This window comes from Acidimicrobiales bacterium, from assembly GCA_040219515.1.
GTDB lineage: Bacteria > Actinomycetota > Acidimicrobiia > Acidimicrobiales > Aldehydirespiratoraceae > JAJRXC01.
The window spans coordinates 57,672-169,329 of the sequence record JAVJSI010000014.1 but is presented as its reverse complement, the minus strand read 5'-3'; the positions used below and the strand labels follow the sequence as shown (position 1 = coordinate 169,329).

Annotated in this window: 117 protein-coding genes and 1 tRNA gene (2 of these 118 only partly in view); 52 read left to right on the top strand and 66 right to left on the bottom strand. The window is 67.5% G+C overall.

The annotated features are described in order from the left end of the window. Positions 1-1,308, bottom strand: the 5' portion of a protein-coding gene (locus RIB98_14185) for an FAD-linked oxidase C-terminal domain-containing protein (GenBank protein MEQ8842127.1). 162 nt of this gene lie to the left of the window's left edge; 1,308 of the gene's 1,470 nt are visible here — the first part of the coding sequence; the start codon lies at positions 1,306-1,308; its stop codon lies off the left edge, out of view. Between the two features lie 65 nt (positions 1,309-1,373). Here RIB98_14185 and RIB98_14180 point away from each other — a divergent pair, with 65 nt between their 5' ends. Further along, a complete protein-coding gene (locus RIB98_14180) occupies positions 1,374-2,324 on the top strand; it encodes a sterol desaturase family protein (GenBank protein MEQ8842126.1) in 951 nt (316 codons plus the stop codon). On the opposite strand, the gene RIB98_14175 is transcribed toward RIB98_14180, so the two are convergent. Then, positions 2,303-3,334, bottom strand: coding sequence for a D-cysteine desulfhydrase family protein (locus RIB98_14175; protein MEQ8842125.1), 1,032 nt, complete (start codon positions 3,332-3,334; stop codon positions 2,303-2,305). The genes RIB98_14180 and RIB98_14175 overlap by 22 nt on opposite strands. A 41-nt stretch (positions 3,335-3,375) precedes the next feature. Here RIB98_14175 and RIB98_14170 point away from each other — a divergent pair, with 41 nt between their 5' ends. The 6 genes from RIB98_14170 (at position 3,376) to RIB98_14145 (ending at position 7,892) form a co-directional block, all read left to right on the top strand. Then, positions 3,376-4,584, top strand: a complete 1,209-nt coding sequence (locus tag RIB98_14170) for a DUF1214 domain-containing protein (protein MEQ8842124.1) — start codon at positions 3,376-3,378, stop codon at positions 4,582-4,584. Between the two features lies 1 nt (position 4,585). Beyond that, the gene (locus RIB98_14165; GenBank protein MEQ8842123.1) at positions 4,586-5,710 is read left to right on the top strand and encodes a sulfotransferase; all 1,125 of its coding nucleotides are present in this window, start codon (positions 4,586-4,588) and stop codon (positions 5,708-5,710) included. Then, positions 5,707-6,411: a phosphotransferase gene (locus RIB98_14160; protein MEQ8842122.1), complete on the top strand. Its 705-nt coding sequence runs from the start codon at positions 5,707-5,709 to the stop codon at positions 6,409-6,411. The genes RIB98_14165 and RIB98_14160 overlap by 4 nt, the downstream gene beginning before the upstream one ends. A gap of 77 nt (positions 6,412-6,488) precedes the next feature. After that, complete coding sequence (locus RIB98_14155) at positions 6,489-7,010, top strand: disulfide bond formation protein B (protein MEQ8842121.1); 522 nt, start codon at positions 6,489-6,491, stop codon at positions 7,008-7,010. Between the two features lie 29 nt (positions 7,011-7,039). Then, positions 7,040-7,651, top strand: coding sequence for a TlpA disulfide reductase family protein (locus tag RIB98_14150; protein MEQ8842120.1), 612 nt, complete (start codon positions 7,040-7,042; stop codon positions 7,649-7,651). A gap of 25 nt (positions 7,652-7,676) precedes the next feature. Further along, positions 7,677-7,892, top strand: a complete 216-nt coding sequence (locus tag RIB98_14145; GenBank protein MEQ8842119.1) for an amphi-Trp domain-containing protein — start codon at positions 7,677-7,679, stop codon at positions 7,890-7,892. Positions 7,893-8,133: 241 nt separating this feature from the next. Here RIB98_14145 and RIB98_14140 read toward each other — a convergent pair whose 3' ends face one another. Continuing rightward, positions 8,134-9,561 carry an NAD-dependent succinate-semialdehyde dehydrogenase gene (locus tag RIB98_14140; protein ID MEQ8842118.1) on the bottom strand — a complete coding sequence of 476 codons (1,428 nt, stop codon included), beginning with the start codon at positions 9,559-9,561 and terminating at the stop codon, positions 8,134-8,136. A gap of 54 nt (positions 9,562-9,615) precedes the next feature. Here RIB98_14140 and RIB98_14135 point away from each other — a divergent pair, with 54 nt between their 5' ends. After that, positions 9,616-11,022, top strand: coding sequence for an FAD-binding oxidoreductase (locus RIB98_14135; GenBank protein MEQ8842117.1), 1,407 nt, complete (start codon positions 9,616-9,618; stop codon positions 11,020-11,022). Between the two features lie 17 nt (positions 11,023-11,039). Here RIB98_14135 and RIB98_14130 read toward each other — a convergent pair whose 3' ends face one another. Then, complete coding sequence (locus tag RIB98_14130) at positions 11,040-11,534, bottom strand: hypothetical protein (protein ID MEQ8842116.1); 495 nt, start codon at positions 11,532-11,534, stop codon at positions 11,040-11,042. Then, positions 11,534-12,397, bottom strand: coding sequence for a TauD/TfdA family dioxygenase (locus tag RIB98_14125; protein ID MEQ8842115.1), 864 nt, complete (start codon positions 12,395-12,397; stop codon positions 11,534-11,536). The genes RIB98_14130 and RIB98_14125 overlap by 1 nt, the downstream gene beginning before the upstream one ends. 52 nt (positions 12,398-12,449) lie before the next feature. Between RIB98_14125 and RIB98_14120 the strand changes: the two genes are divergently transcribed. Next, positions 12,450-13,646 (top strand): cytochrome P450, encoded by a 1,197-nt coding sequence (locus RIB98_14120; GenBank protein ID MEQ8842114.1) that lies wholly within the window; start codon positions 12,450-12,452, stop codon positions 13,644-13,646. On the opposite strand, the gene RIB98_14115 is transcribed toward RIB98_14120, so the two are convergent. Beyond that, positions 13,613-14,431: a lysophospholipid acyltransferase family protein gene (locus RIB98_14115; protein ID MEQ8842113.1), complete on the bottom strand. Its 819-nt coding sequence runs from the start codon at positions 14,429-14,431 to the stop codon at positions 13,613-13,615. The two genes, RIB98_14120 and RIB98_14115, sit on opposite strands and share 34 nt — an antisense overlap. A gap of 28 nt (positions 14,432-14,459) precedes the next feature. After that, positions 14,460-14,816, bottom strand: a complete 357-nt coding sequence (locus tag RIB98_14110; protein MEQ8842112.1) for a hypothetical protein — start codon at positions 14,814-14,816, stop codon at positions 14,460-14,462. A 293-nt stretch (positions 14,817-15,109) separates the two neighbouring features. On the opposite strand from RIB98_14110, the gene RIB98_14105 reads away from it, so the two are divergent. Together RIB98_14105 and RIB98_14100 are read left to right on the top strand one after the other, a co-directional pair. Next, entirely contained in the window at positions 15,110-16,777 is a 1,668-nt protein-coding gene (locus RIB98_14105; protein MEQ8842111.1) for an acetolactate synthase large subunit, read from the top strand. After that, positions 16,774-18,156 (top strand): NAD-dependent succinate-semialdehyde dehydrogenase, encoded by a 1,383-nt coding sequence (locus tag RIB98_14100; GenBank protein MEQ8842110.1) that lies wholly within the window; start codon positions 16,774-16,776, stop codon positions 18,154-18,156. The genes RIB98_14105 and RIB98_14100 overlap by 4 nt, the downstream gene beginning before the upstream one ends. Here the strand turns inward: RIB98_14100 and RIB98_14095 are convergent. Next, positions 18,146-19,666, bottom strand: a complete 1,521-nt coding sequence (locus RIB98_14095) for an SDR family oxidoreductase (protein MEQ8842109.1) — start codon at positions 19,664-19,666, stop codon at positions 18,146-18,148. The genes RIB98_14100 and RIB98_14095 overlap by 11 nt on opposite strands. A 92-nt stretch (positions 19,667-19,758) precedes the next feature. Between RIB98_14095 and RIB98_14090 the strand changes: the two genes are divergently transcribed. Then, positions 19,759-20,205 carry an SRPBCC family protein gene (locus tag RIB98_14090; protein ID MEQ8842108.1) on the top strand — a complete coding sequence of 149 codons (447 nt, stop codon included), beginning with the start codon at positions 19,759-19,761 and terminating at the stop codon, positions 20,203-20,205. Then, positions 20,202-21,152 (top strand): SDR family NAD(P)-dependent oxidoreductase, encoded by a 951-nt coding sequence (locus RIB98_14085; protein MEQ8842107.1) that lies wholly within the window; start codon positions 20,202-20,204, stop codon positions 21,150-21,152. The genes RIB98_14090 and RIB98_14085 overlap by 4 nt, the downstream gene beginning before the upstream one ends. A gap of 7 nt (positions 21,153-21,159) precedes the next feature. Here the strand turns inward: RIB98_14085 and bfr are convergent, their stop codons facing one another. The 5 genes from bfr to RIB98_14060 all read right to left on the bottom strand — a co-directional run bounded on the left by bfr (position 21,160) and on the right by RIB98_14060 (position 23,041). Then, on the bottom strand, positions 21,160-21,630 hold the full coding sequence (gene bfr, locus RIB98_14080; GenBank protein ID MEQ8842106.1) for a bacterioferritin: 471 nt from the start codon (positions 21,628-21,630) through the stop codon (positions 21,160-21,162). Between the two features lie 48 nt (positions 21,631-21,678). Continuing rightward, positions 21,679-21,879, bottom strand: coding sequence for a (2Fe-2S)-binding protein (locus RIB98_14075; GenBank protein ID MEQ8842105.1), 201 nt, complete (start codon positions 21,877-21,879; stop codon positions 21,679-21,681). After that, on the bottom strand, positions 21,876-22,217 hold the full coding sequence (locus RIB98_14070) for a hypothetical protein (protein ID MEQ8842104.1): 342 nt from the start codon (positions 22,215-22,217) through the stop codon (positions 21,876-21,878). Before RIB98_14070 ends, RIB98_14075 begins: the two co-directional genes overlap by 4 nt. Before the next feature lie 90 nt (positions 22,218-22,307). Next, positions 22,308-22,841: a hypothetical protein gene (locus RIB98_14065; protein MEQ8842103.1), complete on the bottom strand. Its 534-nt coding sequence runs from the start codon at positions 22,839-22,841 to the stop codon at positions 22,308-22,310. A gap of 8 nt (positions 22,842-22,849) precedes the next feature. After that, positions 22,850-23,041 carry a hypothetical protein gene (locus RIB98_14060; GenBank protein MEQ8842102.1) on the bottom strand — a complete coding sequence of 64 codons (192 nt, stop codon included), beginning with the start codon at positions 23,039-23,041 and terminating at the stop codon, positions 22,850-22,852. A 57-nt stretch (positions 23,042-23,098) separates the two neighbouring features. Here RIB98_14060 and RIB98_14055 point away from each other — a divergent pair, with 57 nt between their 5' ends. Further along, complete coding sequence (locus RIB98_14055) at positions 23,099-23,332, top strand: hypothetical protein (GenBank protein ID MEQ8842101.1); 234 nt, start codon at positions 23,099-23,101, stop codon at positions 23,330-23,332. A 31-nt stretch (positions 23,333-23,363) separates the two neighbouring features. Here RIB98_14055 and gdhA read toward each other — a convergent pair whose 3' ends face one another. From gdhA to RIB98_14040, 3 genes are all read right to left on the bottom strand, one after another. After that, positions 23,364-24,698: an NADP-specific glutamate dehydrogenase gene (gene gdhA, locus RIB98_14050; protein ID MEQ8842100.1), complete on the bottom strand. Its 1,335-nt coding sequence runs from the start codon at positions 24,696-24,698 to the stop codon at positions 23,364-23,366. A gap of 91 nt (positions 24,699-24,789) precedes the next feature. Next, positions 24,790-26,691 carry an ABC transporter ATP-binding protein gene (locus RIB98_14045; GenBank protein MEQ8842099.1) on the bottom strand — a complete coding sequence of 634 codons (1,902 nt, stop codon included), beginning with the start codon at positions 26,689-26,691 and terminating at the stop codon, positions 24,790-24,792. Continuing rightward, entirely contained in the window at positions 26,688-28,427 is a 1,740-nt protein-coding gene (locus tag RIB98_14040; protein MEQ8842098.1) for an ABC transporter ATP-binding protein, read from the bottom strand. The genes RIB98_14045 and RIB98_14040 overlap by 4 nt, the downstream gene beginning before the upstream one ends. Positions 28,428-28,574: 147 nt before the next feature. Here RIB98_14040 and RIB98_14035 point away from each other — a divergent pair, with 147 nt between their 5' ends. Further along, entirely contained in the window at positions 28,575-29,552 is a 978-nt protein-coding gene (locus RIB98_14035) for a magnesium and cobalt transport protein CorA (protein ID MEQ8842097.1), read from the top strand. 97 nt (positions 29,553-29,649) lie between these two features. Continuing rightward, complete coding sequence (locus RIB98_14030) at positions 29,650-30,492, top strand: 5'/3'-nucleotidase SurE (protein ID MEQ8842096.1); 843 nt, start codon at positions 29,650-29,652, stop codon at positions 30,490-30,492. A gap of 9 nt (positions 30,493-30,501) precedes the next feature. Here the strand turns inward: RIB98_14030 and hrpA are convergent, their stop codons facing one another. Genes hrpA through RIB98_14015 form a run of 3 tightly spaced genes read right to left on the bottom strand, consistent with a single transcriptional unit; the run spans position 30,502 to position 36,372 of the window. After that, on the bottom strand, positions 30,502-34,209 hold the full coding sequence (gene hrpA, locus RIB98_14025; GenBank protein ID MEQ8842095.1) for an ATP-dependent RNA helicase HrpA: 3,708 nt from the start codon (positions 34,207-34,209) through the stop codon (positions 30,502-30,504). A 42-nt stretch (positions 34,210-34,251) separates the two neighbouring features. Continuing rightward, entirely contained in the window at positions 34,252-35,385 is a 1,134-nt protein-coding gene (locus tag RIB98_14020) for a hypothetical protein (protein MEQ8842094.1), read from the bottom strand. 54 nt (positions 35,386-35,439) lie between these two features. Further along, the gene (locus RIB98_14015) at positions 35,440-36,372 is read right to left on the bottom strand and encodes a DUF808 domain-containing protein (GenBank protein ID MEQ8842093.1); all 933 of its coding nucleotides are present in this window, start codon (positions 36,370-36,372) and stop codon (positions 35,440-35,442) included. Positions 36,373-36,443: 71 nt separating this feature from the next. On the opposite strand from RIB98_14015, the gene RIB98_14010 reads away from it, so the two are divergent. Both RIB98_14010 and RIB98_14005 read left to right on the top strand, forming a co-directional pair. Beyond that, entirely contained in the window at positions 36,444-36,911 is a 468-nt protein-coding gene (locus RIB98_14010) for a peroxiredoxin (GenBank protein MEQ8842092.1), read from the top strand. Then, positions 36,908-37,672, top strand: a complete 765-nt coding sequence (locus tag RIB98_14005; GenBank protein ID MEQ8842091.1) for a VIT1/CCC1 transporter family protein — start codon at positions 36,908-36,910, stop codon at positions 37,670-37,672. Before RIB98_14010 ends, RIB98_14005 begins: the two co-directional genes overlap by 4 nt. On the opposite strand, the gene RIB98_14000 is transcribed toward RIB98_14005, so the two are convergent. Continuing rightward, positions 37,646-38,452, bottom strand: coding sequence for a hypothetical protein (locus RIB98_14000; GenBank protein MEQ8842090.1), 807 nt, complete (start codon positions 38,450-38,452; stop codon positions 37,646-37,648). The genes RIB98_14005 and RIB98_14000 overlap by 27 nt on opposite strands. A 165-nt stretch (positions 38,453-38,617) precedes the next feature. Between RIB98_14000 and RIB98_13995 the strand changes: the two genes are divergently transcribed. After that, positions 38,618-39,787 carry an LLM class flavin-dependent oxidoreductase gene (locus RIB98_13995; protein ID MEQ8842089.1) on the top strand — a complete coding sequence of 390 codons (1,170 nt, stop codon included), beginning with the start codon at positions 38,618-38,620 and terminating at the stop codon, positions 39,785-39,787. A gap of 15 nt (positions 39,788-39,802) precedes the next feature. On the opposite strand, the gene RIB98_13990 is transcribed toward RIB98_13995, so the two are convergent. Then, positions 39,803-41,323, bottom strand: a complete 1,521-nt coding sequence (locus tag RIB98_13990; GenBank protein ID MEQ8842088.1) for a bifunctional NAD(P)/FAD-dependent oxidoreductase/class I SAM-dependent methyltransferase — start codon at positions 41,321-41,323, stop codon at positions 39,803-39,805. 76 nt (positions 41,324-41,399) lie between these two features. On the opposite strand from RIB98_13990, the gene RIB98_13985 reads away from it, so the two are divergent. Then, positions 41,400-41,981, top strand: a complete 582-nt coding sequence (locus RIB98_13985) for an XRE family transcriptional regulator (GenBank protein MEQ8842087.1) — start codon at positions 41,400-41,402, stop codon at positions 41,979-41,981. A 15-nt stretch (positions 41,982-41,996) separates the two neighbouring features. Here the strand turns inward: RIB98_13985 and RIB98_13980 are convergent, their stop codons facing one another. Both RIB98_13980 and RIB98_13975 read right to left on the bottom strand, forming a co-directional pair. Then, complete coding sequence (locus RIB98_13980) at positions 41,997-42,647, bottom strand: GntR family transcriptional regulator (GenBank protein ID MEQ8842086.1); 651 nt, start codon at positions 42,645-42,647, stop codon at positions 41,997-41,999. Further along, positions 42,644-43,918: a hypothetical protein gene (locus RIB98_13975; protein MEQ8842085.1), complete on the bottom strand. Its 1,275-nt coding sequence runs from the start codon at positions 43,916-43,918 to the stop codon at positions 42,644-42,646. Before RIB98_13975 ends, RIB98_13980 begins: the two co-directional genes overlap by 4 nt. A 45-nt stretch (positions 43,919-43,963) precedes the next feature. Here RIB98_13975 and RIB98_13970 point away from each other — a divergent pair, with 45 nt between their 5' ends. The 7 genes from RIB98_13970 to RIB98_13940 all read left to right on the top strand — a co-directional run bounded on the left by RIB98_13970 (position 43,964) and on the right by RIB98_13940 (position 51,810). After that, a complete protein-coding gene (locus RIB98_13970) occupies positions 43,964-45,232 on the top strand; it encodes an acyl-CoA dehydrogenase family protein (GenBank protein MEQ8842084.1) in 1,269 nt (422 codons plus the stop codon). Then, entirely contained in the window at positions 45,229-46,032 is an 804-nt protein-coding gene (locus RIB98_13965; protein MEQ8842083.1) for an enoyl-CoA hydratase/isomerase family protein, read from the top strand. The genes RIB98_13970 and RIB98_13965 overlap by 4 nt, the downstream gene beginning before the upstream one ends. Then, positions 46,029-47,447: a fatty acid--CoA ligase family protein gene (locus RIB98_13960; GenBank protein ID MEQ8842082.1), complete on the top strand. Its 1,419-nt coding sequence runs from the start codon at positions 46,029-46,031 to the stop codon at positions 47,445-47,447. Before RIB98_13965 ends, RIB98_13960 begins: the two co-directional genes overlap by 4 nt. Further along, complete coding sequence (locus tag RIB98_13955) at positions 47,444-48,193, top strand: hypothetical protein (GenBank protein ID MEQ8842081.1); 750 nt, start codon at positions 47,444-47,446, stop codon at positions 48,191-48,193. Before RIB98_13960 ends, RIB98_13955 begins: the two co-directional genes overlap by 4 nt. Positions 48,194-48,196: 3 nt before the next feature. Continuing rightward, positions 48,197-49,738 carry an AMP-binding protein gene (locus tag RIB98_13950; GenBank protein ID MEQ8842080.1) on the top strand — a complete coding sequence of 514 codons (1,542 nt, stop codon included), beginning with the start codon at positions 48,197-48,199 and terminating at the stop codon, positions 49,736-49,738. Between the two features lie 38 nt (positions 49,739-49,776). Next, complete coding sequence (locus RIB98_13945) at positions 49,777-50,343, top strand: TMEM165/GDT1 family protein (GenBank protein MEQ8842079.1); 567 nt, start codon at positions 49,777-49,779, stop codon at positions 50,341-50,343. Between the two features lie 87 nt (positions 50,344-50,430). After that, a complete protein-coding gene (locus RIB98_13940; GenBank protein ID MEQ8842078.1) occupies positions 50,431-51,810 on the top strand; it encodes a trehalose-6-phosphate synthase in 1,380 nt (459 codons plus the stop codon). Here the strand turns inward: RIB98_13940 and RIB98_13935 are convergent. Then, entirely contained in the window at positions 51,803-52,561 is a 759-nt protein-coding gene (locus RIB98_13935; GenBank protein MEQ8842077.1) for a glutaredoxin domain-containing protein, read from the bottom strand. The two genes, RIB98_13940 and RIB98_13935, sit on opposite strands and share 8 nt — an antisense overlap. Next, positions 52,558-53,100, bottom strand: coding sequence for a DUF305 domain-containing protein (locus RIB98_13930; protein ID MEQ8842076.1), 543 nt, complete (start codon positions 53,098-53,100; stop codon positions 52,558-52,560). Before RIB98_13930 ends, RIB98_13935 begins: the two co-directional genes overlap by 4 nt. Positions 53,101-53,206: 106 nt before the next feature. On the opposite strand from RIB98_13930, the gene RIB98_13925 reads away from it, so the two are divergent. After that, positions 53,207-53,431 (top strand): hypothetical protein, encoded by a 225-nt coding sequence (locus RIB98_13925; GenBank protein MEQ8842075.1) that lies wholly within the window; start codon positions 53,207-53,209, stop codon positions 53,429-53,431. A 211-nt stretch (positions 53,432-53,642) separates the two neighbouring features. On the opposite strand, the gene RIB98_13920 is transcribed toward RIB98_13925, so the two are convergent. Both RIB98_13920 and RIB98_13915 read right to left on the bottom strand, forming a co-directional pair. Then, positions 53,643-55,640 carry a heavy metal translocating P-type ATPase gene (locus RIB98_13920; protein MEQ8842074.1) on the bottom strand — a complete coding sequence of 666 codons (1,998 nt, stop codon included), beginning with the start codon at positions 55,638-55,640 and terminating at the stop codon, positions 53,643-53,645. Beyond that, positions 55,633-56,022, bottom strand: a complete 390-nt coding sequence (locus RIB98_13915; GenBank protein MEQ8842073.1) for a metalloregulator ArsR/SmtB family transcription factor — start codon at positions 56,020-56,022, stop codon at positions 55,633-55,635. Before RIB98_13915 ends, RIB98_13920 begins: the two co-directional genes overlap by 8 nt. A 73-nt stretch (positions 56,023-56,095) precedes the next feature. Between RIB98_13915 and RIB98_13910 the strand changes: the two genes are divergently transcribed. Next, positions 56,096-57,157 (top strand): hypothetical protein, encoded by a 1,062-nt coding sequence (locus RIB98_13910; GenBank protein ID MEQ8842072.1) that lies wholly within the window; start codon positions 56,096-56,098, stop codon positions 57,155-57,157. A gap of 33 nt (positions 57,158-57,190) precedes the next feature. Here RIB98_13910 and RIB98_13905 read toward each other — a convergent pair whose 3' ends face one another. From RIB98_13905 to RIB98_13890, 4 genes are all read right to left on the bottom strand, one after another. Next, a complete protein-coding gene (locus RIB98_13905) occupies positions 57,191-57,511 on the bottom strand; it encodes a hypothetical protein (protein MEQ8842071.1) in 321 nt (106 codons plus the stop codon). Between the two features lie 25 nt (positions 57,512-57,536). Continuing rightward, on the bottom strand, positions 57,537-58,085 hold the full coding sequence (locus RIB98_13900; protein ID MEQ8842070.1) for a dienelactone hydrolase: 549 nt from the start codon (positions 58,083-58,085) through the stop codon (positions 57,537-57,539). Between the two features lie 32 nt (positions 58,086-58,117). Next, complete coding sequence (locus RIB98_13895) at positions 58,118-59,056, bottom strand: calcium/sodium antiporter (GenBank protein MEQ8842069.1); 939 nt, start codon at positions 59,054-59,056, stop codon at positions 58,118-58,120. Positions 59,057-59,155: 99 nt separating this feature from the next. Continuing rightward, complete coding sequence (locus RIB98_13890; GenBank protein ID MEQ8842068.1) at positions 59,156-59,635, bottom strand: Dps family protein; 480 nt, start codon at positions 59,633-59,635, stop codon at positions 59,156-59,158. Positions 59,636-59,840: 205 nt separating this feature from the next. On the opposite strand from RIB98_13890, the gene RIB98_13885 reads away from it, so the two are divergent. After that, a complete protein-coding gene (locus tag RIB98_13885) occupies positions 59,841-60,296 on the top strand; it encodes an Rrf2 family transcriptional regulator (GenBank protein MEQ8842067.1) in 456 nt (151 codons plus the stop codon). On the opposite strand, the gene RIB98_13880 is transcribed toward RIB98_13885, so the two are convergent. After that, positions 60,236-61,159 (bottom strand): sulfite exporter TauE/SafE family protein, encoded by a 924-nt coding sequence (locus RIB98_13880; GenBank protein ID MEQ8842066.1) that lies wholly within the window; start codon positions 61,157-61,159, stop codon positions 60,236-60,238. The two genes, RIB98_13885 and RIB98_13880, sit on opposite strands and share 61 nt — an antisense overlap. 133 nt (positions 61,160-61,292) lie before the next feature. On the opposite strand from RIB98_13880, the gene RIB98_13875 reads away from it, so the two are divergent. After that, positions 61,293-61,436: a GPGG-motif small membrane protein gene (locus RIB98_13875; protein MEQ8842065.1), complete on the top strand. Its 144-nt coding sequence runs from the start codon at positions 61,293-61,295 to the stop codon at positions 61,434-61,436. Between the two features lie 39 nt (positions 61,437-61,475). Here the strand turns inward: RIB98_13875 and RIB98_13870 are convergent, their stop codons facing one another. The 5 genes from RIB98_13870 to RIB98_13850 form a co-directional block, all read right to left on the bottom strand. Then, complete coding sequence (locus RIB98_13870; GenBank protein ID MEQ8842064.1) at positions 61,476-62,123, bottom strand: SDR family oxidoreductase; 648 nt, start codon at positions 62,121-62,123, stop codon at positions 61,476-61,478. Further along, the gene (locus tag RIB98_13865) at positions 62,120-63,496 is read right to left on the bottom strand and encodes an NAD-dependent succinate-semialdehyde dehydrogenase (GenBank protein ID MEQ8842063.1); all 1,377 of its coding nucleotides are present in this window, start codon (positions 63,494-63,496) and stop codon (positions 62,120-62,122) included. Before RIB98_13865 ends, RIB98_13870 begins: the two co-directional genes overlap by 4 nt. A 104-nt stretch (positions 63,497-63,600) precedes the next feature. Beyond that, complete coding sequence (locus RIB98_13860) at positions 63,601-65,241, bottom strand: alpha-amylase family glycosyl hydrolase (protein MEQ8842062.1); 1,641 nt, start codon at positions 65,239-65,241, stop codon at positions 63,601-63,603. 103 nt (positions 65,242-65,344) lie between these two features. Then, the gene (locus RIB98_13855; protein ID MEQ8842061.1) at positions 65,345-65,794 is read right to left on the bottom strand and encodes a VOC family protein; all 450 of its coding nucleotides are present in this window, start codon (positions 65,792-65,794) and stop codon (positions 65,345-65,347) included. Between the two features lie 54 nt (positions 65,795-65,848). Then, on the bottom strand, positions 65,849-66,832 hold the full coding sequence (locus tag RIB98_13850) for a YafY family protein (GenBank protein ID MEQ8842060.1): 984 nt from the start codon (positions 66,830-66,832) through the stop codon (positions 65,849-65,851). Between the two features lie 83 nt (positions 66,833-66,915). Between RIB98_13850 and RIB98_13845 the strand changes: the two genes are divergently transcribed. The 6 genes from RIB98_13845 (at position 66,916) to RIB98_13820 (ending at position 74,006) form a co-directional block, all read left to right on the top strand. Beyond that, positions 66,916-67,947 carry an ATP-binding cassette domain-containing protein gene (locus tag RIB98_13845; protein ID MEQ8842059.1) on the top strand — a complete coding sequence of 344 codons (1,032 nt, stop codon included), beginning with the start codon at positions 66,916-66,918 and terminating at the stop codon, positions 67,945-67,947. Continuing rightward, a complete protein-coding gene (locus RIB98_13840; GenBank protein MEQ8842058.1) occupies positions 67,944-68,756 on the top strand; it encodes an ABC transporter permease in 813 nt (270 codons plus the stop codon). The genes RIB98_13845 and RIB98_13840 overlap by 4 nt, the downstream gene beginning before the upstream one ends. A gap of 886 nt (positions 68,757-69,642) precedes the next feature. Beyond that, complete coding sequence (locus tag RIB98_13835) at positions 69,643-70,428, top strand: PQQ-binding-like beta-propeller repeat protein (GenBank protein MEQ8842057.1); 786 nt, start codon at positions 69,643-69,645, stop codon at positions 70,426-70,428. 149 nt (positions 70,429-70,577) lie between these two features. Then, entirely contained in the window at positions 70,578-71,906 is a 1,329-nt protein-coding gene (locus RIB98_13830) for an MFS transporter (protein MEQ8842056.1), read from the top strand. 151 nt (positions 71,907-72,057) lie between these two features. Continuing rightward, positions 72,058-73,269 (top strand): amidohydrolase family protein, encoded by a 1,212-nt coding sequence (locus RIB98_13825; protein ID MEQ8842055.1) that lies wholly within the window; start codon positions 72,058-72,060, stop codon positions 73,267-73,269. A gap of 206 nt (positions 73,270-73,475) precedes the next feature. After that, positions 73,476-74,006 (top strand): DUF1772 domain-containing protein, encoded by a 531-nt coding sequence (locus tag RIB98_13820; protein MEQ8842054.1) that lies wholly within the window; start codon positions 73,476-73,478, stop codon positions 74,004-74,006. A gap of 302 nt (positions 74,007-74,308) precedes the next feature. Here the strand turns inward: RIB98_13820 and RIB98_13815 are convergent, their stop codons facing one another. The 3 genes from RIB98_13815 to RIB98_13805 all read right to left on the bottom strand — a co-directional run bounded on the left by RIB98_13815 (position 74,309) and on the right by RIB98_13805 (position 76,243). Then, on the bottom strand, positions 74,309-74,485 hold the full coding sequence (locus RIB98_13815; GenBank protein MEQ8842053.1) for a hypothetical protein: 177 nt from the start codon (positions 74,483-74,485) through the stop codon (positions 74,309-74,311). Positions 74,486-74,615: 130 nt separating this feature from the next. Then, a complete protein-coding gene (locus RIB98_13810) occupies positions 74,616-75,248 on the bottom strand; it encodes a response regulator transcription factor (GenBank protein MEQ8842052.1) in 633 nt (210 codons plus the stop codon). After that, positions 75,245-76,243 carry a histidine kinase gene (locus RIB98_13805; GenBank protein MEQ8842051.1) on the bottom strand — a complete coding sequence of 333 codons (999 nt, stop codon included), beginning with the start codon at positions 76,241-76,243 and terminating at the stop codon, positions 75,245-75,247. Before RIB98_13805 ends, RIB98_13810 begins: the two co-directional genes overlap by 4 nt. A 176-nt stretch (positions 76,244-76,419) precedes the next feature. On the opposite strand from RIB98_13805, the gene RIB98_13800 reads away from it, so the two are divergent. Next, positions 76,420-76,596: a hypothetical protein gene (locus tag RIB98_13800; protein MEQ8842050.1), complete on the top strand. Its 177-nt coding sequence runs from the start codon at positions 76,420-76,422 to the stop codon at positions 76,594-76,596. After that, positions 76,593-77,774 (top strand): DUF418 domain-containing protein, encoded by a 1,182-nt coding sequence (locus RIB98_13795; protein MEQ8842049.1) that lies wholly within the window; start codon positions 76,593-76,595, stop codon positions 77,772-77,774. The genes RIB98_13800 and RIB98_13795 overlap by 4 nt, the downstream gene beginning before the upstream one ends. An 86-nt stretch (positions 77,775-77,860) precedes the next feature. On the opposite strand, the gene RIB98_13790 is transcribed toward RIB98_13795, so the two are convergent. Continuing rightward, entirely contained in the window at positions 77,861-78,580 is a 720-nt protein-coding gene (locus tag RIB98_13790) for a DUF4386 family protein (protein ID MEQ8842048.1), read from the bottom strand. Continuing rightward, on the bottom strand, positions 78,577-78,840 hold the full coding sequence (locus tag RIB98_13785; protein ID MEQ8842047.1) for a hypothetical protein: 264 nt from the start codon (positions 78,838-78,840) through the stop codon (positions 78,577-78,579). The genes RIB98_13790 and RIB98_13785 overlap by 4 nt, the downstream gene beginning before the upstream one ends. 118 nt (positions 78,841-78,958) lie before the next feature. Between RIB98_13785 and RIB98_13780 the strand changes: the two genes are divergently transcribed. Then, complete coding sequence (locus tag RIB98_13780; protein ID MEQ8842046.1) at positions 78,959-81,145, top strand: LuxR C-terminal-related transcriptional regulator; 2,187 nt, start codon at positions 78,959-78,961, stop codon at positions 81,143-81,145. Between the two features lie 68 nt (positions 81,146-81,213). Here RIB98_13780 and RIB98_13775 read toward each other — a convergent pair whose 3' ends face one another. The 3 genes from RIB98_13775 to RIB98_13765 form a co-directional block, all read right to left on the bottom strand. After that, on the bottom strand, positions 81,214-82,521 hold the full coding sequence (locus RIB98_13775) for a hemolysin family protein (protein MEQ8842045.1): 1,308 nt from the start codon (positions 82,519-82,521) through the stop codon (positions 81,214-81,216). A 220-nt stretch (positions 82,522-82,741) separates the two neighbouring features. Beyond that, positions 82,742-83,692, bottom strand: a complete 951-nt coding sequence (locus RIB98_13770) for an alpha/beta hydrolase (GenBank protein ID MEQ8842044.1) — start codon at positions 83,690-83,692, stop codon at positions 82,742-82,744. 182 nt (positions 83,693-83,874) lie between these two features. Continuing rightward, a complete protein-coding gene (locus RIB98_13765; protein MEQ8842043.1) occupies positions 83,875-84,543 on the bottom strand; it encodes a TetR/AcrR family transcriptional regulator in 669 nt (222 codons plus the stop codon). Positions 84,544-84,658: 115 nt separating this feature from the next. Here RIB98_13765 and RIB98_13760 point away from each other — a divergent pair, with 115 nt between their 5' ends. After that, positions 84,659-85,678, top strand: coding sequence for an NAD(P)-dependent alcohol dehydrogenase (locus RIB98_13760; protein MEQ8842042.1), 1,020 nt, complete (start codon positions 84,659-84,661; stop codon positions 85,676-85,678). Continuing rightward, the gene (locus RIB98_13755) at positions 85,675-85,911 is read left to right on the top strand and encodes a hypothetical protein (GenBank protein MEQ8842041.1); all 237 of its coding nucleotides are present in this window, start codon (positions 85,675-85,677) and stop codon (positions 85,909-85,911) included. The genes RIB98_13760 and RIB98_13755 overlap by 4 nt, the downstream gene beginning before the upstream one ends. Here RIB98_13755 and RIB98_13750 read toward each other — a convergent pair. The 8 genes from RIB98_13750 to RIB98_13715 all read right to left on the bottom strand — a co-directional run bounded on the left by RIB98_13750 (position 85,897) and on the right by RIB98_13715 (position 93,743). Further along, positions 85,897-86,310, bottom strand: coding sequence for a helix-turn-helix domain-containing protein (locus tag RIB98_13750; protein ID MEQ8842040.1), 414 nt, complete (start codon positions 86,308-86,310; stop codon positions 85,897-85,899). The genes RIB98_13755 and RIB98_13750 overlap by 15 nt on opposite strands. A gap of 338 nt (positions 86,311-86,648) precedes the next feature. After that, positions 86,649-88,250: a cation:proton antiporter gene (locus RIB98_13745; protein MEQ8842039.1), complete on the bottom strand. Its 1,602-nt coding sequence runs from the start codon at positions 88,248-88,250 to the stop codon at positions 86,649-86,651. A gap of 83 nt (positions 88,251-88,333) precedes the next feature. Then, positions 88,334-88,963, bottom strand: coding sequence for a response regulator transcription factor (locus RIB98_13740; protein ID MEQ8842038.1), 630 nt, complete (start codon positions 88,961-88,963; stop codon positions 88,334-88,336). After that, positions 88,960-90,132 carry a sensor histidine kinase gene (locus RIB98_13735; GenBank protein MEQ8842037.1) on the bottom strand — a complete coding sequence of 391 codons (1,173 nt, stop codon included), beginning with the start codon at positions 90,130-90,132 and terminating at the stop codon, positions 88,960-88,962. Before RIB98_13735 ends, RIB98_13740 begins: the two co-directional genes overlap by 4 nt. Positions 90,133-90,137: 5 nt before the next feature. After that, positions 90,138-90,923, bottom strand: coding sequence for an ABC transporter permease (locus RIB98_13730; GenBank protein ID MEQ8842036.1), 786 nt, complete (start codon positions 90,921-90,923; stop codon positions 90,138-90,140). After that, positions 90,920-91,885, bottom strand: a complete 966-nt coding sequence (locus RIB98_13725) for an ABC transporter ATP-binding protein (GenBank protein ID MEQ8842035.1) — start codon at positions 91,883-91,885, stop codon at positions 90,920-90,922. The genes RIB98_13730 and RIB98_13725 overlap by 4 nt, the downstream gene beginning before the upstream one ends. Positions 91,886-92,638: 753 nt before the next feature. After that, positions 92,639-92,974 (bottom strand): hypothetical protein, encoded by a 336-nt coding sequence (locus RIB98_13720; protein MEQ8842034.1) that lies wholly within the window; start codon positions 92,972-92,974, stop codon positions 92,639-92,641. Continuing rightward, on the bottom strand, positions 92,961-93,743 hold the full coding sequence (locus tag RIB98_13715) for an alpha/beta fold hydrolase (GenBank protein MEQ8842033.1): 783 nt from the start codon (positions 93,741-93,743) through the stop codon (positions 92,961-92,963). The genes RIB98_13720 and RIB98_13715 overlap by 14 nt, the downstream gene beginning before the upstream one ends. Before the next feature lie 242 nt (positions 93,744-93,985). On the opposite strand from RIB98_13715, the gene RIB98_13710 reads away from it, so the two are divergent. Then, entirely contained in the window at positions 93,986-94,531 is a 546-nt protein-coding gene (locus RIB98_13710) for a helix-turn-helix domain-containing protein (GenBank protein ID MEQ8842032.1), read from the top strand. A gap of 332 nt (positions 94,532-94,863) precedes the next feature. Here the strand turns inward: RIB98_13710 and RIB98_13705 are convergent, their stop codons facing one another. Continuing rightward, entirely contained in the window at positions 94,864-95,457 is a 594-nt protein-coding gene (locus RIB98_13705; protein MEQ8842031.1) for a TetR/AcrR family transcriptional regulator, read from the bottom strand. 47 nt (positions 95,458-95,504) lie between these two features. On the opposite strand from RIB98_13705, the gene RIB98_13700 reads away from it, so the two are divergent. Both RIB98_13700 and RIB98_13695 read left to right on the top strand, forming a co-directional pair. After that, on the top strand, positions 95,505-96,008 hold the full coding sequence (locus RIB98_13700) for an SRPBCC family protein (protein MEQ8842030.1): 504 nt from the start codon (positions 95,505-95,507) through the stop codon (positions 96,006-96,008). A 17-nt stretch (positions 96,009-96,025) separates the two neighbouring features. Beyond that, positions 96,026-96,376, top strand: a complete 351-nt coding sequence (locus tag RIB98_13695) for a hypothetical protein (GenBank protein ID MEQ8842029.1) — start codon at positions 96,026-96,028, stop codon at positions 96,374-96,376. Between the two features lie 155 nt (positions 96,377-96,531). On the opposite strand, the gene RIB98_13690 is transcribed toward RIB98_13695, so the two are convergent. The 7 genes from RIB98_13690 to RIB98_13660 all read right to left on the bottom strand — a co-directional run bounded on the left by RIB98_13690 (position 96,532) and on the right by RIB98_13660 (position 101,099). Beyond that, complete coding sequence (locus tag RIB98_13690; protein MEQ8842028.1) at positions 96,532-96,864, bottom strand: helix-turn-helix domain-containing protein; 333 nt, start codon at positions 96,862-96,864, stop codon at positions 96,532-96,534. After that, positions 96,861-97,241, bottom strand: a complete 381-nt coding sequence (locus tag RIB98_13685) for an XRE family transcriptional regulator (protein MEQ8842027.1) — start codon at positions 97,239-97,241, stop codon at positions 96,861-96,863. Before RIB98_13685 ends, RIB98_13690 begins: the two co-directional genes overlap by 4 nt. Positions 97,242-97,258: 17 nt before the next feature. Next, positions 97,259-97,699 (bottom strand): hypothetical protein, encoded by a 441-nt coding sequence (locus RIB98_13680; protein ID MEQ8842026.1) that lies wholly within the window; start codon positions 97,697-97,699, stop codon positions 97,259-97,261. 274 nt (positions 97,700-97,973) lie between these two features. Next, a complete protein-coding gene (locus RIB98_13675; protein MEQ8842025.1) occupies positions 97,974-98,804 on the bottom strand; it encodes an MBL fold metallo-hydrolase in 831 nt (276 codons plus the stop codon). A gap of 53 nt (positions 98,805-98,857) precedes the next feature. Then, positions 98,858-99,397 (bottom strand): hypothetical protein, encoded by a 540-nt coding sequence (locus RIB98_13670; GenBank protein MEQ8842024.1) that lies wholly within the window; start codon positions 99,395-99,397, stop codon positions 98,858-98,860. A gap of 63 nt (positions 99,398-99,460) precedes the next feature. Next, complete coding sequence (locus RIB98_13665) at positions 99,461-100,324, bottom strand: SDR family oxidoreductase (GenBank protein MEQ8842023.1); 864 nt, start codon at positions 100,322-100,324, stop codon at positions 99,461-99,463. Between the two features lie 7 nt (positions 100,325-100,331). Further along, positions 100,332-101,099 carry a nuclear transport factor 2 family protein gene (locus RIB98_13660; GenBank protein MEQ8842022.1) on the bottom strand — a complete coding sequence of 256 codons (768 nt, stop codon included), beginning with the start codon at positions 101,097-101,099 and terminating at the stop codon, positions 100,332-100,334. Positions 101,100-101,509: 410 nt separating this feature from the next. On the opposite strand from RIB98_13660, the gene RIB98_13655 reads away from it, so the two are divergent. Next, on the top strand, positions 101,510-102,100 hold the full coding sequence (locus tag RIB98_13655; GenBank protein ID MEQ8842021.1) for a TetR/AcrR family transcriptional regulator: 591 nt from the start codon (positions 101,510-101,512) through the stop codon (positions 102,098-102,100). Between the two features lie 121 nt (positions 102,101-102,221). Here RIB98_13655 and RIB98_13650 read toward each other — a convergent pair. Next, positions 102,222-102,298 (bottom strand) — tRNA-Met (locus RIB98_13650). A gap of 96 nt (positions 102,299-102,394) precedes the next feature. On the opposite strand from RIB98_13650, the gene RIB98_13645 reads away from it, so the two are divergent. Then, on the top strand, positions 102,395-103,693 hold the full coding sequence (locus tag RIB98_13645; protein MEQ8842020.1) for an acetyl-CoA hydrolase/transferase C-terminal domain-containing protein: 1,299 nt from the start codon (positions 102,395-102,397) through the stop codon (positions 103,691-103,693). A 16-nt stretch (positions 103,694-103,709) separates the two neighbouring features. Here RIB98_13645 and RIB98_13640 read toward each other — a convergent pair whose 3' ends face one another. Continuing rightward, the gene (locus RIB98_13640; protein ID MEQ8842019.1) at positions 103,710-104,033 is read right to left on the bottom strand and encodes a DUF1905 domain-containing protein; all 324 of its coding nucleotides are present in this window, start codon (positions 104,031-104,033) and stop codon (positions 103,710-103,712) included. Here RIB98_13640 and RIB98_13635 point away from each other — a divergent pair. Then, positions 104,032-104,787: an N-acyl homoserine lactonase family protein gene (locus RIB98_13635; GenBank protein MEQ8842018.1), complete on the top strand. Its 756-nt coding sequence runs from the start codon at positions 104,032-104,034 to the stop codon at positions 104,785-104,787. The two genes, RIB98_13640 and RIB98_13635, sit on opposite strands and share 2 nt — an antisense overlap. Positions 104,788-104,830: 43 nt before the next feature. Then, on the top strand, positions 104,831-106,489 hold the full coding sequence (locus RIB98_13630) for a class I adenylate-forming enzyme family protein (GenBank protein MEQ8842017.1): 1,659 nt from the start codon (positions 104,831-104,833) through the stop codon (positions 106,487-106,489). A gap of 91 nt (positions 106,490-106,580) precedes the next feature. On the opposite strand, the gene RIB98_13625 is transcribed toward RIB98_13630, so the two are convergent. Beyond that, complete coding sequence (locus RIB98_13625; protein ID MEQ8842016.1) at positions 106,581-107,606, bottom strand: glutathione S-transferase C-terminal domain-containing protein; 1,026 nt, start codon at positions 107,604-107,606, stop codon at positions 106,581-106,583. Between the two features lie 112 nt (positions 107,607-107,718). On the opposite strand from RIB98_13625, the gene RIB98_13620 reads away from it, so the two are divergent. Then, positions 107,719-107,976, top strand: coding sequence for a DUF4235 domain-containing protein (locus RIB98_13620; GenBank protein MEQ8842015.1), 258 nt, complete (start codon positions 107,719-107,721; stop codon positions 107,974-107,976). A 22-nt stretch (positions 107,977-107,998) separates the two neighbouring features. On the opposite strand, the gene RIB98_13615 is transcribed toward RIB98_13620, so the two are convergent. Beyond that, positions 107,999-108,811, bottom strand: a complete 813-nt coding sequence (locus RIB98_13615) for a phytanoyl-CoA dioxygenase family protein (GenBank protein MEQ8842014.1) — start codon at positions 108,809-108,811, stop codon at positions 107,999-108,001. Further along, positions 108,808-109,650, bottom strand: coding sequence for a GntR family transcriptional regulator (locus RIB98_13610; GenBank protein ID MEQ8842013.1), 843 nt, complete (start codon positions 109,648-109,650; stop codon positions 108,808-108,810). Before RIB98_13610 ends, RIB98_13615 begins: the two co-directional genes overlap by 4 nt. A 129-nt stretch (positions 109,651-109,779) precedes the next feature. On the opposite strand from RIB98_13610, the gene RIB98_13605 reads away from it, so the two are divergent. After that, positions 109,780-111,039 (top strand): amidohydrolase family protein, encoded by a 1,260-nt coding sequence (locus RIB98_13605; GenBank protein ID MEQ8842012.1) that lies wholly within the window; start codon positions 109,780-109,782, stop codon positions 111,037-111,039. 23 nt (positions 111,040-111,062) lie between these two features. Continuing rightward, a protein-coding gene (locus RIB98_13600; protein MEQ8842011.1) for a nuclear transport factor 2 family protein crosses the window boundary here: on the top strand, positions 111,063-111,658 show its 5' portion. It continues 28 nt past the right edge of the window; only the first 596 of its 624 coding nucleotides appear in the window; its start codon is at positions 111,063-111,065; its stop codon lies off the right edge, out of view.

Here is a 111,658-nt window from a genome sequence, read left to right as displayed (position 1 = left end):
GAAGCGCTGCTTCTCGACCCCGATCCCGTGCTCGCCGCTCAACACACCGCCGGCGGCGAGCGACGCACGCAGGATCTCGGCACCGGCCGCGTGTACCCGGTCGAGCGTGCCCGGAATGCGGGCATCGAACAGCAACAACGGATGGAGGTTGCCGTCGCCTGCGTGGAACACGTTCATCACCACCACGTCGTGGCGCTCCGCGATCTCGTAGACCTGTTCGAGCACGTCGGCCAGCGCGGCCCGGGGCACGACGGTGTCGTGGAGGTAGTAGTCGGGCGCCAGCTGGGCGATGGCCCCGAAGGCGGTCTTGCGCCCCTTCCACAGCAGGGCGCTTTCCTCCTCGGACTCGGCCCGGCGAACTCTGGTGGCCCCGTTGGCCCGACCGATGGTCTCGAGTCGCTCGGCGTCGATGTCGGCACCGGCCGGCGACCCCTCGACCTCGGCCAGCAACACCGCCGCCGCGTCGGTGGGATAGCCGGCGCCCACGAAGTTCTCGACCGCGACCGTGATGCGCTGGTCCATCACCTCGAGGGCGGCGGGCACGATGCCGGCCGCGATCACCGCGCTCACCGTCTCGGCCGCGGCTCGCACCGTGTCGAACGACAGCAGCAGCGTGCGCACGGCGGGCGGGTTCGGCGTGAGCCGCACCGCGATACGGGTGGCGATGCCGAGCGTTCCCTCGCCGCCCACGAACGCCCCGCGCAGGTCGTAGCCGACCGGCTCGGCCTCGAGCCCGCCGAGCATGATGACACTCCCGTCGATGAGGACGACCTCGATCGCCGCGATGTGGGCGTCGGTCACCCCGTAGGCGAGGCAGTGCGGGCCCCCGGAGTTGTTGGCGACGTTGCCACCGAGGGTGCACACCGCCTGGCTCGACGGGTCGGGAGCGAAGTGGAAGCCCATCGGCTGCAGGTGGCGCGACAGGTCGAGATTGATCACGCCGGGCTCGACCCAGGCGACCCGATTGACCAGATCGACGTCGAGGATGCGGTTCATGCGGCCGGTCGAAACCACGATCGGCGCCCCGAGTGGGATGGCGCCACCGGCCAGTCCGGTACCTGCACCACGCGGCACCACAGCGGCTCCGTGGAGTTCGGCCACCCGCATGATCGCCTGCACCTCGGCGGTCGAGGTCGGGAAACAGGTCGGTCCCGCGACACCGCCTCGAAAGACCGACGCGTCCCTCGCCATGAGCGCCCGTTCGGCACCGTCGACCCGTACACGATCGTCGCTCAACACACCACAGAGATCGGCGACGAGCGGATCGATCTTCGGCTGCGGACGGCGGTGCCGTCGGAGGAGTCCCATCGACCGTCAGCGTACGACGAACACCCCGCGTCGACAGAAGACACCGACCGCGGCAAGCTGTACGGGTGAAGCGGACACTCCCCCTCGACAAGGTCGACCTCGCGTCGGGCCCGATCTTCGTGCTGACGATGCTCGCCGAGGCCCGCGCCCTGAAGAACCGACCGACGCGTGAGGCGGGCGACCTCGACGGGTGGACCAAGGCCGAGCTGTCCGACCCGTCCCTGCCCGGCGACGAGCTGATCCCCGTCGGCTACGAGAAGCGCGACACCGCGGCAAGCCTCACCATGCTCGTGGGCAACGTGGTCGTGAATCTGGCGTACTACGGCGCGCTCTCCAAGGTCAACCGGTTCCTCTTCCGCCATCGGGTGGCCGACCTGGGCCGCCGCAAGGGGTCGTTCCTCATCTCGATGATCACGTGGGACTTCCTCTACTACTGGAGCCACCGCTGGCAGCATGAGAAGCGCATCCTGTGGGCGAACCACGTCACCCATCACTCGAGCGAGCACTACAACCTGTCGACCGCCCTGCGTCAGCCGTGGTCGGGCTACCTCACCTCGTGGGTCTACTTCCCGATGCCGCTGCTCGGCATCACGCTGCCGCAGACCGCCCGAGCCGGCCAGTTGAACCTGCTCTACCAGTACTGGATCCACACCGAGGCGATCGACCGACTCGATCCCACGAGCGAGAAGATCCTCAACACCCCGTCACACCATCGCGTCCACCACGGCGCCAACCCGCAGTATCTCGACAAGAACTACGCGGGCATCCTCATCGTCTGGGACCGCCTCTTCGGCACGTTCGAGCCCGAGGTGCGCCGGGTGAAGTACGGGCTCACGAAGAACATCAAGTCGTTCAACCCGCTCACGATCGGCTACCACGAGATGGCCGACATCGCCCGCGACGTCCGCCACGCCAAGGGCTGGCGCAACAAGCTGGGTCACGTGTTCAAGCACCCCGGCTGGAGGCCAGATCCAGGAGACGGCTGGAGGCCAGATCAGGAAAACGCGTCGGCGTAGGCGAACACGCCCGCCTGGCCACCGGTGTGGAGGAACACGACGTCGCCATCGGGGTCCATGGTGGGAAGGGACCCGAGGAGCGCGGCAAATGCCTTCGCGGTGTAGACGGGATCGAGAACGACACCCTCCGCTCGCGCCAACGTGAGCAGCGCCTCGTGCGACGCCTCGGTCTCGATGCCGTAGCCGTCGCCCAGCGCGGACCCGTCGACCGACCATCGTTCGGGCGAGGGCGGCTCGATGCCCACGAGCGCCGCGGTCGTGGTGACGAGCTGGTCGATCACGGTGGCCGTGTGCGTCGCGTCGGAATGCACGGCGATCGCGTTCACGGGAGTGTCGATGCCGACCCGAGCCAAGCCCACGATCAGACCCGCCGCCGTGCCCCCGGTCGACGACGCAACCACCACCGATCCCGGTCCCGCCGGCGACGAAAACCGCAACGGGGGTCTGACCCCCGTTGCAACGGGGGTCGCGTCGGCGACGTCGGCGAGTTGGGTTGCGAGCTCTTCGGCGGCGGCGACATAGCCGAGGGCGCCGACGGGGCTGGAGCCACCGGGATCGATGAAGTACCGGTCCGGCTGCTCCTCGGCGAGCGTGGCGGCGGTCGCCAGCGCCGTCTCGTCGTCGGGCACGACGTGCACGGTCGCCCCGAGCAGGTCGTCGAGCACACGATTGCCCGACGCCCGATAGTTCTCGGTCGGCCGGGCGACCATGTCGACCAGGATCAGATCACAGGGCAGGCCCACCCGAGCGCAGGCCGCGGCCGTCTGGCGAGCATGGTTCGACTGGATCGCGCCGAACGTGACCACGCCGTCGGCGCCGTTCGCCGTGGCCTCGCCGAGCAGGAACTCGAGCTTGCGGGTCTTGTTCCCGCCGAGAGCGAGGCCCGAACAGTCGTCTCGCTTGAGCCAGATCAAGGGCCCGCCGACCTGCTCGTGCAGTCGGTGGCACGGTTCGAACGGCGTTGGCCAGTGACCCAACACCACCCTCGGGAATTCTTCGAGGTCGGTCATCGCCGAACGGTAGCCCGCCGCCCCTGGTCTACGATCCGCTCGTGTCCGAATCCACCGACGAACTGTCCGGCGAACCAGTGTCCGCGGAACCAGTGTCCGTCGCCGACCTGTTCCGTGACTTCGCCGAACGACTGACGGCGCTTGCGTACCGCATGGTCGGCGACGGGTTTCCCGATGCGCCCGCCGAGCAGATCGACCACCTCATCGAGCAGACGGCTGGTTTCGCCGAGTGGGAGGTGTTCCACGCCGACCCCGCGCGACCGGCCTTTCATCGTCACAACGACCTCATCCATCAGTGGGGCGGACCGAACGCCGACAACGTCTACCGCCACGCCCGGATCAGCCCCGACCGTCGCTATCGCATCACCGGCCGCATGCATTCCTGCGACCAGTGGCTGCTCGCGATTCGCAAGGGCTTCATGCACAACGAGGTGTGGGGCACGGTCGGCCAGGTGACGGCGTCGTCGCTCGGCATCGGACCCGGCGACGAGTTCGAGCTGACCCTCGGCGGCTATGGCACCGGCCCTCGCCACATCGAGCTGCCCGAGGGGACGATCATGGCGTCGTTTCGTGAGTACTACTACGACTGGGTGGCCGACGAACCGGCCACGATGGTCATCGAGTGTCTCGACGATCCCGGGCCCACCCCGCCGGTCACGGCCGAGGAGCTGCGGGGTCGTCTCGATCGGGCCTACCAACAGGTCGAGGACTCGGTCGACTACTGGAACCGCTACATGATCGAGAATCGCGACGAACGCGAGCCCAACGAGTTCGCCGGCGGCCTCGCCGTCGCCAAGGGTCTCTCGGCCGCCCGCTACTCGTTCAACTTCTGGGACCTCGGACCGGACGAGGCGATCTTCGTCGAGGCCGACGTGCCGGCCGCCGACTACTGGGCGCTCCAGCTCTACCGCATGGGCACGTTCGAGCTGACCGACCCCGTCGGCCGGATCTGCAGCCGGAACCATCGCCAGGTCACCCTGTCACCCGACGGCCGGATCCGGGCCGTGATCTCGCCGGTCGACGTGGGGGCGGCCAACTGGCTCGACACCGGCGGGCGCCGCACCGGACTCTGCACGTTCCGCTGGTTCTGGCCTCACGACGACACCGCGCCGGCCATCGAGTCCCGGGTCGTCAGGACCGCCGACCTTCCCGAGGCGATGGGCGGAGCCACGCCGCTCGTGTCCGCCGAAACCCGGCAGGAGGAGATCGCGGCTCGCCGCGCCCATCTGGCCTGGCGATTCCGAACCTGACATGGACCGCTCGTCACTGATCGCGACCGCCGCCGCGACGACCGGGCTCGACACCGATGCGATCGATGCCTCGTTGGCCGAGGTGACCGAGCCGCTCGAACTTCTCCTCGACTCGCTCGACGCCGATGCGGCGCTGACCGACGCCGGACAAGAGTTCACCGGCCGCTGGCTCGCCCGCCTGATCGGCGGTCGCGCCCAACTCCAGGAGTGGACCGCACAGGACCCGGGCGTCGCCGACGAGACGATCGCGGCGCCGGTGATCGTCGCCGGCGCCCCTCGCACGGGCACGACGTATCTGCACGGACTCCTCGCCCAGCATCCGCAGCTGCGCGCGCCCGAGGGATGGGAGCTGCTGTTCCCGGTACCGCCGCCGGAGGCCACCACCGCCGACGACGAACCCCGAATCCTCGCCGCCGATGAGGAGCTCACGTGGCCGCAACGGCAGCGGGAATCGATGATGTCGATTCATCGCTACGCGGGGCGCATGCACAAGGAGTGCCTGTCGGCCATGTCGTTCTCCTTCCGCAGCGAAGAGTTCGTCAGCCGCTATCGCGTGCCCCGCTATGTCGAATGGCTCGGCGCCTGCGACATGGCACCGGCCTACGACATGCACCGCCTCGTCCTCCAGACGCTGCAGCGCCGCCGCACCACCCGCTGGGTGTTGAAGTCCCCCGTGCACCTGAACAACCTCACGACGGTGCTCGCCACCTACCCGGATGCGCGGGTGGTGATCACCCATCGCGACCCCGCGGAGATTCTCGGTTCGGTGACGAGCCTCGTCGCCAACCTCCGCCGGGCCTTCAGCGACGAGGTCGACGAGGTCGAGATCGCCCGCTACCACATGGACCTCTACGGCCGGACACTCGACTCGCTGGCCCGCGATGCCCCCGACGAGGGTGGCGCCGGCGCACAGCTGATCCACATCGATCAGCGCGCCCTCATCGCCGAACCGCAGGCGGTGATGGACGACCTCCTGGTGAGGCTCGACCTGGGCCCGTCGACGGTCGACACCGCGCCTCCCGCCGAGGCGGGTCGACACGACTACGCCCTCGTCGGCGTCGACCCGGCCGAGATCGACGCCGTCTTCGCCGGCTATCGCCATCGCTTCCTCGGCGACGAACGATGACGGAGCCCGCCGGGGCAGCACCCGGTCGCTTGATCGGTCAGGGGCGGGCCGCAGATGTCTACGACATCGGCGGTGGCCGGGTCCTGCGCCGCAACCGCAACGGCGCGTCGACCGAGCTCGAAGCCCGGGTGATGCGCCACGTCCACGCGCTGGGCTTTCCGGTGCCCGAGGTCCACGACGCGGCCGACGGGGACCTCGTGATGGAGCGGCTCGACGGCCCGACGATGCTCGGCGCCTTCGAGGCACAACCCTGGCGGATCCGCCGTTTCGTCGACGACCTGGCCGACCTCCACCTCCGGCTGGAGGGCCTTGCCCTGCCGGACTTCCCGCTCCCCGAGCGGCCGGGCCCGTGCGACGCGATCCTCCACGGGGATCTGCACCCCGACAACGTCATCCTCACCGAGCGAGGCCCGGTGGTGATCGACTGGCCGAACGCCGCGATCGGTCCTCGCGGCATGGATGCGGCGACCACGTGGGTGTTGGTGGCGAGCTCCGAACTCGAGGGCGGCCGCATCACCCGAGCGGTCCAGTCCGCGGGCCGCGCCTACTTCGTCCGTCGCTTTCTCGCTCGCTGCGACCGGCCGCGACTCGAGCCCCTGCTCCCTGCCGCCGCCGCCCATCGCCTCCGCGATCCCAACGTCCGGCCGCAGGAAGCCGAGGCGATCCACCGGCTCGTGGAACGCGAGGCATCGGCGCGCTGAGCGTGTGACGGATACCCGGCGCGATTCGGGACCTTCGACCTCTTTCGAGATGCACCACCCGCGTAGTCTCAGCACAGATGTCCGACATCGACCCCAACACCGCCGCCGACTTCTTCGCGCTCGTGCTGCTGGTCGGCGCCGTCCTCTTGGCCGCGGCACTGACCCGCCCCGCAGCCCGCGCCGCTCTCGCCGCCGATGCCGTCCGCCTCAGCGCCCTCGTCGCCGCGGGGGCCACCGGCGGGAGCCTCTACTTCTCCGAGGTCGCCAACTTCCAACCGTGTCAACTCTGTTGGTTCCAACGCATCGCCATGTACCCGATCGCGGTCATCGGGGTGCTCGCGACCGTCCGCCGTGACCGCGCCGTCCTGCCCTACCTCGGCGCGCTCGCCGGGATCGGCGGGGCGGTCTCGCTTTATCACATCTACATCCAGGCCTATCCCGAACGCTCCTCGGTGTGCGACGCGAGTGTCCCGTGCTCGAGTCGCCTCGTCGAGGGGCTCGGGTGGATGACGATCCCTCAGATGGCTGCGGTGTCCTTCGCCGTGATCATCACCCTGACCGTGCTCGGTACCCGAGTCGACAGAAAGGCCTCTCGATGAACTCCCTGCGAAGTGCCCTGCGATCGCCCATGACCTGGGTACTCGTCCTCATTGTCGTTGCGGCGGTGGTCGTGTTCACCGGCTCGGGCGACAACGGGAGTCCCGACGCTGCCAGCCCGGAAATTGCCGAGGAGACCGCTCCGGTCGAGGTCGCCGGCACTCCACTCCCGCCCCTGGCCGAGACCGACACGGCGATCGGCACGCCGATCCCCTCGGTCACGGCCTCGCTCATGGACGGCGGTACGACGACGATCGGCCCCGACGGCACGGTTCGACTGATCGCCTTCTTCGCGCACTGGTGCCCCCACTGCCGGGCCGAGGTGCCGGTGGCGAGAGACTGGCTCGCCGACACCGAGATTCCAGGGGGCGTGGAGGTCCTCGCCGTCTCGACTGCGGTGGAACCGTCGGCCGACAACTACCCCCCGTCGCGATGGCTCGACGACGAGGACTGGCCGACACCGGTTCTGCTCGATGACCCCGACGGCGCGATCGCCCGGGCGTTCGGCCTCTCGAGCTTCCCGTTCTGGGTGGCGGTCGACGCCGACGGCAACGTGGCCGCCCGCACGTCGGGTGGGCTCACCGCCGACCAACTCGACGCCTTCCTGGCAACTGCAGTCGCCGGGGCCACGCCCGCGACCTGAGATCGAACCGAAGAAGGGAACCACCATGGAACTGCTGGAATTCGAAGAGAAGCAGACGCTCTCCCGAGAGGAGGCTGCCGCGGTCCTTCGGGACCTCGCCGACCAACTGTCGCGCCACAACGAGCTTGCGTTCTCCCGCGAGGGTCGGCGATACACCGTCGACGTCCCCGACCAGGTCGCCCTCGAAGTCGAGATCGAGGTCGGTACCGAGTCGGAACTCGAGGTGACGATCAGCTGGTAAGCACGCCGACATATCAGCGAGAGCAGCAAACCACTACGCGTGACCGTCATTGACAACGTTACGTCATGTTCGTAACGTGACCGTCATCAAAGGAACGGGCCCGCCGCCGTTGTTCCGTCGAAGGAGACGACAATGATTCTCGCCGCCCTGACACTGATTGCGTTCCTGACCCTGGCGCTCGTCGGCGCCGTCGCCCTTCTCGCCCATGACCTGGCCGCGGAGCAGACCACCGCCTGAGCGCCTACCAGCTCGCGGCGATGTACTGCGTCTCGCAGAACTCGTAGATCCCCTCGCTGGCGCCTTCCCGGCCCAGGCCCGATTGCTTCATACCGCCGAACGGCGCCGCCGGGTCCGACATCGCCCCGCGATTGACACCGACCATTCCGGCCTCGATGCGTTCGGCCACCGCCAGGCCCTTGGCCAGATCGCGGGTGTACACGTATGCGGCCAGACCCATCTCGGTGTCGTTGGCATGGGTCACCATCTCGTCGTGGTCGTCGAACGGGATCACCGGTGCCACCGGTCCGAAGATCTCCTCGCGGGTGATGGCCGATGACGCGTCGACGTCGCCCAGCACGGTCGGCGTGAAGAAGTACCCGGGGCCGTCGACCGCCTCGCCGCCGGTCGCCACCCGGGCACCCTCCCCGACGGCAGCTCGCACGAGCGATCCGATCGACTCGACGGCTGCCGGGTTGATCATGGGTCCACACGTCACGCCGGCGTCGAGTCCGCTGCCGACCTCCACGGCCGACATCGCGGCGGCCAGTCGCTCGGTGAACTCGGCAGCCACTGCGGTCTCGACGAAGAACCGATTCGCCGCCGTGCAGGTCTCGGCCGAGTGACGCATCTTCGCCACCATGGCGCCCTCCACGGCAGCGTCGAGATCGGCATCGTCGAACACGATGAACGGTGCGTTGCCGCCGAGCTCCATGGCCACCTTCAGGACCCGGTCGGCGCATCGCCGCAGGAGGACTCGGCCGACCTCGGTCGAACCGGTGAACGACACCATGCGGGTCGCCCGATGTGCGGTCGCCGCGTCGAACCAGGCGCCGGAATCCTGCGTGGGCACGACGTTGATCACCCCATCGGGCACGCCGGCCTTCTGGCAGAGCTCGGCCACCCGAAGGGCCGTGAGCGGAGTCTCCTTCGGCGGCTTGATGACCACTGCGTTGCCCGCGGCCAACGCCGGCGCCACCTTGCGGGTGATCATCGCGGCCGGGAAGTTCCACGGGGTCACCATCACGACGACGCCGACCGGCGGATGTCGCACGATGATCCTGTTCGCCCCGCCGGGCGCCGTCCCCATCGATCCGTGGATCCGGACCGCCTCCTCACTGTTCCAACGGAAGAACTCGGCACCGTAGGCAACCTCGCCGCGGGCATCGGCCAGCGGCTTTCCGTGCTCGCGGGTGATCAGTTCCGCGAGCTCCTCGGTGTGATCCACCAGCGTCGACCAACAGCCCCGGAGCACTTCGGCTCGCTCTCGAGGCGGCGTCGCCGCCCACGATCGCTGGGCCCGGTCGGCCGCATCGACGGCGGCCGTCGCATCAGCCGCCGTCCCCGCCGCGACGGACGCGATCTCCTCGCCGGTCGCCGGGTCGAGCACCGCGATTCGCTGCCCGTCCGTGCCGTCGCGCCATTCACCGTCGATCAGAATCTGGTCCCGCATGCGTGGGCCTCCCATGCTCGTAAACCACTTCGTAGCACCGTACTGTCGACCGGGATGGAGATTCCCGCAGTGGAGGACGAGAACGCCGGCATCGAGTTCCTCGAACGGCTGGCGCAGTCGCTGGGCCCCCGCTCCGTCGTTTCCCCGGCCGATCCTGCCGAAGAACCCGTCGTGGTCCGACCGGCGACCACCGCCGAGGTGGCGGCGGTCGTGCGGGTTTGTGCCGAGGCCGGAGTGGCCATCGTGGCGCGAGGTGGCGACACCGGCCTCTCCGGGGGCACCGTCGCACCCACGGGCCGGGCATCGGTGGTGCTGTCGCTCGACCGGCTCACCGAGATCATCTCGGTCGACGCCGACCGCTGGAGCATCACCGCCCAGGCCGGGGTGACCATCGAGGCACTCCACGAGGCGGCCGCCGCCGTCGACCGCACCTTCGCCCCCGACTGGGGTGCGCGCGGCACGGCCACCATCGGCGGCGCCATCGCCACCGATGCCGGCGGCAACAACGTGGTGCGCTACGGCAACTTCCGCGACCATGTGCTCGGTCTCGAGGTCGTGCTCGCCGATGGCCGCATCTGGGACGGGCGCCGGTCGCTGCGGAAGGACTCCTCGGGCTACGACCTGAAACAGCTCTTCATCGGCGCCGAAGGCACGCTGGGCATCGTGACGTCCGCAGTGCTGAAGCTGGTACCGGCCACGCCCCACAGCCAGTCCGCCCTGGCGGCGATCAGCGGACTCGGCGCCCTCATGCCCCTGCTCTCCCTGGCCCACGACCACGCGCCCGGCACGCTCACCGCGTTCGAGCTGATGCCGGAGGTCGCCATCGAAAGGGTGTGCTCGCGCTACGGCGTGGCGCACCCGATCGACACCCGGGCCGCGTACTACGTCCTGGTGAAGGTGGCGTCGTCGGCTCCGGTGACAGAGCAGCTGACCTCGTTCCTCGCAGCGGCCAGCACACAGGGGTTCGTCACCGACGCGGTCGTCGCCGCCACGGCCGAGCAGGAGTCGACCCTCTGGATGATCCGCGACGAGCTCCCGCCGACGAGGATCTACCCCGATCACCACCAGCTCGGACTCAAGCTCGACACCGCGGTGCCGATCGACCACATCGCCGAGTTCGTCGAGCGGGTCACCGACCTGGCCGCCGACATCGCGCCGATGGCGCATTGCTACGGTTTCGGCCACGTCGGCGACGGCAACATCCACATGATGATCCTGCCGACGAACGACGACGCGATCGCCGCATTCGCCGATGCCAAGCCCGAGCTGCAGCGCGAGATCGACGCACTGGTGTTCCGACTGCACGGCACCCTCAGTGCCGAACACGGCCTCGGTCTGCTGCTACGTGACCGCGTCGAACCACAGAAGCCGCCGATCGAGTGGGAGCTCATGCGGCTGCTGAAGCGGACCCTCGACCCCGATGACCTGTTCAACCCCGGAAAGACCCTGCCGCCCGGTTGAACACCGCCGACCGAGCGTCAGGCGTCGGGGCGACGCGCGCCGGGAGCGACGGTGCGGGCGAGGATGCCCAAGGTGGCCCGAAGCCCGATCTCCTTGATGACCGGAAACACGTTCTCGGCCATCGACGCGTAGTTCTCGTGGAGCTCTGACCAGTCGTAGTACGACGTGACGCGGGTGCCGCCCTCGATCTCCTCGAGCCGGTAGCCGTAGTAGTGACCGATGGGCGGATCGAACGATCCGTCGACCGTCCACGCGATCTCGCGATCCTGCTCGAACCTGGTGATCACCACGGTGACGTCGTATTCACCGAGCTCGAAGTCTCGCAGCGAGTCCCGGTCCATGTGGATCGTGAACGTGTCGCCCACCGCGCCGGCGGGTTCGCCGGTCGACGACATCAGCATGCCGGAGGCGTCGATCCGGACATGGCCCTCGGGGCTGCGGAGCAGCTCGAAGATCGTGTGCGGGTCGGCCGCGATCGTCCGGTCGACCTCGAGTCGCTGCGTGTTGGCCATCAGGGTCCCTCTCGTCGTACGGCGGAGTTGTAGCCGATGGTGGTGCGGTGGAGCAACCGTTCGTGGCCGTCGTAGCCGCCGGTCGCGCGATGCAGCACACACCGGTTGTCCCACATCACGAACGTGTCGGCCTCCCACCGCAGCACCATCCGGAACTCTTCCCGGGTCTGCCAGGCATAGAGCTCTGCGAGCAGCGCGTTGCCGGCGTCCTCGTCCAGGCCATCGATGCCGATGATGTAGCCGAGGGTGCCGTAGAGCGTGGCGGCGCCCGTCTCCGGGTGGCGCCGGATCAGCGGGTGCAGTTGCGTCGCGTAGGCCTCGTCGCTCACCCGGATCTTCATGGCCCGGGTATGGGTGTCGTCGTCGCCGTAGAGCCCGTCGGGGGAATAGCCGCGCCGGGCCGAGTGCACGGCCATTCGGCCATCGAGCCGGGCACGGAGATCCGGGGGCATCGCCTCGAGCGCCTTCTGCTGATCGATGAACCACGTGTCGCCACCCTCGGGCGGGATGATCTTGCCGTAGAGACACGTGCCGTCGGGCGGGTACTCCTGGAAGGTCCAATCGGCATGCCATGAGTCGGCGAAGACCGGTGCGGTCTCGTCGGCGGCCCGATGGATCGCGACGACGTGTGGATGGCCGCCGATCGACTCGAAGTAGGGGTCGTCGCCGAACGGACCGAAGTAGCAGGTGATGCGCTCCAGGTCGTGGTCGCGCAGGTGCTGGTCGGGGAAGGCCAGCACCTTGTGATCGAGCCAGGCCCGGCGGATCGCCGCGATGCTCGATGCATCGAGCGGGACTCGGAGATCCACGCCGCGAACCTCGGCGCCGCACACCTGGCCGCTGGCCACCACCTCGAACGTCATCGCCCGACCCTAGACCTCCACTAGCGTTCGCCTTCACGCGAACGGGGGAGGAATGACGGAGGCGCACATCGGAGATCCGTACGTTCTCCGTTCGGGCGAGTCCTGGCGCGAGCCGTGGGACGACTATCGGCGCCTGCGCGACGAGGCGCCCGTGCACCGGGTCGCCCACGAGGTGCATGGCGACTTCTTCGTGCTGTCCCGTTTCGCCGACGTGTTCGCCGCCGCTCGCGACACGGGGAGGTTCTCGTCGGCCGAGGGGCTCACCCCGGATCGCGACGGCGCCGCGATGTTCAGCGACGACGCCCGACCGATCGTGATGATGGACCCGCCCGATCACACGGACATGCGGCGGCTCGTGAGCAGGCCGATGACGCCCCGACGGGTGCAGGCGATCGAGGACCAGGTCCGCGGCTTCGTGAACGACCGCCTCGACGAGATCGAGGCGAGCGGGTCGTGCGACATCGTCGAGCGGCTGTTCAAGCCCCTTCCCAGTTCGGTGGTGGCCCACTATCTCGGCGTGCCCGAAGCCGACCGGGCGCGTTTCGATGGGTGGACCGACGCGATCGTCGCTGCCACCGCGTCCGACTCCTTCGGGTCCGCAGCCGACGCGTTCGCGGGACTGTTCGCCTTCGGCGACGAACTGATCGAGCGCCGCCGGCTCGAGCCGGCCGACGACCTCGTGTCCGGCCTCGTCGAGGTGGGCCCGGAAGTGGCGACGCCGGGTTGGATCATCGGATTCGTCTTCACCATGGTCACCGGCGGCAACGACACCACGACCGGGCTGCTCGGTGGCGCCGCAGAACTGTTGACGGCTCACCGCGATCAACGCGCTCACCTTCTCGCCGAACCGACGCTGATCGGGGCTTCGGTCGACGAGTTCCTCCGCCTCACCTCGCCGGTGCAGAATCTGGCCCGCACCACCACCGAGGAGGTGACCCTCCACGGCACGACCATCCCCGCGGGGACCAAGGTGATGCTGCTGTACGGGTCTGCCGGCCGCGACGAGCGCGAGTACGGCCCACGCGCCCACGAACTCGACGTGCGCCGGCACCCCGCCCGCATCCTCAGCCTCGGCTACGGCGCCCACCACTGCCTCGGAGCCGCGGCGGCGCGTCTCCAAGCCGCCGTCGCCCTCGAGGAGTTGTTGCGGCGCTTCCCCGACTTCGCCGTCGACGCCGACGCGGGCCGGTTCGCACCGGGCGCGTTCGTTCGCCGCTATGAATCACTCCCGTTCAGCACACTGTCGTAGTCGCCAAGGTCTTGGTCGGTGTCGCCCTCGTCGGTGTCGGGCATCACACCGGAGGGGTCGGGCGCAGCCTCCTCGCGCAGCGCCTCGACCAGCGCGACGATCCGGGCCCACACCCGATCGGTCAGCTCGCGCACTCCTTCGTTGTCGAGCGGCGCATCGCCGGCCATCGCCTGCACGTCGATCGGCTCGCCCACATCGGTGAGCACAGCGGGACGCAACACCACATTGACCATGATCGACCCGACCGACGCGCCACGACCGAGCACCCGGTGGGTTCCGACCATTGCGACGGGCACGATCGGTGCGCCGCTCTGCAACGCCAGCCGCACCGCCCCTGTCTTCGCTCTCTCCGGCCAGTGGTTCGGGTCGCGCGTGGTGCGACCCTCCGGGAAGATCGCCACGGCTTCGCCTGCAGCCAGTGCCTCAGCGGCAGGCGCGAGCGCACCGGCCGCGTCCTTCGTGCCCCGGGCAACCGGGATGAACCCGAGCCGCCGGGCCAGCGAGCCGATCAGGGGCGCGCGAAAGACGCCCGCGGTGGCGAGGAGTCGCACGGAACGGCCCATGCGCCGACAGACCAGGGCGAGCAGCACGCCGTCGGCGTAGCCGGCGTGGTTCGACACGATGATGATCGGGCCGTCCGGCAGGGCGCGGGCGGCTCGCCGCCGGCCGCGTTGCTTGGCCACTCGCAATCGCGCGAAGACCGTGACGAGACCACCGAAGAAGAGTGCGGCCACGGCGTAGAGCACGCGGCCCGATCGCCCCGGCGACTTCCATGTCTCGGCCATCGCCGCGACGGTAGCGCGCCGCGGCAGGTCAGCCGGTCAGATCACTGACGGCGTCGGCCGCACGATCGGCTTCGCGACGAAGCTTGCGGCGGCCTCGGCGAGAAAGCGAGGCCGCCGTGTCGACCGCATCTCGCTTCGCCTTGGTCCGCTTGGCCCGACGCTTCGCCGACTTGGCCGTGGCGATGGCGTCCAATTCTGCCTTCTCGGCCCGCTTGCGGGCCCGCTCGGCCCGTTCTGCGAGCTTCGCCTTCTGCCGTTCCGCCTTCTCGAGGTCGGCCTGCGCGGTGTCCCGCTCTCCTCGAGCCCGCTCGAGGAGTTCGCCCTTGCTGCGGAAGTTGATCGTTCCCAGGGTGACGATGGATGCGGTCTTGCGGATGATTCCCATGAATGACTCCTTGTACGGGTGACCTGGGTTCTTCCCCGACGGGCCGGCGACGAAACCCACCCCGGCGGGTCGGGCAGGGCTGTGGTTTGGCGGGGCCGTGCAGGGGGTAGCTCAGGCCGATCAGCGAAGAACTCTCTTCGCCCACGAAAGGACTCTCATGGTCTACGGAAGCATTCTCCTCACGATTCTCGTCATCCTCGCGATCATCTACTTCGCGAAGCGGGTCTGACCTCCTCGGGTCGGGCGCCCATGCTCACTCTCATCACGTTCAGCAGCACGATCGGACCCCGTTCGTGACCACCACCGCAGACGTGATGGTCCGCCGACTCATCGGTCATGGGGTCACCACGGTCTTCGGGCTTCCCGGCGAGGAGAACCTCGCGTTCGTGGACGCACTGGAGCGAGCCGATGTCGAACTCGTGGTCACCCGCCACGAGCAACACGCGGCCTTCATGGCGGCAACGCACGGTCGATTGACGGGATCGCCCGGAGTGTGTCTCGCCACGCTCGGACCCGGCGCGACGAACCTCTTCACGGGTCTCGCCCACGCCGAGCTGGGGGGCATGCCCCTCATCGCCATCACCGGGCAGAAGCCCCGCGTCGACAACGACGAGGGATCGTTCCAGGTGCTCGACATACCCGCCTCGGCGCGCCCACTCATCCGATGGGCCTCCAGCGTCGACGATCCTCGAAACGCATCGGCGGTGGTCGACGAGGCGTGGCAACGGGCGCTCGAGAGCCGGCCGGGCGCCGTTCTCGTGGAGCTCCCCGAAGACGTGGCCGGCGCGACGGTCGACGCGCACCGTCGACCGCTGCCGCGACGATCATCAGCCCGGGTCGATGCGGCCTCGCTGGCGCAGGCGTCCGCGTCGATCAACGCCGCCCAGCACGTCGTCATTCTCGCCAGCGAAGGTGCACAGCTCCACGACGTTCCTGTGCAACTGACGGCATTCTCCGAACGCACCGGCATCGGGGTGCTGGCGACGCAGGTCGGCAAGGGAGCCTTTCCCGAGAACCATCGACACTCCCTTCGAGCTCTGGGCATCCATCGGCCCGACTATGCCCACCTCGGCATCGCCCCGGCGGACCTCGTGATCACGGTCGGCTACCAGCCCGTCGAACACCCTCCTCTGGCCTGGAACCCCGACGAGACGAAGTCGATCATCCACATTGCCGCCTCTCCGGCCGCCATCGAACGGGGCTATCAGCCGATCGAGCAGCTCGTCGGCGACGTGGCCTCGACACTGTCGGCGCTCGCGGACTCGATCACCGCTCGATCCACCACCCAGCTGACGCGAACCACGCAGGTCATCGACCGACTGCTCGAGGCCGAGAGTCAGGGTCCTGACTTCCCCCCTTCGCCGCTGGCCATCGTGCGGTCCATACGGCGCGAACTCGCCCCGTCCGACATCGTCGCCCTCGACAACGGGGCCTTCAAGATCTGGTTCGCCCGCCACTATCCGGCGGCCGCCCCACACACGATCCTGCTCGACAACACTCTCGCCACCATGGGCGCCGGGCTCGCCACCGCGATGGAGGCCGCCCGTCTTGCCGAGGACAATCGCGTCGTCGCCGTCTGTGGCGACGGCGGCTTCCTGATGAACGTCCAGGATCTCGACACTGCCACGCGCCTGGGTCTCGATCTCACGGTGGTCGTACTACGGGACGACGCCTACGGGTTCATTGCCTGGCACCAGGACGAACAGGATCGACCCCGTACCGGCGTGGCGTTGACCAACCCCGATCTCGGTGCTCTCGCGGCGGCGTTCGGTATCGCTGCCCACGTGGTGACACCTGAGGCGCCCTTCGAAGCGCAGTTCCGGGCTGCCCTCGCCGAACCCGGCGTCAGCCTCGTCGACTGCCCGATCGACTACGGCATCAACGAACGCCTCTCCACCGACCTCCACGGCATCGCCGAACGCGAACTGGCGAACCATCCAGAGAAGGGTTCTGCACAATGACCAGCACGACGACGACCGTCACGACGAACAACCCGGCCACGGGCGCAGACCTCGCCACGTATCAGGTGACGTCGAGCGACGCCGTGGCCACGGCCATCGAGCAGGCGCATGCGCTTCACCGGACCTGGTCGGAGGCGACCTTCGACGACCGGGCGGAAACCGTACGCGCCATCGCGCAACTCCTCGAGGACCGCCGCGACGAACTCGCTGCGCTCATGGCCGACGAGATGGGAAAGCCCATCTCGGCCGGAAGGGCCGAGGTCGAGAAATGCGCGTGGGCCTGTCGTCACTACGCCGACAACGCCGCTAGCTACCTGCGAGACCTGGCCATCGAGACCGACCACACGAAGAGCTACGTCCACCACGATCCACTCGGCGTGATCCTCGCAGTCATGCCGTGGAACTTTCCGCTGTGGCAGGTGGTCCGGTTCGCGGCGCCGGCGCTGATGGCGGGCAACGGCGCGGTGTTGAAGCACGCGTCGAACGTCACCGGCACGGCGCTCGCCCTCGATGGGCTGTTCGTCGACGCCGGCCTTCCCGACGGGCTCTTTCGCACGCTCGTCCTCCCGTCCGACCGTGTCGACGAGGCCCTCGAACACCGGCTGGTCCGCGCCGTGACCCTCACCGGCAGTGGTCCCGCCGGAGCAGCAGTCGCTGCGAAAGCGGGATCGCTGCTCAAGAAGAGCGTGCTCGAACTCGGCGGAAGCGACCCCTACATCGTGCTCGAGGACGCGGATCTGGAAACCGCGGCCGCGACCTGCGCCGATGCCCGGATGACCAACGGCGGCCAGAGCTGTATCGCCGCCAAGCGGTTCGTCGTCCATCGAGATGTCCACGACGAGTTCGTCGAACGGCTGACCGCGCAGCTGGAAACCAAGGTGATGGGCGACCCCCACGACGACGCCGTCGACTACGGCCCCCAGGCGCGGGTGGACCTCCGCGACGATCTCCACACCCAGGTGCGCGCCGCGATCGACGACGGCGCCGATCTCGTCCTCGGTGGCACGATCCCTGATCGCCCCGGCGCCTGGTATCCGGCGACGGTTCTCTGCGGGGTCACTCCCGGGTCTGCGGTCTACGAAGAGGAGACATTCGGACCGGTCGCAGCCGTGATCCGCGCCGACGACGAGCGCGACTGCATCCGCATCGCCAACGACACCGACTACGGACTCGGCGCGGCCGTGTTCACCGCCGACGTCGAACGGGGCGAGCGCATCGCGGCCCACGAACTCGAGGCGGGCAGCTGTTTCGTCAACGCATCGGTCGCCTCCGATCCGCGTCTCCCCTTCGGCGGGATCAAGGATTCGGGCTACGGGCGAGAGCTCTCCGACCTCGGGATCAAGGAGTTCGTCAACGCGAAGACCGTCGTCATCGGGTGACGGGTTCGGCTTCGCTCGCCTTCTCCGCGGCCGCCATGATCTGCTCGAGCATCTTCGGAAAGATCAGTTGGTGGAAGGGAACCACCGAGTACCAGTAGAGGCGGCCGAGCACCCCCCGGGGCACATAGCGGGCCCGCTGGACCAGCTCCGTCTGCCGGTTTCCCTGATCGGTTTCGGTGGTCGAGATCGACCACTCCAGCCACGCGAACCCGGGCAGTCGCATCTCGGCACGGAGGCGCAGGAACCGCCCCGGCTCCAGGTCGACGACCCGCCAGAAATCGACGGCATCCCCGACGACGAGGTCGTGCGGGTGGCGCCGACCGCGCCGCAGCCCGATACCACCCACGAGCTGATCCATGACGCCACGTAGCCGCCAGAGCCACGCACCCCACATCCATCCCATCTGGCCGCCGAGACTGGCGATCACCGAGAAGACGGCGTCGGGGTCGGCGGTGTCCGACGTGGCCGTGCGCACGTCCTGGAACACCTTGCCGCCGGCCCATTCGGGATCGTCGGCGTCGGGGATCGCGTCGAGATCGGCACGGGAGTTGGCGCTCCAGCTCGTGGGGATGGCGAGATCGTCGACCATGCGGATCGCTTCGCGCACCGAGGCCTCGAAGGTCTGGACGTCGAGCGAGAGTTCCTCGGCGGCCGAGGTGCCGGTCACCACGACGTCGTTGACGAGACTTCCCACGAGTTGGCGAGCGAGTGTTCCCGGTAGCGGGGTGACGAGAGCAACCCAGTGGGCGGACAGTCCCGGCGACAGCGTCGGCAGACCGATGATCCTCCGCCGCGGAAGGCCCGCGGCGTCGGCGTAGGTGTCCATCATGTCGTGGTAGGTGACCACATCGGGCCCGCCCAGTTCGAGGATGTCGTGACCGGGGAGATCCCGGTTGCGGGCCCGGGCCAGCGCCTCGAGCACGTCACCGATCCCCGTGGGTTGACAGCGGGTCGAGTTGACCCAGGACGGGGTTGTCATGACGGGAAGCAATTCGGTGAGCCATCGAAGCATCTCGAACGACGCGCTCCCCGAGCCGATGATGATCGCGGCGCGGATCTCGGTGACGGCGACCGACCCCGCCGCGAGGATCTCGCCGACCTCCTGGCGACTTCGGAGGTGCGCGGACAGATGCTCGTCGCCCTCCCCCAATCCTCCGAGGTACACGATCCTCTCCACGCCGGCCCGTTCGCAGCCGGCCCGAAAGCTCGTGGCGAGTCGGCGATCCTGCGCCTCGAAGTCGTCCTCGTCGAGCGAGTGGATGAGGTAGTAGGCAGTCGTGCACCCGGCGGCGGCGCGGGCGACGGCATCCTCGTCGTCGGCCGATCCCTCGACCACGTCGACGTTGGGGGTGAACGGGCGATCGAGGGCGAGTGCGTTGCGGGCCAGGCACACCACTTCGTCGCCGTCGGCGAGCAGGCGCGGCACGAGTCGACCCCCGACATATCCCGTGGCGCCGGTGACGAGCACTCGGCGGGGCAGGATCTGGTCGGGGGTACCGGAGGAGGACATCGCCCGAGTATTGCCCACCGAAGGACGCGAGAAACCCCACCGACCGATGAGATGGGGGTTTACGCAACCTCGATTCCGGGCACAATGGCCCAATGGCTCACTACACGACCTCCCTTCGCAGCCGCTGGACGCCGGCGGAGGCGTTCGCCTACATGGCGGATCTGCGGAACTTCGAGGAGTGGGATCCCGGCGTCAGTTCGTCGGAGCTCGTCGTCGGCCCGCAGCCCGGCCCCGCCGCGGAATACGACGTGCGCGTCACCGGCACCACACTGCGCTACCGAACCATCGAGTTCGATCAGCCGCGTCGTGTGGTCGTCGAGGCGGAATCGAAGCTGCTCCACAGCGTCGATGTCATCGAGGTCACCCCTTCCGGCACGGGCTCGGAGATCCGCTACGAGGCAACGCTCGAGCTCAACGGCATCCTGCGGTTCGCCGATCCGCTGCTGCGGCTCGCCTTCGACCGCATCGGCGACCGCGCCGCCAACGGTCTCCGAGACGTGGTCCCGGGCCCGGTCGACACCGCCCAGCCGACACGATGACTTCGTCGCTCCGCTGGCCGTCGTTGGCCGACGCCGCGCTCGAAGCAACCATTGTCGGCAGTTTCACCAAGGTCGGCATCCGCGCCCGAAACCAGCTCTTCGACTGGGACGACGATCTGCCCTCGATGGCCGGGCAGGAGGTCGTCATCACCGGAGCGACGAGCGGCATCGGCCGAGCGACCGCACAGGCCATCCTCGACCTCGGCGCCAATGTCCACCTCACCTCCCGCAGCGACGACCGGGCCCAGCAGGCGGCCGAGGAACTCAATCGAGCGAGCGACGGTGGCCGGGCCACGGGCTACGGGCTCGACACGTCGGACCTCGAGTCGATCGCTGCGTTCGCCGCTGAACTCGATGCGGTCGACCGCGGTCTCGACGTACTGATCCACAACGCCGGCGCACTGACTTCGAAGTACCTCACCGATGCCCGGGGAAACGAACTCACGCTCTCCAGCCACCTGATCGGGCCCTACGAGCTCACCAAGCGGCTGCGGCCCGCGCTCAATGTCGGTGCCCGGGTGCTCTTCATGTCGTCGGGCGGGATGTACACCCAGAAGCTCGATGTCGATTCGATCGAGATGACCGAGGAGAATTATCGGGGTGCCGTCGCCTACGCGCGGGCGAAGCGCGGACAGGTCGAACTCGTCACCCACCTGGGGCCTCTGTGGGCCCCCGAGGTCCGCCTGCACGCCATGCACCCCGGTTGGGTCGACACCCCCGGTGTGGATGCGGCGCTCCCCGGATTCGGTCGGGTGATGGGTCCGTTGTTGCGCAACGCCGAGCAGGGTGCCGACACCATGGTCTGGCTGGCGGCCACCGGCGGCGACGACGCGCCGGCCGGTTCCTTCTGGCTCGATCGTCGAGTGCGACGCACCCACTACCTGCCCGGCACCGGTGCGTCCGCGGCCGAACGAGTCCGCCTGATCGAGTGGCTCGACGCTCGCTGAGAAACCGCTACTCGCCGAGTTGATGGAGCAGGTAACGCTCGAGCCCGATGTCGTCGATCACCCGCTGCTGGGTTTCGATCCAGTCCGCGTGCTCCTCCTCGCCCACCAAGAGATCTTCGAGCATCTCCCGGGTGCCGGCGTCGCCCTTCTCGAGGCAGAGCTGGATGCCACGCCGATAACGCTCGACGGCATCCTGTTCGAGCTGGAGATCGACCTCGAACTGCTCGGGCACCGTTTCGCCCACCCGGACCGAACCGAGGCGCTGCAGATTGGGCATGCCCTCGAGCAGGAGGATGCGGTCCATCAACCGCTCGGCGTCTCGCATCTCGTCGATGGATTCCTCGCGCTGCTTCTCCGCAAGGCGCTTGTAGCCCCAGTTCTCACAGAGCTTGGCGTGGGCGAAGTACTGGTTGATCGCCGTGAGTTCGGAGGTCAGTGCCTCGTTGAGAAATTCGATGACGGCTTCATCCCCGCGCACGGTGGATCCTCCTCAGGACGTCGGGCCGGCTTTCGACGCCCGCCGGTTTCATACTGCCAGAACGGGGCGGCGGGAAGCGGACCGCACGGCGACTTCCCGTACGGAATCGATACATGCTCCGCAGCCCTGGGTGGCGCGGCACACTGCGGCGAGAGCGACGAGATCGACGCTGCCGTCGGCCATGTGGGTGTCGCGACTGGCCTCGGCGATCTGCTCGCTCGTGACCCGCTTGCAATGACAGATGATCACGCGTCGACTTCCTGTGTGTACGAAACGAGGGCGGGGACACCGAGCAGCGCGAGACCGAGTGCCGTCGAGGCGGCCAATCGACGATGGAACGGCAGTCGGTGGCCGACACCATCGGCGACGGCCGAGCACGTGCCGTCGCCATCGACGGTGAGGGTGACGAGACCCACTCGCTTCACGGTCCGCCGGAGCCGTGTGGCCGCAGCGAGGTCGACCGAGGTCGAAAGGGCGAGGCTGCGGGTGGGCACTGGACCGTCGAGTTCGACGACCACACCCTCCGTCTGCTCGCGCAATGCCACGATTCGTCCCCGTACTCGGCTGTCAGCCTCGGTCGCGGTCACTTGCTTCTGCCTTCCCCGTGGCGTTAAGCACACCTTAACGTTAGGGATACCTTACTGATCGAGTGAGCCACGTCAAGTTCGAAGTCAACGTCACGACGATTCCTCGGCCCGACGCACGGGTTGGAGATCCGCCTCGAGTTCGATTGCCAGAAGTTCGGCAACGATCGCCGAGCGCACGCCATCGCGATCCGCGGGCGCCATCGGGGTGCCGTCGGGTCCGTCGAGCCCGAGCCGGAGGACGGTCACCCCCAGCGCGATGTCGGGGCGAATGCTGACGGTGACGCCGTCCTCGGTTCCATCCGGCAGGACGGCCCGCCGGATGGCGGCCACCGAGCGACGAGCGCAGGCTTCGGCGACGATCCACATCTCGCGCGGGTCGCGGCCGACGAACACCCCACCTCCGATCGGGCGAACCACGCCCGCCACCGCGACCGGGGTCGCGCCCGAGTCGAGCAACGGCTCACGCCGGTCGATCACGCGCCGGCGCCACTCACACGGGTCGACATCGGCTGCCGGGTGTCGACCGACGACGATCGATGATCCGTCTGCGACGGCCAGGCCCAAAGCCGCACCCACGACCGAATGAGCGAGCGCCGTCGCCATCCGGAGTTCGCGACTGGGCATCCGGCCTGTCATCGCGCCACCGCCGTGTCGCCCTCGAGCACGCCGACCAGATCGACGGCGACCGCCACGGGTGACCCGCAATAGCACTCACCACAGCGCCAGTACGGGTCTTCGACCATGGCGGCGATCGGAAAGATCGAATGGATGTCGACCGTGCCACACTCGGCACAGCCCCGTAACCAATGGATGTTCGATGTCATGTTAGGTATACCTAACAGGTATGGTTCGACACCGTCAACCTCCGCCGAAGGCCGCTCATGCCCGAACCGACCGCCACGCACACCATCGACGATGCCTCAACCCGGGGCGGCCCACCCGGCTTCGTGCGGGTGAGCGACGACGGCACCCGGCTCGTGTTCGGTGACCTGGCCGGCAACAACCGTCTCGACTCCTACGCCAACCTCGTCGAACACCCGGAGGTCGGTGTGGTCGCCGTGGTCGTCGAGTGCTTCATCCACTGCGCGAAGGCAGTGCGCCGGGCCGGGGGGTGAGAGCCGGGCGGCAAGGCCGGCGACACACTGCTCAGATGAGACCCTGCGCCAGCATCGCTCGGGCCACGCGCTCGAAGCCGGCGATGTTGGCACCGACGAGATGGTTGCCGGGGGAGCCGTACTCCTCGGCCACGCCCACGCAGGTGGCGTGAACGGAGGTCATGATCTCCAGGAGCCGACCTTCGGTGTGTTCGAACGTCCACGATTCGCGGCCGGCGTTCTGCTGCATCTCCAACGCCGACGTCGCAACCCCGCCGGCGTTGGCGGCTTTGCCGGGCGCAAAGGCGACGTCAGCCTCCTGTAGTGCACGCACGGCGTCGGGCGTGCACGGCATGTTTGCGCCCTCGACGACTGCCAGACAGCGGTTGTGGATGAGCGCCTTCGCATCGCGTTCGTCGAGCTCGTTCTCTCTCGCACAGGGAAACGCGACGTCGCAGGGGACGTCCCAGATGTTGTGGTGCGTGTGGGTGGCCGAGGAGCGATCGGCGTAGACCGACAGTCGCTCACGCTCGACCTCCTTCACCTGCTGCAACAGCTCCACGTCGATACCCGAGGGGTCGTGGACCATGCCATCGGAATCCGAACAGGCGACCACGACGGCGCCGAGCTGCTGGAGCTTTTGGATCGCGTAGATCGCGACGGTGCCGCTCCCCGACACGACGCAGCGCCGACCTTCGAGTGACTCGCCGCGGGCACGCAGAACCGAGTCGGCGAAGAACACGACGCCGTAACCGGTCGCTTCCTTGCGCACGAGCGAACCACCCCAGCCGATGCCCTTTCCGGTGATCACGCCCGACTCGTAGCGGTTCGTGATGCGCTTGTACTGACCGAAGAGATAGCCGACCTCACGAAGCCCCACCCCGATGTCGCCGGCAGGCACATCGGTCTTCTCGCCGAGGTGCCGGTAGAGCTCGGTCATGAAGCTCTGACAGAACCGCATGATCTCCTGGTCGGACTTGCCCTTCGGATCGAAGTCGGACCCACCCTTCCCGCCGCCGATGGACATGCCGGTGAGCGCGTTCTTGAAGATCTGTTCGAAGCCGAGGAACTTGACGACGCCGAGATTGACGGACGGCGAGAAGCGGAGCCCGCCCTTGTACGGCCCGAGCGCGCTGTTGAACTCGACGCGGAACCCGCGATTGATGTGGACCTCGCCCCGATCGTCGTGCCACGGCACCCGGAAGATGATCTGACGTTCGGGCTCACTGATGCGCTGGATGATCTTCTGATGTGCGAACTCCGGGTACCTGTCCACCACCGGGCTGAGCGATTCGAGCACTTCGCGAGTGGCCTGATGGAACTCGGGTTGTGAGGGATTCTCGTGAACGATCTGGTCGTGGATCGCGGCGAGCTTCTCGTCGATCATGGCTCTCCCGTGACATCGGCACACCTGTGGGACGGGCGCGGCTGGCCTGGGAGTCTCGCGTGATCGGCGGTCCGAGCCCAATCGCGGGCGTTCACGCGAGTTCGTCCGTGCGGGCGGCGCCGGCGAACTGTGAGTTGTAGAGATTGGCGTAGGCCCCACCAGTTCTCAGCAACTCGTCGTGCGAACCCTGCTCGACGATGTTCCCGTTCTCCATGACGAGGATGATGTCGGCGCCACGGATCGTCGACAATCGGTGGGCGATCACGAAGCTCGTGCGGTGCTCGCGCACCGAGTTCATGGCCTCCTGGATCAGCACTTCGGTTCGGGTATCGACCGAGCTCGTCGCCTCGTCGAGGATCAGGATCGTCGGGTCGTTCAGGAATGCCCGTGCGATCGTGAGCAGCTGCTTCTCACCCTGGCTGATGTTGTCGCCGTTCTCGGCGATGACGGTGTCGTAGCCGTCGGGCAGGTGGCGCACGAAGCGATCCACGTACGTGACCCGCGCCGCCTCCATGATCTCGTCCTCGGTGGCGTCGGGGTTGCCGTAGGCGAGGTTGTCGCGGATGGTGCCCTCGAACAACCACGTGTCCTGGAGCACCATCCCCACCTGCGAGCGCAACTCGTCGCGACTCAGGTCGGCGATGTCGCGACCGTCGAGCAGAATGCGACCGCCGTCGATCTCGTAGAACCGCATGATGAGGTTCACGAGCGTCGTCTTGCCCGCGCCCGTAGGCCCCACGATCGCCACGGTCTGACCCGGTTCGGCGACGACGGACAGCTTCTCGATGAGCGGCACACCGGGGAGGTACGAGAACGCGACGTCCTCGAACACCACGCGGCCCCCCACTGGGGTGGCCAGCGGAGCCGAACCGGGGTCGGGTGACTGCTCGTCGGCATCGAGCACCTCGATCACCCGCTCGAGCGACGCGATGCCGGACTGGAAGACCGTCGCCATCGACGCCAGCTGACTCATCGGCTGGGAGAACTGTCGGGCGTACTGGATGAGCGCCTGCATGTCGCCCACGGTGATGGCACCACTGGTGATGCGCAGGCCGCCGATCACGGCGATCATCACGTACTGCACGTTGCCGACGAACATCATCATCGGCTGGATCAGGCTCGACATGAACTGGGCGCCGAGGCTCGCGTCGTGCAGTCGATCGTTGTGCTCCCGGAACGTCGCCGCCACTTCTTCACGACGCCCGAAAGCGGCGACGACCTCATGGCCGGTGAACACCTCTTCCACCTGGCCGTTGAGGTTGCCGGTGTGGGCCCACTGCTGCATGAACCGGGGGCGGGCCCGCGCGGCGATCATCTTCATCGCCCACAGCGACACCGGCACGGTGATCAGCGCGACCAAGGTCATGAGCGGTGAGATGATCAGCATCATCACGACGACGCCGATGAGCGTCAGCACCGACGTGAGGATCATCGCCATCGTCTGTTGCAGACTCTGCGCGAGATTGTCGATGTCGTTGGTGACCCGGCTGAGGAAGTCGCCGCGGGCCTGGGCGTCGAGATACGCCAGCGGCAGGCGGTTGAGCTTGGTCTCGACCATCTCCCGCAGCGAGTGCATGGCGCGTTGCACGACGCCGGCGAGCAGGTAGCCCTGGCCGTAGGACAGCACCCAGCTGGCGAGATAGATCGCGACGATGAACTCCAGCGACGAGTGGAGGTCGTCGAAGTCGATGCCCTCCGGGCTCCGCAGCCCGTCGACGATCACGTCGGTGGCCTGGCCCAGCAGTCGGGGGCCGAGGACCACCAGGGACACGCTGGTGATCGCCAGCACGGCGACCACGATGATCCGGAGGCGTTCGGGCGCCAGAATCCGCCAGAGCCGCCGCAACGAGGCCCCGAAGTTCTCGCTCCGCTCCGTCGGCATCGCCACCGACGAACCCCAACCGCGGGTGCGCTCGGACGCGGTGCCCGCGTTGGACATGATCTCCCGGTCCTCGTCGCTGGTGCGCTTGGACTCGTCGTCGCCCATGTTCATGCGGGGGCCTCCTGACGACGCTGCGACTCGACGATCTCGGCGTAGGTCGGGCAGTCCTTCAGCAACGACTCGTGGGTGCCGATCCCGGCCACTTCACCCGACTCGAGCACGATGATCCGATCGGCGTCGACGATCGTCGAGATGCGCTGGGCGACGATGACGACGGTCGCGTCCCGCGTGGTCGCGGTGAGCGCGGCCCGCAGTCGGGCGGCCGTGACCACGTCGAGTGCGGAGAACGAATCGTCGAACACGTAGATCTCGGGCTGCACGATCAGCGCCCGGGCGATGGCGAGGCGTTGCCGCTGGCCCCCTGAGAGGTTGGCCGCGCCCTGCTGCACCGGTGCGTCGAGTCCGAGTGCCGTGGCCCTCACGAACTCCGCCGCCTGGGCGGTCTCGAGCGCCGTCCACATCTCCTCCTCGGTGGCGTCGGGTCGGGCGAAGCGCAGGTTCGAGGCGACCGTGCCCGAGAAGAGAAACGGTCGCTGCGGCACGAGCGCGACGGTCGCGGCCAACAGATCGGCGTCGACCTCGGCCACGTTCTCGCCATTGATCCGGATCGTGCCGGCCGTCGGGTCGAACAGGCGCGGGATCAACCCGACGAGGGTGGACTTTCCCGCACCGGTACTGCCGATGATCGCAGTGGTCTGGCCGGCGGCGGCGCGGAAGCTCACGTCACGGAGCACCGGTTGTGCGGCACCGAAGTACCGGAACTCCACCCTGTCGAGTTCCAGCGTCGCTCGTTCGGTGAACTCCGTGACCGGCGTCGCCGCCGGGGCGAGCGACGGCGTCACTCCGAGCGTCTCCACGATGCGATCGGCAGCCACTGCGGCACGGGGGATCATGGACAACATGAAGGTCGCCATCACCACGGCCATCAGGATCTGAACGAGATAGCTCAGGTAGGCCACGAGCGAGCCGAGTTCCATCGTGCCCGCGTTGATGCGGTCCGCTCCGACCCAGAGCACCGCGATGCTCGCGAGATTGATGGTGAGAATGACCGTCGGGAACATGCCCGCCTGGAGCCGACCGGCACGCAGTGACGCGTCGGTGAGGTCGGCGTTGGCCTCTTCGAAGCGCGCCTCCTCCCGACGTTCGCGAACGAAGGCGCGCACGACGCGCACACCGGTGATCTGTTCGCGCAGGACGAGGTTCACCCGGTCGATGTGGGCCTGCATGCGTTGGAACGCCGGCACCATCCGGACGACGAGCGAGCCGAGCGCGATCACCGCTGCCGGCATGCTCACGACCAGCACCGGGGAGAGTCCGGGCTCCTCGCGCACGGCCATGATCACGCCCACGACCATCGTCATCGGTGCTGCGATCATCATGGTGCACAGGAGCACGACCAGCATCTGGACCTGCTGGACGTCGTTGGTGATGCGGGTGATGAGCGTCGGCGCGCCGAAGTGGCCGATCTCACGGGCCGAGAACGAGGTCACCTTGTCGAACAGATCGCGACGAATGTCGCGGCCGAAGGCCATGGCGGCTTTCGCGCCGAACCAGATCGCCCCGATCGAGAAGACGATCTGGGCGATCGAAAAGCCGATCATGACCAGGCCGGTGCGGCGGATGAAGTCGTTGTCGCCGACCAGTACGCCCTCGTCGATGATCGCGGCGTTGAGCGTCGGCAACACCAGCGCGGCCGTCGTCTGGATCGCCTGGAGAACGACGACGACCAGCATCGTGCGGCGATACGGACCGAGATGCGACCGCAGCAGCCGCAGCAGACTCACCATGGAATGACCGCCGCAACCGACTCGACAACGTCGTGCACCGACCCTCCTTCCTCAGTGGCCGGTTGTCACGTTGGCCCGGATGTCACGCGAAGGCCAACTTTCGGCTGCATGCCGACGGGACCGAGGGTTACGGGGCATGCTGCATGGATGCTCGTAGACGCCGTCTGGTACCGCGACGGAGTGGGAACGAGGACCTCGAGCCTCGAGGAGGCCGTGCGAGAATCGCGGCGCAAAGGGGGGTTCGTCTGGTCCGGTCTCCACGACCCCGAAGCCAAGGAGATCGAAGAACTCGTCTCCGTGTTCGGACTCCATCCCCTGGCCGTCGAGGACATGACCAAGGGTCGCCAACGACCGAAGGTCGAGCGCTACGACGACTGGCTGTTCGTGGTGTTGAAGACCGCCCGCTACCTCGACGTCCCCGAGAAGGTCGACTTCGGCGAGATCCAGATCCTTTGCGACCCGCACTCCATCATCGTCATCCGTCGGGGCGACCCGCTGCCGCTGGCGGGGCTCCGGCGCCGACTCGAGGCCGACGAGGACGCACTCGGCCGCGGACCTGTCGAGGTGCTCCACGCGGTGATCGATCGGGTCGTCGATTCGTACCAACGGGTGATGACCGGCCTCGATGACGACGTGAGCGAGGTCGAGCTCGACGTGTTCGCCGAACGCGAGCGCGGGGGCGAACAGCTGGTGGAACGCATCTACTTCCTCCAGCGCGAAGTGCTCGAGGTCCATCGCTCGCTCAACCCGCTCATCGCCGCGCTGCCGACATTGCGGGCCGACCGCATCGTCACCGCCGGCGACGACTGGCCCGCCTACTTCCGCGACGTCCACGACCACCTGCTGCGCCAGGCCGACCAGCTCCAGACGATCCGGGAACTGATCTCGGCCGCATTGACGGCCCACACCGCCCAGGTGGGGCTGCGCCAGAACGACGACATGCGTCGCATCTCGGCCTGGGTCGCCATCGCCGCGGTGCCCACGATGATCGCCGGCATCTACGGCATGAACTTCGAGAACATGCCGGAACTCGGCTGGACCCTCGGCTACCCCGTTGCGCTGGCCATCATGCTGGTCGTCTGCCTGGGCATGTATCGCGCCTTTCGCCGCAGCGGCTGGCTCTGACATCGCCGCCTGCGTCGAGGACGCGGTCGCCGGTCGTCCGCTGTCGTCCACCGATCCGGCCTGCGCGGCGCGTCGGATCGGCGGCTACGTTGCCGGCATGCGTCGCCAGCTCGTCTCCCTCGTTCTCCTCGTCATCCTCGCGCTCGTAGCCTCGTCCTGCGGCGACGACGGCGACACGGCGTCGACGGACGCCCCGACGACCACCGCGGGCGACACCACCACGACTGCGGCCGAGACCACCACGACCACTGCGGCACCGGACCCGCTGACCATCCTCATCACCAACGACGACGGCGTGGCGGCCGAGGGCATCGACGCGCTGGTCGAGATGCTGCGCACCGTCGACGGCGTCGAGATCGTCGTCGTCGCCCCCGACGGCAACCGCAGCGGGAGTTCCGATTCGACCACCGACGACGGTTCGGTCACCGCGGCCGAGGCGACGACCCTGAGCGGGTTCCCCGCGATCGCGGTCAGCGGCTTCCCGGCCGATGCCGTGATCCACGCGCTCGACGTGGTGGGCATCGTGCCCGATCTCGTGATCAGCGGGATCAACGACGGTGCCAACATCGGACCGTTCACCGATTTGTCGGGCACCGTCGGCGCCGCCCGCACCGCGGCCCGCGCCGGCTACCCGGCGCTTGCCGCGAGCCAAGGCCTCGGCGAGCCCGCCGACTTCGAGACCGGCGCGTCACTGGTCGAGGCGTGGCTCGCCGACCACATCGACGAGCTGCGAGCCGGCACCGACCCCTTCGTCGACAGCATCAACATCCCCACCTGTGTGGAGGGCGAGGTACGCGGTGTCGTCGAGGTGCCGGTGGCGACGGACTTCGCCGACCGCGACCCGCTCTCGTCCGACTGCACCAGCGACGCCACCGAGCCCGTCGACGACGTCGGTGCCGTGACCGTCGGCTTCGCGAGCCTGGCCGAACTCACCTACTGAGACCGAGCCTCACAGTCGCTGCAGGGCGCTGCGGATCCGCTTCTCGCTCACCTTGCCCCGGGCCCCCAACTGCTGGGCGAAGGTGGCCACGCGGAACTCCTCGAGCTGCCAGTTGAGGTCCTCGAGTTCGAGCGAGGGCGACAACCGTTCGGTGAAGGTCTCGAAGTCTCGTTCGAGCGCATGGACAGTCGACATGAGTCGTCGATCCTGCGTCACCCGGTCCGGGACCTTGTCCAGCCGGACGCGGATGCCCTCGAGGTAGCGGGCGACGTCGGCAAGCCGCCCCGCACCCACCCCCGACAGATGGTGTGGGTAGACGAGTCGATCGAGCTGGGCCTGCATGTCGAGGTGGGCGGGATGCAGCGCAGAGGCCACCGGCGCGGCGAGATCGCGACGGAGCCCGGCCGCGAGGCGAAGGATTCTGATCGCATCGGTGCCGATCTCTCGCACCGCGTCGGGCAGGGCGGCGCGCACGTCGGCCGCGAGCGCAACGAACGCCGACTCGGTCCACACCGGACCTCCGGCCCGGCCCAACAGCTCGGAGAAGATGCAGTCGGCGGCGTCGTTCACCCACGCCAGCTTCGAACCATGCGGGCTCGACGCCAGTGCCAGTGTGGCCTCGTTGTCGAAGAGGTCGTTGAGCATCCGGGCCGAGCCGCCGACATTGAGGCGCAGGAGGCGGGTCGTCCCCGACCACATCGCTTCGTACTGACGGTCGAGGTCGGCCGTGAGTTCGACCCCGACGGTGTCGCCCTCGTCCACCAGGGCGGGAAACGCATCGACCTCGAGGCCCGCAGCGTGAGTGCGCACCCGTTGCGGGAGATCGCCGAACACCCATGTGGTCGCACCCGAGCGCGCGAGCTCGTGCGCTCCCTCGGACAGGACCTCGCGAACCTCGCCGGCCAGGCGAGCGCGGATGGCCACGAGGTCGCGACCCTGGGCCAGCACCTCACCGGCGTCGTTCGTCACGCGATAGAGCGGACGGAGATGGTCGGGCAGTCGGTCGATCACCAAGGCGTCGGGCGGGAGCGGCTCACCCGACCTCTCCCGGAGCAGGCGGCGGAGCTCCTCGATCAGATCCCCGCCACGGTCGGTGAGCGCCGGCAGGATCTGGTCGACCGTGTCGGGGATGGGGACGAACCCGCGCCGAATGTCCTTGGGCATCGAGCGCAGCAGCGCGGTCACGAGCTCGTGCCGCAGACCGGGCACATTCCAGTCGAAGGCAGCAGCATCGACGCGGTCGAGAAGTGCCACGGGCACGTTGACCGTCACCCCGTCGACTGGCGACGCCGCGTCGAACTCGTACGCCAGATCGAACGACACCTCACCGAGCTCCCAGGTCTCGGGAAAGCCGTTGTCGTCATCGATCTGATCGGTGTCGAAGATCTCGTCGAGGCTCAGGTCGAGGAGATCGGGGTCGCGTTGACGGCGCGTGTTCCACCACTTGTCGAAGTCGGCGCCCGAGGTGACCTTCGGACCGATTCGTTCGTCGTAGAACGCGAACAGGACCTCGTACTCGACGAACAGATCGCGCCGCTGCCGGGCTCCGAGCTGCCGCACTTCCTCCAGCACTCCTTCGTTCTGGGCGAAGAACGCATGATGGGTCTGCCAGTTGCCCTCGATGAGCGCGTGGTGGATGAAGAGCTCACGGGCGACCGCCGGATCGACGCGCCGATAGTGCACCCGCCGCCCGGCCACCAACGGCACGCCGTAGAGCGTGGCCCGCTCGATGGTCATGGCCGAGCCCTTCTCGGCATCCCACTCCGGTTCGTCGTAGGTGCGTTTGATGACATGATCGCCGGCCCGCTCGGCCCACTCCGGATTGATCCGAGCAACGCTGTGGGCCCAGAGCCGGTTCGTCTCCACGAGCTCCCCGGCCATCACCCACGCCGGCGGCTTCTTCCCGAGCGCTGAGCTGCGACTGATGACGAAGCGAGCGTTGCGGCCGCCGGTGTACTCGTTGCTGTTGGCGTCCTTCAGCCCGACGTGCGAGAGCAGCCCGGTGAGCAGCGCCTGATGCACGGTGTCGGGATGAGCCGGTTCTTCGTTGACGGTCCAACGCTCCGAACGAGCCGTGCGTTCGAGCTGACGGACGATGTCCCACCATTCACGGATGCGGTTGTGGTTGAGGAACTCCTGCTTGCACATGCGCCGGAAGCTGCTCCCCGACCGTGCCTCGCGTTCGGCCTCGAGATACGTCCAGAGGTTGAGCCAGGCCAGGAAGTCCGACCCCGATTCGTTGAAACGAGCGTGGTGTTGACTCGCCTCCTCTCGCTTGTCGCTCGGCCGCTCGCGGGGGTCCTGCACCGACATCGCCGCGGTGATGATCATCACCTCGCGCAGGCAGCCGGCGTCGGCGCCGGCCACGACCATGCGGCCGAAGCGAGGATCGATCGGCAACCGGGCGAGCGTGCGGCCGATCGGCGTCAACCATTTGCGACTGCCCTCGCGATCGGGGTCGACCGCGTCGAGTTCTTCGAGCAGTGCGATGCCGTCGCGGATGTTGCGGAGTTCGGGGGGTTCGACGAACGGAAACGTCTCGATGTCACCGAGCCCGAGCGATGCCATCTGGAGTATCACCGATGCCAGGTTCGTGCGGGTGATCTCGGGCTCGGTGAACTCGGGACGGTTGTCGAAGTCGTCCTCGGAATAGAGGCGGATGGCGATACCCGGCGCCACCCGGCCGCACCGACCGGAGCGCTGGTTGGCGCTGGCCTGTGACACTTCTTCGATGGGAAGGCGTTGCACCTTGGTTCGGCTGCTGTAGCGGCTGATCCGGGCGGTGCCGGGATCGACGACGTAGCGGATGCCGGGCACGGTGAGGGAGGTCTCGGCAACATTCGTCGCCACGACGATGCGCCGCTGGTCCCGCCGAGAGCGATCGAACACCCGATGTTGCTCGGCGGCCGAGAGGCGTCCGTAGAGCGGCACCACCTCGGTGTTGCGGAGCCGTGCGTCGCCCAAGGCTTCGCTCGCCTCGCGTATCTCGCGCTCACCACTGCAGAACACGAGCACGTCGCCGGATCCCTCGCGTTCGAGTTCGTTCACCGCCTCGACGATCGCCTCGGCCTGGGTGAGCGCCTCACCGGAGTCCTCGTCCTCGGGCGGTCGATACCGGATCTCGACGGGGTAGGTCCGCCCCGAGACCTCGATGATCGGCGCGTCGTCGAAGTGCTCCGAGAAGCGTTGCGTGTCGATCGTCGCCGAGGTGATGATCACCTTCAGATCGGGACGCGTTGGCAGAAGCCGACGCAGGTAGCCGAGCAAGAAGTCGATGTTCAGGCTTCGTTCGTGCGCCTCGTCGACGATGATCGTGCTGTACGCCGACAGTCGCCGGTCGCGCTGCATCTCGGCCAGCAGGATTCCGTCGGTCATCGCCTTGATCGCGGTCTTCTTCGAGACCTTGTCGGTGAAGCGCACCTTGTAGCCCACGACGCCACCGACCTCGTCGCCGAGCTCCTCCGCCACCCGCTCGGCGATCGACCTGGCCGCGATTCGCCGGGGCTGCGTGTGGCCGATCCAACCCTCCTCGTGGAGTCCCAGCTCCACACATATCTTCGGGAGCTGGGTGCTCTTGCCGGACCCCGTTTCGCCGGCCACGACGACCACCTGATGATCCCGGATCGCCGTCAGCAGCTCGTCGCGCCGCTCGGTGATCGGCAGATCGTCGGGATACGTCACGGCGATCTGCGCCGGTCGGGAGTCGGCCGAATCCATCCGTGCAGTATGCAGTGGTGCCGGGGCGTGACCGCGAGCGGACTACGAGCCGACGGAGACCGTTCCGCCTCGGCTTCCGGATCGGTCGTACCAGACGAGCTCGGCCTCGCTGCCGGGGACGAACGGGAAGGCCCACGCCTTCACGCCGTCGAGCGTCTCGGCACCGGTGGGGAGCACGGCGAACGACTCCCCCTCTGCAGCCGACGACTCGATCATGAAGACCTCGGGAGCGGCCACACCGACGAGAACGGCGGCGCCGCCGTCGCCGAGCACGCCGGAGCGGATCGGCGTCTGTTCGGTGGGAGCGGTCAGGCACACCTCTCCCTCCTGGGTGTCGGAGGCGAGGCAGACGTCGCCGTCTGCTGCTTCGGCCATCACCTCGAACGGTGCACCGCCTCCCTCGTAGCGGGCGACGATCCCGGGGGCTGCGTCGCTTCCGGTGAGTTCGATGGTCGAGACCATGGCGTCGAGCACGCGCTGATGGGTCTCGTGGTCGCCGCCGGTGATGTCGATGGTGTCGAGGAAGAGCGTCCCCGGTCCGTCATCGATGCCACGCGCCATGTCGACGATGTAGCGGGTGACGGCGGTGCCGTCCTCGTGCAGTTGGCCGCCGCTGGTCACACCGGAGAGGCGTACCGCTTGGTGACCATCGACCACGGTCACCGCTCGGGTTCCGTCGACCGTCGACTCGCCCGTGGTCACATCACCGAAGGCCACCTGATCGACGTAGGCGGTGATCGCAGCCACGCGTGCATCGGTGCCGTCGGGGACCTCGAACGGACCGGGATCGAACTGGGAGCACAGCGGGACGACCGACCCGTCGTTCACGACCCAGTCCTCGGGGTACGACACCGCGTAGCCCTCGGGGCTCTCGCACCGTTCGGCGTTCTCGAGCAGGTCCGCCACCCCGGCCGAGGTGGTCGGGGGCTGTGACGAACTCGATGTCGGCGCCATGGTCGTCGTGGTCGTCGTCGTGGTCGTGGTCGTTTCCTGGGTGGTCGTCGTCGACTCCTGCGACGGATCCGGCTCCGGTGTCGATGCGTCGCCGTCGCCATCGTCACCGCAACTCGCCGTCAGGGACAGAATCGGAACCAGCAGCAGGGCTCCCACGATCTGTCGCCGAGAGGACCACCCGGAGCGGGCGGCGCGTGCGGGTTCCGTTGGTGCGGTGGTCATGGTCAGGCTCCGTGGGACGCGTACGACAGAGGTGCTACCTCGCGCCGAGGCCCCTCAAACGACCGTCCGCGTGGGCAGGCGATCGACGATCGACGCGACGATCAGGCCGACCACGAGTCCGACGACGGCGGAGATCCCCGTGTTCACGAGCCACTCGAGGACGCCGCTCACGGCGCCGGTGTCGTGGACGGCCTCTTCGGCGTGGTGGACCTGCTCGTAGGGCCAGTGCCATCCGAGCTCGTCGGTACCCACGAGGAGAATGTGACCGCCCACCCACAGCATCGCCGCCGTCCCCACCACGGAGAGACCGGTGAGCAGCTTCGGCATGCCCGACACGAGTCCACGGCCGATGCGCTGCGAGCCCTCGGACTCGCGCTGCGCCAGCATGAGGCCGATGTCGTCCATCTTCACGATGAGCGCCACGACGCCGTAGACGATCACCGTGATGAAGATCGCCACGACCACGAGGATCGCTGCACGCGCGAAGAACCCTTCGTCGATGACCTCCTTGAGTGAGATCACCATGATCTCCGCCGACAGGATGAAGTCGGTGCGGACGGCCCCACTGATGGTCGCCTGCTCGGCTTCGGGCCCCTTCAGCGTCGCGGGGACGTCGTGGTCGTGATCGTCACCCTTGCGGGCGTGGAGGATCTTGTGGGCGCCCTCGAAACAGAGGAATGTGCCGCCGGCCATGAGGATGATCTCGACGAGGGTGGGCGCCACCTCGCTCAACAGGAGCGCAGCGGGGAGGATGAAGAGCAGCTTGTTGCGGATCGAGCCTGTGGCGATGCGGCGGATGATCGGGAGCTCGCGGTCGGCAGCCAGGCCTCGCACGTAGGCAGGCGTGACCGCCGTGTCGTCGACCACCACCCCGGCGGCCTTCATGCTCGCCCGACCGGCGGCCGCGCCGACGTCGTCGATCGAGGCGGCGGCGAGCTTGGCCAGCGCAGCGACGTCGTCGAGCAGCCCGACCAGTCCACCAGCCATGACAACTCCCTTTTCCGACGCCGAGTCCCGAACGACAGCGCAGGCTAGTGGCTGCCTGGCAGACTCGGGTCATGCTGACGACCGGCCAACGCGCCCCTGGCTTCGCGCTGCCGGACCAGAACGAGCAGATCGTCGAACTCGCCGACCTCATCGGTTCGTGGGTGCTGTTGTGGTGGTATCCGAAGGCGGCAACCCCCGGTTGAACGGTGGAAGGACAGGCGCTGCGTGACAGCGCCGACCGTTTCGACCGGCTCGGGGTGAGGATCCTCGGCGCGTCCTTCGACAGCCCGGCCGAGAACCGGGCGTTCGCCGAAGCCCAGGGCTTTCCGTTCCTACTGCTGAGCGACACCGAACGTGCCGTCGGCCGCGCCTATCACGTGGCCCGTGGCCCCGGCGACAAGTTCGCCGGATTCCCCCGGCGTCACAGCTACCTCATCGATCCCGCCGGCCTCATCCACCGCGGCTACGACGTCACCGATGTCGAGCACCACGCCGACGAGGTCCTCGCCGATGTCGAGCAGGCCGAGGGCCACCGGTGACTGCCTCCGTCCCCTACACGACGACCTCCGACGCCTCGCCCCGCGACGCCGGGGGCGACGCGGCGCGACTCCAGGAGCGGGTCTCCACCGTCACCCGCGGCGCAGCTCGGGCCGCCGTGCTGGGCGTCAACGACGGGCTGGTCACCAACGTCTGCCTGATCCTGGCCGTCGCCGGCGCGAGTTCCGGGGCCGACGAGGTCCGCATCGCCGGGCTGGCCAGCCTGATCGCCGGTGCCTTCTCGATGGCCGCCGGCGAGTGGATCTCGGTGCGAAGTCAGGTCGAGTTGTTCGAGGGCATCACCGGCGAACTCAACCTGCTGGCCCAGCGCAACCCGCGACTCCTGCTCGCCGAGCTCACCACCAAGCTCGAGGACACCGGCCTGGCGACCGACACAGCACAGCGGGTGGCCACCGAACTGCCGTTGGAGGGTGACCGCTTCGTCGAGTTCACCGCCCGCACCGTTTTCGGGTTCGACCCCGGCGAGGTGGGTTCGCCGGCCGTCGCTGCCGTCTCGTCGTTCGGCCTGTTCACGGCAGGCGCCATCGTCCCGCTCGCCCCGTGGTTCGTCACGAGCGGCACCGCCGCGATCACGATCTCGGTGGTCGGCACCGCGCTGGCCAGCCTCGTTGTGGGCGGGTGGGTCAGCCGATCGGCCGACCGTCCGGTCAGCCAGGGCGCGCTCCGTCAGCTGGCCATCGTGATCGTGGCCTCGATCGTCACCTACGGCATCGGGTCACTCTTCGGCACCGTCATCGGCTGACCGGGCCGACGCGCGCTCCGAGGCCAGGTGTCCGACTCTCCGGCCGCCGGTCCAGTCCTCGGACTTCGGCGCGTCGCTGGTGCCGCCGAGGATGTTGAGCTGGGGCATCTCGCGCAGGGACCGCTTCATCTCCGCGAAACCGGGAAAGGCAGCCAGTGTGGTCACTGCGTTCCACAGTGGCACCGCCTCATCATCGGATGGCACCCGGGAGATCACCGGACCGAAGAACGACAGACCGTCCGGGGGCTGGAACGTGATGATCGGGGTACCGACGTCTCGACCGGTCCGGCTGAGTGCGAGCTCGGTCTCGGCGTCGAGCATGGCGTCCCACGCCGTGTCGTCGAGTGCGTCGGCGAATCGGGAGGGCAGTCCGGCTGCCTCGAGCACGGCGACGACATGTTCGGTGGTGCTGAGCCGGCCGGCGACGTCGGAGCCCTTTGGCGCGTCCCAGTAGCTCTCGCCGTAGGCGGTCACGAGGGCATCCAACGGTTCACGGCCGAGCTCGTGCCGCACGGCCGCGGCCACTCGCAGCATCCGGAGGCCGGCCGTGTGACCCTGCTCGTACTCCGGCGGGAACTCGGTGGCGTAGTCCTTGTCCTTGTTCAACAGCCGCAGGGAGATGAACCGCCAGTCGACCGAGAAGTCGCTCTGCGCCGCGACCTTCGCCACCCAGCGAGACGTGACCCAGGCGAAGGGGCATACGGGATCCCAGAAGAACTCGATGTCGTAGCCGGGTTCCGACGGGGGTGCTTCGGTCGGGATGGTCAGTGGGTCGGTCATGTGGGGATCACTCTTTCGTCCGAGGGGTACGCAGGGTGGACGATCAGAGCAACGCCGCCGAGCACCCAGAACTTCCCGCCGCGCTCCAGCCTTCGGTCGTTGGTTCTTGACAGGCGTGCCGACCGGCCACACCCTTGCGCCAACGAAACCAGAGGATTCCGCCCGTTGAAGTTCTCGTTGATCTACGAAGCCCAGACCGCGAACCCCACCCGCGAGGGCGATCATCAGGTGTTTGCCGAGGTACTCGAACAGGCGCTGCTGGCCGAGGAACTGGGCTTCGACACGATCTGGGCCGTCGAGCACACCGCCCTCAGCATGTACGCCCACATGTCGGCGCCCGAGACCTTCCTCGCCTACCTGGCCGGCGCCACCACCCGTATCGGCATCGGCCACGGGGTGATCTGTCTCCCGCCGAAGATGAACCATCCGGTGAAGGTGGCCGAACGCTGCGCCACGCTGGACATCCTGTCGGGCGGCCGTCTCCATGTGGGCTTCGGCAAGGGCGGCACCGAGCAGGAGGCGGGAACCTTCGGCTACGCGAAGGCCGACCTGCCCCCGATGATCGACGAGGCGATGCGCCTCGTCCCCCGCCTGTGGGTCGAGGACATCGTCGAGCACCACGGCGAATTCATCGACCTGCCGCCGCGGCCGATCCATCCCAAGCCGCTACAGGACCCCCATCCACCGCTGTACCAGGCGTGCACACAGACATCGACGTTGGCCGACGCCGGCGGTCGCGGCATCGGTGCCCTGGTGCTCGGCTTCGGCGGTCCCGAACAGGTGGCCGAGAAGAATGCCGTCTATCGAGAGGCGTTCCGGAACAGAGACCTCGCGCAACAGGTCGGACTCCGACCGACCGAGCACCTCGCCGCGCTCTGTCCGACCGTGGTTCTCGACGACGGCCAGGAGGCACGACGCCTCGGCATCCGTGGCCAGCGTTTCTTCATGGAGTCGATCGGGCACTGGAGCAGCGCGGGGGCGACACCGCTCCCGGACCCCGACTCGTGGGATGCCGAGCTCGGCTCGGATGGATCCGGCCCCGCGGGAGTCGTCGAGGCGTCCGTCGGCTCGGAGAAGGTGACGCTGGATCTGTCGGACCCGGCGATGGCACTGCACAACGCGAACCACGGCTACGGCACCGTGGAGGACTGCATCGGCTACGTGACCCGCCTCGTCGAGGCCGGCGCCGACGAGATCCTCTTCCTGTGCCAGATGGGCACCATCCCTCAGGCGGCGCAGATCGAGACGCTGCACCACCTGGGCGAGGAGGTGCTGCCGTACTTCCGCGAGGGCCGCGGTCGCGCGCTGGTCGACGCGCAGGTCGCCGCCCGCTGAGGTACGGGCAGTGGCTCAGGACACCCGGCGGGCCCGCAGGACACGGTCGCGGCTGTGGTGCGCGCCGGCCGGCGGGTTCGGGCGGTCGCGAGTCTCGTCGACCTCGATCGAGAACTCGTTCGTGATCACACCCACGATGTCGTCGACAGAGAGGTAGCGGGCCGGATCGAACCCGCCGGCCTGTGCGTGCTGATGATCGATCTCGTGGCCGACCACGAGCAGTTCGCCGCCGGACGCAACCGCGTCGGCGATCCCCCGCATGGCATCGACGCCACCCGGCATCGACAGTGCCGGATAGCACATCACCACCAGGTCGAACGCGCCGGCAGTCGGCGCCTCCGCGAGACCGTCCACGGCTGCGAAATCGACCGTCACCCCGACGTCGGCGGCGGCCCGTCGCGCCCGATCGATCGCCACGTCGGAGATGTCGGTGGCGGTGACCTGCCATCCACGACCCGCCAGCCAGACCGCGTCCGCACCCTCGCCACAACCGACGTCGAGCACGCGGCCTGCGGGCGTGTCGGCGAGCTCCGCTTCCAGCGAACCGTTGGGTCGTCCACTCCACATGCCTGATTCGTGAACGGCGTAGCGCTCGTTCCATTCGGCCGCCGTGTTCGTTCCACGAAGTCGGGCCAGGTCGCCTTCGAGGAGATCGACGTTGATCATCGTCGCGACCCGCGACCCATGGGCCGCCGCGTGCAGGACCTGCTGCATCGGGTCGGCGACGTTGCCGGCCGCATAGACCCCTGGGCGACCCGTCATGCCCCGCTCGTCGACCACCAGGTACGTACCGGTGCCCGACGGGTGCGGCTCGGCGGCGACGAGGTGCTCGACCACCGCGCTGTTGGCGCGGAATCGAGGAGCGACAACGGCGACATCGGCGTCGAGCTTCGCCCCGTCGGCGAACCGCACGGCGATGCCGGGGCCGTCGACGACCACGCGGTCGACCGGCCGGGCATCGAGGCCGATGCCGAGTAGGCCGAGACGCGCCGTCTCGTCGTCGTCGAGCGTGCGTTCGTGTGAGAGCAACGTCACCCGATCGCTGAGCTGCGCGAAGATCGACGCCTGGTGCACGCCGAATCCGGCGGTGTCGATCACTGCGATGCGCTGATCCCGCACCTCCCAGCCGTGACACCACGGACAGTGGATGACCCGACGGCCCCACTCCTCGGCGACACCGGGGATGTCGGGCAGCAGATCGGTGAGGCCGGTGGCGACCAGAATCCGGCGGGCGTGCCAGCGCCGGCCTCCCACCGTCGTGACGACGAACATGTCACCGATCGCGTCGACCTCGGCCACCCGATCGGGCAGGACGTCGACGCCGTAGCGCTCGAGTTCGGCGTGGGCGAGCGCAAGGAACTCGGCAGGAGGGAGCCCGTCGTAGCCGAGATAGCCCTGCATGTGGGCGGCCGGCGCGTTGCGGGGCTCGCCCCCGTCCACGACCACGACGGAGCGACGGACCCCGCCGAGCTGGAGGGCGGCGGCCGATCCGGCCGCTCCCCCTCCGATGACGATGACATCGACGTGTTGGTGCATGCCGTCACGATAGAGACGCATTCGCAATGTGCAAGGGAGGTTGCACTATCCGCAAGAACCACGCAGACTCCTCCCCATGAGCACGTCCTCCCCGAACACGTCCTCCCCGAACACCCTGGTCGACGACCTCGTCAGAGCTCGGCTGCGGGCCATTCGCCGGCACCACGGGTGGTCGCTCGACGACCTCGCCACCCGGAGTGGCGTGGGGGCATCGACGATCTCGCGCATCGAGACCGGCCATCGGTCGATCAGCTTCGATGTACTCGTTCCCCTCGCCCGGGAACTCCACGTGACCGTCGACGAGTTGGTGTCGTGCGACGAGGAGGAGGACGTCGTCATCCGACCACATGCCGTGAACCATCCGGGGATGACCGTGTGGCCGCTGTCGCGGCCCGGAAGCGCGACCGTCGCGGTCAAGATGCGATTCGAGCCGGACGGCGCCGAACCCGATCCGCAGGTTCATCCCGGCCACGACTGGATGTTTGTGCTCGAGGGAAAGGTTCGGCTCATCCTCGGCGAGCGGCAGCTCGACGTCGAAGCCGGCGAGTCGGCCGAGTTCTCGACGATGACGCCCCACGCAATCGCCGCCGTCGACGCACCCGCCGAGGTGATCATGGTCTTCGACCGTGAGGGCGCGAAGACCCACCTGACCGACTGAGGGTTCCGACCCGGCTCAGGCCAGGACACCTCGACGCCGCAGCACGTCGCGCACGAGGACCCCGTGCTCGCGCATCATCGAGTCGTACGCCTCCACGGCTCGATCGGTGTCGCCCCCGCCGATCGCGATACCCGCGTCGGGTAGGCGCCGACGAGCGACCTCGAGGGCACCGGGCACCTCCTCGAAGAAGTTGCCGGGGACGAGCCCGATGAGACCCCGGGCCACGGCCTGGAATCGCGCCGAGCCGCCGAGCTCGTGGATTCTCGCTCGCGTACCGATGACGAGGTGTTGCATCGGGTTCGGGAGGTCGACCGAACCGGCGGAGACCATGTCGCCGGAGAGTGCGGCCAGCGCGACGGGCGCTGCTCGCTCGATCGCTCGACGCAGGGCGAAGCCGTCGACATGACCGAACAGCTCGTAGTGGTCCGCCACCCCCGCCTCGGTCAGCGGCTCGACGAAGGCCCCACGGTGCGGTGTCATGCGAATCGCCCCCTCGCCGGCGAGCAGGATCAGGGCCTCCCGGATGGGAATGCGGCTGACGCGCATCGCCGCGGCCAGATCCTCCTGGGCAAGACGGTCGCCGCCGCGTAGTTCGCCGGTCCAGATCTGACGGCGGATCTCGCGCACGACATGTTCGCTCGTGGTCTGCCGGGTGATCGCGCTCACGTGCGCGCCGCAGCGGCGAAGCGTTCGACCAACGCCTCGAGGGCCTCGGCGCAGTTCTTGGCGCCGCCGGGCGGGTCGGGCAAGACCACGGCACCGTGCTCACGGCTGGGCAGAAGGACGGTCGCATGGCCGGGGCAGGTGATCTCGCCGCGCTGGTTCTCGCCCCGGATCTCGAGGTCGACGGCCGGACGATCACCGTCGGCCAGATACTTCCGGGCGACGGTTCCCCGCATCCAGTGGGTGTCGCCCACATAGTTGAACTTGCGGAACTCGACGTCGAGCGCCGCAAGCCACGCGTCGTCACCCATCCAATCGGTGCAGAGATGGACCAGCCAGGTCTCGCGCATGCGACCGTAGTCGTAGATGGCCGGCGACCCCGCCCGAGCCGCCCACGCCGGATCCCAGTGCACGCGCTGATGCACGTCGGGGATATTGAGCTCGTCGACGCGAAAGAAGCCGGGCACCCGCGCCCGTTGCTGTTGGGCGAGGCGAAGGGCCTTCACCCCGTAGAGACCCATGCCCATGCCGGTGTGCCAGACGACGATGTCGGTCACCCGCATCGGGCCCTTCACCAGCGGCGGGAGTTCGTCACCCTCCTCGACGTCCTCCCACAGCCTCGGCTCGGCCCCCCGGCGGCGCGACGGCTCGGCCAACACGGCCTCGGTGATCGCCGCGATCTCGTCGTCGGTGTAGGGGGCCGGCCCGCTCGGCGTGGTCGCCCCGGCCTTCTCCTCCACCGCCCTGCGATCGGTGCGGATCATCAGGCGGTACTGGGCCGACAACACGTGGTCGGCGGCCGCGAACACTTCGCCCGTCCATTCGTGCACGGTGCGCTCGGCGAACTCGCTCGACTTGTCGTGCACCCCGACCAGCGCGTTGCGCCGGGTGATCGACTGGCCGGGACGCACCGGCGCCCACCATTCGCGGTGACTGCCCGAGTAGTAGGCGTGCGCTCCCTTGAGCGGGTCGCCCTTGAGCAGCGCCCTGGTGTCGGGATCGAGGCGGCCGATCTCGTTCTCGCCGATGAGCGTGTCGCCGCCGTTGATGTTCGGTGAGCCGATCGGTCCGCCCCACACCGACGCCGTGGCGTAGTCGGCGTCGCACCACAGCGGGTTGTCGTCGCCGCACGCCTCGGACACGTGTCGGAAGGCGTCGGGGCCGGGGTGGCGGTACCAGGGCGGTTGCGGGTGGGGCTGGGCGACACCGATCCGGGCCCGCAGCCGCGCGATGCGCTCGTCGCTGATGGCGGCCTCGTCGTTCGTCTCGCTCATCAACGAATGTATACAGTATCCGAACACTCGACGGGGACGAATCAGTTGGACGACGCACAGCGACTGGACATCGGCCCGGCGACCGATCCGCCGGAGATCCTCGCCGCCGTCGACGCCTGGATCGAGGCCGAGATCCCCGCCGCTTGGCGGGCCGCGTCGGCCGAGGGGCGCCAGGCCATCCGGGCGGTGCGACCGCGGGCCGACTACGAGGCGTGGTACCCGCGCTTCGCAGCCTCGGGCCTGGCCGTCTCGACCTGGCCCGTCGCCTACGGCGGCCTCGATCTCTCGGTCGAGCAGGCCCGTGCGGTCGAGTCGCGCCTCGCGCCGTTCAACCTCGGCCGACTCAACCCGCTGGGCCTGCACAACATGGCCCCCGCCCTGTTCGCCCACGGCACCGAGGAACAGCGCCTGCGCTTTCTGCCGCCGATGGTCGAGAACCGCGAGCGCTGGTGCCAGATGTTCAGCGAGCCCGGGGCCGGGTCCGACCTCGCATCGCTGTCGATGCGCGCCACCCGCGACGGCGACGAGTGGATCCTCACCGGCCAGAAGGTCTGGAGCACCTGGGCCCACCACTCGGAGTTTGCGATCTGTCTCGCCCGCACCGATCCGTCGGCCCCCAAGCGCAAGGGCATCACCTACTTCCTCGTCGACCTCCGCAGCGCGGGGGTCGAGGTGCGCGAGCTTCGTCACATGGGCGGGACCGTCGACTTCAACGAGGTCTGGCTCGACGAGGTACGGGTACCCGACCCCCATCGCGTCGGTGCGGCCGGCGATGGTTGGCGGGTCGCTGCGTCGACGTTGGCCGGTGAGCGGCAGATGGTCGCCGGGTCCGGGTCCGGTGGTGTCGATCGCATCGGCGGGAGCGGTGTGTCGCGCCTCATCGAGCACGCCCGCACCATTGGCGTCGATCCGGTGATGCGTGACCGGCTGATGTCGCTGCATTGCGAGGAGAAGGTGCGGGGCTGGACCAACGACCGCGTCCGCGCCACCGTCAAGGCCGGCGGCACCCCAGGGCCCGCCGCTTCGGTGGGCAAGGTCCACCAGGGCACGCTCAACCAGGCGATCCAGCTGGCGGCCACCGACCTGCACGGCCCGCAGGCCATCGCCTTTCCAACCGACACTGCCCACCCGGCCGCCGACAGCTGGGCGGCGTCGCTGCCCTACGAGGTGTCGGGCATGATTCGCAGCCGGGCCAACACGATCGAAGGCGGCACCACGGAAGTGAACAAGAACGTCATCGGTGAGAAGGTGCTGGGGCTGCCGCGCGAGCCCGACCCGTGGCACGGTGCGAACTGGGAGGACACCCCGAGGTGAGCTACGAACATCTGATCGTCGAGCGGCATGGCCCGGTCGGCTGGCTCATCAACGACCGCCCCGACATCCGCAACGCGATGAACAACGCCATGCGCGACGAGTTCGCCGACGCGTGGAAGGAACTCGACGACGATCCTGCGGTTCGGGTGATCGTGCACACCGGCAACGGACGCGACTTCCAGACCGGTGTCGACGTCAGCGAACTCGCGGGCGACGGCGTCGGCATGGAGCGCTACCGCCAGTCGATGGAGGAGTTCGACGTGCACTTCACGTCGTGGCATCAGGAGGTGTGGAAGCCGGTCATCACCGCGGTCAACGGCATCTGCTGCGGCGGCGGGTTCCACTGGGTGGCCGATGCCGACATCGTGATCGCCGCGAGCGACGCCCAGTTCTTCGACCCCCATGTGTCGGTCGGCCAGGTCGTCGCCATCGAGGCCATCGGCCTCATGAAGAAGATGCCGGTCGAAGCCGTCATGCGGATGGCCTTCATGGGCAAGTACGAGCGGATGGCCCCCGAACGGGCCTACGAGCTGGGGATGATCTCCGAGATCGTCGATCCCCCCGACCAGCTGCGCGAGCGGGCCCAGGAGATCGGCGAGACGATCGCGAAGAACTCGCCGGCCGCGATGGCCGCCACCAAGAAGGCGCTGTGGGGGGCACTCGAACTGGGCCTCACCGATGCCTGCAAGGCGGGTGCCCAGCACCTCGTGAGCATGTGGGGTCACCCCGATCAGACCGAGGGCCCGGCGGCGTTCGCCGAAAAGCGCGAGCCCGACTGGGCTCCCCTCGACCGCTCGTGAACCTCTCGTCGCTGCTGACCGACCATCCGGCCGACGACGACACCGTGATCGTGTCCGATCTCGACCGCTCGTTCACCAGGGCCGAACTCGTGGCCCGCGTCGAGGTGCAGGCCTCGGCGATCGCCGATCTGTCGCCCATCGCCGGGGCGCCGGCCGCGGTGGTGGCCGCCGGCATCGAGATGCTGGTCGGCATGTTCGCGGTGTGGCGCAACGGCCTGGTCCTCGTGCCGGTGAACCCACGCCAGCCGCCGCCATCGATCGGCGACGTGATCGAACGCACCGACGCCGCCGTGGTCATCGACGAGGACGGCATTCGCTCCCGACCCTCGACCACCGTGCACGACACCGGTACCGCCTTCGTGTTGTGGACATCGGGAACGACCGGCCGACCAAAGGCCGTGCTCCACGAACACGACGCCTACCTCGAGATCATCGACCGGGTGCTCGGTCCGCTGCGAGCGGCTCCGCGTGACCCCGACAAGCGTCCATCGCCCAATCTGATCCCCGTGTCGATGGCGCTCAACGCCGGTCTCTACAACGCGCTCTTCGGGTTGCGGGCCGGTGCTCCCCTCGTGCTCATGGAGCGCTTCGAGACGCGGGCGTTCGCCACCCTCGTCGATCGGCACCAGATCCGGTCGACCGTCCTGCCTCCGGCGGCGATGGCGATGCTCAGCGACGACGCCGCGATCGATTCGTTGGCGCCGCTGCGCTACGTCCGCTCGATCACCGCGCCGCTCTCCCCTTTCCAGGCCCGTCGCTTCACCGGGCGGTTCGGCGTCACGGTGCTCAACGGCTACGGCCAGGCCGAGATCGGCGAGGTGATCGGCTGGACTGCGGCTGACGCCAAGGCCCATCCCGACAAGATCGGCGCCATCGGGCGTCCCCACGCGGGTGTCGACATCCGCCTCGACGAGCCCGACGAACTCGGCGTCGGTGAACTGCTGGTGCGACCACCCAACCGGGCCACCGGGTATGCCGACAAGGACGACGGCAATGTCGATCTCGCCGACCGCCTCACCCCCGATGGATTCGTGCGCACCGGCGATCTCGCCCGCATCGACGACGACGGCTTCGTCTGGATCGAGGGCCGGCAGAGCGACCTCATCAACCGTGGGGGCAACAAGGTCTTCCCCGACGAGGTCGAAGAGGTGCTCCTCACGGTGCCCGGGGTCCGCGAGGCGGCGGTGGTCGCCGCACCCGACAGTCGCCTCGGCGAGGTTCCGGTCGCGTTCATCGTCGGTACCGCTGCGGCGGCCGACCTCGAGTCCGCCTGCCGGGATCATCTCGTCGCCTACAAGGTGCCGGCCCGCTTCGAGTGGTGCGACGCACTCCCCCGCAACGAGGCCGGGAAGGTGCTCCGCAAGGAGCTCGTCGCCGCGTCCGAAGCCATCAATCATTCAGGCGAGGAAACATGAACCCACCGACCGAGAACGACCGCGCCTACATCCACGAGTTCATCGACATCCGCGGCGCCCACCGGGCCAACTACATGCAACACATGGCGGCCAACTGGAGCCCGAGTGCGCAGGAGGATCGCCAACAACTCCTGTTCGGCATGTGGGCCGTGCTCGGCAGCACCGGCCCGTGGCCGCAGGTCTGCAACATCTGGGAGGAGCCGGGCCTCGACGGACTCGCTCGATCCTTCGCCGGCGAGGCGACGGGCGCCGGCCTTCAGGACCCCAAACTCGAACGCTGGTGGAAGAAGGCGGCCGAGTTCCGCTCCGGCGGGTTCGACCGGATCCTGCTGCCGGCGCCATGGATGGCGACCGTCGAACAGTCACTCGCTGCGGGCACCCGGGCAACCGTGTTCGCGCACGAGATCCTGAAGTGTGCGCCGGGGACCTCGCCCGACCTGCTGGAGGTGGCCCGAGAGCACGCTACGGACGCCTACGCACCGTTCGGTTGGCAGCTGGTGGGCGCCTGGACCACGGCGATGCGGGACGACGACGAAGCCATCCTGCTCTGGGCCCTTCCCGACTGGGACGCGTGGGCCACCGCCGAGGCCGCGCAGCGTCGCGACGCCGGCCTGCTCGAGTGGCGGCGCCAGGCCCGCGAGACCACCACCGACTGGCATCGCATTCTCCTCGCCGCTGCGCCCCTCAACCCGTTCCGCACGGGCCGCCAACCGAACCGCGACGACCAGATCGATTGGGAGGACTGACCCATGCCGACCCCACCACCCCAGGAACCCACGGCGCTCTGGACATCGATCGACGTGGCCGCCGAACGCTGGCCCGACGAGCCGATGCTCGTGTCGCGCCAGGGCGACCGCGCCACCTTCGCCGAGTACCGCACCCGCACACTCGAGGTGGCGGCCGGGCTCGCCGATCTCGGTGTCGGCGAGGGTGATGTGGTCACGTGGATCCTGCCGACGTGGGTCGACACCGTCGTGCTGGCCGGCGCGCTCGCCCGCCTCGGTGCCATCCAGAACCCGATCATCGGGATCTACCGCCATCGCGAGGTGGAGTTCTGTGCCCGACAGGCCGGCGCGAGCCTGCTGATCTCGCCGGGCGTGTTCAGCTCGTTCGACTTCGGTGCGATGGCAGAGGATGTCGCGACGCGCGTGCCGGGACTGCGAACCCTCACGGTCGCGCCCGGCGGATTCCCGTCCGGCGATCCGTCCACCCTGCCCTCCGTCTCGCTCCCGACCGCCGAGGACGTGCGCTGGATCTGCTACACCTCGGGCACCACGGCCGACCCGAAGGGCGCGAAGCACGCCGACCAGACGGTCGGTGCCTTCCCCGGGCCGATGGGCGAACGCCTCGACGTGCAACCCGGCGACCGCTACGCCCTCGTCTTCCCCTTCCCCCACATCGGCGGCATCGGGCTGCTGTTCATGGCGCTCCAGCGGGGTTGCACCCACCTGCTCGACGAGTCGGTCGACCCCGCGACCACGATCGCGTTCCTCTCCGACGAGGGTTGCACCCACGCGGGCACCGGCACGCCGTTCTACCGGATGTATCTGGGCGCCCAGGCCGCGCTCGATCGTCCACTGTTCCCCGATCTCAAAGTCTGTCCCGGCGGTGGCGCGCCGATACCGCCGGCGATGCATGCCCGGATCGTGGCCGAGCTCGGAGGCGCGGGCGTGGCGTCGGGTTGGGGTCTCACCGAAGCGCCGGTGCTCACCAACGGCGCGGTCGACGATCCCGACGAGAAGCTGGCCACGACTGAAGGACGTCCGCTGCCCGGAGTCGACCTGATCGCCGTCAGCATCGAGGGCGAGCGATGCGCTCCCGGCGACGAGGGAGAGCTGCGGGCCAAGGGGCCCCAGGTCATGCTCGGCTATGTCGACGAGTCGCTCGATGGCGACGCGTTCGACACCGACGGCTACTACCGCACCGGTGATCTCGGCGTGATCGACGCCGACGGATACGTCACCATCACCGGGCGGCTGAAGGACATCATCATCCGCAACGGCGAGAACATCTCGGCGAAGGAGGTCGAGGACCTGTTGTTCGAGATCGCCGAGATCGCCGACGCCGCGGTGCTCGGACTGCCCGACGAGCGCACCGGCGAAGCGGTCTGCGCCGTGGTCGTGCCGGCCGACGGCCACGACGTGACGCTCGAACTCGTCTCGTCCCGGCTGATCGCGGCGGGACTTCGTCGCCAGGCGATTCCCTCCCGCGTGGATATCGTGCCGGCGTTGCCGCGCAACCCGGCCGGCAAGGTGCTCAAGCGCGAGCTCCAGGAGCGCCTGAGCGGCTGACCACGGGCCGGATCACCCGGTCGGGAGTGACACCGAGAGTGGATTCCTTCCTCCTCAGCACCGTGGTGATCTTCGTCGCCGAACTCGGCGACAAGAGCCAGCTGATGGCGTTGACCTTCGCCACTCGCTTCAAGCTGTGGCCGACCATCATCGGCATCACGGTCGCCACTGCGGTCGTCCATGCCGTGTCGGTGCTCGTGGGTGCGGCTCTCGGCGCCGCCATCCCGACCCGGCCGATCTCCGTCATCGCAGCGATCGCGTTCGTCGGGTTCGGCATCTGGACCCTGCGCGGCGACGAACTCACCGACGAGGACGAGCGCCGAGCGGCGCGGCCGGCGCGTCATGCCGTCATCGCGGTGGCGACCGTGTTCTTCCTGGCCGAACTCGGCGACAAGACGATGCTCGCCACGATCACCCTTGCCACCCAGGAGGGACTCTTCGGCACCTGGCTCGGCTCCACCGTCGGGATGGTCGCGGCCGATGCCCTCGCCATCGTGGTCGGTCGCCAACTCGGTGCGAGGCTCCCCGAGCGCACGGTGAGGATCGGCGCCTCGATCGCCTTCTTCGTCTTCGCCGCCGTCCTCCTGGCCGAGGCGCTCGCCTAGAAGGGCTGACTCCTTCTCGCCTGCAGGGAGCAGGAGTTTGATCCGCAGATCGGGGGGTATGACTCAGGCCCGGGAGCTACGAATCCGATGTCATCGCACCCACCATCCGACCCTCACACCGACGCCGACCTTCCGACGGATGCGCACGACAAGCTGAGCGTGGTCTCCCACCGCTTGCCGATGACCTACACACCGGATCACGGGTGGCAGCGCAGCCCTGGTGGTCTCGTCTCGGCCGTCGCTCCGGCCCTCCGGGACACGAGGGCGCGATGGTTCGGCCATGTGGCGAGGGGGACGCCCGCTCCTCCCTCCGGGACCGGGCATCGCCTCGTCGGGTTGCCCGTGAGTCCGCATCTCGAACGGAACGCGCTCGACGGCTTCTGCAACCGCACCCTCTGGCCCGCATTGCACGGCCTGTCCGGAAAGGTCGAGGAGCTCGATGACTGGTGGCGGGCATACCGGAACCTCGCCGAACGTACCGCCCGACGCGTGGCCAGGGCGACACCGATCGGTGGCACCGTGTGGTTGCAGGACTACCACTTCTACGGAGTGCCGGAGGCGCTGAAACGGCTGCGCACCGACCTCCGCATCGGTCTGTTCTGCCACACACCGGTCGCCGCCGACACTCTCGAGCAGTTGCGGGATGCCGCCGCGCTCGCCCGGAGTCTCGCGTCGGCGGACTTCATCGGGGTCCAGACGAGCTACGACGGTGAAGCGATGCGGCGATTCCTGTCGCCGAGCGCCGAATCGCTGCCAACGATCCACGTGGACCCCGTGGGGATCGACACCGCCCATTGGCAACAGCTGAGATCGGATCCCCTCGTCGAGTCGCTGACCGAGCGCCATCTCGCCGTGCCGGGCAGCCTCGTCGTCGGCGTGGACCGACTCGACTACACGAAGGGGATCGCCCACAAGCTCCTCGCCATCGAAACGCTGCTCGACAACCGCCTCGTCGACCCCGATGACTTCCGCTTCATCCAGATCGCCGTTCCCACTCGCACCGGCGTACCGATCTACGGATTCGTACGCGATCAGGTGCTCGAGATCGAGAGGCGAATCAACAACGGTCACCCCCGCACCGACGGTGTGCCGGTGGTGCACGTCATCTGTGAACAGCGTGCCCCCCGGGAGGTCGCGGCGCTCTACCGCGCCGCCGATGTCGCGCTCGTGACCCCGGTCTGCGACGGACTGAATCTCGTCGCGGTCGAGTTCTCCGTCATCAACGCAGACAGAGACTGCGAGTTGGTACTCAGTGTCGGGGCGGGCGCCTGCGAGACCATCGGTCATGCCTGCCTGACGGTCGACGGAGCCGACGTGATCTCCGTCGCGGCCGGGCTTCGGGCCGCGATCGCCGGCCCGACCGACCGCCACGAGCGGGCGCAACAGCGGGGAGTGGCCGCACTCGCCCTCGACAGCAGGAGTTGGTTCGAGCGGTGCCGTCGCCAGTTCTCCGTTCCCGTCAGGTGAGGTACCGGACGCCCATCCAGACGGCCATTGCGATCATGGCGACGTTCTCGGTGAGCGAGACCGGACCGAGCGGTACGCCGCTTCCGCCGCCGACACATGCGCACTCGAGTTCGCGCTTGTCGACATAGACCGCCTTGAACACCGAGAACGCCCCCACTGACCCGATGAAGAGCGCGACCGGGGCCGATATCCAGGTGGCCACGGCGGGAATCATCAGCAGTCCGGCGCCGGCCTCGGCGAAGGGGTAGACGTAGCTGTAGGGCACCCAGCGCCTGGCCAGCAGGTCGTAGTTGAGAAACATCGTCGAGAAGCTCTCGATGTCGCGAACCTTCTGGTAGCCGAGGACGCACATCGAGAACGCCACGAACCACTCGAAGGTTCGCGCCGAGACCCAGTCGCCCTCCACCTTCCATGCCGCCCCCGCCGCCATGAGGAGGGTGATCGCGAAGAGTGACATCACGGGCCAGTAGGACTTCTCGTCGGGTTCTTTCACATCCTTTCCGAAGAAGACCCGAAGTTCATCGAGCGTGCCGACGAGTTCACCGTTGACGAATGTCTGGGGTGTCGTCTCCACGTCGAGGCGCTCGCGCACCTCGGTCGCCTGGGCCTCGGTGGTGAGATGCCGGTCGTCCACCTCGTAGCCCTGCCGTTGGAGCAGGTCGAGCGACTTCAGACCGTAGGGGCAGGTGTGTTCAGGCGTCACCAACCGGTAGATCGTGGCGTGCTTTGCTCCGTTCTCCGGCGACGTCATGGGCAGCTGCGGATGCTCGTGGCCGGAAACTCCGGAACGGGGCGAGCGGTGGCGTCCTCTGCGGTGATCGCGGGTCCGTTGTCGGCGATGTCGTCGAGCAGCCACTCCATCTCGGCGATCTCCCGCTTCTGGGCTTCGATGATCGACACGGAGAGTTCACAGGCCCGGACGTCGTCGATCTCGGCGTTCTCGCTGGTGAGGATCGCGATGGAATGGTGCGGGATCATCGCCGACATCCAGGAGCGGTCCTGCACCGTGGTCTGCGAACGAACGAGACCCAGCGAAACCCCGAAGACGATCACGCTCACGACGACAATGACCGCGTTCAGTCTCGTGTTCTTCATCATGCTGAGCATGAAGCCCAGCATGACGAGCGCCATCGCCGCGCCCATGTAGAAGACCATGTAGAAGCGGGTCTCGCTCCATCGCACATGGCTCCACTCGTAGGTGTTCGCATAGGTCAGCAAGAACATGACCAGGATCGACGTGAGGATCATCGCCACGAACCGCAGATACATCTTCTTTTCCGAAGACTCCATGGGCGGGCGCTACCCCGGAGCATCGGTCACAAAACGTCGGCGCCGAGATCGCCGAGAGCGGGACGAACCGCGCGACCCGACGTCGATAGTCGGCATAGCGCTCGCCGTGGCGTTCGAGAAGGTACGGCTCCTCGACCATGCGGACCTGCAGCTCCACCGCCACGACCAGCGAGACGAACGCGAGCACACTCACGACGTTCGGCACCATCAGCGCCAGTCCGAGTGCGGTGATCCCCATCGCAACGAAGATCGGATTTCTGCTGACCCTGAACGGTCCCTCGACCACGAGATCGGTCCGCTCGGTCGGGTCGACACCGACGCGCCACGATGACCCCATCGCCTCCTGTACCCAGAACGTGCCCAACGCGCCGACCAACGCCAACACCACGCCGACGCCCTGCACGGCCGGCGAATGCAGCGGGCGCAGGTCATCCAGACCGGCCAACGATGCGACCGGCGCGGCCAGGCCCACCGAAACCGCAACGATGAACGCGAGGAACGCCCACACCAGATAGATCGTCAACGCCGCGGCGGCCATGGCGTCAGGCCTCGCCCTCGGCCGGCGCGGCGCCGTGGTTCAGCAGGCGCAGCGCGTTGGCAACGACCACCAGGGTGCTCCCCTCGTGGGCGATGACAGCCACGCTGATGCCGACGCCGAGGATCGTCATCGGGATCAGGACCGCCACGACGGCCAGGCTGAAGAAGAGGTTCTGCTTGATCGTGCGGCTGGCCCGACGGGCGAGCTCGACGGCGACCGGGAGTTGTCCGAGCCGGTCGGCCAGCAAGGCGATGTCGGCGGTCTCGAGCGCCACGTCGCTTCCTGCCGCGCCCATGGCGATGCCGACATCTGCTGCGGCGAGCGCAGGAGCGTCGTTGACGCCGTCCCCGATCATCGCGACACCACCCGCCGCGACCATCGATTCGACGGCAGCCAACTTGTCGGCCGGCAGAAGGCCGCCGCGGGTATCGGTGATGCCGAGGCCGGTGCCGACCGCAGCGGCCACCCGCTGGTTGTCACCCGACAACATGACGACGTTGTCGATCCCGAGGGCCCGTAGCGCGAAGAGCGCGTTCTTCGCGTCCGCCCGTGGTGTGTCCATCACGCCCAGCACCCCGAGGAAGCGGTTGCCGTGACGCACGATCATCGTCGTGCGGCCGTCGGCTTCGAGCAGTCGCGCCGCGTCCCCGACGGTAGAGGGGATGTCGATCCCGTCGAAGAGTGCGGTGTTGCCGATCATCACGTCATGCCCGGCGATCACACCGGTGACACCCATGCCGGTGACCGCCGTGACCACGACGGCAACGGGCACTTCTTCCCCGACGTGTTGGCCGGCCCCCACCGCGATCGCCCGGGCGATGGGATGATCACTGGACCGCTCGACCGCCTGCGCCACGCGAAGCAGCTCGCCCTCGTCGACCCCTGGCGCCGCCACGATGTCGGTGAGCACCGGTCTGCCCTCGGTGAGCGTGCCGGTCTTGTCGAAGGCGACGGTGTCGACTCGTCCGAGCGCCTCGAGCGGCCCACCGCCCTTCACCAGGATTCCGGCGCGGGCCGCCCGGGCGATTGCTGCGAGAACGGCGCTCGGTGTGGCGATCGCCAGCGCACACGGGCTCGCTGCCACCAGCACGGCCATGGACCTCGCGAACGACTCGGCGAACGGCTCACCGGCCAGCGGGGGAACGACCAGGAGGAACACCACGAGGGCGAGGACGGATGGCACGAAGACCCGCACGATCCGTTGTGTGAGGCGCTGAGTCGGCGACATCTGCGCTTCCGCATCGGCCACGAGCTGCACCACCCGCGCCAGCGTCGATTCCGCAGCGACACGGAGCACCATGATCTCGATCGCGCCGGCGCCGTTGAGAGTGCCGGCGAAGACCCGGCTCTCAGCAGCGATCTTGTCGAGGGCGATGTCGTCGAGAACGATGTCGTCGAGAACGAGGTCGTCGAGAACGAGGTCGTCGAAGGCAGCCGACGGATGGTCGACAGGTGACTTGTCGACGGGCACGCTCTCGCCGGTGACCGCGGACTCGTCGATCGCCGTCGCGCCGGCCACGATCACGCCGTCGACGGGAAGACGCTCGTTGGGCCGCACGACGACGACATCGCCGACCACGAGTTCGTCGATCGGCACGTCGAGCCCTGGGTCGTCCGCGCGACGGGCGGTAGCCGGGGCCAGATCACCGAGCGCCTCGATGGCGTGGCGGGCCCGGTTCATCGCGTAGCCCTCCAACGCGTGACCAAGGGAGAACAGGACCAGCAGCAGCGCAGAATCGGACCAGTGGCCGATGAACCCGGCGCCGACCGCGGCGATGAGCATCAACTGGTCGATGTCGAACATTCGAGCTCGTACGGACGACCATGCGTCACGGGCGACGAACAGACCGGTCAGCAGGGCCGCCGACACGTACAGGCAGGTGACCGTCGCCCCGATGTCGGTGAACCAGTCCAGCGAGCGGGCCACGACATAGATGACGAGCGAGACCAGCGCCGCGGCCAGTTCGATCCGGCCCGGCGGGTGGGCCGTCGGCTCAGCCATGGGCCAGGTGCTCTCGTGAGAGGTCCAGCAACATCCGTACGTGCGCGTCGTCGAGTCGGTAGTGGACGTTGCGACCATCTCGGCGGTTGCGAACGACCCCCGCCCCCCGCAGCAGGCGCATCGCCTGCGACACCTTGGTCTCGGTCGTGTCGACGACCGAGGCGATGTCGCAGACACACAGTTCGCCGGCCTCGAGCAGGGCGAAGAGAATTCTCACCCGGGTCGGGTCACCCAGCAGCCGAAACATCTCGGCCAGGTCCACCGCCTCCTCGAGGTCGATCAGCGTCTCGCCGACCGCGCCGACCTTTCCTGCGTCGACCTCTCCTGCGTCGATATGGCGTTCGGCGCAACTCTCCGAGTCCGTCGGTGCTGATACCTGCATAACTGTGAAGGTATAGATGCTTTCCCTGTCTGTCAACGCAGGTTCGAGACCCACCCTGCTACGGTCCGCGGCCATGGCCGAAGGCGTGCGACGGGTGGCGGTGTGGACGACCGGGAACGTCGTCCGCCAGGCCGTGCGGGCGATCCTCGCCCGCCCCGACCTCGAGCTCGTCGGCGCCTACGCGTACTCGGCCGAGAAGGCCGGCGTCGATGTCGGCACGTTGTGTGGGCTCGACCACGAACTCGCCGTGGTGGCCACGGCCGACGTCGGTGAGCTTCTCGACCTCGGCCTCGACGCCATCGTCTACGCGCCCCTTCACCTCGATGTCGACGAGCTGGAGAGGATTCTCGGCGCCGGGGTGAACGTCGTGGCCAGCGCCGAGTTCATGACCGGTGCCACCCTCGACCCGGGGCAGCGCGACCGCCTCGAGTCGGCCTGTTCGGCGGGCGACGCCACCCTCTTCGGCAGCGGCATGAACCCGGGCTATGCCCAACTGTTCGCCGCGATCGGCGCCGGGATCACGAGCGGTGTGGAGCGGGTCGTCGTCTCCGAGTCGGTCGATGTCAGCGACTACGTCACCGACGCGAACTTCGAGTCCGCCGGCTGGGCACGGCCGGCCGACGACCCGGGCCACGCCGACGACGTCCGCAACGGCACCCAGGTGTTCGCGGAAGGAGTGGAGACGCTCGGCCGCCTGCTCGGGGTGGTCTTCGACGAGATCCGCTGTGACGTCGCCTTCGCCCATGCCATCGACGATGTCGAGGTTCCCGGACTGCGAATTCCGGCCGGCCATGTCGCCGGTATGGACGTGCACTGGATCGGTGTCGTCGGTGGCGAGGACGTGGTCGAGATCCGGCAGCGATGGTTGGCCAGCGAGCGCATCGACCCACCGTGGAAGGTCGAACACGGCTACATCGTCGAGGTGGCCGGCGACCCCAACGTCCGCATCAAGATGGACATCTGGCCGACCGCCGAGGACATGGCCCATCTCGACAAGGACACCATGCACAGCATCGGCATGCGCATCACCGCGGTTCCCGTGGTCAATGCCATTCCCGCCGTGTGCGACGCCGTATCCGGCATCGTGACCTACGCCGACCTGCCCGTGATCACGTCACCTCTGCGCCGCCGCTGAACCGATGCCGCGGCTCACGCAAACGGCGACCTGCTACGACAGCGGCACGTCGTGGTCGCCGTGCTTTCGGGTGAGCGCATGCCACACGTCGTCGCTGTCCATCGCGAGATGCTCGTGCTTGTTCAACGCGTTGATCACCTCGCCGGGGCTGACCTGAAGCCGTTCCGCCTTTCCCAGCGCCTCGGGATGCAGGTCGCCGCCTCCGTCGTGATGGGCCGTCAGCAGAGCGCTCGGCGCGAAGAGACAGGCCCAGGGATGTGCCTCGAACCCGGCGTGCATGTGTCGCGTCGCCGCTTCGTCGGCGAAACCGTGACCCTCACGTAGCTCGACCCGAGCGACGCGCCCGGTCGCCATTGCGGCGGCCTCGGCCCGGTCGTCGTCAGGCGAGACCGAGAAAGCGGCGGATCAGCGCACAGATCGCAGGGTCCTGGCCCTTGGGCGAGTGGTTGCCCGGCACCCACTCGACCTCGACGGGCCCGGCGATCGACGGAAGGTGGTCGGCGAACTCCTCGGGGGTCCCGAACGGATCCCGCTCACCCGACACGAACAGCGTGGGCACGGCGATCCGGCCGAAGTGGTCGACCCGCAGATTCTCCGGCTTGCCGGGGGGGTGCAGCGGATAGCTGAGGAGCAGGAGCGCCGCAGCCGGCAGTCCCTCGGCCACCGCCACCGAACACGCCCGGCCACCGAAGCTCCGCCCGCCGTACGCAATCTCGTCGGGATCCACACCGAGACGCTCGGCCAGGGCTTCTCCGGCGGCCACGATCTTCTTCACCGCGCTGTTCACGCTGGTGGTCGCCAGTGTCAGCCGTTCGACGGCGAGCTCGGGAAGCGCTTCGTCGATCGCGACCAGCGTGGCGTGCTCCCGGTCGGCGCTGGCCCCGGGCGTCACGATGAGTCCGGCCGGCGTCTTCGTCAGTGGTGACATGGCATCCGAAGCTACCTGGCTCCCTCGCCGGATCAGGCGAGGAACGGGACGATGATGGCGTACGCGGCGATCAGTACGAACCCCTCCCGTCGGGTGACGGTGTGTGAGGTCATCATGACCAGCAATGCACCCGCGGCAACCACCACTGCAGCAAGGGCCGCGACGGTCGTGAGTGCCGCGTTGTCGATACTGGGCGCGCCGATGAGTCCGACCACGCCCCCGACGCCGAGTGCGTTGAACAGGTTCGACCCGAGCAGGTTGCCCACGATCAGATCGGTCTCACGGCGTCGAGCGGACTGAACCACCGTCACGAGTTCGGGAAGTGACGTTCCCACCGCGACCATGGTCGCGCCGACGAACCCCTCGGACAGCTCGGCCCGCTCTGCGAGATCCAGCGCGCCCCAGAGCAACAACTGTGCGGCGCCGATCGTGCCGAGCAGCCCGACGAGTGTTCGACCGACCTCTCGTCCGAAGCGGTGCCCGGCCGGGTCTGCCAACTCCACGACATCCCCGTCGAGCGGATCGGCCGACGACTGCCGCGAAACGACGAAGAGCGAGACCGCCATCGCGAGCAGCAGGAGGACACCCTCGACGCGGCTGATCCCTCCACCCTGCACCACTACCGCGAAGAGGATGACCGCCCCAACCACGAGTGGGGCTTCGCGTTTCACGGTTCGCGACACGACCACGAGGGGAACGATCAACGCACCGACGCCGAGCAGAAGCGAGAGGTTGGCGATGTTCGATCCGACGATGTTGCCGATCGCCACCTCTGGCTCGTCTCCCGCGCTGGCGATGGCGGAGACGATGAGCTCCGGCGCACTCGTGCCGAACCCGATGATGACGACGCCCACCACCAACGGCGAGACGTTTCGGATGAGCGCGACGCGCGACGCACCGAGAACGAACTGATCGGCGGCCCATGCGAGTACGCCGACACCGACGACGATCGCCGCAATTGCATACAGCACGACGGACTGCCTCCCGACAGCGTGGGAGTCGGCGACCGACGTCCCTCAGTGCGAGATCCTACGACCAGTTGTCACAACTCGAACGCAAAGGCGGCGGCCTCAGGCGAGCATGCTGCGCAGCATCCATGCCGTCTTCTCGTGTACCTGCATGCGTTGGGTCAGAAGATCGGCGGTGGGCTGATCGTTCGCCTTCTCGGCGATGACAAAGGTCGCCCGTGCCGTGCGCGCGACCGCCTCCTGCCCCTGGACCAGACGACGGATCATCTCGGTGGCGTCGGGAGCATCGTCGTCCTCGGGTACCGAGGACAGGGCGCCGAACTCGCGATAGCTGCCGGGCGCAGGTTCGCCGAGTGCGCGGATCCGTTCGGCGATCAAGTCGACGGCCAGCGCCAGCTCGTTGTACTGCGCTTCGAACATGAGATGCAGCGTGTTGAACATCGGGCCCACCACGTTCCAGTGGTAGTTGTGGGTCTTCAGGTAGAGCGTGTAGGAGTCGGCCAGCAAATGCGAGAGTCCCTCGGCGACGGCCTGCCGATCAGCTTCGTCCATGCCGATGTTGATGGTGGGAACGTTGGTCATTTCGTGCTCCTTCATTGGGAGGATCTTGCGCCACTCTCCACCGCGAGGTCCAAATGTACGGCTATTTCAACCGCCTGCCCTGAGGTGGTATTCCAGGGTGTCGCCGCCGGTCACGTCGATGGTCTCGTGGACGAAGATCGGCCGGGGCACGGAGCGAACCTGGTCAGTTCCTTCCCGCCCGTGCTCCCGCTGCCATGATGGGCCCATGCAGGTCAGCGCCAAGGTGGACTACGCGGTTCGGGCGCTTCTCGAGATCGCGACGAGCGAGTCGAGTCGAGTCACCCGCGACGAACTCGCAGAGGCCCAGGGGATCCCTCCTCGCTACCTCGAGGTCGTGCTGACCGACCTCCGCCAGGCGGGCCTGCTCTTCGGTCATCGCGGGGCTGCCGGGGGCTACTCACTCGGCCGCCCGGCCGAGACGATCACGATCGCCGACATCGCCCGAGTGGTCGACGGGCCGTTGGCCCTCGTGCAGGGTCGCCGGCCCGAAGAGGTGACCTACACCGGTTCGTCCCAGCATCTGCACGAGCTCTGGATCGGACTCCGGGCCGCGGTCCGGGCGGTGCTCGAAGGGGTGACGCTGGCCGATCTGGCCGTGGGTCACCTCCCGCCCGACGTGCGCTCGCTGGTGGACGACAGCGACGCCTGGCTACCCCGCTGAGCGGTACGAGTCAGGCGTGGTCGCAGCCCCGCCAGGGCGATGCCCACAATCGCGGCGACATAGGCGACGAGCCCGAAGCGAGGGTGGTCGATCACCCGGTCGAGCTCGCGGACCTGGGTGACGAGCAGGACCGCCGCCACGCCGAGTCCCAGTAGCCGGGCCGGAAAGAACCGCACCGCGTAGGCGCCGAGCGGCGCGGCGATCACACCACCGGCAACCATCGCCGCGACCACGCCGAGTTCGAATCCGTCACCGCCGACCGAGCCGATGATCGAGCCGACGGACACGACAGCGACCGCGACCTCGGCCGTGTTCACCGACCCGACGGCGATCCTCGGGACGATGCCGCGTTCCAGCATGACCGGTGTGACGACCGGCCCCCATGCACCGACGAGACCATTCGTCACTCCTCCGGTGAGGCCCGCCAACCGGACGCCACGACTGTTCGGCGTGTCGTTGGCGCAGTCCGCCTTCGGATCAGCAGAAGATGCGACGGGAAGCGCCCGGCTGAAACGAACCATGATCCGCAGGCCGATCAGGACGAGCATCGATGCGAGGATCGGCCGCAGGCCGTCCTCGTCGACGAACGACAGGACCAGCGCACCGACGACCGCGCCCGACGCTCCCGGGATCGCGAGCTGGAGCACCAACCGGCGATCCAGATTGCCGAAGCGCCAGTGCGAGACCGCCCCGGCCAGGCCGGTTGCGATCTTGGCCAGGTTGACCGACGCAGACGTGGTGATCGGGCTCATACCGCTCGCGAGGAGGAGGCTCGACGAGGTCGGCCCGAAGCCCATCCCCAGCGCCCCGTCGACGAGCGACGCGGCGAACCCCGCAAGACCGGCGATCCACAGTTCGTTCATACTACGGTAAATCTACGTTATTACCGTAGATTGTCAACCGGCGCCGGCAACGGCGGTGGTTCGCCGTCGGTCGATGTTTGGCCATGGCGGGGGCGGGTAGGGCCCTCGAACCTCTACTGAATCGAGTACCAAGATGGCGTTCATTCTCTGGCTCATTGCCGTTGTTCTCGTGATCTCCGGCATCGCTGCGATCTTTCGCAAGCAAATGGTCTACGGCATCGTGCTCATCGTGGTCGGACTCCTCGTGGGGCCCGGCGGCGTGAGCATCTTCACCTGAGACCGCACCTGACGCCGCAGGACCACCCCTGCGATCCGCTCACTCGAGCGTCGAAACCGCCTCGGCGACAGATGTTTCGCCGCCGATGACCTCGAACGTGACGTTTCGGCCCCGACCGGTGTCGATCACGGCGGCCAGCACGGCGGCGACGTCGGCCCGGGGGATCTCTCCCCGGCCGACCGACCCGCCGATGCGCACCCGCCCGGTCGGTTCGTCGTCGGTGAGTGCGCCGGGACGGATGATCGTTCCGTCGATGGTGGCCTCACGAACCGCGTCGTCGGCCTCGGCCTTGGCCCGGAGGTAGACGCTGAAGTTCTCGTCGTCCTGAGGGGGATCGTCGGCGCCCATCGAACTGATGATCAGGAATCGATCGGCGCCCACCCGAACCGCGGACCGTACTGACGCAATCGCTCCGTCGCGGTCGAGCGACTTCTTTCGCTCCGGACCACTGTCGGGACCGGCGCCGGCGGCGAACACCACCACGTCGCTCCCGTCCAGGGCGTCGTCGATGTCATCATCGCTCGCGCTCTCGAGATCACACAGGACAGGTTCGGCACCGTCGTCACGGAGGTCGCCGAACTGGGTTTCGTCCCGCACGAGGCCCCGTACGGTGCAACCCCGGGTCGAGAGCAATGGCGTGAGGAGTCGGGCGATCGAGCCGTGCCCGCCGACGATGGAGACGATCATGAGTCGGTCACCTGCACGGACTTCACGTTGACGAACTCCTTCAGGCCGAAGCCGCCGTGTTCTCGCCCGTAGCCGGAATCCTTCACGCCGCCGAACGGGAGATGCGGGTTGGCCAGGTTGTAGCCGTTGATGTTGACCATGCCGGTGTCGAACTCGTCGATCGCCATCGCGATCGCCTTCTCGACGTCCTTCGAGATGATCCCTCCACCGAGCCCGAACCGCGAGTCGTTGGCGACCTTCATGGCTTCGGCGTCATCGGCCACCCGGATGATCGACGCCACGGGTCCGAACAACTCTTCGTCGTAAGCGGGCATGCCGGGCACGACATCCTCGAGCACGGTGACGGGGTAGAAGAATCCGGGGCGGTCGGGAACCGTGCCGCCCATGGTCAGCGTCGCTCCGGCCTCGATCGACGCCCGAACCTGTTCGTGCAGTTCATCGCGCAGATCCTCGCGGGCCATCGGCCCGAGGCCGGTTGCCTCCTCGTTGGGATCGCCCATCTCGATCGTGTCGAGCTGCTCGATGAAGGCGGCGACGAACTCGTCGTAGACGGAGTCGACGACGACGAATCGCTTCGCGGCCACGCACGTCTCGCCGTTGTTGTAGATACGAGCCGTGGCGCACACCTCGACGGCAGTGGGGATGTCGGCGTCGCCGAGCACCAGGTAGGCATCGTTGCTGCCGAGCTCCATGACCGTCTTCTTCAGGTGCTCGCCCGCAGCGGCGGCCACGATGCTGCCGGCCTTGCCGCTACCGGTGAGGGTCACGCCGCGAACCAGCGGGTTTGCGATCAGTCGGCTGCTCTGTTCACTCGAGATCTTCAACACCCGGAACAGGTCCTCGGGGACACCGGCGTCGTGGTAGAGCTGCTCGAGGAACAGCGCCGAACCCCACACGCCGTGGGAGTGCTTCAGCAGGACGGCATTGCCGGCGACCAGCTGCGGGATGCTGTAGCGAATCACCTGATACGTCGGGAAGTTGAACGGTTGGATGCCGAGGATGATGCCGACGGGTCGATAGCTGATGATGGCGCGGCCACCGTCGAGCGGTCGGTCCTCGTCGGCCAGTTCGTCGGCCGCATTGTCGGCGGTCCACTCGCAGATCTGGGCGCACAGCGACACCTCGCGCTCACCGTGGGCGAGGACCTTGCCCATCTCGTCGGTCATGATCTGGGCCAGCGGGCCCGACCGTTTGCGGAGCAACACCGCGATCCTTCGGGCGATGTCGGTTCGATCCTCCAGAGGCCGGCGTCGCCATTCGCCGAACGCCGCCTGGGCAGCATCGACGATCGCCTCGACATCGGCGTCGGTGTGGTCGTCGTAGGTGGCGATCTCCTCGCCGGTCGTCGGGTTGATGGTGGTGCTCGTACTCATCGTCAGGCTCTGTTCCGGGGGGATCGGCCGCAGGACAGCGTCTGCGACAGCATCGTCATCGACGCTGACGTCGCTCTACCCGAACCAGAGACGAACAAAACGGCTCACCTCCTGACGACGACCGCCGAGTGTGGTGCGAGATACACCGTGCCGTCGACCCGCGTGGTCTGCTCGTTGCTCGACGCGAGCACGAGGGACTCGCTCCCGACTTCGACCACCTCGCGATCGTCGCCCATGTTCGCGACGACACGAACGTGCTCGTGCCCGTCCGTGCGTTCGAAGTCGACGACGTCGGCGTCATCGGAGGAGGGCCGCAGCTCGAGCGCGCCGGAATGGAGCGCCGCGTGCTCCCGCCGCAGGGACAGCAGCAGCCGATACCACTCCAAGAGCGAGTCGGCGCGACCGACCTGCGCGGCCACGTTCACGTCGACATGGTTGTCATTGACCAGAAGCCACGGCGTGGCGTCGGCCGTGGTGAACCCTGCGCCGGGGCGGGCATCCCACTGCATCGGCGTGCGCACCTCGTCACGGTTCAACCTCTCGGGGAGCCGACGGTTGAGGAACTCGGGCAGGAATCGGGCCACGGCCCGAGGGACCGGATCGATCGCCTCGGCCAGGGGGATGTAGCGGTTGGTCATCCCGATCTCCTGCCCCTGGTACATCACCGGCACGCCGCGAAGGGTGAGCAACAGCGTGGCCATCACCTTCGCCTTGTCGAGGTCGCCGCCGAGCCGGGAGAGACTGCGGGCCCGGTCGTGGTTCTCGAGCACGAGCGTCGGCAACTGCGGGGCCGGGAAGTCACGCTCGTAGCCGGCGATGAGTCGGCGCAGCGTCGAGGCACGATACGGCGCAGCGAGGAAATCGAAGGCGAAGACGAGATGCAGGCCGGGGCGACCGCGATACGCCAGGTACCGCGAGAGCACCTCGCTCGACCCGAACACCTCGCCGAGGAGCGCTCGCTCGCCGTCGAACTCGTCGGTGACCTCCCGCAGCTCCGTCGCGAGCACGAAGTTCTCCTCGGTGTTCAGGGTGCGGTCAGGGGTCTGCAGCCGGGGGATCCCCGCCACCAACAGCGGACGGCGACCGTTGTCGCGCAGCTCGATGTCGTGCATGATCGATCCGAAGATGTCGAGACGGAAGCCGTCGACGCCGCGTTCGAGCCAGCTCCGGATCATGTCGAACATCTCGCGTCGCACGTCCGGGTTGTGCCAATTCAGGTCGGGTTGGAAGTCGAGGAACGTCGCCAGATACCACTGCTCGCGCTCCTCGCACCACTGCCACGCGCGGGGGATCTGCAGCTCGGAACGCCAGTTGTTCGGCGGTCGGCGGCGACCACGCAGACCGCGACGGCCGTCGTGCCACACGTACCAATCGGCCTTCGGGTTGTCGCGCGACGACCGCGACTCGAGGAACCACGGGTGTTGATCCGACGTGTGGTTGAGCACCAGATCGAAGAGCACGCGCAGGCCGAGTTCGTGGGCACGGTCGATGAGCCGTTGGGCGTCGTCGATCGTGCCGTATTCGGGCGCCACGGCGCGATAGTCGCTCACGTCGTAGCCGACGTCGCGCTGCGGACTGGCGAAGAAGGGCGACACCCACACGGTGTCCACGCCGAGGTCGACGAGGTGCGCGAGCCGGTCGATGATGCCGGGCAGGTCGCCGATCCCGTCGCCGTCGGAGTCGACGAACGACCGCGGGTACACCTGATAGATCGTGGCCCGTCGCCACCAGTGCTCGTCGGTCATCGCTTCTCCCACAAGACACTGTCGCGCGTCGTCGCGACTGGACGTTGAGGAGTTGCGTCCGGAATCTGACCGACACGAACTACTCGGGCTGCGGCGACGGGGTTCACGATCCGAAGCCGTCGGTGGCCTCGCGCTCGGACGCTGATGCGAGTTCTTCGAAGATCGTCAGTTGGAGCCCGGCCGGAGCGGAGAGCCTGGCGTTTAACGATCGCCAGGGCGTCTCGACCGGGTCGGCGCCGAGCTCCGCGCCGGCGGTGGTGAGTGCGGTGGTGGCGGAGCGGGCGTCGTCGACCTCGAAGGCCAGCCGGATGTGAGGCGACACCCTCCGACCGACCTCGACGTCGTCGATCAGGTCGACCTGGGCGCGGTTCGCGATCTCGAGCGTCGCCCGCCCTGCCTCGAGAATCGTCACCTGCGCATCACCGTCGCCCGAGAATGCGGCACTCTGCTCCAGGCCGAGCACATCGCGGTAGAAGGCAACGGCGGCAAGGTAGTCATCGGCCTCGACCACGACGCGCAGTTGACGAACTCGGGGAGCTGCGTTCTCGCTCATGGCCACGACCGTATTCCCTCCGGCGGCCGGACCACTGGGGGTTCATTCACGAGGTCACTCTCGTGTCGGTGAGCGCGCAGGGGCGAGGTGGGTGGCCACGCGACGCACGGCATCCGCGACGGACCCCGGCTCGAGGACGGCGACCGGGCCGGTCAGCGCGATGCGGGCGATCGACATGGTGAGCCAATCGGGGTCGTCGCCTCGCACTCGGATGACGCATGAATCCGCATCGGTCTCGGTGGGAGTGTGGTCGACCCAGCGGAGAACATCCTCGATCTCCGCATAGGGGACGTCGACGGCGACGAGGACCTCGATGTTGCGGGGTATCGAACCGAGCGACGTCGCGACGAAACTCGCCGCGTCGCCGCCGGGGATCTCGCGGGGCGTGAATCGGCGACCCGCCAGTCGGGGCTCGAGCATCCGATCCAACCGAAATGTTCGCCAGTCCGCACGGCGCTGATCCCATGCCACGAGGTACCATCGACGACCGGCCGTGACGAGCTGGTGCGGTTCGACGAGACGGCGACTGTCCTCCCCGTCGCGACGCCGGTAGTCGAATCGCACTTCCTCCCGGTCTCGGCACGCGGCGGCGAGCACGCTGAGCGCATCGGAGTCGACCATGTCGTCGTCGCGACCGCTCCACCTCATCGAAGTGACGCTCGAGTGCAGGGCCGACACGCGGCGTCGCAGCCGGTCGGGCAGCAACTGCTCGATCTTGGTCAACGCCCGCAACGACGTCTCCTCCATGCCGCCGATGGCCGCGCCGGCCGCATAGCGGAGCCCGACCGCGACAGCCACTGCCTCGTCGTCGTCGAGCACGAGCGGCGGCACATGGGCACCCACCGCGAGGCGGTAGCCCCCGTCGGCGCCGGTCGTGGCGTCGACCGGGTAGCCGAGCTCGCGCAGCCGATCGACGTCGCGGCGCACCGTGCGTTCGGTGACCTCGAGGCGTTCGGCCAGTTCGGCTCCCCGCCACAACCGGTGGGTCTGCAGCAGCGAGAGCAGTTCCAGTGCTCGTCCGGTGGGGTCTTTCCGCATTTTCCCAGCTTGTCAGAACTTGCGGACAGATTCTGTCCGCAGCGTTTCGTATGTTCGTGCTCGACCTCCTGAAAGGAACATCGATGCCCCACTCCGCCACCCAGAGTCCGCCGATCGAATCACCACCCCCGACGGCAGCACCGAATCGACCGGCGATCGCCGCCCGCGGACTGACCCGCGCCTTCGATGCCGGCGACGCCGTGTCCGGGCTCGATCTCGCCATCGCACCCGGCGAGATCTACGGCTTCCTCGGTCCGAACGGGGCCGGCAAGTCCACCACGGTACGAATGCTCTGCACCCTCCTCGCGCCGACCTCCGGCACCGCCGAGATCGCCGGCCACGACATCGTCGACGACCCCCAGCAGGTCCGCCTGCGCATCGGTGCCGCGCTGCAGGACATCTCCCTCGATCCCCGCCAGACCGGTCGCGAACTCCTGCGGCTGCAAGGGCGTTTCTACGGCCTGACGAACACGGTGATCGACAAGCGTATGCGCGAGCTCACGAGCCTGGTCGACATCGGCGAGGCACTCGATCGTCGCATCGACACCTACTCGGGCGGTATGCGCCGCCGTCTCGACCTCGCCGCTGCGCTGGTCCATCAGCCCGAGGTGCTGTTCCTCGACGAACCGACGACCGGGCTCGACCCGGCCAGCCGGGCCCGGGTCTGGGAAGAGGTTCGCAACCTCAACGAACAGCTCGGCATGACCATCATGTTGACGACCCAGTACCTCGAAGAGGCCGATGCCCTCGCCCATCGCATCGGCATCATCAATGCCGGCGGCCTGGTCGCCGAAGGCACACCCGCCGAATTGAAACGACAGGTCGGGCGCGACATCGTGCTCGCCGAGATCCCCGGTGATCTGACGATCGCCCGCGAGGCCCTGTTGGCCATTCCCGGGATCGATGCGATCGACACCGACAAACAGGTGTTGCGCATCGCCACGGCCGACGGCGCGAAGACCGTGGGTCCGATGGCCATCGCCCTCGATGCCGCCGGCATCGACTTCGCCGGACTCAGCCTTCGCTCCACCACGCTCGACGACGTGTTCCTCGAGCTCACCGGCACCCGTATCCAGACCGAGACCGCCACCGAAACCAACGAGGAAGCCCGATGACCACCACGACCATCCGCCAACCGTCGAGCAACACGCTCGCCCGCCCGAGCGGCATCGTCCGCGACACGATGACCGTGGCGGGTCGCGCCCTGCGGGCCGTGCCCCGCGACCTCGAAGGGGTCGTCCCGCCCGTGCTCATCGCCATCTTCTTCTTCGTCGTGAACATCGCCACGCTCGAACGACTCACCGAGGGCGCGGCTGCCGGGTTCGACTACACCGCGTTCCAGATGCCGACGGCGATCCTGCTCGGTGTCACCGGCGTCTCCCGCGCACCTGCGGTGGTGCTCGATGTGCAGAACCGCTACGTGGACCGGATGCTGCTCACCCCGGTGCGGCGAACGTCGATCCTCGTCGGCCACATGCTGGCCGACGTCGCGGTGGCCGCTGCGCTCACCCTGCCGATCCTCGCGCTCGGGTTCATTCTTGGCGTGCGATTCGAGGCCGGCCCGTTGGGCATCCTGGCGTTCATCGCGATCGCGGCGTTCTGGAGCCTGGCCTTCGCCGGCTTCGGCTACGCCATCGCCCTCAAGACGGGCAATCCGGCGGCGGTGAACTCCAGCTTCATGCTGTTCTTCCCGTTCCTGTTCCTGACCTCGTCCTACGTCCCACGCGATCAGCTCACCGGCTGGCTCGACACCGTCGCCGGCCTGAACCCGGTGACCTACATCCTCGACGGGCTGCGCTCACTCACCTTCAACGGCTGGGACTGGAGCGAACTGGGTCAGACCATGCTCGCCATCGGCCTCGTCGCCGTCCTCAGCATGAGCATGTGCTTCGCGGCGCTGCGGGGCCGAGTCGACCAGAACTGAGGCCGATGGGCAGGCGACACCTCGCGTCGGCGGCCGTAGGCTTCGGGCTCGGTGTCGTTTCCGCGGCGATGCATCGTGCATCGCTCCGATTCGGGGAGAGCTGAGTGCATCCGGCAGCCCTCAAACTGTTCGGCGGGCTCTTCGTCATCGTCGTGGCGATTGGCGTGATCGTGGCTCGTCAGGAATCTCGTTCGGACTCCGAGATCGCGGAAGTCGACGGGCGTGACGACGACGATGACCTGCCGGCCGATCCGGACGATCCAACGGCGCCGACGACATCGACGGCGGTGAGCCGACCGAGCACCACCCTGGCGCCGCTGCCCCCGTACGACGGGTGGGTCGATCCGCGAAGCAGCGGCCGGCCGTGGGGCGACGCGGTCGAGGGGTTGTTGACCTTCCGCGGCAACCCGACCCGCTCCTACTACGGGTCGGGACCCGTGCCCCGTGCGCCGGAGATCGCGTGGTCCTACCCATCGGAGCCGATGTGTGGCATCAGCGACCCCGGCACCGGTCCCCGCCAATGGTGTGGCACAGGCTGGACGGGTCAGCCCACGATCTTCGAACGCGACGGCGTCACGTGGAGCGTGTTCGGCGCCTATGACTTCGGCGTGCACTTCGTCGATGCCGACACCGGCGACGAACTACTGCCGCCGTTCTTCACCGGCGACCTGATCAAGGGGTCTGTCACCGTCGACCCGGACGGCTACCCGTTCGTCTACGTCGGCTCCCGCGACAACCTGCTACGAGTGATCTCCTTCGAGGGGGACGAACCGGTCGAGCTCTGGTCGTTGAACGCCAACGCCGTCGCGGAGCCCCGGTGGAACAACGACTGGGACGGTTCCCCGCTCGTCATCGACGACCATCTCTTCGCGGGGGGCGAGAACTCGTGGTTCCACATCGTCAAGCTCAATCGCGGTACCGACGCCGACGGTCGCGCGACGGTCGACCCGGAGCTGGTCTTCGCCGCGCCCGGTGGGACGAGGAGCTCCTCGAGGTCCACGGCCCGAACGTCTCCATCGAGAACTCGGTCGCCGTCACCGGCAACACCGTCTACTTCGCGAATTCCGGCGGCTTGTTGCAGGGTTGGGACATCACGGGACTGGCGACCGGTGTCGAGCCCCAACGGGTGTTCCGGTTCTGGCTCGGCGACGACACCGATGCCTCGATCGTCGCCGACGACGAGGGCTTTCTCTACGCCGCCGTCGAGTACGAGAAGGAGAACCAGCGCTCGAAGGAAGTCGGCCAACTCGTCAAGATCGACCCCACTGCGCCCGACGACCCGATCGTCTGGTCCGTCGCCGATCGGGACGGCGTGCCCGGCGGGCTGTGGGCCACCCCAGCAGTCACGGACACGATGGTCTACGCCTCGACCAACACCGGCCGACTCCTCGGCGTCGACCGACGGAGCGGCGACATCGTCTGGGAGAAACGGTTCGGCCAGCCAATCTGGAGCTCACAGGTCGTGGTCGACGACGTCCTCATCCAGGGCGACTGCGCCGGATTGGTCCACGCCTACGACGTCAGCGATCCGACCGTCGACCCACCCGAACTGTGGAAACTCGAGCTCGGTGGCTGCATCGAATCGACCCCGGCCGTCTGGGACGGGCGCATCATCGTCGGTACCCGAGAGGGCCGCGTCCACATGTTCGCCGACCCGACCAGGGCTGAGTAGCACCGAAGGATGGCCGGCCGTCAGCGTGGGCTACGACCACAACGAAGCCGAGGGCGGGTTCCGAGCACGATCGTCGCCGTAGCCTCGGTCTCGATGGGCAGGGAACGACTCGATGCCGAGCGCGCCTCGGTGGCCGAGGCCGCGTCGACGTGACTGCCGCGGGAACGCGACCGTTCGACCCGCGACGGGTGCCCTTCTACTACGGCTGGGTCGTCGTCATCGCCGGAACGATCGGTGCGATGGCGTCGGTGCCCGGGCAGACCGTCGGCGTCAGCGTCTTCACCGATGATCTGATCACGACGACCGGGCTGACCCGTCTCCAGCTCGCAATCGCCTATCTCGTCGGAACCGGGTCGAGCGGCCTGCTCATCGGCGCGGGCGGCCGAGCGATCGACCGCTACGGGTCTCGAGTGGTCGCACTCGGGGCGACGGTCGGCCTGGCGACGACCACGGTCGGGCTGAGTGTGGTCGGGCCGATGAGCACCTGGGTCGGTGTCGTCGTCATGTCGATCGGCTTCGGATGTCTCCGGTTCAGCGGACAGGGTCTGCTCACGCTGGCCTCGCGGACCATGGTCGCCCAGTGGTTCGAGCGTCGGCGTGGACTCGTGACCTCGCTCTCGAGCGCGTTCATCAGCTTCTCGTTCGCCGCCACCCCTGCGCTGTTGCTCGCCCTGATCGACCTCGACGGATTCCGCACCGCGTGGCGAATCATGGCCGTGGTGCTGGTGGCCGTGGTCGGCCCGATCATCGTCGTCCTCTACCGGGTGAGCCCCGAGGCGGCCGGCATCCCGATCGACGGCGGCCGCGCGACCCCACTCGACGAGCACATCCCGGCGCCGGTCATCGGGACCGAGCAGGACGCCACCCGTTTCGAGGCGCTCCGCGATGTCCGCTTCTGGGCCTTGACCATCCCGGTTGCCGCCCTCGCGTCGACCAGTACGGCCATCACGTTCCACATCGTCGACCTCGGGTCGGAGCTCGGCCTGACCGACGCCGAGGTCGTTCGCATCTTCGTTCCCATCGCGTTCGTCAGCGTGCCGGTCACACTCTTCACCGGCTGGTTGATCGACCGCGTGACCCCGTTCGCGGTCGCAATAGTGATGGCTGCCGCCCAGCTGGTGATGTATCCCACGGTCGGTCTGCTCGATACCGGCTGGGGCGCCGTGGCCGCCGTGACGACCTGGGGTGTCTCACAGGGGTGCTTCTCCGCACTGACATCCGCCGCGATCCCGAAGGTCTTCGGGCGGCGACATCTCGGTGCGGTCGCCGGTGCTCAGATGAGCACGATGGTGATCGGCAGCGCTATCGGACCGGCGTTCTTCGCTCTGGTCCACTCGATCGCCGGCGGCTATCGCACCGCGCTCTGGATCTCCACCGTCATCCCTGCCGTCGGCCTGATCCTGTCCATCGCCGGGCTCCGACAACATCGACGCCTCGGCAGCGTGCGTCACGATCGGCGCAGTGAACGGCGGCGGTGACCGAAACGGCGACGAGGCAGCTGCCATTCGTCGTGTCTTGACAACCATCGAGCAGGGTCTTTCGTCCTCCTCGTGTTGTCGCTGCGGCGTCAGAGCGCGACGATGGAGGTAGCGACCCCCGCACCAACGCGAGCGCACCGAAGGACGATCGATGTCGACCACCGAGCCCAATTACACGGTCATCACTGCCGATTCCCACGCCGGCGGCAGCCACGAGCAGTACCGCGAGTACCTCGACGAAGCATGGCGCGACGAGTTCGACGCGTGGCGCGGAAAGTACAAGAACCCGTGGAAGGACCTGCGCGACGACGACCTGCGGGTTCGCAACTGGGACGACGAGCGCCGCGACCGCGACCAGCTGGCCGACGGCGTCGTCGGCGAGGTCATCTTCCCGAACACGGTGCCGCCCTTCTACCCGGGCTTCGTGCTCTTCGCCGGGCCACCCAAGGAAGGCGACGAGTACGAGCGCCGCCGGGCCGGCATCCACGCCCACAACCGTTGGATGGCCGACTTCTGCGCGAGCCGTCCCAACCGGCGCGCCGGCATCGGCCAGATCTTCCTCAACGACATCGACGATGCCATCGAGGACGCGAAGTGGATCAAGGAGAACGACCTGCGCGGCGGGGTCCTCCTACCGACGGTGGCCCCCGACGTGAAGTGGGTCAAGCCGCTCTACGACCCGGAGTACGACCGCCTGTGGGCGGCGCTGGTCGATCTCGACATGCCCGTCCACCTCCACGGCGGCACCGGTTCGCCGAACTACGGCAAGTACCCGGCCACCCAGGCGATCATGATCTCCGAGGTGGGCTTCTACGGTCTACGCAACTACGAACACATGCTGCTGGCCGGCGTGTTCGAGAAGTTCCCGACAATGAAGTTCGTGATCACCGAAGCCGGTTCCGGCCAGTTCGAGACCACGAATCGCAAGCTCGACGGCATCATCCGGAGCATGCGTCAGGGTTCGATCGGCGAACTCAAGTACGAAGAGGGCGCCGGCCTGCCCAAGCTCGCCAGCGAGTACTTCAAGCAGAACGTGTGGCTCGGCGCGTCGTTCCCCTCGAAGGCCGACGTGGCCAAGCGCGACGTCGTGGCCGAGGGCCGGTTCATGTGGGGCAGCGACTACCCCCACGACGAGGGATCCGGGCCGTTCAGCCGCGAGCACCTCCGCCAGGTGATGATCGATGTCCCCGTCGAGGAGAAGCGTCGGCTTCTCGGCCTCAACGCCGCCGACCTCTACGGCCTCGACGTCGACGCACTCGCACCGCTGGTGGCCGAGTACGGCCCGACCGTCGCCGAACTCGAGGAGCCCCTCACCGAGCTGCCCGACGGCGCCAACCGGGCGCTGCTGGTCAACGCCGGCTGAACCTGCCGGTCCGACCGCTCGGGGGTTTCGTTCCCGGCGAGCCTTCAATCGTGGTAGGGCGCGCCCGTTGGGACGTTCGCCGTTTTGAGCGGCACGGCCGTCGGCTCGATTTCACTTGCAAACCAGCATCTACCTCCGTACTCTCACTTGCAATCCACAAGTGATAGTGCGGCGGGTGGTCGATCGTCTGTCGCCCGGAAGGCACCATGAAGCGATTCGTCCACCAGAGCCTTGCCGTCGTCGGCTCGGCGATGTTCACGGGGGTCATGCTCACGATCGGGCTCGCGCTCGGCCGCTACTGGCTCGATCTCGAGCCGCAGGAATTCGCGGTGTGGTTCGAAGCGAACTTCATCCTGCTGCTGCCCTGTGTCGTGGTCACACTGGTTCCCGCGTTCATCGGTGTGGGCTGGTTGCTGAAGCGGGACTGGGACGTGCCTCGACTGCGCAGAGGCTGGCTGATCGCGTTCGCCGGCTTGGGTATCGCATCAGCGATCACCGCCGTCTACCACCTCCCGGCCAACTTCCGTCTGTGGGGCCTGGACCAGACCGACGCCGAGGTCACTTCCGAGCTCCGCTGGTGGCTGATCATGCACGTACCGCGGACGCTCGCGGGCCTCGTCGGCGCCGTCGCCGCGCTGTGGACCGCGCTCGAATCCGCGCAGGCGCTGCCGTCTCCGGCCGCTCACGAACGAGAGCCCACCGCCACGTCCGGCCTGACCGGCGGAGCATCAAGATGAGCGGTGTGACCATCGGCGTCTTCGGGGCGACCGGACTCACGGGACGACGAGTGGTCGGCCACGCCCTCGATGAGGGCCATACGGTCCGGGGCATGGCCCGCAACCTGACCAGGATCGGCATCGAACACCCCGACCTGACCGTCGTCGAGGGAGACTTCGAGAACATCGCCGCGCTGCAGACGACCGTGGAGGAGACGACGCACGTCATCTGCTGCGGAGGCGGTACCTACGGCAAGGGATACGACAAAGGGATGATGACCCGATTCGTCCAGCGACTCTGGCCGATCCTCGACGCGGAACCGTCACTCACCGCCTTCCTGTTCCAGTCCGTCATCTTCGCCCGCGACCTGGACGGCACGATCCCGCCGCTCCTGCGAGCAACGGCTCCCCGTCACCCGCCCGGGAAGAATCGCCGAGAAGGACTCACGCTCGACGCTCGTCGCCAGCCCGAAACCGAGCTTCGCGTCGATCACCTTCACCGACCTCGGAGCCTTCAACCTCGCCGCCGTCCAGGACGAGTCGTTCTACGAAACAGCCCCCTTCGTCGCCCCGGAGAAGTAGCCGAGCCGACCCCGCCGCCGCCTTCCTCGAGACCTTGTACGCCGAGATCTACCGGATGTGATGGTCGTGGGCGAACACGATGGCGGCGCTGCGGTCGCGTAGGCCCAGCTTGGTGAGCGCGCGGCTGAGATGGGTCTTGATGGTCGCTTCGCTGACGAACAACTCGGCGGCCGCTTCGCGGTTGTTGAACCCGCGCCCGACCACCTTGAGCACGTCGAGTTCCCTGTCGGTGAGCACCGAGAGGTCGATCGGCTCTCGGGGCGTCTGGTCCCGATAGGCATCGAGCACCCGGCCCGCCACATGCGGGTCGATCCAGGCATCGCCCGCGGCGACGGCGGCGAGGGCACGCAGGATGTCCTCACCCGGGGCGGACTTCAGCACGAACCCGGCGGCGCCGGCCCGAAGTGCGGCGGCCAGCGTGTCGTCGTCGTCGAACGTGGACAGCACCAGGACCGGCGGGCCGCCGGTGGCGCGCACGTTCGCGGTTGCGGTGGCACCGTCGACGCGTTTCATGCGGATGTCCATCACGACGACATCGGGGGAGCACCGCTCGATCAGCTCGACCACTTCGTCACCGTCGGCGCACTCGCCCACGACCGTGAGCTCAGGGTCGGTGGCGATCAGACTCCGCAAGCCTTCGCGAATGACCTCCTGGTCGTCGACCAGCAACACGCGAATCATGTCGGGATCCTGGCCCGCAGTACCCACCGTCCATCGCCGCCGGAACCGCTGGCCTCCAGCGTTCCGCCGATGGCGTTGACCCGCTCGCGCATGCCGACGAGTCCACTCCCCGGCGTCGTGGCCGGGCGGCGAACGTAGCAATCGTTGACGATCTCGACGCCGACGTCGGTTCCGGCCACCTCGACGGTGACACCGACCGTTCCCGTGCCATGGCGTACGGCGTTGGTCAGCCCCTCCTGCACCACCCGGTAGACGGTCAGCGCGGTCGGGGCGGGCACGTCGTCGAGGCCCCCGCTGGCGGTGTAGGCGATGTCGGCCCCGGCGGTGCGAAAGCTCTCCACCAGCTCCGGCAGCTCACCGGCCAACGGTGTCGGCGGTGCGGTGCCGGGGTCGTCGCGCAGGAGCCGCACGACACTGCGGATGTCGTCCATCGACCGGCGCCCCTGTTGCTCGGCGCGTTCCAACGACGCGATCGCGGCGTCGGGATCCGAGCGCACCGACAGCCGAGCCGCCGCCGTGTGCAACATCGACGCCGACAGCGTGTGCCCGACGACGTCGTGGACCTCCCCGGCGAGTCGGCGACGCTCGTCGGCCAGCGTGTGCTCGGCGAGCTCACGTTCGATCGCCAGCCGATCATCGAGAATCCGCAGGAAGACGAGGATCATGCCGAGCGTGCCGAGCCCGACGAGCATCACCCGCGCCTCGAAGTCGGACCGGCCGACGCCCTGGCTGATCAGCACCAAGGAGATCGCCACCGGGACTGTCACTGTCCACACCGGCGAAGTGGCATCGCGGGGGCCCTGCGCCAGCGCGCTCAGTCCGTAGCTCAGCATTCCACCGCCGATGAGGCTCGCGGCCAGGCCTCCGATCCACGACAGCTCCCACATTGCGATGCCGGATGACCAGATGACGAGCCCGACGACCACCAGCCCGCGCGTCCACCGACGCCGCCGCCGATCAGCGGGCATTTCGTCGATCGCCCGGTCGGAAGCCATCGTCGAATCCTCCCAGACACAGCACGACGCCGCATCGGTCGCCGGGATGATCCGAGCTGGCTCGGAAGATGACTCCGATCAGTTCCCAGGCAGACGACTACGCCGCGCGCTCGCCCGACACTGGTCACATCTCGCCGCGGAACCCGTCCATGGCGAACACCGAGAGGACCTCCACCATGACCAACCAGAGCGAGCAGACGCACCAACCCGCCTGGCAGACACCGTTCCTGTTCGGCCTCCTCGGGGTCGTAGTGGGCGTCGCCATCGGCGCCGGAACCGGCATGTGGTGGATGATGGGCGTGCTCGGCGGGACCTTCCCTGCCATCGGCATCGCTCGGCAGGCGAAACGTTGAGGCGATCCCGGCACGCACACGCCGTCGCTCGCCCCGCGTCGGGACCGACCACCAACGCGGAGCGGATCACGTCGCTCGACCTGATCCGTGGTGTCGCCATCCTGGGAATCCTGCCGATGAACGCATTGGTCTTCGGCCTCGCCGACACCGCCTACTTCAACGTGTCCGCCGATGGAGTCGAACAACCGCTCGATTGGATCATCGGCATCCTCACGATGGTCTTCGTGGACCAGAAGATGATGGCGCTGTTCTCACTGCTGTTCGGTGTCGGCGTCGTCATCTTCGCCGAGCGAGCTGCAGCCAAGAACCGGCGCGTGGTGTGGCTCAGCCTGTGGCGCTTCGCCCTGCTCCTCGGGGTCGGGGTGGCCCACGCGGCGCTGTGGTTCGGCGACATCCTCGTGCTCTACGCGATGTGTGCTCCGATCGTGCTCCTCGTGCGCAAACTCCCCGCCCGCCTCCTCGCGGGCGCCGGAGTCGTACTCGCCCTCGCGGGCGCCGCTCTGGCGCCGTTCGTCCAGGCGACGATCGGCGCAGATGGCACCGAACTCGGCGACTATTGGTTCGCCGGTGCCGGAGCGAAGTCCACCGACGTGCAGGACTGGTTCCTGCTCAATGCCGGCGGCCGAGCACTCGGTCTCATGCTCATCGGCGTCGCCCTCTACCGGCTCTGCATCGTTCAGGGCGAACGCGACAACGCCTACTACCGACACCTCGCGCGGTGGGGCATCGGCGCCGGCGCCGCGGTCACCGCTGTCGGCTCGACGATCCACATCGCCACCGACTGGTCCGCCGACCACGCCCTCACGGGCACCATCCCCACCGGGCTCGGCACCATCCCCATGGCGCTCGGCTACATGGCCGCCATCATCCTGTGGAACCGCAGCGGCAGCCGCCACCTCGAACGCTTCCGCAACGCGGGCCGCATGGCGCTCACCAACTACCTGACCCAGACCTTCGTCGGTCTCGCCACGCTCGGTTGGCTGCTCGGCGGGGTCGACCTCACCCGCACCATGATCGCGGTCTGGATCCTCGCCGTCTGGGCCCTCCAGCTCTGGTGGTCGACCTGGTGGCTCGAACGCTTCCGCTACGGCCCGTTCGAATGGGCGTGGCGATGCGGTACCTACCGATCATGGCAGCCGCTGCGCAGGCCACGCAGACGGGCGCTGATGCCGACCTGAGCCTGATGGGGCGAGATCGAGACCGAGCCGATCGGCACCCCCAACACCCACCCGCTTCTCCTGCGGAGGTCGACCATCGACGGTGATCATCGGGCCGCGTCCATCCGCGTCGCGCGGTCGGAGCTGGCCCGGAGCAGGACGATGCCGGCCCAGGCGAACCAGACGATCGAGCCGAGCCCGAAGACTATGCCGACGTCGGACAAGCCGGGCACGAGGGTGATGAGGCCCGCGGCGCCGCTGGCGACGCCGATGACATTCATCCCGGTGGGGAGGCGGCGGCTGCCCCAAGCGGCGAGGCTGACCAGCAGGATCCACATGCCGCCGACGAGTTCGTTGCCGCCGCCGAGCCCCTCGGTGACGGCGTCGATGCTCGACCACAGCGTCTCGGCAGCTGCGGGGTCTGTCTCGTCGAGGTCGGCGACGGCGGTGATGCCGATGTTGGAGATCATGCCGGTGGCGAACATCAGGCCGGCCCAGATGTAGGCGAACACGGCGCTGGCGTCGGCAAGAAGCGGGCTGACGTCGGCGAGGCGGGCGTGCAGCGCACGGGCCAGCGGGATGATGGCTGCGCCGAACACCAGGAAGATCACCAGATACCAGGCGAACAACGTGCCCTGGTGCCCGACGAGGAATTCGACCGACTCGGCCGGCGTCGGGTCGCCCTCGGTGTAGTCGCTCAGACTGCTGACGAGGAGTGCGATGCCGAAGATGAATGTCGTCGCGGCGACGAGAGCGCCGAAACCACCGGCTTTGGCCGAATACCGCCCGGGCCTCGTGGGTGTCGGCGGGGTGTGGATCGTGGTCATTGCTGTTCCTTTCGGTTTGCTGGATGGTGGAGGGGTGTGGGCTGGGCGGGATCGACGGGTGCGATGCTGACGATCTCGATGGCGACCGATGTCAGGTGGGCGAGGACCCCGTGGAGGTGGGCCGGGTCTCGGATCGCGCCGATGAGCTGCGTTGTCCCGGATTGCGGGTGGTCGATGGTGAAGTCGTCGCTGAGGAAGCCGAGGATTCGGTCGGTGGCGTGGCCACGGATGACGATCTCGTAGGTGGTCGGCTCGTTCATGGGCTCATCGTTGCTTCGAGGAGGGTGAGCCGTCGTCGCTCGTCAGCCGATCTCACCCGGGTGAGATCCACCGCGGGTCGGATCGGATTCCGTGCGGCCGCCGTCGTAGGATCGGGTCATGGAGGCGGGTGAGGCGTTCACGTTGGTGGCGACGAAGATGACTGCGCCGACGCCACCGTCGCGGTTCGCCGCTCGGCCCGAGCTCGAGGCGAGGCTCGATCAGGCGGCCTCCGATGACGGGGTCCGTGTCGTATTGGTGAGCGCACCTGCGGGGTCGGGCAAGTCGACGTTGGTCGCCGCGTGGCAGCAGCACCGGAGCGATTGCGCATGGCTCCAGGCTGACAAGGCCGATGGTGATCCGGCCCGCTTCTGGGGCCATGTGGTGGCCGCGCTCGAGGCGGTCGTTCCCGGCCTCGAGGACGCCGCTGGTGCGGCGATTCCCGGATCGGGGGCCGACGCCACTGCACTCATCGAGCGGCTCACGAACGAACTGGCGAACACCTCGCCGGCGTTGTTGGTCATCGACGACTACCACCTCATCGCCAACCCGGTGATCGACGAGGCCGTCGAGTATCTGATCGAGTTGTCCCCGTCGACGTTCACGTTGGTGCTGTGCACCCGGCTCGATCCTTCGGTGCGACTCGGGAGGCTGCGGGTGAGAGGTCAACTGGCCGAGATTCGCGCTGCCGACCTGCGGTTCGCCCCGGGCGACGCCTCCGTGCTGCTCGCCCAGCGGGGTGGCGCACCCTCGAGCCAACAGGTCGACGCTCTGTGCGAACGCACCGAGGGCTGGGCCGCCGGACTCGTACTCGCCGGCATGTCACTCGCAGCCGCCGCCGACGGCGATGCCTTCGTTGCATCATTCCAAGGCGACGACCGCCTCGTCGTCGAGTACCTCACCGACGAGTTCCTCTCCGGCGTCACCGACGACGACCGCCTCCGCCTCCTGCAAACGTCGGTCCTGGATCGAATGTGCGGACCCCTGATCGACGCGGTGTGTGAAACCACCGACGGCACCGGCTGGCTCGAGGAGCTTGCAACGCGCAACCAGCTGGTGGTCGGGCTCGGCCGGTCCAGCGAGTGGTACCGCTATCACCACCTGCTGCACGACGTGCTCCGCATGAAGGCATCGGCATCGACGCAGTTGGACGACCTGCATCGTCGAGCCGGCGCGTGGCACCGAGACCACGGCGACCTGGATCGCGCCGCCGAGCACCTGTTGGAGGCCGGTGACCTGGACGCAGCCGCCGACGTCATCGCCGCGCACAGCATGGATCTGCTGAACCTGGGCCAGGTGGAGACCGTGAGCGGCTATCTGGAGCGCTTGGGGACCACCGTCAGTACCCACTTGCGGTGTGCCGTGCTGCTCGGCTGGATCCACGCAGTCCAGGGGAACGTGGACGAAGCAGATCGTTCGCTCCAGCACCTGCGCAGGCTCGAAGCCACCAGCCCGGCCGATGCGTTCGCATCGGGGTTGATCGCCGGCCTCGCAGTGCTGATCCACGTGAACCGTGGCGACGTCGACAGCGCCATCGCCGACGCTGCGGTGGCTCCGGAAGTCACCGACGCCACCCAGACGCTCGTTTTGGGTCAGGCGTTCGTGTGGGGAGGCCGTTTCGACGACGCCGAGCCGATCCTGACCCGGGCCGGCAGGCTTGCGGCCGAGCACAGCGACCAGTTCGCATTGGCGGGCACACCGAGCATGGCCGCCGTCGCTGCGCTGGAATCAGGCGAGACCGAGGCCGCGCGCCGATCGGCACGGAAGACCATTGCGGCCACAGCCCACCACGGCGCCCCCGAGGGCGGGCATAGCGCGGTGGCCCGCAGCGTGCTGGCCCGCACCTCCGCTGATCCCGATGACGCACGGACGCAGGCCCGGCGCGGTGTCGAACTGGCGCGCGGTGCCGCCGGCCGCCTGACCGCCGCGTACGCTCTGGCCGGAGCGGCCGATGTCCTCTGCGCGCTCGACGAAGCCGACGGACCAGCGCTCGCCCGCGAAGCCCGGTCGCTCGTCGACCAGTGCGCGGACCCCGGCATCGTCGGTCGGTACCTGGCCCGGGTGGAGGCCCGACACCAGCTCGGTGGCCCCGCACCGAAGGCCGATGGCCTGGTCGCGGACCTGACCGAGCGTGAGGTCGCCGTGCTCCGCTATCTGCCCTCACCCATGTCGCAACGCGAGATCGCCAACGAGCTCTATGTGTCGCTCAACACCGTGAAGACCCACTGCAAGGCGATCTACCGCAAGCTCGGCGTCGGCGACCGCAAGGCCGCCGTCCAGGCCGCCAGAGACGTCGACCTGCTGTAGCGGTTCGAACCGACCGGACCGGAACCGGACGCGGAGCGCACCTGCGCATGGTCAGAGCCGGACGTTCACTACCGATCGTCCTCGGGTGGCTCGATGAGCGGCTCCGCTTCGGTGGACGGTTCCGCGGTCGACAACAGCGCGACCTCGGTGATGGCGTGGCCGCGCATGGCTCGCACGGTGAGGCGCCAACCGTCGACGGTGGTCTCGTCCCCCGGTGCGGGGATCGAGCCGAGTCGGTCCAGCACGAGGCCGGCGATCGTCGTGTACTCCCCGCCGGGCACGTCGACATCGATGTCGGGCAGATCGTGGATCGGGAAACGGCCGGGCAGGACGATCGTGCCGTCGGCTTCGTGGACGACGGTGGCGAGATCGGGGTCCGTTTCGTCGTAGATCTCGCCGACGAGCTCCTCCACCAGGTCCTCGACGGTCACGATTCCGGCAGCACCCCCATGTTCATCGACCACCAACGCCATCTGGACGCGACGTGTCTGCATCTGCCGCAGCACACGGAGCGCCTTGGCCGAGTCGGGGAACATCGGGATCTCCATCACCACCGCCGACACCGGTTCGTCGCCGGCATCGAGCAGTTGCCTCAGATGCACCATCCCGGTCACGTGGTCGAGTCCGCCACCCGCCCCCACTGGGGCCCGGCTGTGACCTGACGCGGCGAGTCTCACGAGCGCGTCGCGGCACGGCCAAGCGTCGTCGACGACGAACACGTCCCTTCGAGGGACGAGGATCTCGTCGAGGGTGCGTTCGGCGATCTCGAACGCGCCATCGATGATCTGTCGCTGCTCCGTCGTGAACGTCGGCTGCACCGCGACCATGTCGCGCAGCTCCTCCTCCGAGACCTCCTCGCGCTGCACGGTCGGATCGGCCCCCATCAACCGCACCGCGATGTCGGTCGAATGCGACAGCAGCCACACCGCCGGGCGGGTCAGCTTCGACAGGACCGCGAGCGGCCGGGCCATCAGCAGACCCCAGCGCTCCGCCTTCTGCATGGCGACCCGCTTCGGTGCCAACTCCCCGAACACCAGCGTGAAATACGCCAGCACGAGTGTGACGACCACCACCGACGCGGGGCCGGCGCCGCCGCCGAGGAACCCGAGCGGCTCCTCCAACGGCTCGGCGAGCGAGACCGCGGCCGCGGCGGACGCGAGGAACCCCGCGAGAGTGATGCCGATCTGGATGGTTGCGAGGAACTGGTTCGGCTGGCGGGCCAGCTTCGCCAGCACCGCCCCCGTGCCGGACTGCTTCTCCAGCCGTTGCAGCTGCCCCTCGCGCAGCGACACCAACGCCAGCTCGGTGCCGGCGAAGGCCGCGTTGACGATCACGAGCACGCCCACGAGCCCGAGTTGGATCCACACGTCAGACATCGCCACCCTGCCATCTTTCGAACCGGCCCGCGGGAAGGGCGAGGACCCGCCTACGGGATGCTCGCGTCGTACTCGGGGGATCCGGTGCGGTGTTCACGACGATCGACCTGAAGGCTAGCGCCAACCCGCCCATGGGGCCCCGGCCCGAGGAGGCTCCGTGGTCGCTCGACCGCTGGCCGGATGTGCCGACACAGATCATCATCGGCCCCTGCGCGGCCGCTCACACAAGAGAGGTGTCAGAACCTCGCTCCAGCCAGTCCAGGATCGCTCGGGTTGTCTCGTCCGGCAGTTCTTGCTGGATCCAGTGGCCGCAGTCCAGGCTGATCTCGTCCACGGCGGGGACGAACTCGGACAGACGTTCGGACCTCGGGATCGGGTCCTGCTCGCCATAGATCATGAGTGCCGGCGTTCGTACGATCGGGTCGACATCTGCCAACAGGTGCCAGTTGCGGTCCATGTTCCGGTACCAATTGATGCTGCCGGAGAACCCTGCCGTTTCGAATGCGGAGACGAACACAGCCAGTTCGTTCTCGCTCATGACCGGCTCTCCCGCCGGGGCCTCGGCCTGTGCGATGTTGATCATCATCATTCCCGGATCCGGAGCGACGAGCGGCTGGTTCTTCCGGTACATGTTGCGAAGGAACTGGAAGGTGTTCTCGTCCAGCACCGCGTCGGCAACGCCCGGCTGCCGGTTGAAGTGGACGAAGTAGAAGTCGCTGCCGAATACCTGTTCCATCATCTCGATCCAGGGTTGCTCCCCGCGCTCTTGGTACGGCAGCGCCAGGTTGATGACACCGTCGAGCCGGTCGGGGTGCAGTAGTGCCATGTTCCACACGACGTTCGCTCCCCAGTCGTGACCGACGAACGTTGCCGTGTCGTATCCGAAGTGATCGAGAAGAGCGACAAGATCGCCCGTCAGATGTGCGATGTCGTAGTCAGTCACCGCGGTCGGTCGCGATGAGTTGCCGTAGCCCCGCTGGTTGGGAACGATGACGTGGTAGCCCGCTGCTGCGAGCGCGGGCATTTGGTGACGCCACGAGAAGGCGTGCTCCGGCCAACCGTGGCACAACACGATGGGTTCGGCGTTCTCGCGACCGGCTTCGAACACTTCGAGTTCCACCCCGTTGACAGAGATGATCGTGGGCTCGGGAAAATCGGTTGGGTCGAACATGGCGTTCTCCTTCGTTGATGCTCGGTGATGTGAAAGCACCCTACGAATCAATGCGGACAGTATCTGTCCTCAACTGACAGGTCCGACGAAGCCACGCATCGCCTTCCCAGCTCCCGCAGTGGACGTGCGAGGCGAAAGGCCAGGGGAAGTCATGCGCAATGTCGGGAGTCGACGGCGAGTCGTCAGACCAGACGCTCGAGTGCGTCGAGGACGAGGTCGAGACCGAACTCGAACTCCGCCCGGAAGTCATAGCCGGGTTGGAGCACGAACTCGGTCGTGAACTCGGTCAGGTGCGGGAAGGCGCCCTCGGGTAGCGGCTCGATGAGGGTGCCGGCGAGGTCGGCCAGCTCGTCGCCGCCGGTTGCCGGGAGACTCGCCTCCTGGAGGGCGAACCCGTAGACATAGCTGTCGACGAGAGCGTAGGCGTGCGCCGTCATCTCCAGCGAGAGGCCGCCGCGCCGCAGGCAGCCGAGTACCGCGTCGTGATGACGGAGTGTCTCCGGTCCGGGGTTGGTCCGGGACTCCATGAGGGGCACGGCCCACGGGTGGTGGCTCAGGATCTCGCGGGCCGACAGACAACGATGACGGATGGCCGGCTTCCATTCGAGATCGACGGGTGGTCGGTCGATCTCGGCGAACACCCGATCGACCATGCCGTCGAGGATCGCGTCCTTGTTCGGAACGTGGTGGTAGATCGTCATCGGCTTGGTCTCGAGTGCGTCGGCGAGCTTGCGGATCGTCAATGCGTCCGCGCCGATCAGGTCCGCGAGCGCGACCGCGCCGTCGAGGATCCGATCGGCGCTGAGCCGTTGTCGCTTCGTGTCGGTCTTCGTCGCATCCGGCGATGCCATCGCGTCTCCTCGGAAGAATCGGTTGCCAACAGTACTTAGTACGATTACGGTGTGCAAGCAGTAGTACAAAGTACGACAACGAAGATGGAAGACCCAGATGACGACCATGCAGACCATGAACGAGACATCAACCGAACCACGCGGGAACCGCACCACGATGCGAGCCGTCACCCAAGGCACCTACGGCTCGAGCGACGTCCTCGATGTCACCACGATCGACCGGCCGAACATCGCCCACGACGAGGTCCTGATCGAGGTGGAGGCGGCCGGCCTCGACCGTGGCGTCTGGCACCTGATGACGGGCATGCCCTACCTGATCCGGATCATGGGCTACGGCCTCACCAAGCCCAAGAACCCGGTGCCGGGCATGGACGTCGCCGGCCGCGTCGTCGAGATCGGCCGTGACGTCACCCGTTTCTCCGTGGGCGACGATGTTTTCGGCATCGGCGCCGGCACCTTCGCCGAGTACGCCACCGCCAAGGAGACGAAGCTGACCCACAAGCCCGACGGCGTCACGTTCGAACAAGCCGCGGTGTCGACGATCTCGGGCATCGCCGCGCTCCAGGCCCTGACCACCGTCGGCCGACTCGAGCCGGGTCAACACGTCCTGGTCATCGGCGCGTCGGGCGGGGTCGGCTCGTTCGCCGTGCAGTTGGCCAAGGCGCTCGGCGCCACGGTCACGGGTGTGGCGAGCCCCGCCAAGCTCGACGCCGTCCGCGCGCTCGGCGCCGATCACGTCGTCGACTACAGCCGACAGCAGATCGACGAAGGCGAGCACCAATACGACCTCGTCATCGACACCGGCGGTCGCAACAAGCTCTCCCGACTCCGACGGGCACTCAGACCGACGGGCACCCTCGTCATCGTCGGCGGCGAGGACGGCGACCGGCTCACCGGCGGCATCGGACGCCAACTTCGCGCCGCGCTGCTGTCACCGTTCGTCACGCAACGACTCACCTTCTTCGTGAGCAGCGAATCGCTCGAGTTCATCGAGCCGCTCGCCGAGCATCTCGCCAACGGCAATGTCACCGCCGCCATCGGCCAACAGTTCGACCTCGATGGCGTCCCTTCGGCGATCGCGGCGATGGAAGCCGGCACCCTCACGGCCAAGACCGCCATCAAGGTCAGACCATGACGCCCGGCGCCGGCACCGTCGCGACAGCCGGTCCACTCCGGCGCCACCTCCCCGAGATCGGCTTCGTCACGGCATCGATCATCTGGGCCGCGGTCATCATCGACCGCGGCGACGTCGTGTGGCCCCTCGCCATGTGGATGGCCACCGCGCTCGCCCCGATGTCGCTGCACCGACGGTCCACCAGGCGTGCCGTTGACACGGCGGTAGCGGATAGCCCTTCAGTCGACGAGTAGGGGGGTGACCTGTTCGGTGATCTGGGCGATCAGCGCGTCGCGATGTCGGGCCGCGCCGGCCTGCTCGGGCGGAACCTCGGCCGCGGTGTTGGCGATGCCCCAGATCAACAGGTCGACGAGGACGGGGATCAACTCGATCGCCGGCTGCCGCGGAACGTAGATCCAGCGACGACCATCCTCCGGATCTCGCACCCGGGCGATGATGCCGGCATCCCGGAGGCGCTGCAGACGCTCGGCGAGCGTGTTCGTGGCGATCGACTCGTCGACTGCGAAGTCGGCGAAGTGCGTGATTCCGCCGATCAGGAGATCGCGCAGCACGACGAGGGTCCATCGATCACCGAGCACATCGAGCGACGCAGCAACAGGACACGACGAACGCAGCTCGGAAGCAGGCGACATCGACATACGAACATCTTACTTGTGATTCCAGAGCGATCCAGGTAGTTGCCCTTGCACTTCACAAGTGATGATCACCGGGAGCGGCGGGGATGATCGAGGTCGCACTTTCTTGCCGCCGCCGCGAACGATCAACCCGTTCACGCCTTCGTCGAGGTCGCCGACCCCGATGACATCCAGGACATCACCACCCAACCCAACCACCAGGAACCACACCACGACTGATGGCCGAACCTCAGATCATCGTCCACTCTCTTTGTCGAGAGATCAGGTGCCCTTGGATTCATCTGGCCCGCTGGTCGGGACGGGCGACGCCTCCATCGATCCGAGTGGGACCGACTTCAGTGTTCGTCATCGGGTCGATCGTCGAAGCGACCGAGTAGAGCCACGGCGTCATCGGTGAGACCCTGTCCGACCTCGTCGTAGAGGTTGCGGACCTCGTCGGCCCCGGCGTCGGCGAGCTCAACCGCTTCGTCGGCGAACAGCGCGGTGGCCAGAACGGCGACGTCGGGCAGGTACGAACGGACCTGATGCACCGCCTCCAGGTTCGCCTCGTGGTCGCTCATCGCGAGGATCACCACGTCGATTTCAGCGTGGAGCTGGAGCCTTGCCCAGAACTCCGAGTCGAGTACGTCGCCGCGAATCACATCCCGTCCGAGTCCGACGTTCTGTTCGACCGTGACATCGCGCCGATCGACGCCGAGCACCACCGGTCCCCGTGCGGTGACGAGTCCATCGTAGGCACCGGCACCAACCCGACCCATCCCGAACACCAGGACACGAGCGTCGACGGGTTCGATCAATTCGTCATCGGGCTGCGTAGGAGAACGTTGGAGCCGTTCGAGTCGGCCCGCAACCCGGCGGTAGAGCCTGAATCGGAGCGAGTTGAGCGGAGCCGCCATCGCGAACGACGCCGAGACCGCCACTGCGATGGCCGATGTCCAGCGAGGCTCGAGCAGCTCTCGATCGACGCCGACCACAGCCACGATCAGTCCGAACTCACTGAAGGTCGCAAGCGTTGACGACGTGTGCCACGCGGTTCGCACCCGGAAACGGAAGCGGCTCACGAGCCACAGGAAGCCGAATGCCTTCAAGGGAACGACCAGAAGAACCAACGCGGCCACGCCGATCGCTCCTGCGTCGGGCGCGCCACCGAGACCGATCGACAAGAAGAACCCGACCAACAAGATGTCCTTGAAACCCAACAACTTGTCGGCCAGCTCCCCGGCGCGGGGATGGGAGGCAAGACGAATACCGACGACGAGGGCACCGAGATCGGGCTTGAGGCCGACCTGCTCGAATGCTTCGGCGCCCACGGCAAGGGCCAACGTCAGTCCGAACAGGACCTGGAGCTCCCCGCGACCGCTGCGGTCCAGCACCCAGTCGTAGACCGGCTTCGCCGCGACGACGCCGGCAACCACCGGGATCGCCCACCACGACGGCGGCTCGTCGACTGCGAACGTGAGGAAGACGACGGCGAAGATGTCCTGGACGACGAGGACGCCGATGGCGATCCGCCCTTGGAGCGAGGTCGACTCGTTGCGTTCATCCAAGGCCTTGACCGCGAACACCGTGCTCGAGAACGAGAACGCGAAGCCGACCAACGCGGCTTCGGCGACGCCGATGCCGGAGGCCAGGGGTAGGCCGACCGAGCCCAGCGCGAGGAACAGTCCGCCGATCAACCCGGTTGTCACCGCCATGTGCAGGCTCGCCCCCGCCCAGACCACGGGCTGTCCGAGGGTGGAGAGCTTCAGCTTGAGACCGATCGCGAACAACAGGAGCAGCACACCGAGGTCGCTGATCTCCTCGATCGCCGCGGAGGTCTCGTAGCCCAGGCCATGGAGAACGAAACCGGCCACCAGGTAGCCGACCAGAGGCGGGAGCCGGACCCGGTGGGCCACGAATCCCGCCCCGAATGCCGCAATGAGAAAAGCAGGCTCCACGTTGCTGGATCGTAACCCGGGCCGATGGCCGGCCACGCGCACCGGGGCTCGGGCGAGATCACAGTTCGACGAAACCCCGCTCGTCAGCGCGGCGGGCTGATGATTCCCTGCCTGAGCGCGGTGACGACCGCGGCGGTCCGATCGCTGACGCCCAGCTTGTCGAACGCGTGCAGCAGATGCGTCTTGACCGTTGCCCGCCCGACGTGGAGGAGAGCGGCGATCTCGGCGTTGTTCATCCCCTCGGCGACGAGCGCCAGGATCTCGCGCTCTCGTGGCGTGAGCGACACCGACTTGGTCTGTCGCATCTGCTGCACGATCCGGGACGCAACTGGTGCGCTGAGCACCGTATGGCCGGCGGCCGCCTCGCGCACGGCATCGCGAAGCTCGCTCGGCTGGGTGTCTTTGAGCAGGTACCCGATCGCCCCCGCTTCGACAGCTCCGACGATGAGGTCGTCGGTGTCGTAGGTCGTGAGCACGAGCACGCGAACCTTCGGCGCCGAGGTGGCCAGTTCGGCTATCGCTCCGACACCGTCGAGCTCGGGCATCCGCAGGTCCATCAGCACGACGTCGGGTTGCTCACGGACGGCGATGGTGACGGCCTCCCGTCCGTCGGCGGCCTCGGCGATCACGTCGATGTCCCCCTCGGCGGTGATGATCTGGGCGATGCCCGCCCGGACCACCGGGTGGTCGTCGGCCAGGACGACGCGGATCATTTCGTCCCCGTTGGCAATGCGACCGAGATGGACGTGCCGGCCTGGTCAGCCGACTCCACGACGACAGTGCCGCCGAGTTCTGCCGTGCGGGCTCGGATGCCGGTGAGTCCCAGTCCTCCGACCTGGCTGCCGACGGTGCGCGGTGGCGCGTGGACGTCGAACCCCGACCCGTTGTCGACGATGTCGAGCAGCACCTCCCTGTCGGTGTAGGCGAGCGTGATGTCGATCCGCCCCGCATCGGCATGCTTGCGGGCGTTGGCGACAGCCTCCTGGGCGATGCGGAGCACGGCGACCTCGATCGCTCCGCTCAGTTGCTGCGCAGACCCGTCGACATGGAGGTGTGCCACCGGCTCGTCGGTCGTGGCCACTCGCTGGAGCGCCTCGGTCAGTGTCCGGCCACCGAGCGATTCGTCGGCCCGGTCGGCGACGAGACGGCGAGCTTCACCGAGATGCTCCGACGCAACCTGCTCCACGAGCCCGAGCGTCTGGCGCGCACTGTCGGCATCGCCCCGGGCGAGTGCGCCACGCGAGTGCAGCAGGATCGAGCTGAACCCCTGGGCAAGCGTGTCGTGGATGTCACGGGCGATGCGGTCGCGCTCCATTCGGGCCCCTTCGGCCCGTTGCGCCTCGGCGAGCTCCGCCCGGGTCGCTTCGAGCGTCGCGAGCAGCACGGCCCGCTCTTCGCTCTGCTCGATGACCCGGTAGACCCACCACCCCATCAGACAGCTGAGCGCCCAGGTCCCCAGCGGTAGCAGCGCCCACTCCCAGAACGGTTCATCGGCGGCGAACTCGACCGCGCCCCAGACGATGGGCATCACCGCCGCGGCCACGGCCGATCTCGGCCAGCTCACCAGCGCGAACGTCGCCGGCAGCATCGTGAACATGGCCTGCAGGAACGACGCATCGATCAGCACCAGCGCGATCCACGGGACGACGAGCGCCAACCAGATCCACTCCGACGGTTCGGCGCCCGCTCGCTCGCTGCGAAAGGTTCCGAGAACGACTCCGATGGTGACGAGCATCGGGATCGTGGCCGGCACCGGGGCCAGGCCCTCCATGCCGACCTGTATGACCACCAGCACGGCGATCATGCCGGCGTGGGAGAGGAGAAATCCGCGCACCGCGAGCTCATCGTCGAGTCGGTTCGGCGGAATTCGGAGCGCCCGCATCTCCGTCATCGTTCGGTCCGGAGGCGGAAGCGGCCGAGCACCAGCGCGAGACCGGCGACGGTCCAGATGGCGAGCACGAGCGCAACCATACCGGGCTGCCAGGAGCCGCCCGGTTCGTTGACGGCGAACGAGTCCGGGAGGAAGACCGATCGCATCCCGAGCGCCATCCACCGAAGCGGGAAGAGCGACGCGACCTGCCGGAGTCCACTCGGCAGGTCGCCGAACTGGAACCAGATGCCGGAGATGAACTGCAGGGCCACGAACGGCAGCGTCACCACGGCGGACGCGGAGCGAGGATCGGTGACGATCGTGGAGATCGCCATTCCGAGCAGCACGGCCGACGTGAGACCGAGGAGGAACACCCACGAGAACGTGAACCAGCCGATTGCCGAGGGCAGCTCGACGTCGAACAGGGCGACACCGATCGCCAGGAGCAGTGCCGTCTGCAACACCGCGGTCACGACGACCGAACCGAGCTTGCCGAACACGTAGGCAGCCGGCGGCATCGGAGTGCCTCCCAGGCGCTTGATCGTGCCGTCGGATCGGTCGAGTGCGAGCTGCGGGGCGAGGTCGTTCACCCCGACGTTGAGCGCAACGCTGGCGACCATCCCCGCCACGATGTACTGGCTGAAGTCGACGCCGGTGTTCCCGATCTCACCGCCGAGGATCGCGGCGAGCATCGTCATCAGCACGATGGGAAGGGCAAAGGAGAAGAGCACCTGCTCGTGCGTGCGCCGGAAGCGGAGCAACTCGATACGGGTGCGCCGAACGGATGCGATGGCGAGGGTCATGACGCGACCTCCTGGGGTCCCTTGTGAACGTGCGGCGCCGGCCGTCGCCCATCGTGGTGTCGACCCAACGCGGAGGTGTGGTCGTCGATGAGCCGGAGGTAGGTGTCTTCGAGCGAGGGGCGGGTGATCTCGAGACCGTCGACTTCGCCGTCGAGTCGATGGAGTTCGACCACGAGCGCGGTTGGTTCCGATGTCCGAATGCCGACGCGGTCGTGATCGACGCGTTCCCATTCTTCGGTTGTGAGCAGCGTCTCGTTCGACGGCGACGGGCGAAACGACACGATGGTCTCGTTCGCATCGTGCCCACCCAGGCGGTCGGGTGTGTCGAGCGCGATGAGGGTTCCGTCGGCGAGCACGCCGACGCGGTCGGCCAGCTGTTCGGCCTCGTCGAGATAGTGCGTGGTGAGCACGATCGTCGTGCCGTCGTCACGCAACCCCTCGATCATCGACCACAGTCGCCGCCGGACTTCCGGGTCCAGCCCGGTCGTCGGTTCGTCGAGAAACAGCAGTTGTGGCCGGCCGACGATGCCGCAGGCCAGGTCCAGTCGTCGGCGCTGGCCACCCGACAGATGGTCGACGAAGCGGTCGGTGAGCTCGTCGAGGCCGGTCATCGCGAGGGTCTCCGCCGTGGAACGGGGGTTCGGGTAGAAGCCGGCGAGATGGCCGACGGCCTCGGCCACGGTGAGCCGGTCGAAGGCGCCGGTCTCCTGGGTGACGATGCCGAGGTGGGACCGCCAGGTCGACCCGCCGTTCATCGGGTCGACTCCCAGGACCGAGAGGTGACCGGCCGTCGGTCGGCGGTAGCCCTCGCACATCTCGACGAACGTCGTCTTTCCGGCGCCGTTCGGTCCCAGCAGTCCGAACACCTCACCGCGGCGAATGCTCAGATGGTCGATGTCGACGACGGTTCGATCGTCATAGGACTTCTTGAGGCTCGAGGCCTCGATCGCGGTCTCGTTCATGAACTCCATCATCACGAACCGCGCCGCAGGGCACATCTACCCACGGTCGGGTTGTCGCATCCACCACCTGGTGGAGGGCCCGTTACTGCCGTGGGCGACACGGCCCTACAAGATCGGCGAACACGGTCTGAAACAACCCAAGCCGCGCTACGACACCGCCGATCAGGCCCGAACTCGGCGTTGCCGCACGGCCCACACGAGAGCGCCGCATCCGAGGACGGCCACGCCGCCGATGACGCTCGCTGATGGCAGCGTGAACGCCAGCACCACGCAACCGACGATTCCGAGCCCGGCGAGGCATCTCGCCGTTGGCCGCCATGGCGAAGGTCGTCCGACTGACCCCGACGATCAACGACAAGAGAACACCGAGGGCGGCGATGGCGCCCCCGACACGGACGACCGGGGAGAGGGCCACGAGGTCACCGGCGCGAACGGCGGTGTCGAGCGGCGCGGTCGATGCTGCCAGCGCTTCGGGTCCGGCGGCCAAGAGAGCCGAGACGGCGACGAGCGTGTAGACGACGAGGGTGATGCCCAGCGCGAGCGGGATTGCACGCGGGATCGTGCGTTGTGGGTCGACGACCTCTTCCCCGAGGGTGGCGAGTCGGGCGTACCCCGCGAACGCGAAGAACAACAGCCCGGCCGACTCCAGGGGTGGAGAAGACGCGCCAGAGGGAAGGCTGGGTCGTATCGACCCTTCTGGAGCGTATTGACCCTTTGGCGGCGATGCTTCACCTCGACTGATGGCGACCCGAATCAGCTTCCGGGGGGCCGGGCTGAAGACGTGCGAATAATCGCGAGCACCTCGTCGGGTTCATCCGGGGTGATGGCGACTCGGAGCCAGCGGCCAAGGTCGAGAGATAGAGCGCGTGACTTGGCGGAGCGCTTGCGGTCCCAATGGAAGAAGGTTCGCGGCCGGAGCGGGCCGATTCCCACGAGTTGGTGTCGGCCGGTGCCGAAACCAAGTTCGATCGACTCGACACCGACGACGTCGTCGTATCTGATGCGCTGGGGCCGGCCGGGTAGGTAGTAGTTCTTCACGGTGATCCCGATGTCGTCGAGGGTCACCACTTCGTCGTCATAGGTGGCCATTGCTGGCTCCGTTCTTGGGTTGGGTTTGGGTGGTCACCCAGGCGGTGACGAGGTCGGTGACTCGTTGATCGAGCGGCTCGCGTGCCTGCTTCTTGTAGGTCCGCACCGAGCCGATTCCCTGCTCGGCTCGCAGGAGATGGGTGACGTCGTCGACCAGATGCCCGGCGAAGGGCGTTGCGACGGCCTGTTCCATCAGTGCTACGTCGTCGGGGTTGACCTGGATGTCTTTCGTGCCGGTGATCGCGAGCACTGGTACGGCCGCTCGCCGTAGCGCGTCGACCGGTTCGAAGGCCATGAACTCGCGGAACCACTTGGCGTTGAGCTTGACGAACTGGATGCGGATCACGTCTTCGGCGGAGGACTCGATTCGGACGAGTCGCTTCATCTGGGTTCGTACGAGGTCTTGTCGGAGCAGCTTCATGAGCCACTTCACGGGCCGGGGAAGTGTTGCTGCGACTTGTCGTGCCTGCCATCGGAGGACGTCCTTTCCGTTGGTGGCTGCGCCGGCGAGCAGGGCGACGCCGGCGAGTGCCTCGTCCGAGGCGAGGGTGGACGCGATGAGCGCCCCCTCACTGTGGCCGATGATGACGACCCGGTCCGGGTCGACCTCGGATCGGGCTCGCAGCGCGTCGAGCGCGGCTCGCGCGTCCTCGACGTTGTCGTGAAAGCCGGCGGACAGGAAGTCCCCATCGCTGCGACCCGCACCGCGTTTGTCGTAGCGGAGCGACATGATGCCCTCGGCCTCGAGGTGGGCCGCGATCTGGCCCATCACGTTGATTGGCAGACGTTTGGCGTTGGAGTCTCGGTCGACGGGCCCTGATCCACTGATCAGGAGGGCGGCCGGGCCGGGGCTCGCGCCGCCTACCGTCAGCGTTCCCTGAAGTGTGAGCGTTCCCGCTGGAATGGAGATTTCTGATTCGGTCACCGTTGTTGTCCTTCCCGACTAGGCGGGCTATTCTCGCTCATGAGAATGTTATCAGTGTTGAGAATATCCGCAACCCGGCGAGGAGAATGTCGATGATCGAAACCCGAGACCTGCTCCTCCACCCGGTACGGCTCCGAATCGTGCAGGCCCTCGTTGCCACCCCCATGACGCCACTCGAATTGAAGGAGCGGCTGGGCGATGTGGCACAAGCGACGCTGTACCGACACATCAACCAACTTGCCGATGGTGGGCTCCTCGAGGTGGCAGAGGAGCGATCCATCCGCGGAACCGTCGAACGCACCTACCGAGTCGTCACAACGTCAGTGGCTCTCGGTGACAGCGAACTGGAGTCAGCAACGGCCGATGACCACTTCCGCTACTTCGCCACATTCGTCGGGACCCTCCTCGCGGACTTCGCGACCTATCTGGACCAAGGCAAGCCCGCGCTGGGTCGCGATCGGGTCGGCTACCGCCAAGTAGCCATCTGGCTCACCGACGAAGAGTTCGATACACTGGCCGCCACCGTGGCGACCGCAGTGCAGGCGCATACCGACAACGCCCCCACGCCAGGAAGACGCCGACGAATCCTCAGCACCATCGCCATGCCCGACGGCCACACGAGGAAGGCCTGAAGCCAGCTGGCTCCGTACTGCTCTCGACCGGACGCCCATCGAGAACCTGAGCTTCGCGCTCGTCAGGCCTCGGCACTCCGTCGAAGGCAACAGGCTGCAAGGACGTTCCCGTCAAGAGCTCGCCCCTCCAGTAGCGGCAGGTCTGACACGTCCGAGCGCGGCGGGCGTGTTGCGTGACAGATCGGTTCGCTCACCTCGCCAACACCTTGTCGATCTGATGCTGCTCCCAGGTCGATCAGGAACCCGCCGGGGACCGACCGGCGAGCCCCCGCGATGCCTCCACTGCTGCTGCAGCGAACAGACCTGGGCTGCGATCATGGAGCGGGCCGACGTCATGGGGTGTGATGGTCCTGTGCGCTCTGGGCGATGAAGTCGGTGCTCAGTGCGATCCAGTGTTCCATGGCGGCGTTGACGGCGGCTCGGTCGTGGGTGGCAAGCAGGTCGAGGAGCAGCCCACGAGTCACGGCGAGGCCGAGGCGGGCATAAGCGGCCGCGGCGTCAGGGGCCACGCCCATCGTCTCGACGAGTTCGGCCGCCGGGCAGATCCATGACTCGACGATGTCGGCGAGGAACTCATTGGTGGCTGGTCGGTCGTGGAGTGCTTGTGCGTAGACCTCGAAGAAGAGGCGCTCGTTCGGCCAAAGCGAGGGATCGGAGATATGCCGCCACCAAGCGCGCTGCACATCCTGCAGTGACATCGACGGATCGGGTTCGAGGTCTTCAAAGGCTGCCAGTTGACGGCGCTCCACCTCTTTCACGATCGCCGTCCACATGCCGTCCTTCGATCCGAAGTGGTGGCTGAGCATCCGGTGGCTGGTTCCCAGCTCGGTGGCCAGCCGGCGCAGCGAGAGGTCGGCGAGGCCGTGCTCGGCCACGTAGTCGATCGCTGCGTCGAGGAGTTCCTGGCGGACGTCGGGCTTGGCCACCAGGAAAATGTACCACTTGGTTCATCAACTGATGTACCATCTGGTACATGATCAACCCTGTCATCGTTTCCATCGACGTGCCCCATGACGTCGAAGAGGTCTTCGACTTCCTCGACGTCATGGCCAACCACGAGCCCTTCAACGACCACCTCATGCGCGACTGGGAACTGTCTGGGCCCACGCGAGGCATCGGATCCAGGGCGCGGGTCCACACCCGTGCCCTCGGCGTGAGCGACATCGTCGACATCGAGGTCGTCGACTCGGAGGCCCCGATCAGGATCGTCGAGGTGAACGTCGCAGCCAAGGCCAAGCGCACAGGTCAGGGCACCTACACCTTGACCCCGCTCCCGGGCGGCGGCACCCACATCACCTTCGAGTACCGATGGCTCGTTACCCCAACGCTCGACCGACTCACCAAACCACTGGCCCGGGCATACATCAAACGAAACAACACCACCGCGATGCGCCGCCTCGCCGAACAACTCGATGCGGCACGCGGAGAGCCAGCACCCACCCTTGACCTGCCTAAGGCTATTAGTTACTCGCTCTGAGCAGCATCATCCAAGATGTGATCGACGACCACCTCGCCGATCCCCGGCACGAGCGCTCGATCCGCCAAGTCATGCTCGAGCACTTCCGCGACGACTGGGAGGCGATTGTCGCCGGCGGATTCCATTTAGAGATCGAGCAGTTCATCTCCCGACGCCGAGCCCTCGTTCGCGAGACTCTTCGAGGTGACTTCGTCAAGTCGCACGGTGAGAAGGTCATCGCGAACGCGCTCTTCGAACACGGACTCGACTACGCCTACGAACTCCACCTCGATCCTCGCGGACGACAAAGCCCTGGCCTCAGTGATGCTGTGACCAGGGCTTTTGTGGTGGCGGGGGCAGGATTTGAACCTGCGACCTTCGGGTTATGAGAACGTTGAGACAGTTTCTCGTATCGGGCGCCTGACCTGCGAGAACGGGCGTTTGCCCAGCTCAGCGGCCGTTTCGAGCGGCGCCGGTGTTCCCCGCTGCAACCCGTCGTTCCCTGCTGTTTACGTCTGTCCCGTGAGTTTTCTGTGAGCTTTTCTCACGCCACCTGGACGGCGTCGGTGAGCTTGTCGGGCACCTCGGACGGGAACGACAACACGAGATGCCGATCGAGCGCCGTGGCCACTCGGGCGAGGGTATCGATCCGGTTCTTCGCGCCACCGCCCTCTTCCAGACGCGAGATCACCGACTGCGTCGTACCCATCCGCTCAGCCAACTGACGCTGACTCAACCCAGCCTCGGTTCGCAGGTCATAGATGAGCTGACCGAGATCGAGATCGAACCGTGTCGCGGCTGGCTCCGTTGGCTGGTCGCCTCGGCCGCGCCGCACAACGTCCCATGAAGTGTGTCCGGTCGACGAGACCCTGGTCATGCCGGTTCGGGCTCGACGGTTTCGCCGATTCCGACCTCGACTTCGTCGTCGTTGTAGACCGCGGTGATCTTCAGCTTGCCGCCAGTTGCTTCGATGAACCTAGCCAGCGTCGCAAGGTGCAGATTCTCTCGCCGTTCCAGACGCGACACCTCGCCCTGGGTCATACCCAGCTCTTCGGTCAGTTGTGCCTGAGTCAGCCCACGCGCCTTGCGGAGTGCTGCCAGGGTTTCGACCCGTCGGGCAAGAGCCGCCGTCTTGGCCTCAACCATCCGAGCAACATCGGGGTCCGCCAGAGCAGCGTCCCGGGTGGCATTGACCCGTTCGGTTGCGGCTGCGAAGTCTTCGTCGGTGAAGTCGTCGGCGGCGTCGGGAACCATCGGCGGTCTCCTGGTGGTCATCGTGTCCTCCTGATTGTGGCCTTGTGGTCGGGGTGGGTCCGTTCCCAGTCGGTGACCATGCTTGCGTTGTCGATCTTGTTGACAACTGCGGGATACCAGTCGTTGCCCGAGGTCGTCTTGTCACCCACCAGCATCACGACCGCGACCTCGTCGCCTGTGGCCTGGTCGATGAACCAGACGTAAGGGATCCGCAGGACCGGCGGCGAGTCGGCGTAGGGCGTTGCCGTCGTCGGCGGAGTTCGCCGCAAGGCGAAGGTGCGATATCGGGAAGTGACAATGGGATGGCTGATCGCGTCGGGGTGATGATTGTCCTCCTCAACGTCGTGACCGAACTCCTCGAGCGCATTGAGCAACGCTGTCACGTCGCCGAACAACTCGAGATGCGCATCGGAGCCCGAGGCGAGCCCAGCCAGCTGTTCGTACTGACTCGCGAACATTGGGTGGAACTCGACCCGTACAGACGGCACTCCACAAACATAACGTCGGCTGTATTATGCTGTCAAGGTTATGTTGGGATCGGGAGGCGGGGTTCCTGCCCGGCGCTGTGCCGCCCTTCGGCCTCGAACACGACCCGCGCCCGCAACTCCCCTCCGCCGGCGTGCTCGGCGATGTGTGCGGGTTGATCCACCTGCTCGGAGACGTCGAGCGGGTTGAACCTTGTCACCTACCTGACGTACCCTCCGCCGCGATCGCTTCGGATTCCGACAACGCTCAATCGGTCCCCGTGGTCGGTGCGATGGGTTGGGACAGGAGCGCTCGCGGGTAGTAGTCGATGAGGCCGGCTTCTTGCCAGTGGGGGTAGGCGTCGATCATGGCGGCTTTGTAGTCCTCGCCGTTCGTTGCTGCGGCCAGGTTCGCCTGGGCGGTACGGATGTAGTTGATCGTTTCGCCATACACCGCGGGGTCGGCCGGCGGTCCGTGGCCGGGATACACCCTGGCGGGTGAGTCGATCTGGAGTTCTTCGAGGATGGAGATCCAGCGATCGAGGTTCGGGGTCAGGAACAGGTGTGTCTCGTTGAAGACGAGATCGCCGGTGAAGATCGCATCATGGTCGGGAAGGGTGATGACCATCTGGGCCCGGGCTTCGACGTCGAGGTATTCCTCGGCGACGTAGTCGATCCCGTCGATCGTGAACGCACCGTCGAGGATCTCGATGTCTCGGTTCCCGGCGTCGATCAGTTCGGCAACGGCCGCTGTGGTGGCCACAGGAACGTCGGCGAAGGCGGTGTTGAGGCCGCCGACATGGTCGGAGTGATCGTGGGTGATCAACACCGTGACGATCGGCTTGCCGAGGGAATCGACCGCGGCCCGGAATTCCTCCGGGTCGCCACCTCGATAGCCGGTGTCGACAACGACGACCGATGTCGACGATTCGACGACGTAGTTCCCGGTGTTCAGGCTTGGGCCGAGGTAGGAATGAATGGTGATCTCATCAATCGGTTCGGCCGTCATGTCCGCCGTGGGAGAGCCGGCATCGCGTTCGGTGGTCGGGAGCGCTGGGGTGTTGCCATCGCTGCCACACGCAGCGCCGACGAGCACCATGCAGACAGTGGCGAGACCGAGCCAACGGCGACTTGTGTTTGGGAGTGGTCCGGTCATGACGGTGGGAGCGAGGATGAGAAGGCCAACACGTTGAGCACGGTTGCCACCGCCCAGAACGGGGCGAACACGATCCCGACGTTGCGTCCGTGTCGCGACACTCGGGGGTGGTTGCCGAGGAATCGGATGCCGGCGTGATTGGCGTTGACGAGCATGAACAGCGCCGCCATCACGCCGAGAACGAGGTGCAGTGGGTTGCGTTCGGTGAGGGTCAACGTCAGCCCGTAGATCACCCCGGCGACGACCGAGAGGAACGCCAGCGAGCCTTGGCGTTGCTCGAACAGCATCAAGAAGGTGTAGTCCGATGCCGCCACCTTCTTCTCTTCGGGAACTGCGTCGACGCCGGCATCGAGCATCGCGAGTTGCTCAACGTTTGTCAGCGACCCAGCGCTGCTCGGTCGTCCCGGCCCGAAGAACGGGAGCACGTAGTTCACGATCCAGCGAGACAGCATGGGAGAGGCCACCTCGACCGAGTGGAGCACTCCGGGCGCCAGACACAGCAGCAGGGCAATGGTGGAAACGGTCGTGTCATCCATGTGGAACCTCGGCAATCACGTGAGTGAGATCGGGATCGGTTGCGGCACCGTTCGAAAGGAGCGTCATGGCCGGGTCAGTACTTCGGTCAGTCCGAGTTCGTTCACGACGTTGTCCTGGATTGGTTGGGAGAGGCGGTTGAGTTCGGGGACCCCGTGTTCGATGCCGACGTGGGTCCGCATCGGGCGCTGTCCCGGCTCGGCCGCGGCCAACGCCAGGTAGGCGTCGACGACGAGTCCGTTGTCGGGGGCTGCGTCGGTCGTGAAGAACTCGGCGAAGTAGGCGAGCATGCCGGCCGGGACGTCGCTGAGCGGTCCGTAGTCGTCGAGGACCTCTCGGCGGGCCTCTGGTTGGACCGAGTTGATGAGATTGGTCGGAAACGGCCCAGGTTCGACGAGCGCAATGTCGACTCCGTGGGGTGCCATCTCATAGCGCAGGCTCTGGGAGTAGGCCTCGACGGCGAACTTGGTGGCGCCGTAGGTGCCGAAGTACGGGTAGGCGACACGACCGGCCGTGGATGAGGTGTTGATGATGAGCCCGCTGCCGGCTCGGCGCATGGTGGGCAGCACGGCCTGAGTCGTGCGGATGACGCCGAAGTAGTTGACGTTCATCTGTTCGTTGGCCTGTTCGAGGCTGTAGGCCTCGGTGTGGCCGATGTACATGATCCCGGCATTGTTGATCAACACGTCGACGTGGCCGTCGGAGTCGATCACCTGCGCGATGGCAGCATCGACCGATACGTCGTCGGCCACGTCCATGTCGAGCACTCGGATCTCGCCCTCTGCGGCTTCGAGCAGTTCCTTGGGTTCCCGGTTCGATCCGTCTGCGTTGCGCATCGTCGCCCAGACCCGGTAGCCCTCCTGGGCGAATGCCATGGCCGACAGGTGGCCGAACCCGTTGCTACTTCCCGTGATGATGATGTTCTTCATCGGGACCTCAGAACTTTCCGTTGTCGTGGGCCATCTCGGCGGGGATCTCGGAGATCACGTCCCAGTGTTCGACCACGAGACCGTCTTCGAGCCGGAGGAGGTCGTAGTAGGCGGTCGGGACGTCGCCGAGGGTCCCTTCGGAGATGAACAGAACGAAGTTGCCTTCACCGATGATGTGATGAACCTTGGTGTAGCTGAGCGCATTGCCCTGCTCGGCCTGGGCGGCGAAGCCGGCGCCGAGGGCCTCGAGACCGTCTCCCCACCACGGATTGTGCTGGATGAGGTCGGGAGCGAAGAACTCCGAGATGCGGCTGAAGTCGCCGTCGATCAGTACGGTCTGGGTGAACTCGGCGACCAGCGCTTTGTTGGCTTCGGTCTGGTCGAGGTCGGTGACCTCGGTCGGCCCGTCGGTCAGTGTTCGGCCCGAGACGTTCGGTTCGGCCGGTGGCTGGAGGTTGTCCCAGTGCTCGACAACCTTGCCGTTCTCGATGCGGAACACGTCGAACGCCACCAGTGTCGGGGCGCCGAACAGATCGGCATTCTCGTAGGTGTTGTGCATCGCCACGAGGTCGCCGTCGGTGATGATCCGGTGCGTGGTGACCGAGATACCGCTCTCTTCGAGCGCTGGGATGAACTCGAGCACAGCTGCCGCACCGGTCGGCACGCCTGGGTTGTGCTGGATGTAGTCCGGGGCCAACAGTTCGGCGGCTGCTGCGGGGTCGAAGTCGGTGAAGAGTGCGTCGAGGGTGGCGGTCGCCAGTTCGGTTGTTGTCATGGTGGCTTCTTCCTGTTCGTGGAGGGTTGTCTCGGTTGGCTGGGTGCTGGTGGCCGGTTCGGCAGCCGTTGTCGAACTGCCGCACGCGGCGCCCGCAAGCGAAAGTGCGACAAGCACCGGCGTGAGGATCTTCATGTGGTGCTCCCTGATCGTGTGCGACGGGCGATTCGTTTACGTACCGTCTGGTACGCAAAGAAGATATGGAACGAGGACCTGGATGGCAACCCGGGCGTACCGAAAGGTACGAAAATAGTTTCCGGCCACGACTTGCGCCGTGCTCGAATTGCGTACCGACAGGTACACTTGGATGCTTGCCCTCGAGAGAAGCGATTCCGGAAAGGTCGAACATGGAGGTCGAATCGAGCGAGAACCGCCCGAGAGGTCGGCCAAAGACGATCGACCGTGACCGCGTGATCGACGTCGCGATGGACAACTACTGGCGTGAAGGGACCGACGCCGTATCGCTCAACGAACTCTGTCGCCGCGCCGGCGTGTCAAAGCCCGCCCTCTATCGGGAGTTCGGCGGCGAGGACGGCTTGATGGACGCCACCCTCGAGCACTACGCCGAAACGGTGCTCGCACCCATGCTGGACCTCACGACCCACGACGATCCGTTCGAAGACGTCCTGGCGTCAATGATCGACATCATGATCGACCTCGACCGCGACATGCCGCCTGGCTGCCTCCTCGCGAAGATGCGCGTGCTGTCATCGCGGCTCGGCGCAGCCACCCAAACCCGGACCAACAACCTCCGAGTCGAGGCGCAAGCCCGCTACGCAGACTGGGTCGAACGGGCAAAAGCGCGAGGAGACATCACCGCAGACATACCAACCACCGTCGCTGCCGCCTTCATCGACAACCAGTTCACTGCGCTGCTCACTCAGGTCGCGCTGGGTGAGGACCCGGACATGCTGCGAGCGCAGTCCCGCCTGACCTTCGCCGGGCTCACCGGCACGACTGGTGCCATCGACACCTCGGCCTGGTCTGACGACGAACGGTGACGGGCGCGCCGGCTGATCTCGGTCGACTGACCCAGCGCCGTCGGAAGACGCGCCGGTAGACGACTCTCCCAGCGCACAACGTCAAAGGCCCGGAAACCGTTGAGTTTCCGGGCCTTTTCGTTGGTGGCGGGGGCAGGATTTGAACCTGCGACCTTCGGGTTATGAGCCCGACGAGCTACCAGACTGCTCCACCCCGCGACTGACGAAGCTACAGCCGGTCTCCGGGTGCAACAACCTCGTCAGAAACGACCAAAGGCCCTTTCGCGCCGCTGCGATCCGGAATACTGCTGGTGCATGCCGAATCCGCTGACGCCCGCCGCCGCTGTCGATCTCATCGCGCCGACCGACTCGCTCGCCGTACCGCTCGGGCCCGGTGTGCCCGGGCAGTTCCTTCACGCCCTCGGTGCCCGCACCGACTGGGTCGACCTGCGAGTCTCGGGTGCCCTGCTCCCCGACCTCTACGAGCTGTTCACCCGCCCCGGCGTGTCGTTGCGCAGCGGCTTCTACGGTCCCGCCGAGCGGTTCCTCATCGCCAGCGGTGCCGCAGTCGAGTTCGTCCCCGCCGACTTCCGTCGGTTCGCCCCGGTGCTCGAGGAGTTGCGTCCGAGGGTGATGGCCACGGCGGCGACCCCGCCCGACGCCGACGGCTGGATGAGCCTGTCGCTGCACGCCGGCGCAACCGTTGCCGAGCTGCGTCGGGCCGCGGCCGACCCCGATCGGATCTGCCTCGTCGAGACCAGCCCGGCCTTCCCCCGCACGTTCGGGCTTCCGCCCGACCATCGCCACGCGCTGCATGTCGACGAGGTCGACGTGATCGTCGAGGGCGACGGCACCCCGTTCGAGCTGGCCGACGCGGAACCCACCGAGGCCGAGCAGACGATCGCCGTGTTCGCGGCCGACTACGTGCCGGACGGCGCCACGCTCCAGACCGGCATCGGCGGCATCCCCAACACCGTCGCCGCCCTCCTGGCCGAACGATCGGGCGGCGGCTACGGCATCCACTCCGAGATGTTCACCACCGGCCTCATGCACCTGTGCAAGGCCGGCAAGGTCACCAACGACCACAAGGGCGAGTTCGACGGGTACTCGGTCACCACGTTCGCGGCCGGCACCGCCGAGCTCTACGAATGGCTCGACGGCAACGAGCACGTGCGCTTCCTCCCGGTCGACGTGGTCAACTCACCCGAGAAGATCAGCGCCAACCGCGAGATGATCACCATCAACGGCGCCATGAGCGTCGACCTTGCCGGCCAGGTGATCGCCGACACCATCGGCGGCCGACAGTTCTCCGGCATCGGCGGCCACGAGGATTTCATCGCCGGCGCCGGCCTCGAACTCACCGACCGTTCGCTGATCTGCCTGCCGTCGACCGCCACGATCGACGGCGCCCTCCGCTCCCGCATCGCAGGTCCCACCCCGGCTGGCGCGATCGTCACCACACCGCGCCACCAGGTCGACGTGGTGATCACCGAGTTCGGTGCGGCCGAGCTGGCCGGACGATCAGTGCGCGAGCGGGCCCGCGCCCTTGCCGCCATCGCCCACCCCGACTTCCGGACCGAACTCGAGGAGCAGGCCGAGCACTGGCCCGGCTAGTCACTCGGGGGGCACCTCACTCAGGAGAAATGTCGATCTCGAAGTTGCCGACGTCGCCGAGTCCGATCTTCTCCTTCTTGCGCACCGGCTGCTTGACCGGCAGCACGTACTCACCGGTCTTCGACGGGAAGATCGACGTCCGCCACTCGCTGGTTCCGAGCCGCACCCGCACCGGCACCGAGCCGAAGCCCCGGCGGGGCAGCTCCATGTCCCGGATGTCCTCGGAGATGTCGATGGGCACGCTGACCAGCGCCATCGAGATGTCGTCACGGGCGTCCCACTCGGTCAGTTCGGAGGAGAACGAGAACGTGGCGTCCATCCGCGCGACGGTAGTGGTCATGGATGTCACCATCGAGCCGCTCTCGTGCGGCACCCTCACCGCCGGTCGATCGATGTTCGAGGCCGGCGCCGGCGACAACCCGGTCGAGCTACCGGTGCCGGCCTGGCTCATCCGCCACGGCGACGATCTCGCGCTCTTTGACTGCGGTATGCATTCGGCCCTGACGGATGACGGACCGGATCGAGAGGTGGTCGAACTGTTCTTCGATCTCGGCGTCGGCACCGATGATCTCATCGCCGCCCAGCTCGCCGCGCACGATGTCGAGCCGGGGGAGGTCGACGTCGTGATCCTGTCCCATCTGCACTTCGACCACGTCGGCGGCCTCGCCCAGATTCCGAACGCCCGAGTGCTCGTGCAACGCGACGAGTGGACAGCCGGCTTCGACGCCGACCTCGCCGCGGCCAACACGTTCAACCCGACCGACTACGACCTGGGCCACGACATCGTTCAGGTCGACGGCGAGCACGACGTGTTCGGCAACGGCCGGGTCACGTGCATTCCGACGCCGGGGCACACACCGGGTCATCAGTCGTTGCGGGTCCGCGTCGGCAACGGCCGCGAGGTCGTGCTGTGCGCCGACTGCGCCTACTTCGCCGAGACCCTCGACGGAGGACCGCTCCCACCGATCGGCCACGACGCCGAACGACAGGCGGCGAGCATCCGACATCTCCAGGATCTGCGCCGGTCGGGCGCGTCCCTCATCCCCGGTCACGACGAGGCCGTCATGGCTGCCCTTCCCCGCCGGATCGACTGATCGACTTTCCCTTTCACCGATGGCCTGTGCGAGAATCATCTAGATGATTGAATCTTTTGAGGACGCCCGGAAGGGAGAGTTCCGCAACGCGGTGGACCCGGCCGCCGCCCGCCGCTATCGCGACGAGGGCTGGTGGGGGGACGTCACCCTCGTCGACCATCTCCGCCGCCACGCGGCCGAGCGCCCCGAGGCCGTCAGCTACATCGCCGACGACGGCACCCTCACCTGGGCCCAGCTCGACGCCGTGAGCGACCGTATCGCCGATGTGATCATCGATCTCGGCATCGACCCCGGCGCCCGGGTCGCGGTGCTCATCCCCGACACCGCCACCGTGCACGCCGCCTTCCTCGGTCTCGAGAAGGCCGGCGTCATCACCGTCGGCATCGGCGCCCGGGCCAACAGCAGAGAGGTCGCCCATCTGCTCGAGAGCACCGGCGCCGCCGTGCTCGTCACGCTGTCCACCCATGCCAAGGGCACCGCCGCCGAGCTCCGCACCGCGGTTCAGGCGCTCGGGGCGACCATCACCACCCACATCGAGCTGCCCGTCTTCGAGGCCCACCCGAGTGGCGCCATCATCGTCGACGGGGCGCCGCACGACGTACCGTCGGCCACCGACATCGACGAGCGCCGCATCGGTCCCGACGACCTCTCGTTCATCAACTCCACCTCCGGCACCACCGGCCTCCCGAAGTGCGTGCTGCACTTCCAGAACCGCTGGCTGTACTTCCACAAGGTGGCCATGCGCCACGGCGAACTCAGCCCGGACGAGGTGGTGATGTCGCTCGTGCCCGCCCCGTTCGGCTTCGGGCTGTGGACGGCGCACTACACGCCAATCGTGCTCGGCGCACCCACCGTGATCAGCCGCCGGTTCTCGGCTCAACGCACACTGGAGCTGATCGAGGAGCACCGCGTGACCATGCTCGGCTGCGTGAGCACCCAGTTCCTCATGATGCTCAACGAAGCGACGTTCGACGAACGGGACCTGAGCTCGCTCAACGCAATGTTCACCGGCGGCGAGGCCGTGCCCGAGCATCGGGCCGCCGAGTTCGAGGCCCGCAGCGGCTGCACCGTGCTCCAGTTCTACGGATCCAACGAGACCGGAGTGCTGTCGGGCACCATGCCGGCCGAACCGCTCGAGCGCCGGCTACGCACCGCCGGACGACTCGTGCCCGAGATGCACGTCCGCCTGTTCGACGCCGACGGGGTCACCGAACTCGACATTCCCGGCGAGGGCCGGCCCGCCTGCCGCGGCCCGGCCACCTGCCTCGGGTACCTGGACCGTGAGGCCAACGCCGGCTTGTTCACCGCCGACGGCTGGATGCTCATGGGCGACCTCTGCACGATCGACGACGAGGGCTACCTCACCGTCACCGGTCGCATCTCGGACTTCATCATCCGCGGGGGCAAGAACATCTCGGCGTCGCAGGTGGAGGACGAGGTCAACACCCATCCCGCTGTGGGGCTGAGCGCGGCGGTCGCCATCCCCGACGAGATCTTCGGCGAACGGGTCTGCGTCTACGTCGAACTCATCGAGGGCGCCACGCTCACCCTCGAGGACCTGCTGGCCCATCTCGACGAGCGTCAAACCGCGATCGAGATCCGCCCCGAGGCGCTCGTGGTGCTCGATGAACTCCCCCGCTCGAGCGGCGGCAAGATCGCCAAGGGCGAGATCGCCGCCGACGTCGAGACGCGCTACCGCTGAGCGGTCGAGGGCACGGACGTCGGTTCTCAACCTCGGGATCTGGCGCTGGGGGGATCCTTCGATCCGGCCGGGCCATCCGGCTGACCAAACGTCATCGGCCCCAGACGGGATTGGCGTCGGCCGGCGGCCGCTCGTGGTCGCGAACCGGGTCCGGCGCGGTGCCGTCACCGAAGGGGCGGCCACCGAGATGTTCTCGTTCGTGCGCGGCCCCCCACACGGCGAGGTCCGGACCGAGTGGCACGATGCCCGACGGGTTCACCTGCCGGTGCACCTCGTAGTAGTGCTGTTTGATCTGCGGGAAATGGATCGTGTCGCCGAAACCGGCGGTCTGGAACAGGTCGAGGGCATAGCCCCTCAGCGCGGGCATCTCGATCAGCTTGTTGCGGTTGCACTTGAAGTGGTTGTGGTAGACCGCGTCGAAGCGGACGAGGGTCGGCCAGAGACGGAGGTCGGCCTCGGTGATGGTGTCACCGACCAGGAACCGCTGGGTCGACAGGCGCTCCTCGAGCCAATCGAGGCGATCGAAAAGCCGCTGGTAGGCCTCTGCGTAGGCGCCGGCATCGGTGGCGAACCCGGCCTCGTAGACCGCATTGTTCACGTCTTCGAAGTTGCCCTGGGCGACCTCCATGATCTCGTCGCGGTCGCCCTCCGGGAATAGGTCATGGGCGCCCGGCCGGTGATGCTCGACCCATTCCTGCCCGAAGTCGAGGGTGATCTGGTGGAAGTCGTTGGTGACGACCTGCACCGATTCGACGTCGACGATCGCCGGCACGGTCACGCCGCTACCCGCATCCGCACCCCGGTTGTCGTAGGCCTCCTTCAACAGATGGATACCGAGCACCGGGTCCTTCTCGCCGGGATCGAGATCGAAGGTCCACGACTCCTCGCCGTGCGTGGGCCCGGCGAGGGCCAGCGACATCGCGTCTTCGAGCCCGTAGAGGCGGCGGGCGATCAGCGCCCGATTCGCCCACGGACAGGCGCGGGCCGCCGCGAGGCGGTACTTCCCGGCTTCCACCGGCCAGCCGTCGGCCGCGTCCCGTGTGATCCGCGTGTCGATGTAGTCGGTGTCTCGCTCGTAGGCGCCGGTCTCGTCTGCGTACTCGGTCTCTGAACCCATGCCGTCGGCTCTTCCCCGTTCCGCGGGCTCCCAACCCTGATGTCCGCAACCCTCATGTCGGTGCGCGGGCGCCGGTCGTTTCGCTCGCCGACTCGGTGGGTAGAGAAACATCGTGAAGAAGCTCATCTACCCACTCCTCCAAACCGGCGCCACCATTGCCGCGGCCGCAGCGGCCCGAAAGCTGGCATCGTCGATCTGGCGCGGAGAACACACGCCACCGATCAATCCCGCCGACGAAGAAGTGAGCTGGACCGAAGCGGCAGCGTGGGCTGCGCTCTCGGGGCTCCTCGTCGGCGCGGCGCGAGTCGTGGCTCGCAGAGGAACATCGGCCGGATGGAAGAAGGCGACCGGCAATCCCGCACCCGCCTGACCGGCATTCGACGTCGGCGAGGTCAGCGCATCCGCTTCCAGACGAGGTCGGTCTCGACCTCGTCGTCGACCCATGAGCCCGGGTCCTCGCCGGCCACATGGCCGAGCAGTCCCCGATAGACGCCATAGCCGACGAGCCGCCGGAGACGCGGCGGGAGCGTGGCGACGTACTCGCGGTCGAGGGCGAGCAGTTGGCTCTCCTCCTGCCGCAACCAGCCTGCGCAATAGTTGCAGACGATGAACACGCGGCGATCGGCGGACCGGTTGGCCCCGCCGCCGTGCCAGAGCGAACCGTTGTACACCAGCACGCTGCCCGCTCGCATCTCGGCCATCGCCGTCTCGGCCGACTCCCCCGGCCGCGGACGCGTGGGGTCGGAGTGCGAACCCGGCACGAAGCGGGTGGCGCCGTTCATCTCGTCGAAATCGGTGAGGGCCCACAGCGCCACGAGCGCCAACGGCTGATGCGGCCGTGGCAGCGGGATCGAGCCGTCGTCGGCGTGCAACGGCTGCGCCTCCTGCCCCGGATTGGTTTCGACCGCGGTCAACGACGACAGCAGCAGATCGGGGTCGAGCACTGCCTCGGCGACGGCCAGCACCGTCGGATCGATGGGCACCGCCCCGAACCCGGCGTCGTGGGCCAACAGGTTGAACACCCGCCGGGTGTGGCTCCCCAGGAAGGCGTTCGCTCCGAACGGGGTCCGGTCTCTCGCCATCGTCGCGTCGACCAGATCCCTCAGCCCGGCGACCGTCTCGGGGTCGATCACGTCGGGAAGGATCGTCCACCCGTCGGTGGCGATCTGTTCGACGGCCGACGCGACCGTGGCGGTGTCGCTCACTTGTCGGGCCGTTCGGCCAACAGGCCGGGGAAGACGACGTTCTCGGGGTCGAGCGCATAGACCGGCGCCCACGCGAGGTGGCGTTGGTTCTCCGCCGCCGCGCCGGCCATGTCGCCCGCTTCGATCAGGTCGATCAGGGCCTCGTGATCGTCGACTCCCTGCTGGCGATAGGCACGATCGGGAAAGTCACCCTGGCCGTCGTGGAGTTCGGCCCAGGCATCGGCGTGCGCCGTCCACACCGACTCGAGAGCCCCCACGACCAACGTCAGAGTGGGGCTGCCGCAGAGCTGGACGAGCGCCTCGTGGAACTCCCGCGACACGATCGTGAACTGGCGCACATCGTCGATGCACGCGGCCGCCCGAGCGTTCACATCGCGCAACGCAGGGACCACCGTCTCGGCCCGGTCGTCTCGACCCGCGCACATCGCCACACACTGCGATTCGAGCTGATTGAGCGCCCTGGCGACGTCGTCGACCGGCGCGCCGGTCGAACGCAGCACCGTACCGAGCACGTAGGCCGCGTTGTCCAGGCCCGGCCGGTGCACGACCGCACCGCCGACCTTGCCCCGTCGCACCGACAGCAGCCCTTCGGACTCGAGGATGCGCAACGCCTCGCGCATCGACGGCTTCGAGACACCGAACTCCTTGAGCAGATCCTCCTGCCGGGGCAGCTCGTCACCGTCGTCGAGTTCGCCGTCGAGGATCCGGCGTCGAAGTTCGGCCACCACCAGGTCGGCCACGTGCGGTGCGCGATACTTCTCCTCGGCCGACCGGTCACCTCGTATGGAGGGGACGGCCAGCAGCGGGTCCGAGTTCGACGGTGACGCGGGCGTGCTCATCGGGTGGTCATCGTTCTCGGTCCGCCAGGATCGTCGGGTTGACAGTTCGGTGCAAAGCACAAAACATATAGAAGATGACTCGGTGTGTCACTTGGCATCGGCCCCACACCCACCCGTTCGGAGTACCCCATGCGCAGCATCGATGATCTCGCCGGCGACTTGTCGTTCACCACGGCCGCCACCGGTGCCGACCGGACCGTCACGTTTCTCCCCGAGCCGGAACGAGCGCCGCGCCGGCACCTGGTGATCTCCGCGGACGACCACGTGGTCGAGCCGCCGGACACGTTCGAGGGACGGATCCCCGCCCACCTCGTCGACCGTGCCCCGAGGGTGGTCGAGACCGATGGCGGCCGACAGACCTGGCTCTACGACGGCAACGAGCTGCCCAATGTCGGATTCAACGCGGTGGTCGGTCGGCCGGTTTCGGAGTACGGCTTCGAACCGACCCGCTTCGACGAGATGCGCAAGGGCGCCTGGGACATCCACGAACGCATCGCCGACATGGACATCAACGGGGTCTATGCCTCGGTGAACTTCCCCTCGTTCCTGCCCGGCTTCGCGGGCCAGCGCCTCCAGACGGTCACCAACGATCAGGAACTGGCCATGGCCTCGGTGCGAGCCTGGAACGACTGGCACCTCGAGTCGTGGGCCGGCCCCTACCCCGACCGCATCATCCCGTGCCAGCTGCCGTGGCTCCTCGACCCCGAGGTCGCGGCCGACATGATCCGCGAGAACGCCGAGCGCGGCTTCAAGGCCGTCACCTTCTCCGAGGCCCCGGACAAGCTCGGGCTCCCGAGCCTGCACTCCGGCCACTGGGAGCCGTTCCTCCAGGCCTGCGCCGAGACCGAAACGGTCATCAACCTCCACATCGGCTCGGCCGGCGCGTCGCCCGCAACATCCGACGACGCGCCGCCCGACGTCGTCGGCGTACTGTTCTTCGCCTACGCCATCTACGCCGCCGTCGATTGGCTCTACTCGATGGCCCCGGTGCGTCACCCCGACCTGAAGATCTGCCTGTCCGAGGGCGGCATCGGTTGGGTGGCCGGCCTGATCGACCGGCTCGACCACATGCTCAGCTACCACGACATGTACGGCACGTGGACCGACGAGCTCACGCCGTCCGAAGTCTTCCGCCGCAACTTCTACTTCTGTGCCGTCGAGGACCCCTCGGCCTTCGGTCAACGCGAGCGCATCGGCGTCGACCACATCCTCCTCGAGTCCGACTACCCCCATTGCGACTCGACCTGGCCCCGCACCCAGGACATCGTCGAACGCGAGATCGGCTGGCTGCCCGAGCACGACCGGCGTCGCATCACCTGGGAGAACGCGTCGGAGCTCTACCGGCACCCCGTGCCCGAGTCCGTCGTCGCCGACCCCGAGAACTGGTAGCCGGCGCCGACTCGGCGACGAGCATGACCGCCGATCTCGAAGCCCGCGTCGACCGGCTGGAGTCGCTCGACGCGATCCGTCAGCTGGCAGCCAAATACGCCGTCTCGCTCGACATGCGCGATCTCGATGCGCATGTGAACCTGTTCGCTCCCGACATCCGCGTGAGCCGTGACCTCACCGGGCGGGCTCACCTCAAGCGCTGGCTCGACGACACCCTTCGACTCCAGTTCACCGGCACTGCGCACCACATCGGCAATCACGTCATCGAGTTCGACGATGCCGACCATGCCCATGGTGTCCTCTACTCGAAGAACGAGCACGAGACCGGCGACGAGTGGGTCATCATGCAGATGCTCTACTGGGACGACTACGAGCGCATCGACGGCGACTGGCTCTTTCGCCGGCGCCTGCCCTGCTACTGGTACGCCACCGATCTGAACCGACCACCGGTGGGCGACACCAAGATGCGCTGGCCCGACCGCGAACCCTACGACGGTGCCTTCCACGACCTCTTCCCCTCGTGGGAGGAGTTCTGGGCCCACCCGCCGGGCGACGACGAACCCCAGGTCGCCGACCCGGCGCCGCTCGAACAGTTCCTCACCACCATGCGCCGGGGCGC

Excerpts from the sequence above, each read along its gene's own strand:
- RIB98_14175 (MEQ8842125.1), bottom strand. The coding sequence starts at position 3,334 with ATGACCGACCTCGAAGAATTCCCGAGGGTGGTGTTGGGTCACTGGCCA.
- RIB98_14165 (MEQ8842123.1), top strand. The coding sequence starts at position 4,586 with ATGGACCGCTCGTCACTGATCGCGACCGCCGCCGCGACGACCGGGCTC.
- RIB98_14160 (MEQ8842122.1), top strand. The coding sequence starts at position 5,707 with ATGACGGAGCCCGCCGGGGCAGCACCCGGTCGCTTGATCGGTCAGGGG.
- RIB98_14155 (MEQ8842121.1), top strand. The coding sequence starts at position 6,489 with ATGTCCGACATCGACCCCAACACCGCCGCCGACTTCTTCGCGCTCGTG.
- RIB98_14150 (MEQ8842120.1), top strand. The coding sequence starts at position 7,040 with ATGACCTGGGTACTCGTCCTCATTGTCGTTGCGGCGGTGGTCGTGTTC.
- RIB98_14145 (MEQ8842119.1), top strand. The coding sequence starts at position 7,677 with ATGGAACTGCTGGAATTCGAAGAGAAGCAGACGCTCTCCCGAGAGGAG.
- RIB98_14140 (MEQ8842118.1), bottom strand. The coding sequence starts at position 9,561 with ATGCGGGACCAGATTCTGATCGACGGTGAATGGCGCGACGGCACGGAC.
- RIB98_14135 (MEQ8842117.1), top strand. The coding sequence starts at position 9,616 with ATGGAGATTCCCGCAGTGGAGGACGAGAACGCCGGCATCGAGTTCCTC.
- RIB98_14130 (MEQ8842116.1), bottom strand. The coding sequence starts at position 11,534 with ATGGCCAACACGCAGCGACTCGAGGTCGACCGGACGATCGCGGCCGAC.
- RIB98_14125 (MEQ8842115.1), bottom strand. The coding sequence starts at position 12,397 with ATGACGTTCGAGGTGGTGGCCAGCGGCCAGGTGTGCGGCGCCGAGGTT.
- RIB98_14120 (MEQ8842114.1), top strand. The coding sequence starts at position 12,450 with ATGACGGAGGCGCACATCGGAGATCCGTACGTTCTCCGTTCGGGCGAG.
- RIB98_14115 (MEQ8842113.1), bottom strand. The coding sequence starts at position 14,431 with ATGGCCGAGACATGGAAGTCGCCGGGGCGATCGGGCCGCGTGCTCTAC.
- RIB98_14110 (MEQ8842112.1), bottom strand. The coding sequence starts at position 14,816 with ATGGGAATCATCCGCAAGACCGCATCCATCGTCACCCTGGGAACGATC.
- RIB98_14100 (MEQ8842110.1), top strand. The coding sequence starts at position 16,774 with ATGACCAGCACGACGACGACCGTCACGACGAACAACCCGGCCACGGGC.
- RIB98_14095 (MEQ8842109.1), bottom strand. The coding sequence starts at position 19,666 with ATGTCCTCCTCCGGTACCCCCGACCAGATCCTGCCCCGCCGAGTGCTC.
- RIB98_14090 (MEQ8842108.1), top strand. The coding sequence starts at position 19,759 with ATGGCTCACTACACGACCTCCCTTCGCAGCCGCTGGACGCCGGCGGAG.
- RIB98_14085 (MEQ8842107.1), top strand. The coding sequence starts at position 20,202 with ATGACTTCGTCGCTCCGCTGGCCGTCGTTGGCCGACGCCGCGCTCGAA.
- RIB98_14065 (MEQ8842103.1), bottom strand. The coding sequence starts at position 22,841 with ATGCCCAGTCGCGAACTCCGGATGGCGACGGCGCTCGCTCATTCGGTC.
- RIB98_14060 (MEQ8842102.1), bottom strand. The coding sequence starts at position 23,041 with ATGACATCGAACATCCATTGGTTACGGGGCTGTGCCGAGTGTGGCACG.
- RIB98_14055 (MEQ8842101.1), top strand. The coding sequence starts at position 23,099 with ATGCCCGAACCGACCGCCACGCACACCATCGACGATGCCTCAACCCGG.
- gdhA (MEQ8842100.1), bottom strand. The coding sequence starts at position 24,698 with ATGATCGACGAGAAGCTCGCCGCGATCCACGACCAGATCGTTCACGAG.
- RIB98_14045 (MEQ8842099.1), bottom strand. The coding sequence starts at position 26,691 with ATGAACATGGGCGACGACGAGTCCAAGCGCACCAGCGACGAGGACCGG.
- RIB98_14040 (MEQ8842098.1), bottom strand. The coding sequence starts at position 28,427 with ATGGTGAGTCTGCTGCGGCTGCTGCGGTCGCATCTCGGTCCGTATCGC.
- RIB98_14035 (MEQ8842097.1), top strand. The coding sequence starts at position 28,575 with ATGCTCGTAGACGCCGTCTGGTACCGCGACGGAGTGGGAACGAGGACC.
- RIB98_14030 (MEQ8842096.1), top strand. The coding sequence starts at position 29,650 with ATGCGTCGCCAGCTCGTCTCCCTCGTTCTCCTCGTCATCCTCGCGCTC.
- hrpA (MEQ8842095.1), bottom strand. The coding sequence starts at position 34,209 with ATGGATTCGGCCGACTCCCGACCGGCGCAGATCGCCGTGACGTATCCC.
- RIB98_14020 (MEQ8842094.1), bottom strand. The coding sequence starts at position 35,385 with ATGACCACCGCACCAACGGAACCCGCACGCGCCGCCCGCTCCGGGTGG.
- RIB98_14015 (MEQ8842093.1), bottom strand. The coding sequence starts at position 36,372 with ATGGCTGGTGGACTGGTCGGGCTGCTCGACGACGTCGCTGCGCTGGCC.
- RIB98_14000 (MEQ8842090.1), bottom strand. The coding sequence starts at position 38,452 with ATGACCGACCCACTGACCATCCCGACCGAAGCACCCCCGTCGGAACCC.
- RIB98_13990 (MEQ8842088.1), bottom strand. The coding sequence starts at position 41,323 with ATGCACCAACACGTCGATGTCATCGTCATCGGAGGGGGAGCGGCCGGA.
- RIB98_13985 (MEQ8842087.1), top strand. The coding sequence starts at position 41,400 with ATGAGCACGTCCTCCCCGAACACGTCCTCCCCGAACACCCTGGTCGAC.
- RIB98_13975 (MEQ8842085.1), bottom strand. The coding sequence starts at position 43,918 with ATGAGCGAGACGAACGACGAGGCCGCCATCAGCGACGAGCGCATCGCG.
- RIB98_13955 (MEQ8842081.1), top strand. The coding sequence starts at position 47,444 with ATGAACCCACCGACCGAGAACGACCGCGCCTACATCCACGAGTTCATC.
- RIB98_13950 (MEQ8842080.1), top strand. The coding sequence starts at position 48,197 with ATGCCGACCCCACCACCCCAGGAACCCACGGCGCTCTGGACATCGATC.
- RIB98_13940 (MEQ8842078.1), top strand. The coding sequence starts at position 50,431 with ATGTCATCGCACCCACCATCCGACCCTCACACCGACGCCGACCTTCCG.
- RIB98_13935 (MEQ8842077.1), bottom strand. The coding sequence starts at position 52,561 with ATGACGTCGCCGGAGAACGGAGCAAAGCACGCCACGATCTACCGGTTG.
- RIB98_13930 (MEQ8842076.1), bottom strand. The coding sequence starts at position 53,100 with ATGGAGTCTTCGGAAAAGAAGATGTATCTGCGGTTCGTGGCGATGATC.
- RIB98_13920 (MEQ8842074.1), bottom strand. The coding sequence starts at position 55,640 with ATGGCTGAGCCGACGGCCCACCCGCCGGGCCGGATCGAACTGGCCGCG.
- RIB98_13915 (MEQ8842073.1), bottom strand. The coding sequence starts at position 56,022 with ATGCAGGTATCAGCACCGACGGACTCGGAGAGTTGCGCCGAACGCCAT.
- RIB98_13910 (MEQ8842072.1), top strand. The coding sequence starts at position 56,096 with ATGGCCGAAGGCGTGCGACGGGTGGCGGTGTGGACGACCGGGAACGTC.
- RIB98_13905 (MEQ8842071.1), bottom strand. The coding sequence starts at position 57,511 with ATGGCGACCGGGCGCGTCGCTCGGGTCGAGCTACGTGAGGGTCACGGT.
- RIB98_13900 (MEQ8842070.1), bottom strand. The coding sequence starts at position 58,085 with ATGTCACCACTGACGAAGACGCCGGCCGGACTCATCGTGACGCCCGGG.
- RIB98_13890 (MEQ8842068.1), bottom strand. The coding sequence starts at position 59,635 with ATGACCAACGTTCCCACCATCAACATCGGCATGGACGAAGCTGATCGG.
- RIB98_13885 (MEQ8842067.1), top strand. The coding sequence starts at position 59,841 with ATGCAGGTCAGCGCCAAGGTGGACTACGCGGTTCGGGCGCTTCTCGAG.
- RIB98_13880 (MEQ8842066.1), bottom strand. The coding sequence starts at position 61,159 with ATGAACGAACTGTGGATCGCCGGTCTTGCGGGGTTCGCCGCGTCGCTC.
- RIB98_13875 (MEQ8842065.1), top strand. The coding sequence starts at position 61,293 with ATGGCGTTCATTCTCTGGCTCATTGCCGTTGTTCTCGTGATCTCCGGC.
- RIB98_13870 (MEQ8842064.1), bottom strand. The coding sequence starts at position 62,123 with ATGATCGTCTCCATCGTCGGCGGGCACGGCTCGATCGCCCGACTCCTC.
- RIB98_13865 (MEQ8842063.1), bottom strand. The coding sequence starts at position 63,496 with ATGAGTACGAGCACCACCATCAACCCGACGACCGGCGAGGAGATCGCC.
- RIB98_13860 (MEQ8842062.1), bottom strand. The coding sequence starts at position 65,241 with ATGACCGACGAGCACTGGTGGCGACGGGCCACGATCTATCAGGTGTAC.
- RIB98_13855 (MEQ8842061.1), bottom strand. The coding sequence starts at position 65,794 with ATGAGCGAGAACGCAGCTCCCCGAGTTCGTCAACTGCGCGTCGTGGTC.
- RIB98_13850 (MEQ8842060.1), bottom strand. The coding sequence starts at position 66,832 with ATGCGGAAAGACCCCACCGGACGAGCACTGGAACTGCTCTCGCTGCTG.
- RIB98_13845 (MEQ8842059.1), top strand. The coding sequence starts at position 66,916 with ATGCCCCACTCCGCCACCCAGAGTCCGCCGATCGAATCACCACCCCCG.
- RIB98_13840 (MEQ8842058.1), top strand. The coding sequence starts at position 67,944 with ATGACCACCACGACCATCCGCCAACCGTCGAGCAACACGCTCGCCCGC.
- RIB98_13825 (MEQ8842055.1), top strand. The coding sequence starts at position 72,058 with ATGTCGACCACCGAGCCCAATTACACGGTCATCACTGCCGATTCCCAC.
- RIB98_13820 (MEQ8842054.1), top strand. The coding sequence starts at position 73,476 with ATGAAGCGATTCGTCCACCAGAGCCTTGCCGTCGTCGGCTCGGCGATG.
- RIB98_13810 (MEQ8842052.1), bottom strand. The coding sequence starts at position 75,248 with ATGATTCGCGTGTTGCTGGTCGACGACCAGGAGGTCATTCGCGAAGGC.
- RIB98_13805 (MEQ8842051.1), bottom strand. The coding sequence starts at position 76,243 with ATGGCTTCCGACCGGGCGATCGACGAAATGCCCGCTGATCGGCGGCGG.
- RIB98_13800 (MEQ8842050.1), top strand. The coding sequence starts at position 76,420 with ATGACCAACCAGAGCGAGCAGACGCACCAACCCGCCTGGCAGACACCG.
- RIB98_13790 (MEQ8842048.1), bottom strand. The coding sequence starts at position 78,580 with ATGACCACGATCCACACCCCGCCGACACCCACGAGGCCCGGGCGGTAT.
- RIB98_13785 (MEQ8842047.1), bottom strand. The coding sequence starts at position 78,840 with ATGAACGAGCCGACCACCTACGAGATCGTCATCCGTGGCCACGCCACC.
- RIB98_13780 (MEQ8842046.1), top strand. The coding sequence starts at position 78,959 with ATGGAGGCGGGTGAGGCGTTCACGTTGGTGGCGACGAAGATGACTGCG.
- RIB98_13775 (MEQ8842045.1), bottom strand. The coding sequence starts at position 82,521 with ATGTCTGACGTGTGGATCCAACTCGGGCTCGTGGGCGTGCTCGTGATC.
- RIB98_13770 (MEQ8842044.1), bottom strand. The coding sequence starts at position 83,692 with ATGTTCGACCCAACCGATTTTCCCGAGCCCACGATCATCTCTGTCAAC.
- RIB98_13765 (MEQ8842043.1), bottom strand. The coding sequence starts at position 84,543 with ATGGCATCGCCGGATGCGACGAAGACCGACACGAAGCGACAACGGCTC.
- RIB98_13760 (MEQ8842042.1), top strand. The coding sequence starts at position 84,659 with ATGAACGAGACATCAACCGAACCACGCGGGAACCGCACCACGATGCGA.
- RIB98_13755 (MEQ8842041.1), top strand. The coding sequence starts at position 85,675 with ATGACGCCCGGCGCCGGCACCGTCGCGACAGCCGGTCCACTCCGGCGC.
- RIB98_13750 (MEQ8842040.1), bottom strand. The coding sequence starts at position 86,310 with ATGTCGCCTGCTTCCGAGCTGCGTTCGTCGTGTCCTGTTGCTGCGTCG.
- RIB98_13740 (MEQ8842038.1), bottom strand. The coding sequence starts at position 88,963 with ATGATCCGCGTCGTCCTGGCCGACGACCACCCGGTGGTCCGGGCGGGC.
- RIB98_13735 (MEQ8842037.1), bottom strand. The coding sequence starts at position 90,132 with ATGCGGGCGCTCCGAATTCCGCCGAACCGACTCGACGATGAGCTCGCG.
- RIB98_13730 (MEQ8842036.1), bottom strand. The coding sequence starts at position 90,923 with ATGACCCTCGCCATCGCATCCGTTCGGCGCACCCGTATCGAGTTGCTC.
- RIB98_13725 (MEQ8842035.1), bottom strand. The coding sequence starts at position 91,885 with ATGAACGAGACCGCGATCGAGGCCTCGAGCCTCAAGAAGTCCTATGAC.
- RIB98_13720 (MEQ8842034.1), bottom strand. The coding sequence starts at position 92,974 with ATGGCCACCTATGACGACGAAGTGGTGACCCTCGACGACATCGGGATC.
- RIB98_13715 (MEQ8842033.1), bottom strand. The coding sequence starts at position 93,743 with ATGGGCCAGATCGCGGCCCACCTCGAGGCCGAGGGCATCATGTCGCTC.
- RIB98_13710 (MEQ8842032.1), top strand. The coding sequence starts at position 93,986 with ATGTCGATGATCGAAACCCGAGACCTGCTCCTCCACCCGGTACGGCTC.
- RIB98_13700 (MEQ8842030.1), top strand. The coding sequence starts at position 95,505 with ATGATCAACCCTGTCATCGTTTCCATCGACGTGCCCCATGACGTCGAA.
- RIB98_13690 (MEQ8842028.1), bottom strand. The coding sequence starts at position 96,864 with ATGACCAGGGTCTCGTCGACCGGACACACTTCATGGGACGTTGTGCGG.
- RIB98_13685 (MEQ8842027.1), bottom strand. The coding sequence starts at position 97,241 with ATGGTTCCCGACGCCGCCGACGACTTCACCGACGAAGACTTCGCAGCC.
- RIB98_13680 (MEQ8842026.1), bottom strand. The coding sequence starts at position 97,699 with ATGTTCGCGAGTCAGTACGAACAGCTGGCTGGGCTCGCCTCGGGCTCC.
- RIB98_13675 (MEQ8842025.1), bottom strand. The coding sequence starts at position 98,804 with ATGGTGCTCGTCGGCGCTGCGTGTGGCAGCGATGGCAACACCCCAGCG.
- RIB98_13670 (MEQ8842024.1), bottom strand. The coding sequence starts at position 99,397 with ATGGATGACACGACCGTTTCCACCATTGCCCTGCTGCTGTGTCTGGCG.
- RIB98_13665 (MEQ8842023.1), bottom strand. The coding sequence starts at position 100,324 with ATGAAGAACATCATCATCACGGGAAGTAGCAACGGGTTCGGCCACCTG.
- RIB98_13660 (MEQ8842022.1), bottom strand. The coding sequence starts at position 101,099 with ATGACAACAACCGAACTGGCGACCGCCACCCTCGACGCACTCTTCACC.
- RIB98_13645 (MEQ8842020.1), top strand. The coding sequence starts at position 102,395 with ATGCCGAATCCGCTGACGCCCGCCGCCGCTGTCGATCTCATCGCGCCG.
- RIB98_13635 (MEQ8842018.1), top strand. The coding sequence starts at position 104,032 with ATGGATGTCACCATCGAGCCGCTCTCGTGCGGCACCCTCACCGCCGGT.
- RIB98_13640 (MEQ8842019.1), bottom strand. The coding sequence starts at position 104,033 with ATGACCACTACCGTCGCGCGGATGGACGCCACGTTCTCGTTCTCCTCC.
- RIB98_13630 (MEQ8842017.1), top strand. The coding sequence starts at position 104,831 with ATGATTGAATCTTTTGAGGACGCCCGGAAGGGAGAGTTCCGCAACGCG.
- RIB98_13625 (MEQ8842016.1), bottom strand. The coding sequence starts at position 107,606 with ATGGGTTCAGAGACCGAGTACGCAGACGAGACCGGCGCCTACGAGCGA.
- RIB98_13610 (MEQ8842013.1), bottom strand. The coding sequence starts at position 109,650 with ATGAGCACGCCCGCGTCACCGTCGAACTCGGACCCGCTGCTGGCCGTC.
- RIB98_13605 (MEQ8842012.1), top strand. The coding sequence starts at position 109,780 with ATGCGCAGCATCGATGATCTCGCCGGCGACTTGTCGTTCACCACGGCC.